General features: G+C 51.5%; 108 protein-coding genes, 4 tRNA genes and 3 pseudogenes (1 of these 115 cut by a window edge). 71 read left to right on the top strand and 44 right to left on the bottom strand.

Annotated features, from left to right (window positions below; translation table 11 throughout):
- Positions 1-137: 137 nt before the first annotated feature.
- On the top strand, positions 138-683 hold the full coding sequence (locus tag AAIG39_RS13305; RefSeq protein WP_032636820.1) for a 3'-5' exonuclease: 546 nt from the start codon (positions 138-140) through the stop codon (positions 681-683).
- A gap of 11 nt (positions 684-694) precedes the next feature.
- Here AAIG39_RS13305 and AAIG39_RS13310 read toward each other — a convergent pair whose 3' ends face one another.
- The 5 genes from AAIG39_RS13310 to AAIG39_RS13330 all read right to left on the bottom strand — a co-directional run bounded on the left by AAIG39_RS13310 (position 695) and on the right by AAIG39_RS13330 (position 6,482).
- Positions 695-1,183 carry a Mov34/MPN/PAD-1 family protein gene (locus AAIG39_RS13310; protein WP_080398101.1) on the bottom strand — a complete coding sequence of 163 codons (489 nt, stop codon included), beginning with the start codon at positions 1,181-1,183 and terminating at the stop codon, positions 695-697.
- A complete protein-coding gene (locus AAIG39_RS13315; protein ID WP_080398100.1) occupies positions 1,183-2,961 on the bottom strand; it encodes a HesA/MoeB/ThiF family protein in 1,779 nt (592 codons plus the stop codon). Before AAIG39_RS13315 ends, AAIG39_RS13310 begins: the two co-directional genes overlap by 1 nt.
- Positions 2,954-4,201 carry a nucleotidyltransferase domain-containing protein gene (locus AAIG39_RS13320; RefSeq protein WP_032636825.1) on the bottom strand — a complete coding sequence of 416 codons (1,248 nt, stop codon included), beginning with the start codon at positions 4,199-4,201 and terminating at the stop codon, positions 2,954-2,956. The genes AAIG39_RS13315 and AAIG39_RS13320 overlap by 8 nt, the downstream gene beginning before the upstream one ends.
- Entirely contained in the window at positions 4,198-5,370 is a 1,173-nt protein-coding gene (locus AAIG39_RS13325; protein WP_032636827.1) for an HNH endonuclease, read from the bottom strand. Before AAIG39_RS13325 ends, AAIG39_RS13320 begins: the two co-directional genes overlap by 4 nt.
- A 440-nt stretch (positions 5,371-5,810) precedes the next feature.
- Positions 5,811-6,482: a CPBP family intramembrane glutamic endopeptidase gene (locus tag AAIG39_RS13330; RefSeq protein ID WP_050597358.1), complete on the bottom strand. Its 672-nt coding sequence runs from the start codon at positions 6,480-6,482 to the stop codon at positions 5,811-5,813.
- A gap of 971 nt (positions 6,483-7,453) precedes the next feature.
- Between AAIG39_RS13330 and AAIG39_RS13335 the strand changes: the two genes are divergently transcribed.
- Entirely contained in the window at positions 7,454-8,353 is a 900-nt protein-coding gene (locus tag AAIG39_RS13335; protein WP_026056053.1) for an integrase domain-containing protein, read from the top strand.
- A gap of 509 nt (positions 8,354-8,862) precedes the next feature.
- Here AAIG39_RS13335 and AAIG39_RS13340 read toward each other — a convergent pair.
- Complete coding sequence (locus tag AAIG39_RS13340) at positions 8,863-9,069, bottom strand: YdgH/BhsA/McbA family protein (protein WP_016809494.1); 207 nt, start codon at positions 9,067-9,069, stop codon at positions 8,863-8,865.
- Between the two features lie 293 nt (positions 9,070-9,362).
- Here AAIG39_RS13340 and lacI point away from each other — a divergent pair, with 293 nt between their 5' ends.
- The 4 genes and pseudogenes from lacI to AAIG39_RS13360 form a co-directional block, all read left to right on the top strand.
- Positions 9,363-10,445 carry a DNA-binding transcriptional repressor LacI gene (gene lacI, locus AAIG39_RS13345; RefSeq protein WP_016809493.1) on the top strand — a complete coding sequence of 361 codons (1,083 nt, stop codon included), beginning with the start codon at positions 9,363-9,365 and terminating at the stop codon, positions 10,443-10,445.
- 121 nt (positions 10,446-10,566) lie between these two features.
- Positions 10,567-13,638, top strand: coding sequence for a beta-galactosidase (gene lacZ, locus AAIG39_RS13350; protein WP_017145107.1), 3,072 nt, complete (start codon positions 10,567-10,569; stop codon positions 13,636-13,638).
- A gap of 51 nt (positions 13,639-13,689) precedes the next feature.
- Complete coding sequence (lacY, locus tag AAIG39_RS13355; protein WP_035891885.1) at positions 13,690-14,943, top strand: lactose permease; 1,254 nt, start codon at positions 13,690-13,692, stop codon at positions 14,941-14,943.
- A 65-nt stretch (positions 14,944-15,008) separates the two neighbouring features.
- A pseudogene (locus AAIG39_RS13360) lies at positions 15,009-15,149 on the top strand (maltose acetyltransferase domain-containing protein); the annotation flags it as partial.
- Positions 15,150-15,163: 14 nt separating this feature from the next.
- On the opposite strand, the gene AAIG39_RS13365 reads toward AAIG39_RS13360, so the two are convergent.
- From AAIG39_RS13365 to AAIG39_RS13375, 3 genes and pseudogenes are all read right to left on the bottom strand, one after another.
- Positions 15,164-15,861, bottom strand: a protein-coding gene (locus AAIG39_RS13365; protein ID WP_100214959.1) for an IS1-like element IS1A family transposase whose coding sequence is annotated in 2 segments (ribosomal slippage) — positions 15,164-15,612 and positions 15,612-15,861 — 699 coding nt in all. Because the reading frame shifts where the segments join, the coding sequence is not laid out codon by codon here.
- 78 nt (positions 15,862-15,939) lie between these two features.
- Positions 15,940-16,648 (bottom strand): annotated as a pseudogene (locus AAIG39_RS13370) (IS1 family transposase).
- 28 nt (positions 16,649-16,676) lie between these two features.
- Positions 16,677-16,979, bottom strand: coding sequence for a PIN domain-containing protein (locus tag AAIG39_RS13375; protein WP_016807936.1), 303 nt, complete (start codon positions 16,977-16,979; stop codon positions 16,677-16,679).
- 403 nt (positions 16,980-17,382) lie between these two features.
- On the opposite strand from AAIG39_RS13375, the gene AAIG39_RS13380 reads away from it, so the two are divergent.
- The 13 genes from AAIG39_RS13380 to AAIG39_RS13440 all read left to right on the top strand — a co-directional run bounded on the left by AAIG39_RS13380 (position 17,383) and on the right by AAIG39_RS13440 (position 31,855).
- Entirely contained in the window at positions 17,383-17,751 is a 369-nt protein-coding gene (locus tag AAIG39_RS13380; protein WP_045282254.1) for a hypothetical protein, read from the top strand.
- On the top strand, positions 17,744-18,118 hold the full coding sequence (locus tag AAIG39_RS13385; RefSeq protein WP_016807934.1) for a hypothetical protein: 375 nt from the start codon (positions 17,744-17,746) through the stop codon (positions 18,116-18,118). The genes AAIG39_RS13380 and AAIG39_RS13385 overlap by 8 nt, the downstream gene beginning before the upstream one ends.
- 78 nt (positions 18,119-18,196) lie before the next feature.
- Positions 18,197-18,562, top strand: coding sequence for a hypothetical protein (locus AAIG39_RS13390; RefSeq protein WP_016807933.1), 366 nt, complete (start codon positions 18,197-18,199; stop codon positions 18,560-18,562).
- 84 nt (positions 18,563-18,646) lie between these two features.
- Positions 18,647-19,294, top strand: coding sequence for a hypothetical protein (locus AAIG39_RS13395; protein ID WP_016807932.1), 648 nt, complete (start codon positions 18,647-18,649; stop codon positions 19,292-19,294).
- Between the two features lie 75 nt (positions 19,295-19,369).
- A complete protein-coding gene (locus AAIG39_RS13400) occupies positions 19,370-19,972 on the top strand; it encodes a DUF3085 domain-containing protein (protein ID WP_016807931.1) in 603 nt (200 codons plus the stop codon).
- Positions 19,973-20,039: 67 nt separating this feature from the next.
- Entirely contained in the window at positions 20,040-20,387 is a 348-nt protein-coding gene (locus AAIG39_RS13405; RefSeq protein ID WP_016807930.1) for a hypothetical protein, read from the top strand.
- 81 nt (positions 20,388-20,468) lie between these two features.
- Positions 20,469-21,455, top strand: a complete 987-nt coding sequence (locus AAIG39_RS13410) for an ArdC family protein (RefSeq protein WP_016807929.1) — start codon at positions 20,469-20,471, stop codon at positions 21,453-21,455.
- 105 nt (positions 21,456-21,560) lie between these two features.
- Positions 21,561-22,493, top strand: coding sequence for a DUF1281 domain-containing protein (locus AAIG39_RS13415; RefSeq protein WP_016807928.1), 933 nt, complete (start codon positions 21,561-21,563; stop codon positions 22,491-22,493).
- A gap of 338 nt (positions 22,494-22,831) precedes the next feature.
- Positions 22,832-25,390 carry an AAA family ATPase gene (locus tag AAIG39_RS13420; protein WP_016807927.1) on the top strand — a complete coding sequence of 853 codons (2,559 nt, stop codon included), beginning with the start codon at positions 22,832-22,834 and terminating at the stop codon, positions 25,388-25,390.
- Between the two features lie 11 nt (positions 25,391-25,401).
- Positions 25,402-27,258 carry a DUF2357 domain-containing protein gene (locus AAIG39_RS13425; RefSeq protein ID WP_016807926.1) on the top strand — a complete coding sequence of 619 codons (1,857 nt, stop codon included), beginning with the start codon at positions 25,402-25,404 and terminating at the stop codon, positions 27,256-27,258.
- A gap of 310 nt (positions 27,259-27,568) precedes the next feature.
- Complete coding sequence (locus tag AAIG39_RS13430) at positions 27,569-29,077, top strand: UvrD-helicase domain-containing protein (protein WP_026055876.1); 1,509 nt, start codon at positions 27,569-27,571, stop codon at positions 29,075-29,077.
- A gap of 66 nt (positions 29,078-29,143) precedes the next feature.
- On the top strand, positions 29,144-30,763 hold the full coding sequence (locus tag AAIG39_RS13435) for a TraI domain-containing protein (protein WP_016807924.1): 1,620 nt from the start codon (positions 29,144-29,146) through the stop codon (positions 30,761-30,763).
- Positions 30,764-30,823: 60 nt separating this feature from the next.
- Complete coding sequence (locus AAIG39_RS13440; protein ID WP_016807923.1) at positions 30,824-31,855, top strand: tyrosine-type recombinase/integrase; 1,032 nt, start codon at positions 30,824-30,826, stop codon at positions 31,853-31,855.
- A 195-nt stretch (positions 31,856-32,050) separates the two neighbouring features.
- Here AAIG39_RS13440 and AAIG39_RS13445 read toward each other — a convergent pair.
- Positions 32,051-32,126: transfer RNA gene (locus tag AAIG39_RS13445), tRNA-Phe, on the bottom strand.
- A gap of 182 nt (positions 32,127-32,308) precedes the next feature.
- Between AAIG39_RS13445 and AAIG39_RS13450 the strand changes: the two genes are divergently transcribed.
- Positions 32,309-33,154 (top strand): AraC family transcriptional regulator, encoded by an 846-nt coding sequence (locus tag AAIG39_RS13450; protein ID WP_343194087.1) that lies wholly within the window; start codon positions 32,309-32,311, stop codon positions 33,152-33,154.
- A 44-nt stretch (positions 33,155-33,198) separates the two neighbouring features.
- Positions 33,199-33,795 carry a LysE family translocator gene (locus AAIG39_RS13455; protein WP_343194142.1) on the top strand — a complete coding sequence of 199 codons (597 nt, stop codon included), beginning with the start codon at positions 33,199-33,201 and terminating at the stop codon, positions 33,793-33,795.
- Here AAIG39_RS13455 and AAIG39_RS13460 read toward each other — a convergent pair whose 3' ends face one another.
- From AAIG39_RS13460 to aspA, 5 genes are all read right to left on the bottom strand, one after another.
- A complete protein-coding gene (locus AAIG39_RS13460) occupies positions 33,796-34,371 on the bottom strand; it encodes a transcriptional regulator (RefSeq protein WP_090080859.1) in 576 nt (191 codons plus the stop codon).
- 48 nt (positions 34,372-34,419) lie between these two features.
- Positions 34,420-36,129, bottom strand: coding sequence for a protein-disulfide reductase DsbD (locus tag AAIG39_RS13465; RefSeq protein WP_343194088.1), 1,710 nt, complete (start codon positions 36,127-36,129; stop codon positions 34,420-34,422).
- Positions 36,105-36,428 carry a divalent cation tolerance protein CutA gene (gene cutA, locus AAIG39_RS13470; RefSeq protein ID WP_090080864.1) on the bottom strand — a complete coding sequence of 108 codons (324 nt, stop codon included), beginning with the start codon at positions 36,426-36,428 and terminating at the stop codon, positions 36,105-36,107. Before cutA ends, AAIG39_RS13465 begins: the two co-directional genes overlap by 25 nt.
- 81 nt (positions 36,429-36,509) lie before the next feature.
- The gene (locus AAIG39_RS13475; protein WP_343194089.1) at positions 36,510-37,811 is read right to left on the bottom strand and encodes an anaerobic C4-dicarboxylate transporter; all 1,302 of its coding nucleotides are present in this window, start codon (positions 37,809-37,811) and stop codon (positions 36,510-36,512) included.
- A 101-nt stretch (positions 37,812-37,912) separates the two neighbouring features.
- Positions 37,913-39,349: an aspartate ammonia-lyase gene (gene aspA / locus AAIG39_RS13480; RefSeq protein WP_090080869.1), complete on the bottom strand. Its 1,437-nt coding sequence runs from the start codon at positions 39,347-39,349 to the stop codon at positions 37,913-37,915.
- A gap of 337 nt (positions 39,350-39,686) precedes the next feature.
- Here aspA and AAIG39_RS13485 point away from each other — a divergent pair, with 337 nt between their 5' ends.
- Positions 39,687-40,151 (top strand): FxsA family protein, encoded by a 465-nt coding sequence (locus tag AAIG39_RS13485; protein WP_047372124.1) that lies wholly within the window; start codon positions 39,687-39,689, stop codon positions 40,149-40,151.
- 50 nt (positions 40,152-40,201) lie between these two features.
- Here the strand turns inward: AAIG39_RS13485 and yjeH are convergent, their stop codons facing one another.
- The gene (yjeH, locus tag AAIG39_RS13490) at positions 40,202-41,449 is read right to left on the bottom strand and encodes an L-methionine/branched-chain amino acid transporter (protein ID WP_343194090.1); all 1,248 of its coding nucleotides are present in this window, start codon (positions 41,447-41,449) and stop codon (positions 40,202-40,204) included.
- A gap of 265 nt (positions 41,450-41,714) precedes the next feature.
- On the opposite strand from yjeH, the gene AAIG39_RS13495 reads away from it, so the two are divergent.
- The 4 genes from AAIG39_RS13495 (at position 41,715) to AAIG39_RS13510 (ending at position 46,325) form a co-directional block, all read left to right on the top strand.
- Positions 41,715-42,008, top strand: a complete 294-nt coding sequence (locus AAIG39_RS13495; protein WP_007372708.1) for a co-chaperone GroES — start codon at positions 41,715-41,717, stop codon at positions 42,006-42,008.
- Between the two features lie 44 nt (positions 42,009-42,052).
- Positions 42,053-43,699: a chaperonin GroEL gene (groL, locus tag AAIG39_RS13500; protein WP_090080876.1), complete on the top strand. Its 1,647-nt coding sequence runs from the start codon at positions 42,053-42,055 to the stop codon at positions 43,697-43,699.
- A gap of 253 nt (positions 43,700-43,952) precedes the next feature.
- Positions 43,953-44,306 (top strand): DUF4156 domain-containing protein, encoded by a 354-nt coding sequence (locus AAIG39_RS13505; RefSeq protein WP_343194091.1) that lies wholly within the window; start codon positions 43,953-43,955, stop codon positions 44,304-44,306.
- A 318-nt stretch (positions 44,307-44,624) separates the two neighbouring features.
- The gene (locus AAIG39_RS13510) at positions 44,625-46,325 is read left to right on the top strand and encodes a methyl-accepting chemotaxis protein (RefSeq protein WP_343194092.1); all 1,701 of its coding nucleotides are present in this window, start codon (positions 44,625-44,627) and stop codon (positions 46,323-46,325) included.
- A gap of 91 nt (positions 46,326-46,416) precedes the next feature.
- Here AAIG39_RS13510 and yjeJ read toward each other — a convergent pair whose 3' ends face one another.
- Both yjeJ and epmB read right to left on the bottom strand, forming a co-directional pair.
- Positions 46,417-47,292 carry a YjeJ family protein gene (gene yjeJ, locus AAIG39_RS13515; protein ID WP_343194093.1) on the bottom strand — a complete coding sequence of 292 codons (876 nt, stop codon included), beginning with the start codon at positions 47,290-47,292 and terminating at the stop codon, positions 46,417-46,419.
- A 225-nt stretch (positions 47,293-47,517) separates the two neighbouring features.
- On the bottom strand, positions 47,518-48,546 hold the full coding sequence (epmB, locus tag AAIG39_RS13520; protein ID WP_343194094.1) for an EF-P beta-lysylation protein EpmB: 1,029 nt from the start codon (positions 48,544-48,546) through the stop codon (positions 47,518-47,520).
- A 41-nt stretch (positions 48,547-48,587) separates the two neighbouring features.
- Here epmB and efp point away from each other — a divergent pair, with 41 nt between their 5' ends.
- From efp to ecnB, 3 genes are all read left to right on the top strand, one after another.
- Positions 48,588-49,154, top strand: coding sequence for an elongation factor P (efp, locus tag AAIG39_RS13525; RefSeq protein ID WP_343194095.1), 567 nt, complete (start codon positions 48,588-48,590; stop codon positions 49,152-49,154).
- Between the two features lie 159 nt (positions 49,155-49,313).
- On the top strand, positions 49,314-49,448 hold the full coding sequence (locus AAIG39_RS13530; protein WP_090080888.1) for an entericidin A/B family lipoprotein: 135 nt from the start codon (positions 49,314-49,316) through the stop codon (positions 49,446-49,448).
- 107 nt (positions 49,449-49,555) lie between these two features.
- Entirely contained in the window at positions 49,556-49,702 is a 147-nt protein-coding gene (gene ecnB, locus AAIG39_RS13535) for a lipoprotein toxin entericidin B (protein WP_090080890.1), read from the top strand.
- 36 nt (positions 49,703-49,738) lie between these two features.
- Here the strand turns inward: ecnB and AAIG39_RS13540 are convergent, their stop codons facing one another.
- Positions 49,739-50,362 (bottom strand): helix-turn-helix transcriptional regulator, encoded by a 624-nt coding sequence (locus AAIG39_RS13540; protein ID WP_249569686.1) that lies wholly within the window; start codon positions 50,360-50,362, stop codon positions 49,739-49,741.
- Positions 50,363-50,625: 263 nt separating this feature from the next.
- Here AAIG39_RS13540 and sugE point away from each other — a divergent pair, with 263 nt between their 5' ends.
- Positions 50,626-50,943, top strand: a complete 318-nt coding sequence (sugE, locus tag AAIG39_RS13545; RefSeq protein WP_343194096.1) for a quaternary ammonium compound efflux SMR transporter SugE — start codon at positions 50,626-50,628, stop codon at positions 50,941-50,943.
- On the opposite strand, the gene AAIG39_RS13550 is transcribed toward sugE, so the two are convergent.
- The 5 genes from AAIG39_RS13550 to frdA all read right to left on the bottom strand — a co-directional run bounded on the left by AAIG39_RS13550 (position 50,940) and on the right by frdA (position 54,849).
- The gene (locus tag AAIG39_RS13550; RefSeq protein WP_090080895.1) at positions 50,940-51,470 is read right to left on the bottom strand and encodes a lipocalin family protein; all 531 of its coding nucleotides are present in this window, start codon (positions 51,468-51,470) and stop codon (positions 50,940-50,942) included. The genes sugE and AAIG39_RS13550 overlap by 4 nt on opposite strands.
- A gap of 84 nt (positions 51,471-51,554) precedes the next feature.
- Entirely contained in the window at positions 51,555-51,914 is a 360-nt protein-coding gene (frdD, locus tag AAIG39_RS13555) for a fumarate reductase subunit FrdD (protein ID WP_343194097.1), read from the bottom strand.
- A gap of 11 nt (positions 51,915-51,925) precedes the next feature.
- Complete coding sequence (frdC, locus tag AAIG39_RS13560; protein WP_090080898.1) at positions 51,926-52,321, bottom strand: fumarate reductase subunit FrdC; 396 nt, start codon at positions 52,319-52,321, stop codon at positions 51,926-51,928.
- 10 nt (positions 52,322-52,331) lie between these two features.
- The gene (locus AAIG39_RS13565; RefSeq protein ID WP_249569683.1) at positions 52,332-53,066 is read right to left on the bottom strand and encodes a succinate dehydrogenase/fumarate reductase iron-sulfur subunit; all 735 of its coding nucleotides are present in this window, start codon (positions 53,064-53,066) and stop codon (positions 52,332-52,334) included.
- Entirely contained in the window at positions 53,059-54,849 is a 1,791-nt protein-coding gene (gene frdA / locus AAIG39_RS13570) for a fumarate reductase (quinol) flavoprotein subunit (RefSeq protein ID WP_249569682.1), read from the bottom strand. The genes AAIG39_RS13565 and frdA overlap by 8 nt, the downstream gene beginning before the upstream one ends.
- A 322-nt stretch (positions 54,850-55,171) precedes the next feature.
- Between frdA and epmA the strand changes: the two genes are divergently transcribed.
- Positions 55,172-56,149, top strand: coding sequence for an elongation factor P--(R)-beta-lysine ligase (gene epmA, locus AAIG39_RS13575; RefSeq protein WP_090080906.1), 978 nt, complete (start codon positions 55,172-55,174; stop codon positions 56,147-56,149).
- A 79-nt stretch (positions 56,150-56,228) separates the two neighbouring features.
- Here the strand turns inward: epmA and mscM are convergent, their stop codons facing one another.
- The 3 genes from mscM to rsgA form a co-directional block, all read right to left on the bottom strand.
- Entirely contained in the window at positions 56,229-59,561 is a 3,333-nt protein-coding gene (mscM, locus tag AAIG39_RS13580; RefSeq protein ID WP_343194098.1) for a miniconductance mechanosensitive channel MscM, read from the bottom strand.
- Between the two features lie 18 nt (positions 59,562-59,579).
- A complete protein-coding gene (gene asd / locus AAIG39_RS13585) occupies positions 59,580-60,548 on the bottom strand; it encodes an archaetidylserine decarboxylase (protein WP_343194099.1) in 969 nt (322 codons plus the stop codon).
- A 98-nt stretch (positions 60,549-60,646) separates the two neighbouring features.
- Entirely contained in the window at positions 60,647-61,702 is a 1,056-nt protein-coding gene (rsgA, locus tag AAIG39_RS13590; protein ID WP_249569679.1) for a small ribosomal subunit biogenesis GTPase RsgA, read from the bottom strand.
- A 106-nt stretch (positions 61,703-61,808) separates the two neighbouring features.
- Here rsgA and orn point away from each other — a divergent pair, with 106 nt between their 5' ends.
- The 4 genes from orn (at position 61,809) to AAIG39_RS13610 (ending at position 62,893) form a co-directional block, all read left to right on the top strand.
- Positions 61,809-62,354, top strand: a complete 546-nt coding sequence (gene orn, locus AAIG39_RS13595) for an oligoribonuclease (protein WP_343194100.1) — start codon at positions 61,809-61,811, stop codon at positions 62,352-62,354.
- A gap of 203 nt (positions 62,355-62,557) precedes the next feature.
- Positions 62,558-62,633, top strand: a tRNA-Gly gene (locus AAIG39_RS13600).
- Positions 62,634-62,705: 72 nt separating this feature from the next.
- A tRNA-Gly gene (locus AAIG39_RS13605) sits at positions 62,706-62,781 on the top strand.
- Between the two features lie 36 nt (positions 62,782-62,817).
- Positions 62,818-62,893: transfer RNA gene (locus tag AAIG39_RS13610), tRNA-Gly, on the top strand.
- A 268-nt stretch (positions 62,894-63,161) separates the two neighbouring features.
- Here the strand turns inward: AAIG39_RS13610 and queG are convergent.
- Complete coding sequence (gene queG / locus AAIG39_RS13620) at positions 63,162-64,301, bottom strand: tRNA epoxyqueuosine(34) reductase QueG (RefSeq protein WP_343194101.1); 1,140 nt, start codon at positions 64,299-64,301, stop codon at positions 63,162-63,164.
- Here queG and nnr point away from each other — a divergent pair.
- The 19 genes from nnr (at position 64,300) to rlmB (ending at position 84,859) form a co-directional block, all read left to right on the top strand.
- Entirely contained in the window at positions 64,300-65,847 is a 1,548-nt protein-coding gene (gene nnr / locus AAIG39_RS13625; protein WP_249569678.1) for a bifunctional ADP-dependent NAD(P)H-hydrate dehydratase/NAD(P)H-hydrate epimerase, read from the top strand. The two genes, queG and nnr, sit on opposite strands and share 2 nt — an antisense overlap.
- Positions 65,819-66,280, top strand: a complete 462-nt coding sequence (gene tsaE / locus AAIG39_RS13630; RefSeq protein WP_090080920.1) for a tRNA (adenosine(37)-N6)-threonylcarbamoyltransferase complex ATPase subunit type 1 TsaE — start codon at positions 65,819-65,821, stop codon at positions 66,278-66,280. Before nnr ends, tsaE begins: the two co-directional genes overlap by 29 nt.
- Before the next feature lie 16 nt (positions 66,281-66,296).
- On the top strand, positions 66,297-67,637 hold the full coding sequence (amiB, locus tag AAIG39_RS13635; RefSeq protein ID WP_343194102.1) for an N-acetylmuramoyl-L-alanine amidase AmiB: 1,341 nt from the start codon (positions 66,297-66,299) through the stop codon (positions 67,635-67,637).
- Positions 67,638-67,646: 9 nt separating this feature from the next.
- On the top strand, positions 67,647-69,497 hold the full coding sequence (gene mutL / locus AAIG39_RS13640) for a DNA mismatch repair endonuclease MutL (RefSeq protein WP_343194103.1): 1,851 nt from the start codon (positions 67,647-67,649) through the stop codon (positions 69,495-69,497).
- On the top strand, positions 69,490-70,440 hold the full coding sequence (miaA, locus tag AAIG39_RS13645; protein WP_343194104.1) for a tRNA (adenosine(37)-N6)-dimethylallyltransferase MiaA: 951 nt from the start codon (positions 69,490-69,492) through the stop codon (positions 70,438-70,440). The genes mutL and miaA overlap by 8 nt, the downstream gene beginning before the upstream one ends.
- A gap of 96 nt (positions 70,441-70,536) precedes the next feature.
- The gene (gene hfq / locus AAIG39_RS13650) at positions 70,537-70,842 is read left to right on the top strand and encodes an RNA chaperone Hfq (RefSeq protein ID WP_047372096.1); all 306 of its coding nucleotides are present in this window, start codon (positions 70,537-70,539) and stop codon (positions 70,840-70,842) included.
- 75 nt (positions 70,843-70,917) lie between these two features.
- The gene (hflX, locus tag AAIG39_RS13655; protein ID WP_090081823.1) at positions 70,918-72,198 is read left to right on the top strand and encodes a ribosome rescue GTPase HflX; all 1,281 of its coding nucleotides are present in this window, start codon (positions 70,918-70,920) and stop codon (positions 72,196-72,198) included.
- 140 nt (positions 72,199-72,338) lie between these two features.
- Positions 72,339-73,604, top strand: a complete 1,266-nt coding sequence (gene hflK / locus AAIG39_RS13660) for an FtsH protease activity modulator HflK (protein ID WP_090080931.1) — start codon at positions 72,339-72,341, stop codon at positions 73,602-73,604.
- A gap of 2 nt (positions 73,605-73,606) precedes the next feature.
- Positions 73,607-74,611: a protease modulator HflC gene (gene hflC / locus AAIG39_RS13665; protein WP_090080934.1), complete on the top strand. Its 1,005-nt coding sequence runs from the start codon at positions 73,607-73,609 to the stop codon at positions 74,609-74,611.
- 75 nt (positions 74,612-74,686) lie between these two features.
- Positions 74,687-74,884, top strand: a complete 198-nt coding sequence (locus AAIG39_RS13670; protein WP_039077811.1) for a DUF2065 domain-containing protein — start codon at positions 74,687-74,689, stop codon at positions 74,882-74,884.
- 103 nt (positions 74,885-74,987) lie between these two features.
- The gene (purA, locus tag AAIG39_RS13675; RefSeq protein WP_090080936.1) at positions 74,988-76,286 is read left to right on the top strand and encodes an adenylosuccinate synthase; all 1,299 of its coding nucleotides are present in this window, start codon (positions 74,988-74,990) and stop codon (positions 76,284-76,286) included.
- A 152-nt stretch (positions 76,287-76,438) separates the two neighbouring features.
- Positions 76,439-76,867, top strand: coding sequence for a nitric oxide-sensing transcriptional repressor NsrR (gene nsrR / locus AAIG39_RS13680; protein ID WP_090080939.1), 429 nt, complete (start codon positions 76,439-76,441; stop codon positions 76,865-76,867).
- Between the two features lie 155 nt (positions 76,868-77,022).
- Positions 77,023-79,455 (top strand): ribonuclease R, encoded by a 2,433-nt coding sequence (gene rnr, locus AAIG39_RS13685; RefSeq protein ID WP_090080942.1) that lies wholly within the window; start codon positions 77,023-77,025, stop codon positions 79,453-79,455.
- 221 nt (positions 79,456-79,676) lie between these two features.
- Positions 79,677-80,693, top strand: a complete 1,017-nt coding sequence (cuyA, locus tag AAIG39_RS13690; RefSeq protein WP_343194105.1) for a D-cysteate sulfo-lyase — start codon at positions 79,677-79,679, stop codon at positions 80,691-80,693.
- Positions 80,686-81,411 (top strand): cysteate racemase, encoded by a 726-nt coding sequence (cuyB, locus tag AAIG39_RS13695; RefSeq protein WP_343194106.1) that lies wholly within the window; start codon positions 80,686-80,688, stop codon positions 81,409-81,411. The genes cuyA and cuyB overlap by 8 nt, the downstream gene beginning before the upstream one ends.
- Before the next feature lie 75 nt (positions 81,412-81,486).
- Entirely contained in the window at positions 81,487-82,488 is a 1,002-nt protein-coding gene (locus AAIG39_RS13700; protein ID WP_343194107.1) for a taurine ABC transporter substrate-binding protein, read from the top strand.
- On the top strand, positions 82,485-83,255 hold the full coding sequence (locus tag AAIG39_RS13705; protein ID WP_343194108.1) for an ABC transporter permease: 771 nt from the start codon (positions 82,485-82,487) through the stop codon (positions 83,253-83,255). Before AAIG39_RS13700 ends, AAIG39_RS13705 begins: the two co-directional genes overlap by 4 nt.
- On the top strand, positions 83,255-84,031 hold the full coding sequence (locus AAIG39_RS13710) for an ABC transporter ATP-binding protein (protein WP_090080951.1): 777 nt from the start codon (positions 83,255-83,257) through the stop codon (positions 84,029-84,031). Before AAIG39_RS13705 ends, AAIG39_RS13710 begins: the two co-directional genes overlap by 1 nt.
- A gap of 93 nt (positions 84,032-84,124) precedes the next feature.
- Positions 84,125-84,859: a 23S rRNA (guanosine(2251)-2'-O)-methyltransferase RlmB gene (rlmB, locus tag AAIG39_RS13715; protein ID WP_090080953.1), complete on the top strand. Its 735-nt coding sequence runs from the start codon at positions 84,125-84,127 to the stop codon at positions 84,857-84,859.
- A 72-nt stretch (positions 84,860-84,931) separates the two neighbouring features.
- On the opposite strand, the gene AAIG39_RS13720 is transcribed toward rlmB, so the two are convergent.
- Complete coding sequence (locus tag AAIG39_RS13720; RefSeq protein ID WP_090080955.1) at positions 84,932-86,212, bottom strand: MFS transporter; 1,281 nt, start codon at positions 86,210-86,212, stop codon at positions 84,932-84,934.
- A 162-nt stretch (positions 86,213-86,374) separates the two neighbouring features.
- Here AAIG39_RS13720 and AAIG39_RS13725 point away from each other — a divergent pair, with 162 nt between their 5' ends.
- On the top strand, positions 86,375-87,994 hold the full coding sequence (locus tag AAIG39_RS13725) for an isovaleryl-CoA dehydrogenase (protein WP_343194109.1): 1,620 nt from the start codon (positions 86,375-86,377) through the stop codon (positions 87,992-87,994).
- Here the strand turns inward: AAIG39_RS13725 and AAIG39_RS13730 are convergent.
- From AAIG39_RS13730 to bsmA, 3 genes are all read right to left on the bottom strand, one after another.
- Complete coding sequence (locus AAIG39_RS13730; protein WP_343194110.1) at positions 87,991-89,925, bottom strand: methyl-accepting chemotaxis protein; 1,935 nt, start codon at positions 89,923-89,925, stop codon at positions 87,991-87,993. The two genes, AAIG39_RS13725 and AAIG39_RS13730, sit on opposite strands and share 4 nt — an antisense overlap.
- 169 nt (positions 89,926-90,094) lie before the next feature.
- Positions 90,095-90,370, bottom strand: coding sequence for a DUF1471 family protease activator YjfN (yjfN, locus tag AAIG39_RS13735; RefSeq protein WP_039077798.1), 276 nt, complete (start codon positions 90,368-90,370; stop codon positions 90,095-90,097).
- A gap of 135 nt (positions 90,371-90,505) precedes the next feature.
- Complete coding sequence (bsmA, locus tag AAIG39_RS13740) at positions 90,506-90,835, bottom strand: biofilm peroxide resistance protein BsmA (RefSeq protein ID WP_090080962.1); 330 nt, start codon at positions 90,833-90,835, stop codon at positions 90,506-90,508.
- 187 nt (positions 90,836-91,022) lie between these two features.
- Here bsmA and yjfP point away from each other — a divergent pair, with 187 nt between their 5' ends.
- Positions 91,023-91,772: an esterase gene (gene yjfP, locus AAIG39_RS13745; protein WP_343194111.1), complete on the top strand. Its 750-nt coding sequence runs from the start codon at positions 91,023-91,025 to the stop codon at positions 91,770-91,772.
- Between the two features lie 12 nt (positions 91,773-91,784).
- Here yjfP and ulaR read toward each other — a convergent pair whose 3' ends face one another.
- Both ulaR and ulaG read right to left on the bottom strand, forming a co-directional pair.
- Positions 91,785-92,540 carry an HTH-type transcriptional regulator UlaR gene (gene ulaR, locus AAIG39_RS13750; RefSeq protein WP_249569667.1) on the bottom strand — a complete coding sequence of 252 codons (756 nt, stop codon included), beginning with the start codon at positions 92,538-92,540 and terminating at the stop codon, positions 91,785-91,787.
- A 120-nt stretch (positions 92,541-92,660) separates the two neighbouring features.
- Positions 92,661-93,725, bottom strand: coding sequence for an L-ascorbate 6-phosphate lactonase (ulaG, locus tag AAIG39_RS13755; protein WP_343194112.1), 1,065 nt, complete (start codon positions 93,723-93,725; stop codon positions 92,661-92,663).
- A 360-nt stretch (positions 93,726-94,085) separates the two neighbouring features.
- Here ulaG and AAIG39_RS13760 point away from each other — a divergent pair, with 360 nt between their 5' ends.
- From AAIG39_RS13760 to AAIG39_RS13785, 6 genes and pseudogenes are all read left to right on the top strand, one after another.
- On the top strand, positions 94,086-95,483 hold the full coding sequence (locus AAIG39_RS13760; protein ID WP_090080975.1) for a PTS ascorbate-specific subunit IIBC: 1,398 nt from the start codon (positions 94,086-94,088) through the stop codon (positions 95,481-95,483).
- Between the two features lie 14 nt (positions 95,484-95,497).
- Positions 95,498-95,802, top strand: a pseudogene (ulaB, locus tag AAIG39_RS13765) (PTS ascorbate transporter subunit IIB).
- A 9-nt stretch (positions 95,803-95,811) separates the two neighbouring features.
- Positions 95,812-96,279, top strand: coding sequence for a PTS ascorbate transporter subunit IIA (gene ulaC, locus AAIG39_RS13770; RefSeq protein ID WP_090080981.1), 468 nt, complete (start codon positions 95,812-95,814; stop codon positions 96,277-96,279).
- Between the two features lie 11 nt (positions 96,280-96,290).
- The gene (gene ulaD, locus AAIG39_RS13775) at positions 96,291-96,944 is read left to right on the top strand and encodes a 3-keto-L-gulonate-6-phosphate decarboxylase UlaD (RefSeq protein ID WP_090080983.1); all 654 of its coding nucleotides are present in this window, start codon (positions 96,291-96,293) and stop codon (positions 96,942-96,944) included.
- A 9-nt stretch (positions 96,945-96,953) separates the two neighbouring features.
- Positions 96,954-97,808, top strand: coding sequence for an L-ribulose-5-phosphate 3-epimerase (locus AAIG39_RS13780; RefSeq protein ID WP_249569664.1), 855 nt, complete (start codon positions 96,954-96,956; stop codon positions 97,806-97,808).
- Positions 97,808-98,491 carry an L-ribulose-5-phosphate 4-epimerase gene (locus AAIG39_RS13785; protein ID WP_343194113.1) on the top strand — a complete coding sequence of 228 codons (684 nt, stop codon included), beginning with the start codon at positions 97,808-97,810 and terminating at the stop codon, positions 98,489-98,491. The genes AAIG39_RS13780 and AAIG39_RS13785 overlap by 1 nt, the downstream gene beginning before the upstream one ends.
- Before the next feature lie 131 nt (positions 98,492-98,622).
- Here AAIG39_RS13785 and AAIG39_RS13790 read toward each other — a convergent pair whose 3' ends face one another.
- Together AAIG39_RS13790 and yjfY are read right to left on the bottom strand one after the other, a co-directional pair.
- Positions 98,623-99,816: an MFS transporter gene (locus AAIG39_RS13790; RefSeq protein ID WP_343194114.1), complete on the bottom strand. Its 1,194-nt coding sequence runs from the start codon at positions 99,814-99,816 to the stop codon at positions 98,623-98,625.
- 162 nt (positions 99,817-99,978) lie between these two features.
- Positions 99,979-100,251 (bottom strand): DUF1471 family protein YjfY, encoded by a 273-nt coding sequence (yjfY, locus tag AAIG39_RS13795; protein WP_039077825.1) that lies wholly within the window; start codon positions 100,249-100,251, stop codon positions 99,979-99,981.
- Positions 100,252-100,598: 347 nt separating this feature from the next.
- On the opposite strand from yjfY, the gene rpsF reads away from it, so the two are divergent.
- From rpsF to rplI, 4 genes are read left to right on the top strand one after another with little or no spacing between them, the layout of a single operon-like run.
- Positions 100,599-100,994 carry a 30S ribosomal protein S6 gene (gene rpsF / locus AAIG39_RS13800; protein WP_020456251.1) on the top strand — a complete coding sequence of 132 codons (396 nt, stop codon included), beginning with the start codon at positions 100,599-100,601 and terminating at the stop codon, positions 100,992-100,994.
- 6 nt (positions 100,995-101,000) lie between these two features.
- The gene (gene priB, locus AAIG39_RS13805) at positions 101,001-101,315 is read left to right on the top strand and encodes a primosomal replication protein N (protein ID WP_090080991.1); all 315 of its coding nucleotides are present in this window, start codon (positions 101,001-101,003) and stop codon (positions 101,313-101,315) included.
- Between the two features lie 4 nt (positions 101,316-101,319).
- The gene (rpsR, locus tag AAIG39_RS13810; RefSeq protein WP_000135199.1) at positions 101,320-101,547 is read left to right on the top strand and encodes a 30S ribosomal protein S18; all 228 of its coding nucleotides are present in this window, start codon (positions 101,320-101,322) and stop codon (positions 101,545-101,547) included.
- A 41-nt stretch (positions 101,548-101,588) separates the two neighbouring features.
- The gene (rplI, locus tag AAIG39_RS13815) at positions 101,589-102,038 is read left to right on the top strand and encodes a 50S ribosomal protein L9 (protein ID WP_047372071.1); all 450 of its coding nucleotides are present in this window, start codon (positions 101,589-101,591) and stop codon (positions 102,036-102,038) included.
- Between the two features lie 291 nt (positions 102,039-102,329).
- Here the strand turns inward: rplI and AAIG39_RS13820 are convergent, their stop codons facing one another.
- Positions 102,330-102,989, bottom strand: a complete 660-nt coding sequence (locus tag AAIG39_RS13820; protein ID WP_090080996.1) for a LysM-like peptidoglycan-binding domain-containing protein — start codon at positions 102,987-102,989, stop codon at positions 102,330-102,332.
- A gap of 233 nt (positions 102,990-103,222) precedes the next feature.
- Here AAIG39_RS13820 and bamJ point away from each other — a divergent pair, with 233 nt between their 5' ends.
- Complete coding sequence (gene bamJ / locus AAIG39_RS13825) at positions 103,223-103,843, top strand: BamJ family beta-barrel-assembly machinery protein (protein ID WP_039077783.1); 621 nt, start codon at positions 103,223-103,225, stop codon at positions 103,841-103,843.
- Between the two features lie 296 nt (positions 103,844-104,139).
- The gene (gene cycA / locus AAIG39_RS13830; RefSeq protein ID WP_090081000.1) at positions 104,140-105,549 is read left to right on the top strand and encodes a D-serine/D-alanine/glycine transporter; all 1,410 of its coding nucleotides are present in this window, start codon (positions 104,140-104,142) and stop codon (positions 105,547-105,549) included.
- A 165-nt stretch (positions 105,550-105,714) separates the two neighbouring features.
- Here cycA and ytfE read toward each other — a convergent pair whose 3' ends face one another.
- The 4 genes from ytfE to AAIG39_RS13850 form a co-directional block, all read right to left on the bottom strand.
- Positions 105,715-106,377: an iron-sulfur cluster repair protein YtfE gene (gene ytfE / locus AAIG39_RS13835; RefSeq protein WP_249569658.1), complete on the bottom strand. Its 663-nt coding sequence runs from the start codon at positions 106,375-106,377 to the stop codon at positions 105,715-105,717.
- Positions 106,378-106,471: 94 nt separating this feature from the next.
- Positions 106,472-107,440: a DMT family transporter gene (locus AAIG39_RS13840; RefSeq protein WP_090081005.1), complete on the bottom strand. Its 969-nt coding sequence runs from the start codon at positions 107,438-107,440 to the stop codon at positions 106,472-106,474.
- Between the two features lie 75 nt (positions 107,441-107,515).
- The gene (locus AAIG39_RS13845; RefSeq protein ID WP_343194115.1) at positions 107,516-108,340 is read right to left on the bottom strand and encodes an AraC family transcriptional regulator; all 825 of its coding nucleotides are present in this window, start codon (positions 108,338-108,340) and stop codon (positions 107,516-107,518) included.
- 81 nt (positions 108,341-108,421) lie between these two features.
- A complete protein-coding gene (locus tag AAIG39_RS13850; RefSeq protein WP_343194116.1) occupies positions 108,422-109,270 on the bottom strand; it encodes an SDR family oxidoreductase in 849 nt (282 codons plus the stop codon).
- A 117-nt stretch (positions 109,271-109,387) separates the two neighbouring features.
- Between AAIG39_RS13850 and AAIG39_RS13855 the strand changes: the two genes are divergently transcribed.
- Complete coding sequence (locus AAIG39_RS13855; protein ID WP_425503316.1) at positions 109,388-109,741, top strand: winged helix-turn-helix transcriptional regulator; 354 nt, start codon at positions 109,388-109,390, stop codon at positions 109,739-109,741.
- Positions 109,742-109,821: 80 nt separating this feature from the next.
- Here the strand turns inward: AAIG39_RS13855 and AAIG39_RS13860 are convergent, their stop codons facing one another.
- Entirely contained in the window at positions 109,822-111,765 is a 1,944-nt protein-coding gene (locus AAIG39_RS13860) for a bifunctional 2',3'-cyclic-nucleotide 2'-phosphodiesterase/3'-nucleotidase (protein ID WP_343194117.1), read from the bottom strand.
- Between the two features lie 295 nt (positions 111,766-112,060).
- Between AAIG39_RS13860 and cysQ the strand changes: the two genes are divergently transcribed.
- Positions 112,061-112,801, top strand: a complete 741-nt coding sequence (gene cysQ, locus AAIG39_RS13865) for a 3'(2'),5'-bisphosphate nucleotidase CysQ (protein ID WP_090081018.1) — start codon at positions 112,061-112,063, stop codon at positions 112,799-112,801.
- Here cysQ and AAIG39_RS13870 read toward each other — a convergent pair.
- Positions 112,795-113,355: a YtfJ family protein gene (locus AAIG39_RS13870; protein ID WP_090081021.1), complete on the bottom strand. Its 561-nt coding sequence runs from the start codon at positions 113,353-113,355 to the stop codon at positions 112,795-112,797. The genes cysQ and AAIG39_RS13870 overlap by 7 nt on opposite strands.
- Positions 113,356-113,681: 326 nt before the next feature.
- On the opposite strand from AAIG39_RS13870, the gene AAIG39_RS13875 reads away from it, so the two are divergent.
- Positions 113,682-113,888, top strand: a complete 207-nt coding sequence (locus tag AAIG39_RS13875; RefSeq protein WP_090081023.1) for a DUF1107 domain-containing protein — start codon at positions 113,682-113,684, stop codon at positions 113,886-113,888.
- A 144-nt stretch (positions 113,889-114,032) separates the two neighbouring features.
- Here AAIG39_RS13875 and paeA read toward each other — a convergent pair whose 3' ends face one another.
- Positions 114,033-114,592, bottom strand: partial view of a polyamine export protein PaeA gene (gene paeA / locus AAIG39_RS13880; RefSeq protein WP_090081026.1) — the 3' end only. 775 nt of this gene lie beyond the right edge of the window; 560 of the gene's 1,335 nt are visible here — the last part of the coding sequence; its start codon lies off the right edge, out of view; it ends in the stop codon at positions 114,033-114,035.

Below are 114,592 nucleotides of genomic sequence, written 5' to 3' on the forward strand. Positions count from 1 at the left end.
TATCTGGGGGGCACAACATAACCTACCAAACAACGAATTTCATCAACTCGTGGAAACATTGACTGCCATGATTATTCAGTCTTTGATGTAAGATCAGCCCCTACCCAGATTACCAAATTCTTCATCAGAGGATTTCTATGCGCAATTCCGAGATATATGTGTCAGTTGATATTGAAACGTCAGGTCCTGTTCCCGGAATTTACAGCCTCCTATCAATTGGGGCTTGTCTGGTGAGTGATCCTGAGAACGCACTGTACCTTGAACTTCAACCAGAGGGCGAGAAGCATGATGCTGAATCTCTTGCTGTGACTGGGCTTGATATTAACCGTCTACTGAGCGAGGGACTTGCTCCAGAACAGGCTATGTTAAAGCTAAAAGACTGGCTTGCTTCTTTGATTTCTCAACATCGGAAACCCATTTTTGTCGGTCTGAATGCCCCATTTGACTGGTCATTCATCAATTACTACTTTCACAAGTATATTGGCAGCAACCCCTTTGGTTTCACAGCCATAGACATTAAAGCCTGCTACATGGGGGCTATGGGGTGCGAGTGGTCAGACACAAAATCATCACATATGTCTGCAGTCCTTGCCCCTCTAACCCAACCCACGCATAATGCGCTTGATGATGCCCGTTTTCAGGCTGAACTTTTTTCTTTATTACTCGCGCGATCAGGTCGTTAGTTGTGATTCTGCTAAAAGGGACAGTCCATTCTGACAGCTTCAAAATACCCCCCCTCTCTAAATAACCAAGCTTTAATTCCTGAAGTATCTGGAGAGGTGCCGACGATAATGGCTACAGGATGCGGAAGTACCTGAGAGTAACGTTGCGCAAAGCGGGAAAAGCTCGAAATATCTGCACTCGATATCTGCGGTATTACCTGAGGATGCGTATGCCAGTATCCTATTAATCGTAACCCAAGAGCATTTGCCTTCTGAATCTCCTTCTTACAGCGTTCAGGGTCTAACTCAAGCCATGTTCGCCCTGCGTTGTCGGCTTTGTGTGGTGCTGTTGCAAGAGACAAAATGATACCGTCTGGATGATTGGGGTCGACAAAAAGCTGACCCCCTCGCTCATGTTCCCCACTTATTTGCCGATTACAGTGAAAAATATCAGCCGCGGAGTGGGATACCAGTAAGACGTCCTCAACACCGGGCCATTTCCAACTCCAGATAACCTCCATTATTTTCCAGCCTCATGTGTAGATTCGGGCCAAGCCCGCTCCAGAACAGTTTGAATGGTTCCTGTCGGTAAGTCAGGGCCGATATACGTCCCGCCCTGCACCTGGGCATCAGCAGGGCGGTTTATGCTTGTTAACCAGAGCGATTCCTTTTTAATACCGTTCAGATACTGAATCGATGCCTGCGTTATCATTGTGGCGATGGTATTCATACCCGCTGCGTTCCCGGGAATGAAACTTTCCCCGCAGGCAGGTAGCGGAACAACCCCTCCTTCCGGCCACTCTGTATATTTGTGACTAAAGTCGCCGTTGTCACTGAATAAGTGCCTGCCATCATAGTCACCTCGAGGTGACGCTAATGCATGTCCCACAAGCGTATGAGGTTCACTCCATCCCTGAATAAATGCCCATGATTGACCTTTTGCTTTTAGTTTCCACAAACTAGCTTCAGACTCCCAGTCAGCTGTTGTGATGATGACTAAATCAGCAGTCTGAAGAAGGTCAGGCTTGTCTTCCAAGGCAAATTGCACATACGTATTAAAAGCTTTGACCTCAGAAGTTGGATGATCCCGCATGAGCCTGGTTTTAAGTGCATCGACTTTGAATTTACCTAAATCATCCATGCCAAGCACATGCCTTCCCATATTGGCGGACTCAAAAGTATCTGGGTCGATAAGAGTAAGATGTTTAAGCCCCGACCTTGCAAGTTGTGATGCAACAGCCCCACCCAGCGATCCTACCCCGATGAACACAACGTGTGCTGCTTCCAGCCCTCTGATGCTGCCGCTTAAATCTCGCGCATAGAAATCTGTACGGTCAATGACGTTTAATCTGGAGGAATAAATAATTGCAGGATGTTGCCCGGTTATCGCCAAAGGTTTCCGACGTGCGGAGCGCGATCCGAAGAATGGGCTACGGCGACGAGTATCTACCTTTGCAAAAACATTCAGTGTGTATAAAGGCGCGCCGGCTTTGCCAGGTAACTCCAGAATCAGCCATCGGGAAATAAGTGAGCTACTGGTACTAAACCACGTAAAAAGTTTTGTCGCATCCGCCTCAGATACATGAGGGAGGATCCACGACAACAGCTCTGCCGGTGCTGGAAACACGAGTCCAGGAAAACTTTTGAGTTTTACAAAAAAACCGCCTGCATGTGGAGAGCGCATCGTGACTTGCCTTCCCATAATCCGGCGGGCATGGCTACCAAGAGCTTTTATATCTGATGATAACCAGACTGACTCATAGCCTGAGGGAACGATGTATCGAGAATCACTGAGTGCGAATAGTTCAGAAGCATATTCTGGCCGCCCAATGAGCAATACATTCCGTACAGACCTACCGTGCTGTCTTATCCAGTAAGACGTAATCTCATTCTGAAATTCGAGATTACGTTTATCTGCGTTTGCGCCCTGGATGGATAAAGACAATATTTTCTTCAGCCGATTAATGCTGTCGCGAACTACTGTGTCAGGTGACCCCGTAACTGGCTCTTCTTTAAACCCGTGAAGACATAGACCTGCTTTTGTTGCGTGTGGCCAAACAAGCCAAGGTGAGGGATCCACATACAGATTGAGACCAGCGGATGGGAATCCCTTGGGAAATCCTATGTGCAATGTCCTTTCTATGCCCAGATAATCTGTTGGAAGCGGGAAACGGTATGCTACGGTTTCATCTGAGCGCGCTTTGGTGTGCTGCAGTAGACCTGCGGCATTACCTGTGTTTAGGAGTGCCTCAAGTGTGGCAATTCCCTGTGCAACCGCATCATCTGGAATATTAACCAAGTCGACCTACCGGTTTCGTATCAGCCTGAGATTGATCGCTGCCAGCCACACCTCCAAACAGCGCTCCCATTGAAACAGAGTTTCGGTTCATACCTGAAGGCCGACCCGGCATTGTCCAGTTAGCGGGGATACTAGTATTTACTTCATCTACAAATGAACGCCCGATTCCGAAGCTTTCGTTTACTGCCTTGGCAAATGATTCCACGGATGAATAGCTTTCAAGTCCAAGGCTGAATGCCTCGCAGGCACTTTCATGCCATTCATAGAACGCCCTTTGGTAAGCAGAGCCTTCTCCTGGGCGATTCCATTTTTCTGCAAAGTTTTCGCCGCTATCCTCTGGATTACAGACCATGTATTCCTGTCCATTGCTTCGAATGAAGTTTGGCATAGTTCTGACGATCTCAAGAATGGCTTCAAGTGGCGTAAATGGCCTTTGCCGCGATTGCATTGCTACATTCAGCCAGGCGTGAGCGGCGAGTGTTGTGATGACAGCTGAAATTGGGCGCGATCTTTCATTTTTAGTGCGAATAGCCCATTCATCGCGATGGCGTTTCAGAAGCTTGATACTGGCTCTAAGTGGATCCTCGGTCTGATATTCTTCATATTCGGGTAGTGGGGCTATGGTCGCGGAATCTGCAGCAGCCCGACTTTTATTGAGAGCAACATAATTTTCAAGCATGATTTGACTCTCCGAAGCATCATGGAGCCAGTCTGCATAGGGGATAGGGCTGCTCGCTTTCCACCCAGTTTCTCTATCTGGTACTTCAAGCATGCCATGGCCGTGAGTTTCATCATTCCAGCTGCGGGGTCGTGCTGGGGTCACGTCAATATGAAAACCTGGGTTCTGATCTGCATAAACAACACGTACCCCTCTTCGCAGAGGCTTTATGTCCTCATGAACGCGACTGCCTTCCTGAAACCGTTTTTCTATCGTTTCGAGCACAGTGTCCGCTGATACTCCTCTGGAATTCGGGAGCCAGACAATTGCATCTGCATCAATTGTGCCCAGGTCTGCCGGCGCATCAGACACGGGGTTGATGGTAGTTTTAAGGCGCATAGATCCCTGCGGAAAAATATGTGCATCCTGCAGAATAGGATCATCGGAAGCTGAGAGGATTGTCTGCAGTTGTGCGTAGCGGCCATTAATTTTTTCATACTGCGGACCGGTCAGAGAAATCGCTCTTGCTGCTCGAAGAAGGAAAAATTCCCAGCTGCTGTGTTTAGTCTGTTCATTATTCATTTCTGTGACTCCTGAGGGTGGCCGATAGTCAGCATTGACCGGAACTGGTTTGAATTACTCTCTCTATCGAAAATTACATAAGGGTGCTGATGCTGCGTCGTCAGCAAAGCACCAAATTCAATTGCAAGCGCTGCAGGGATCGCAGCAAAGACGCTGATAGGTTGCTCCGATTCTGCTTCAAGTTGACTCAAATGCTTCTGAAGTTCATCCCGGAATGTGTTGATAACATTCCGGTTTGAAACCATCGCATATGAGGGCTCTGGAATAGTGAACGACGCGATTCGCACGCCCGGCAGCACTGCTTCAATATCCCGTTCAGGAATAGTCGCCGATATCGAAAGGACTAAGGCCAGTGGCCCATTACCTTGAGGTGCTGGAGAGAATATATAATCAGGAGGAGAAGCGGATTTCGATGGCCAGCGAAGACCATGTGTGCGACTTCTGGAAAATAAATACCGGTTAGAGCGGTCTCCGATGGCTTGTCCGAGCATAATCAATGCAGGGATGTCTGCGAGACCCACGAGGGCTAAAGCAGGCATATCGCCGAAGCTGCCTCCACGTTTGGCTAATTCCCCTGAAATCTTCTGCTCGATATCGTCCTTAATTAATTGCCAGTACAAGTCATCCCTTCCGCGGGGGCCAGGCTCTCTGAAAGTGATGTTAATTGTGTGACCAAACGCAGTCAGTCCCTCGGACGACATCGCTGTCAGCAATTCCCCTGCCGGGATATTATTGGTAGATGCAAAATGCTGACTCTGAACAATTAGCGGTATAGCCCGTCCTTCAGCAGGCTGAGAGGCTGCAAGGCGTATACGAGCAAGACAGCTTTCATGCAGGCCACTCAAATCATCTTCAGGATAACCGTCATCATCGCGATCTATTTTTTCGTGACAATTTGGGCACAACAGCATCAGATTTGAGAAGTCATTAGTAAGATTTTGAGCCTGTTCATCACTATGCTCTTCTCGCCCTCTGGGTCCTTTGGGGCTAGCCGGAAGTATATGTGCGACCTCACCCCACTGCATGGATGTGCCCACGCGAAAATCATGCGTCAGGTCTGTTCCACAAAGCTCGCAGTGTCCTGCCATCCTTACCCATACCATCTGTTTTACTTCGGATTTGGTGTTAAATCTTCCACCTTTTTTCTTGGGGGGGGCTTCTGCGTTCAAGTGATTACCTCCAGAGGAAATAAAAAAACAGTTCATCAAAGTCTAAGTCTGAAGTGGTGCTTAATTCATCATCTTCAATGGATGCATAAGTTAAATTAATAAAAAACGCTATAATGTTGAGTTAAAGCAACTTTTAGATTTAAGAAAGCATCAAATTGATGATTGGTGGTATAAAGTGTGGTTAATTTGATAAATCTTAAAATAATCAGTTTGACGTACCCCTGTTCATCAACATACCGCATTAGTAATGCTTTATCAGTGACCTGAGAGCACCCCCATGCAGAAATGTTCATCCGAAGAACAGATCCTCAGTATTTTCCGCGAAACCTGTGTCGAGCCACTTCTGTAGATGACGCCCGCTGTTGGCACGAAGCAGTCAGACAATCCGGAAAAGGTAGTTACCATTATGTGTTAATAATAACTACCATTTTTTAATTCTGCTATTTTAATTCGATGTAGAGACCAAGCGCGATACAAAAAGCATGCAGTAGAATTGGTAAAAGAAGTCCACTACTTTGATATCTTGCTCCACAGAAAATTAATGAAAGTGCAAACATTTGGATTTTGGTGGGGAATGAATATTGTGTGTGTATAACTGCAAACAAAAAAGAAACAGTCAATCCGCCGATAATATAGCCCGCCTTTTCACCAAAAGCGTTTAAGAAAGAGCTCAGGGTAATTCCTCTGAAAACCAGTTCCTCCAGAAGTGGGAAAATAATAATAGTGGCTGCAATTTTTACAGCTGCCATTTCGTGTGACAAACCTTTAGTAAAATCTGTAACGAAGGGTTCTTTCGGCGTAAGGTAGTATGAAGCAGCGTAAGCAATAATTATGAGTGCAAGAAAAATAAATGACTGCTTGTTAGGTTTTCCCCAGGTTAACCCTTGGTAAGGTGAGGTGTTATTTAATAAGTGGGTTATGGATAAAAAAATCACAAGCATTATTAGAGGCTTAATTATCTGCAAATGTAATATTGAGAAATTAAGTCTGGTCATTAAGAATATGTTTAGATCAATGGAAGTTAATAATAAATAAAAGAATAAAAAGTTAGATAATCCGAAAGTAACAATTAGAAAGCGTTGTTTGAAAATATCCATATCAACCATTTTCATCGGAGAAAACTACATATTAATCACCAAAAAAAACGATGTCTACATCCATTTGACGTCGTATTTCCCTGTTGGTACTATTAAATTGTTGTACTGTCGCACTGGCGACCACCAATGCTCTTGTAGCCTGTGATGAGCGCCTTCGGGTGGCTACAGTCGCACTTAAGCTGCGACCACCAATGTTCCGGCAGTCTGTGAGGAGCGCCTTCGGGTGACTGCACAATAAAACTCTCTAAGCCTGGAAGGGAGTACATGAAAAATGTGGCAAATCTGCTCACCTTTGAAAGCAGATATCGTCTATGAAAGCGCACTATGACGCGGCGATGAAGGTTTACTGTGTAGCAAATCTGCCAGTTTCAATTCACTTCCGTTCTGTGAACGGCATCAGTTCAACGTCTTCTCATTTGCAGTGATACGCCCTGAGTTTCGTACGACTTTTGCGCCGACGTATAAGGCCATTTGGTACATTTGGCCGCTTACGGAGTTGCATTAGGAGCACGAAGCTGCGCGGCGTCACTTGTGAAGTGGCGAAGACACTACCAAGTGACGCGCGCAGCGCATAACGTCTCAACCCACGTAAGACGTGGTTTTCAACGTTTTACTACCATCTGACCAACATGTAGCCCGTGTCAGTGCGGTTTTAAAATCACTTTCACATCAACGTAAGCACGACGGGAGGCCGTCTGAACGTTCAACTATCAGTAAGGAGGAAATCGACTCGGTATCGATGGCGACACTACGAGCAGTAGTGTTGGAGGCAGCTTGACGTAAGTCAGCTCTGCATAAGCAGCAAACAGATCAGAGATCTGGGGTGCCTCGCAAGAACTCAACAATTCGCCGCCCCGATGCACAGATACCAGTCGAGACGCAGGAAGCGCAACAGCAACCGTGTCGTCGGGGAATGAATTGCTGGTCTACAGATCCGTCTGCTTCTTTACAAGCAGAGGGACGTGTATGCCTTTGGAGAGAGTGAAATGTCCAGATTCAGTAAACAGCTGTGCAAACAACTCGTCACGCTTGCCCGTCAGGGGCGGGGAAGTTATAAAACGGTGGCTGACCGTTCAAGAATCGCAGAACGTTTTTCTGAACGACTGTCTGAACTGAATATTCAGATCAGGGACGTAAAACATATCAAAACTTCCCATATTGAAAAGTATATTGAGAGCAGGAAGGCAGATAGTTTATCTCTCAGGACGTTACAGAATGAGATGTCTGCTATCCGTTCTGTTTTATTATCAGCAGGAAGAAATAAACTGGCCGATCCCAGTCACATTAACCTGAGTAATCAGGCGCTCGGGATTTCTGGTGCTAACCGGGATGGAACTAAACTTCCCATTACAGACGAAAAACTTAATGCTGTGGTCAGTTTTGCCCAAAGAAAAGACGAGGGCGTTGCTCTTGCTGTGCAACTTTCCCGATATCTTGGATTGAGAACAGAAGAAACCGTTCAGTCTGCAAAGTCTTTAAAGACATGGAGGCAGGCACTGATTAATAATCATGAGCGTGTCCGTGTTGTTTTCGGGACTAAAGGCGGACGTCCAAGGGAAACGACAGTTTTTAATCGCGAAAAAGTTTTATCAATTCTTGACAAGGCAATTAGTTATGTCAGTGAACATAACGGAAAACTGATTGATAAACCCTCTCTGCATACCGCTATTGATCGCTACCGTAATATTGTAAGAGAGGCCGGAATGAATGGTAAAAATGCGCCGCACAGTTTACGTTACGCTTACTCCCGCGATGCTGTAAATCACCATATTAAAAATGGAATGAGTCGCGATGAATCCGAGGCATTAGTTTCAATGGACCTGGGCCATGGAGATGGTCGGGGGCGTTATATTAAACAAGTTTATTTTCGTAAGGAAAAAGAATAGATTGTATCGCTACTGAATTTTCAGGATGTACAGCCACAGCTCATGCAGGGCTGTGGCTTCTTTAAATTATCAATCAGTAAATTTACATGTTCGAATAGCTTTAATGCTTGATGCGCCAGCAAGTCTTACTGTTTCATTTATTGACTTTCCGTTTCTGAAAGGATTGATTGTCTCTTTTTTACTTGTTGGATTTATTTTTAATCTGATAATTGTTTTGACATGCAAAAAATATCGTTTCTTTATTCCGGGTGTGTGAGTCATTCGCATTTTTCTTGACAAGATATCCGCAAGTACTGCTGCCAGTGGGGAGTCTGGAGTTGCTGTACATGATGATGGGTGAGTTTTACCCGACATGTACGGGTAACTCGCAGTTCCCCACCCATGATAGTTTATAAAGTTATTAATGAATCAAAAATAAAAACCTTCAGCATGTAATATTGATATTAATATCTTTGACCGCGTCAATATCCATACCTGTAAAATCAGGGGGCAGTATTACCCCGAACTATTTATTTCGGCAGGATTTCTGCTGTGATATGTACTTTATTTCCCATGCGGGCTTCGGTAATATTATAATACCTGTCACCCTGCTTGTCAGCCTGCTGGCGAATTTTTTCTTCCGTCTGCTCCAGTGTATCGCCTGTTGCCGTCACGGTTTGAGCACAGACTGAAAAAGGCAGGATTATAGAGAGGAATAACGTCATGATATTTTTCATTGATAATCCCTTGATTAATAATTAAATGGATGACTTAAGCCAGGCTGCGATATTCTGGGTAATGCTGTCAACCTGTTGATGACTATTTTAATCTGTAGTCATTCAATCCTTGTAACATCAGGATGATCCTGGTGTCAGTGAAAATACGAAATCAACACGTTGGTATCATTACCCACCTGTGAACTGACGTCGGCATTTTGAATCTCACTTCGGCGTGCCCCCTCCGAATGGCGCAAAACATTTCGTGGTATGGCATGATAGCACCCGAAGAGAGTCAATTCAGGGTGGTAAATGTGAAACCAGTAACGCTATACGATGTCGCAGAGTATGCCGGTGTCTCTTATCAGACCGTTTCCCGCGTGATGAACCAGGCCAGCCACGTCTCTGCGAAAACGCGGGAAAAGGTGGAAGCGGCGATGGCGCAGCTGAACTACATTCCCAACCGCGTGGCACAACAACTGGCGGGCAAACAGTCGTTGCTGATTGGCGTTGCTACCTCCAGTCTGGCCCTGCACGCGCCGTCGCAAATTGTCGCGGCGATTAAATCTCGCGCCGATCAACTGGGTGCCAGCGTGGTGGTGTCGATGGTAGAACGAAGCAGCGTCGAAGCCTGTAAAGCGGCGGTACATAACCTTCTCGCGCAACGCGTCAGTGGTCTGATCATTAACTATCCGCTGGATGACGAGGATGCCATTGCTGTGGAAGCTGCCTGCGCTAATGTTCCGGCCCTATTTCTTGATGTCTCTGACCAGACTCCCATCAACAGTATTATTTTTTCCCATGAAGACGGTACGCGACTGGGCGTGGAGCATCTGATCGCATTGGGTCACCAGCAAATCGCGTTGTTAGCCGGTCCATTAAGTTCTGTCTCGGCGCGTCTGCGTCTGGCGGACTGGCATAAATATCTCACACGCAATCAAATTCATCCGATAGCGGAACGGGAAGGCGACTGGAGTGCCATGTCCGGTTTTCAACAAACTATGCAAATGCTGAATGAGGGCATCGTTCCCACTGCGATGCTGGTTGCCAACGATCAGATGGCGCTGGGCGCAATGCGCGCTATTACCGAGTCCGGGCTGCGCGTTGGTGCGGATATCTCGGTAGTGGGATACGACGATACCGAAGACAGCTCGTGTTATATCCCGCCGTTAACCACCATCAAACAGGATTTTCGCCTGCTGGGGAAAACTAGCGTGGACCGCTTGCTGAAACTCTCTCAGGGCCAGGCGGTGAAGAGCAATCAGCTGTTGCCCGTCTCACTGGTGAAAAGAAAAACCACCCTACCGCCCAATACGCAAACCACCTCTCCCCGCACGTTGGCAGATTCCTTAATGCAGCTGGCACGACAAGTTTCCCGACTTGAAAGCGGGCAGTGAGCGCAACGCAATTAATGTGAGTCAGCTCACTCATTAGGCACCCCAGGCTTTACACTCTATGTGTCCGGCTCGTATGTTATGCGAAAATGTGAGCGGATAGCAATTCACACAGGATACAACTATGACAATGATTACGGATTCACTGGCCGTCGTATTACAACGTCGTGACTGGGAAAACCCTGGCGTTACCCAACTTAATCGCCTTGCGGCACATCCCCCTTTCGCCAGCTGGCGTAATAGCGAAGAGGCTCGCACCGATCGCCCTTCCCAAGAGTCGCGCAGCCTGAATGGTGAGTGGCAATTTGTCTGGTTTCCGGCACCAGAAGCGGTTCCGGAAAGCTGGCTGGAGTGCGATCTTCCTGTCGCCGATACTGTCGTCGTCCCCTCAAACTGGCAGATGCACGGTTACGACGCGCCCATCTACACCAACGTGACCTATCCCATTACGGTCAATCCGCCATTTGTTCCCACGGAGAATCCGACGGGTTGTTACTCGCTCACATTTAATGTTGATGAAAGCTGGCTACAGGAAGGCCAGACGCGAATTATTTTTGATGGCGTTAACTCGGCGTTTCATCTGTGGTGCAACGGGCGCTGGGTCGGTTACGGCCAGGACAGCCGTTTGCCGTCTGAATTTGACCTGAGCACATTTTTACGCGCCGGAGAAAACCGCCTCGCGGTGATGGTGCTGCGCTGGAGTGACGGCAGTTATCTGGAAGATCAGGATATGTGGCGGATGAGCGGCATTTTCCGTGACGTCTCGTTGCTGCATAAACCGAGCACGCAAATCAGCGATTTCCATGTAGCCACTCACTTTAATGATGATTTCAGCCGCGCTGTACTGGAGGCAGACGTTCAGATGTACGGCGAGCTGCGCGATGAGCTGCGGGTGACGGTTTCTTTGTGGCAGGGTGAAACGCAGGTCGCCAGCGGCACCGCGCCTTTCGGCGGTGAAATTATCGATGAGCGTGGTGGTTATGCCGATCACGTCACCCTACGTCTGAACGTCGAAAACCCGAAACTGTGGAGCGCCGAAATCCCGAATCTCTATCGTGCGGTGGTTGAACTGCACACCGCCGACGGCACGCTGATTGAAGCAGAAGCCTGCGATGTCGGTTTCCGCGAGGTGCGGATTGAAAATGGTCTGCTGCTGCTGAACGGCAAGCCGTTGCTGATTCGCGGCGTTAACCGTCACGAGCATCATCCTCTGCATGGTCAGGTCATGGATGAGCAGACGATGGTGCAGGATATCCTGCTGATGAAGCAGAACAACTTTAACGCCGTGCGCTGTTCGCATTATCCGAACCATCCGCTGTGGTACACGCTGTGCGACCACTACGGCCTGTATGTGGTGGATGAAGCCAACATTGAAACCCACGGCATGGTGCCAATGAATCGTCTGACCGATGATCCGCGCTGGCTACCCGCGATGAGCGAACGCGTAACGCGAATGGTGCAGCGCGATCGTAATCACCCGAGTGTGATCATCTGGTCGCTGGGGAATGAATCAGGCCACGGCGCTAATCACGACGCACTCTATCGCTGGATCAAATCTGTCGATCCTTCCCGCCCGGTACAGTATGAAGGCGGCGGAGCCGACACCTTCGCAACCGATATTATTTGCCCGATGTACGCGCGCGTGGATGAAGACCAGCCCTTCCCGGCTGTGCCGAAATGGTCCATCAAAAAATGGCTTTCGTTGCCTGGAGAGACGCGCCCGCTGATCCTTTGCGAATACGCCCACGCGATGGGTAACAGTCTTGGCGGCTTCGCTAAATACTGGCAGGCGTTTCGTCAGTACCCCCGTTTACAGGGCGGCTTCGTCTGGGACTGGGTGGATCAGTCGCTGATTAAATATGATGAAAATGGCAATCCGTGGTCGGCTTACGGCGGTGATTTTGGCGATACGCCGAATGATCGCCAGTTCTGCATGAACGGTCTGGTCTTTGCCGACCGCACGCCGCATCCGGCGCTGACGGAAGCAAAACACCAGCAGCAGTTTTTCCAGTTCAGTTTATCCGGGCGAACCATCGAAGTGACCAGCGAATACCTGTTCCGTCATAGCGATAACGAGCTCCTGCACTGGATGGTGGCGCTGGATGGCAAGCCGCTGGCAAGCGGTGAAGTGCCTCTGGATGTCGCTCCACAAGGTAAACAGTTGATTGAACTGCCTGGACTACCGCAGCCGAAGAGCGCCGGACAACTCTGGCTAACGGTTCACGTAGTGCAACCGAACGCGACCACATGGTCAGCAGCCGGACACATCAGCGCCTGGCAGCAGTGGCGTCTGGCGGAAAACCTCAGCGTGACACTCCCCTCCGCGCCCCACGCCATCCCGCAACTGACCACCAGCGAAACGGATTTTTGCATCGAGCTGGATAATAAGCGTTGGCAATTTAACCGCCAGTCAGGCTTTCTTTCACAGATGTGGATTGGCGATAAAAAACAACTGCTGACGCCGCTGCGCGATCAGTTCACCCGCGCACCGCTGGATAACGACGGCGTAAGTGAAGCGACCCGCATTGACCCTAACGCCTGGGTCGAACGCTGGAAGGCGGCGGGCCATTACCAGGCCGAAGCAGCGTTGTTGCAGTGCACGGCAGATACGCTTGCCGACGCGGTGCTGATTACCACGGTCCACGCGTGGCAGCATCAGGGGAAAACCTTATTTATCAGCCGGAAAACCTACCGGATTGATGGAAGTGGTCAAATGGCGATTACCGTTGATGTTGAAGTGGCGAGCAATACGCCACATCCGGCGCGGATTGGCCTGACCTGCCAGCTGGCGCAGGTAGCAGAGCGGGTAAACTGGCTCGGATTAGGGCCGCAAGAAAACTATCCCGACCGCCTTACTGCGGCCTGTTTTGACCGCTGGGATCTGCCATTGTCAGACATGTATACCCCGTACGTCTTCCCGAGCGAAAACGGTCTGCGCTGCGGGACGCGCGAATTGAATTATGGCCCACACCAGTGGCGCGGCGACTTCCAGTTCAACATCAGCCGCTACAGTCAACAGCAACTGATGGAAACCAGCCATCGCCATCTGCTGCACGCGGAAGAAGGCACATGGCTGAATATCGACGGTTTCCATATGGGGATTGGTGGCGACGACTCCTGGAGCCCGTCAGTGTCGGCGGAATTCCAGCTTAGCGCCGGTAGCTACCATTACCAGTTGCTCTGGTGTCAAAAATAATAATAACCGGGCAGGCCATGTCTGCCCGTATTTCGCGTAAGGAAATCCATTATGTACTATTTAAAAAACACAAACTTTTGGATGTTCGGTTTATTCTTTTTCTTTTACTTTTTTATCATGGGAGCCTACTTCCCGTTTTTCCCGATTTGGCTACATGACATCAACCATATCAGCAAAAGTGATACGGGTATTATTTTTGCCGCTATTTCTCTGTTCTCGCTATTATTCCAACCGCTGTTTGGTCTGCTTTCTGACAAACTCGGGCTGCGCAAATACCTGCTGTGGATTATTACCGGCATGTTAGTGATGTTTGCGCCGTTCTTTATTTTTATCTTCGGGCCACTGTTACAATACAACATTTTAGTAGGATCGATTGTTGGTGGTATTTATCTAGGCTTTTGTTTTAACGCCGGTGCGCCAGCAGTAGAGGCATTTATCGAGAAAGTCAGCCGTCGCAGTAATTTCGAATTTGGTCGCGCGCGGATGTTTGGCTGTGTTGGCTGGGCGCTGTGTGCCTCGATTGTCGGCATCATGTTCACCATCAATAATCAGTTTGTTTTCTGGCTGGGTTCTGGCTGTGCACTCCTCCTCGCCGTTTTACTCTTTTTCGCCAAAACGGATGCGCCCTCTTCTGCCACGGTTGCCAATGCGGTAGGTGCCAACCATTCGGCATTTAGCCTTAAGCTGGCGCTGGAACTGTTCAGACAGCCAAAACTGTGGTTTTTGTCACTGTATGTTATTGGCGTTTCCTGCACCTACGATGTTTTTGACCAACAGTTTGCTAATTTCTTTACTTCGTTCTTTGCTACCGGTGAACAGGGTACGCGGGTATTTGGCTACGTAACGACAATGGGCGAATTACTTAACGCCTCGATTATGTTTTTTGCGCCACTGATCATTAATCGCATCGGTGGGAAAAACGCCCTGCTGCTGGCTGGCACTATTATGTCAGTACGTATTATTGGCTCATCGTTCGCTACCTCAGCACTGGAAGTGGTTATTCTGAAAACGCTGCATATGTTTGAAGTACCGTTCCTGCTGGTGGGCAGCTTTAAATATATTACCAGCCAGTTTGAAGTGCGTTTTTCAGCGACGATTTATCTGGTCTGTTTCTGCTTCTTTAAGCAACTGGCGATGATTTTTATGTCTATTCTGGCGGGCAATATGTATGAAAGCATCGGTTTCCAGGGCGCTTACCTGGTGCTGGGTCTGGTGGCGCTGGGCTTCACCTTAATTTCCGTGTTCACGCTTAGCGGCCCCGGCCCACTTTCCCTGCTGCGTCGCCAGGTGAATGAAGACGCTTAAGAAATTAATGTCGGATACGGCGCGAGCGCCTTATCCGACCAACTTATCAGGACGGAATGTTAAAAATGAACATGTCGATGACAGAAAAAATAAAAGCAGGCAAGCTATTTACCGATATGTGCGAAGGCTTACCTGAAAAAAGACTTCGTGGGAAAACATTAATGTATGAGTTCAATCACTCGCATCCATCAGAAGTTGAAAAAAGGGTAATGACTCCAACTTATTGATAGTGTTTTATGTTCAGATAATGCCCGATGACTTTGTCATGCAGCTCCACCGATTTTGAGAGCGACAGCGACTTCCGTCCCAGCCGTGCCAGGTGCTGCCTCAGATTCAGGTTATGACGCTCAATTCGCTGCGTATATCGCTTGCTGATTACGTGCAGCTTTCCCTTCAGGCGGGATTCATACAGCGGCCAGCCATCCGTCATCCATATCACCACGTCAAAGGGTGACAGCAGGCTCATAAGACGCCCCAGCGTCGCCATAGTGCGTTCACCGAATACGTGCGCAACAACCGTCTTCCGGAGCCTGTCATACGCGTAAAACAGCCAGCGCTGGCGCGATTTAGCCCCGACATAGCCCCACTGTTCGTCCATTTCCGCGCAGACGATGACGTCACTGCCCGGCTGTATGCGCGAGGTTACCGACTGCGGCCGGAGTTTTTTAAGTGACGTAAAATCGTGTTGAGGCCAACGCCCATAATGCGGGCAGTTGCCCGGCATCCAACGCCATTCATGGCCATATCAATGATTTTCTGGTGCGTACCGGGTTGAGAAGCGGTGTAAGTGAACTGCAGTTGCCATGTTTTACGGCAGTGAGAGCAGAGATAGCGCTGATGTCCGGCGGTGCTTTTGCCGTTACGCACCACCCCGTCAGTAGCTGAACAGGAGGGACAGCTGATAGAAACAGAAGCCACTGGAGCACCTCAAAAACACCATCATACACTAAATCAGTAAGTTGGCAGCATCACCGTGCATCGGGTAATGACTCCAACTTACTGATAGTGTTTTATGTTCAGATAATGCCCGATGACCTTGCCATGCAGCTCCACCGATTTTGAGAACGACAGTGACTTCCGTCCCAGCCTTGCCAGATGTTGTCTCAGATTCAGGTTATGTCGCTCAATGCGCTGAGTGTAACGCTTGCTGATAACGTGCAGCTTTCCCTTCAGGCGGGATTCATACAGCGGCCAGCCATCCGTCAGCCATCCGTCATCCATACCACGACCTCAAAGGCCGACAGCAGGCTCAGAAGACGCTCCAGTGTGGCCAGAGTGCGTTCACCGAAGACGTGCGCCACAACCGTCCTCCGTATCCTGTCATACGCGTAAAACAGCCAGCGCTGACGTGATTTAGCACCGACGTAGCCCCACTGTTCGTCCATTTCAGCGCAGACAATCACATCACTGCCCGGTTGTATGCGCGAGGTTACCGACTGCGGCCTGAGTTTTTTAAGTGACGTAAAACCGTGTTGAGGCCAACGCCCATAATGCGTGCACTGGCGCGACATCCGACGCCATTCATGGCCATATCAATGATTTTCTGGTGCGTACCGGGCTGAGAGGCGGTGTAAGTGAACTGTAGTTGCCATGTTTTACGGCAATGAGAGCAGAGATAGCGCTGATGTCCGGCAGTGCTTTTGCCGTTACGCACCACGCCTTCAGTAACGGAGCAGGAAGGACATCTGATGGAAATGGAAGCCACGCAAGCACCTTAAAATCACCATCATACACTAAATCAGTAAGTTGGCAGCATTACCTGGTTTTACGAATATCTCTGTTGGTACATGCGCCGGAGTAGTTCTCAGTATCGGGGCATACGTTTTCTGAAATTTATTAAGTTCTTTTAAGGCTTCCTCAGCGTTTTTACGAATATGTAATTCAATTTCTCTGCGTGTGATGTCAGTAACAAGGATACGCACTTTATCATGTGATGCAAAATTCTCCAGTTTTTCAAGAATGTATAAGCCAAACTGAAAATGCTTTCGTTCATAGGCAGATGTATCGATATAAACAAGGCGGGTAATGAGTTCCATGATCATCTTCCTGAGATGGTTGGGGGGATGGTTCAGTATAAGTCTCATCCAATACTTGTTGTATGATTCAGTACACAAGGTTATCTGCGGCTTGACAGATCTGCGTTTTGTTTTGAAAATGAACAGGCTTATACGTTGCTTTTGCAACCACCAATGATTCAGTAGCCTGTGAGAATCGCCTTCGGGTGGCTACAACAAAAGCTCCTGTAACCTGAAAAGGGGCAAAAAATTGGTAAATCTGCACACCTTTGAGAGCAGATATCGTCAATTTAAGCGCACTATGACGCGACGATAAAGGTTCCTTCTGTACTAACCAGACAGTCAGAATGTTGTTTTTTCTGACTCCCCGACGGGAAACACTTCCCGCTCGGGCAGGTGTTTCCTTTTTTTATGGAGAAACACAATGTCTGTCATCTCTTCTGCGATTTTCCCTGAACATATCCTTACTCAGCTTCAGCAGTCTGCTGACGCAGCTGTCCGGAAATTGAAATCTTTCATTTATCTGCATCGCAACAGCAACTGGTATGTCAACGGCTCGGGCAATTATGCCGTCCGTGCTCATATCTCTTCTGTCAAAGACCAGGGCGTTAACGTCTTTCTTACCGTTCGTACAGGCTGCCACCGCGCCGAGTATGTTTTTCACCGCCTGCCGGTTTCCTTTCCTGAGGGAATAACAGGTCGTCGAAACGCATACCGCCATGCCTGCCGTCAGGCACAGCATCTGGCACACCTGCGCTACCGTTTTCTTTCCGGAGGGCATTCTCATGACTGAAGCACTGCACGACGTCACTTTTCGTATTCTGTCGATGTCTGAGACGCGACGGGATGTATGTCCCGCTCAGTATGGCCCCGTAAGTGGCGTTTTCATCAGGGGCGAAATCCTCAGAGATAACGTCTCCTGTGGCGAACAGGTTTTTGTCGCACCGCTCGGTGATTGTGATCCGGCTGACCCCGAACTTTGCGTCTGGTGTCAGTATTACGGATATTCTTCCCGGGTTAAGGCCGGCGACATACTGGATGGTGTGGCCGTTTCTGGCATAAATTTCGCTGATCCACTGTCGTTAGCTGTGCTGCAACGCCTCCGCTTTAATCCTGAATATGTGTATCAGGAGCAATCTGATTCATATGCACTGCACTGATCGGCTGATGAAGGCCGTGACCGTGAAATGTTGTGGACCCTGACGGGGATATCCCGTTATTTACCTGAGGATATACCCATGCACACAGACGTTTATACGCTTAAAACTCCACTGGACACGCTCAGCTGGCTTTGCCTGCTTGAGAGTGAACTCCTGAGCATCAGGGCATTTCAGCGTCTCGATCTTCATACGGACCGGGATGAAACGAATGAACTGACGTTTCTGGAAGATTCCATCATTGGGACCGGCACAGCTTATGGCTGGTTTGTCTTTTTACTCGGGGAAGGCGATATTCCGCCTTTGCCTGATACGTCTAAAAATCTGCTCTTCACGCTGGACGAGCTGGGAAAAGAAATTAACCGGCCCTTCTGGGAGAAGGCCGTGGATGAAGGTATCCAGGATGCCCGGTGTGATCGGGCTATAGCGGCTCTCGAACGGATGTAATCAGCAGACAGAACACACCCTGACGGGGATTTACTCCCGTCCGGGGGATAAATCCCCCCTTTTTTATTCGCGGAGGATTTATCGATGAAAAACCAGTTTTCTTCGCCGGCTTCCATGTCGGTTGTCTACACCATCGAGCATGTCAGCACGGTTCCGTTGCGACACTGGCATGCTTTCGTTCTGGCCGTCACAGAAACTTTCTGGCAACTGCCGGTGCGTCTGCGTCCGGGGAATACGTATCTGCCGTCGCTTAATCGCGCGGCTGACCTGTTTCCGGTTGCTGATGTCATGGCGTTTCGTGGCGACACAGGCGGCAGTGTCTGGCCGGTCAACATGACTATAGAGCGGGAGCGCAACCGCAATACGCTGAGTATCCAGGAGCTGGATTTTCAGCATCAGCCCTGCGATTTCTTTGCACGTATTGTGATGGTCCTGCTGCATAACCTGTGTCCGGACAGCTTCCGGATACATTCTTCAGACGAGGGTCGCAGCTGGGCGTTACCGTTACGCTGGATTGAACAACATCTCGGTCTGCCTGAGCAGCCGACGCTGACCGCGCCTCAGTCGGTACTGAAAACACCGGTAGGCGAGGGCGCGTTTGATTCCCTGCTGCTGCAGCTGCTCTCCGGTGGTGAGCGGGTGCTGAGCAATGAGGACTGGAATGCCTTCGTGCTGGCGGAATTCCATCTGTACGAACTGAAGCGGGTCGCGGAAAAATCTGACTCGTTTTAAACAGTACTGACTTTAACCCCGTCGGGAGAGATGACTCCGGACGGAGCGGCTCTCCCGTTTTTACAGGAGAGCCCCATGCTTTTTTTCGACAATAAAGACCTGACTAACGTCCTGCTAACCGCCCGTATGCAGGGAGGCCAGCTTCACCTGGCAAAGGATGAGGGTGTTTATCTTATGCCGGCCACCGGTGCCTGGCAGGGCAACGATCCGGTGCCGCGTATTGCGTATGCCGCAGGGTGTCACCCTCAGAAAAATGAGGACTGGTACGACACGGCACGCCTGCTTGCCGGCGGCGATGATTTCATTGAATCACTGTCGATAAGCGACGCGGTAGCCACCTCTGTACTGTCCGGCAGGACGGACCTGAGGCTCCTGATTACCGACACACAGATACAGGTGCTCACCGCTGCGACTGACCGGGTGAAAGTGGCGCAGTATCGCCAGAAGGCCGATCAGCTTTTGGCGAGTGCAGTCTGTCACTTCAGTGCCTGTGTCGGGCCTGATGAACTCTGCCGCTGGCGTGAAAACGCCGTGCGTCTGCTGACGCAGGCGGCCTTCATCAGCTGTAAGCGGGCGAAGCCTGAAGATCATCAAACTTTTCTGAACGCCTGTGGCAGGCTGCAGGCCAGGTTATCGCAGGTGACCCCGCAGGGGGCGCTGCGAATAACCGGACGTTAATTCACCCCGGCAGGGACTTTTCCTGCCGGAAAGATTCCTGCCTCTTTCTGAACCGAAGGAGGCCCGTATGGGACTGGATATTTTTCTCTACAGCCAGCACCGGCAGATCGTCGCAGTACCGGCACCGTATCATCCGGTGTGTGAACTGAGCCGCGATTTTTCACTGATTACCTGGCTGGATAAGCACGTCGGTGAGGTGGAAAACGCGACCTGTCTGGAACTGTCACGCGAGCATATTCAGCAACTGAAAGAGAGGCTGGACTGTGCGATTGCGACATTTACAGAGGGGAATGAGGATAATCCGCTTCTTCAGCGCCGGCTGCAGTACGTTTTCACCCTGCGTGACAGGCTGGAAAGCCTGCTCAGTGATTTTGACTTTGAACATGAATACCTGTGGTTTTATGCCGCATGGTAACTGACCTCTGAATTTCCCGTCGACGGGCGTATCTCTGCGCTCGCCGGCGCAGGGGTATGCCTCTGATTAAAGGTATATCTCATGAAAAAAACGACTTCACGCAAGGCGGCTCGCCGTCCGGCAAAACCGACTGACCTTTATCGCCAGATCACCGACCGCATTGTTGTCGCGCTGGAAAACGGCGTAGCGCCCTGGCGTAAGCCGTGGCGCGCGGCTGCCGGCAGCGGTCTGGCCGGTCTGCCCCTGAATGCCACAACCGGACGTCACTACAGCGGCGTGAATGTCCTGCTTCTCTGGATGTCAGCGGAAGAGCAGGGTTTTCGCAATAACCGCTGGATGACTTACCGGCAGGCGCAGCAGGCTGGCGGGCAGGTGCGTAAGGGTGAGAAAGCCACCCTGGCGGTGGTTTATAAGGACTGGACGAAGCAGGCAGAGGATCGCGAAGGTAACCGCCTTTATGACAGTGACGGTAAACCGCTGATGGAAACCGTGCCGATGCTCAAACCCCTGCAGCTGTTCAACGCTGAGCAGTGTGAGGGGTTGCCGGCAGAGGTTGCGGCTTCACCTGAGCAACCACCGACGGTGGATGAGGACGGCATACTCTGTCCGGACGTGATGAACAGGGTGATCCGGATGTTTAACGCCACTGGGGTTAAAAACCGGATGCTGCCTCAGAACCGGGCATATTACCGCCCGCTGACGGATGAAATTGTGATGCCGATGGCTGAGCAGTTTTTTACGGAAGCGGACTGCTGGTCCACGCTGTTGCATGAGCTTGTACACAGTACCGGTCATGCGAAGCGACTTAACCGGGAGGGGATAACCTCCTCATCCCGGCAGTTCGGGGACCCGGTGTATGCCTTTGAGGAGCTCATCGCCGAAATGGGCAGCGCGTTTTTGTGTGCTCAGCTCGGCGTGTTCGGTGAGGTTCAGCACGACAGCTATGTGGACCACTGGCTGAAGGTGCTGAAATCTGACAAAAAGGCCCTGTTCCGCGCCTGCCGGCATGCCCGGGAAGCGTCGGAATATCTGCTGGCACTGCCTGAAAGTCAGGCTGTGGCGGCGTAATTAACTTATCCGGTGACGGTTATTCCGTAACTGTCGCCGTCCCGTGAGGACACCGCTCCTCACGGGGCTGTGTCCTCTTTTTTTTATGAAAGAGGAGTATTCACTATGTCCGAATGGTGTCATAACCGCCTGGAAATCACCGGTAAATCAGTCTGCATCGATGTCATGCTGCAGTGGATAAACGGCACTGACGTACCGCGTCACCGCCACGCAGTGCAGCAGAGCATACAGCTGTTTCTGGCTGGCGCGGCGGGGATACTCAAGCCGGTGCGGACCACGTCGTATCCGCCCTGTCAGGGGCTGGTCCGTGCAGGCACCGGGCTTTCCACTGCGGCCAATCAGGCGTTTGAAAGCTGGCTGGCGCTCCTGCTGAAGGATGCCATCCTCGATGCGGAAACCATCAGAGCCGTGGACCGGCTTTATCACCAGTCAGGTCTGGGCGCGCTGAAATGGGAGAATATTCCCGACCCGGCACGTGAGGTTATGGCGGAGCTGATTGCCAGACAGTATACCGACTGGTTTGGTCTGGTCAGCGCCGGCGATGAGTCTCATGCTGCAACTGCCTGGGAGCGGCTCAGCCAGTATCCTGAACGCTCCCAGCCCTGCGATATGCTGGCCGTCATACCTACGCGGCTGGCAGCAGAGCTGAACGGCTCCGGGGGGCTGATGTCCGGTGTGTCGACCACAACCAGCCTCTACTGCCGGCAGTACGGCATGGAGTGGCCGGCCGGGCACAACGTCAACTGGCAGCGCCATACGCCTAACAGTCTTACGCTGCAGATGGATATGCCCTGGCTCCCGCCGTCAGGTGAGGTTGTCGGGGAAATCTCAGCGGTGTTTGACTGCGAGGTGCGTCACAGCTACAGCGAGCCCGTGAGCGGGCTCAGCGGTTACGACTGCTATGACGGCGGTGAGCATGTTGACGGACACAAAGGCGCGTCCGGCGCGCCTCAACCCGGACAGGTGCTTTATCTCGTCAGCGATGAGCCCGCTTCACCGGCTCAGGAACCTGCATCATATCGTGAGGTCCGGGGGTAAAAGCCTGTTCCTCCGTTGACTCAGCCACGGCTCTGCCGTGGCATTTTTTTCTCAGCCGACGGCCAGTTGACCAGGATATGCATTCCTTTTTATTGTGGCTTCAAACGGAATAATTAACCATTTGAATTTAATGATAATTCTTTTTGGCGAGCTAAGGAGTTCAAATCAATACCTGCCACTTACCAAAAACAAGAAGTTTTCAACTACCATCCATTGCTAAATGTTTCAAGTCGTTCTATAAGGAATGCTCATAATTAAGCTAATTCTTAATAATGATTTCAACATGTTAATAGTAGCATATTAATATTAACGTTTCTTATGGTTTCGAATGAGGTTCTATGAACAGGTTATTGGTTATAAAGGAAGAAAATCATACAGTTAACCCTGATATGGGGCTTGTGATTCCTGTTGCTTATCTTGATGAAAATGGAAATTATGAAAAAATTGATCCTAGCGATTTTCCTAATGGAGGAATATTTATTTCCAAAGGATTTTTGAATATAAGCCAGCAGTTTGGATATGATGAATTATTTATTCTTAATGAATATTACGAAAGCAATGATGATGACTGGAAAATTAATACAAGACATCAAAAGCATTTTGGACTTGGAAGTAAAGTAGAAAGGCTCGATAAAAGCTACTTTATTCCAATTATAAAATCTGCTCTCCCCGATATAAAAACAGGTTTCCTTGGTCATGATATTGACGCCCCTAGCGCTCAATTCTTTATTGAGAATGAGGGCTATGTATATGGACCGTTTAAAGCCTCCAAACAAGATAACAATTGGCAATTATCTCCTTTATCTACACCGTCACCCTTACAGCTTAAACAAGACCATATAGCAAGGTTTGATTTAAAGGAAATTATAGCTAATGATTTTTCTTATGAGTTAATTATTAAAGGTGAAGTTAGAAAATATATTAAAAATTTGAAAGACCTCTCCAGTTTATTGTTTGAGCAAAAAGATTACATTTCAGATACAAGGCTTGTTTCTTACTTCACCAAAAATGGATTTGGAAATGGATTTTCGAAAAATAAATCTCCTTTAGGAAAAAGTGAAGCGCAAAAGTTGTCGCAAGGGATTGATGAGTATGTTAAGAAGAATAAAGTATTAGAGAATAGCGAGCGTCTTAAAAGACTTAAGGAGCTACTTGGAGAATTTTTAGATTCAAGTCCATTCGGCCAAGAGATTGTTCAAGAGTTTTTAGCAGAAAGTAGGGATGGCAGGCTTTATTTAGATGATTATTTCAGCAAAAATAAAGACCTGCTGGTTAAGCAAAAGTCTAAAGAACTAGAGGAAGTTACTCGAGTACAGAAGAGTAAATTAAATAAAGAGATAAGTGATTTAGAAAGGCTAATAACAAATAAAAAAGCAGAATTAGATTCTGAATTAAAAAATGTTGAATATGAAAAGGTCAGGGCTAGAGAAGAACTTGAGAGAATAAAAAAACAGTCTGCTGAAGATGCTCATGACCTTCTCCTTCAAAAACAGCAGGCTTTGACGGAAAAAAATGCTGAGTTAGAAGAAAACATTAAAAATGCAAGCATTAAGCTTGAACAATTCTACTCAATGGAGTCTAGGGTAAATGATTATAATTCTCTGAATGAAGAAATAAATTATCTGAAAAGGCTTAAAGAGGATATTGAAAAAGACAAAGAATCAGCTGAGAAAGCACTTAAACTTAAAAAAGCAACTTTGAACTCTCCACAGCTTCTGGAAAAAACTGTAGAGATACAAACAATACAAAACCTCAAAACTCTCTTGAATGGTGGCAGGGCAAGAGAAAGCACGCCGAAAATATATAAAACAAAGATAAATCCATCAACTATCGAACTGAATAAAGAAAACAGAAAAGAATACATTAATTACTTAGTTGATTCATTTAGCAACGATAATGGAAGGAATTTTTCATTTGATGAAATGGCGAATTTAATTATATGCTTGAATCAATCATTCATGACAATTTTATCAGGCCCTCCGGGAACAGGAAAAACCTCCACGGCTATTAGATTAGCTCAAAATATGGGCTTGACTAATGGTGAGAATACATACAATACTAGTAACTTTATTAATATTCCAGTCGGAAGAGCTTGGGTATCAAGCCGAGACATCTTAGGATTTTATAATTCCTTAAAAGACGTTTACCAGCCAGCCCGTACAGGTCTTTATGAGTTTTTGAAGAGTGATCATAATCCAGATTATTTGAAAATAATTCTACTTGATGAGGCCAACCTGTCTAGCGTCGAACACTATTGGTCAGACTTTCTAGGTATGTGTGATCCCGAAGGAAGAAATAGAAAAATTGATTCTGGCATTCCATCTGAAGACGAAAGATATATTACCGTGGCTGATGGTGTGCGTTTTATAGCAACTATTAACAATGATGCGTCAACTGAACGTTTATCGCCAAGGTTAATCGACCGGGTACCCGTAATAGGTTTAAATCACAACGCAGAATTTAAATCGAACGTTATAAGATCTTTAGCATTTGAAGGCGCTGTGAAAAACGAATGGTTGGAAAGTTGTTTTGATGTGAGCTTATATGAGTCTTCTTTTACGACGGAAGAGGAGAACTTACTTGATGAAATAATAGAAATATTAAAAGCTCCTCTTACCAGAACTACTTCTGTTAGAGTCAGTCAAAGAAAATATAATGCAATGAAGAGGTATTGCTATATTGCTAATGAAATCGAAGGGTTACAAGTTCAGCCTCTAGATTTTGCAATAAATCAGCACGTTTTGCCATTGATTGAGGGGTACGGTGCAGGTTTCAAAGAAAGATTGCACAATCTTGAGCAAAAGCTTGTGGAGTTTGATCTTCATATTTCTAAAGCAACACTTAGAAATATAATAAATAATGGTGATATTTATAGCGAATCTTACTCTTATTTTTAGGATTGTTGATTATGAAAATTAAGGTTTCAATTTTAGGGGGGAAGCGTCAGGGAGATGCTTTTGAACTGAAGTTAATCGATGAAAAAATCAACTCATCATTATTCATTCTTGAAGATGAAGCTATAGAAATAGCCTTTACGAGTGAAAACTATTACGAAAAGATTTCTTTGTTATTATACGAAAATGAAGTGGAACCTACTTTAATCGAACGTGTAGGCGAGCTTTGGACTTACAGATGGCTTCCCAAAAGGCTAGGGCGTTTTTCATATGAATGTTTTTTCCATAATTACTATGGAATAGCCGAATTAGTACTTGAAGCTCAATACGGTGAAAGGACTGAACTTTTTAGTTTTCAATCGATAGAAGTTCTGGCAAAAAAGTTAAATGCAGAGCGAGTTGATAAGATGCTGAACTATATAGCAAAAATCGATAGTAATGCTCTTTGTGCTTTTTTCAGAGTAACTCGGCGGAAAGCAGGTTTCAAAAATGGGGATACTCCTGCTGAAATTTTACTAGAACAAATTGAAAGCATTGTCGAAATAACGACAACCCTGATAAGAAAAATAATACAAAGACCTATTTCTAAATTAACAAGTCGGGAGAAATATGTTTATCCGAGTGACAACACAAATATTGATGATTTGACGCTGTCATGGCTATGTAGCAACACTGATGAGCTATTTGAAACAGATTCATATGAAAGTGCAATTTTGGAGTTTAACGATGAGCTTTATGGGGCGAGAAAGCTTATTGAGCACCAGGCAGTAGAAGATTCTGACGTTTATGAAAATCAAGTTTTGCATGGTTTTGTTATGACTTTAATTCAAACCACTTCTTCTCTTCTTTCAGGCTTCAAAAACCCTGATAAGTATCCAAATAGAATAAATGGAAGCCCTTTAGGGTATGTTAGTTTTTTCTCTCAAATACAAAAATTTCAGAAGAGTATTAATGGGCGAAAAATTTTAAAATGCAAATCAATATTATCAGATTTACATTCTCTTAAAAGGATAATGGCAGAGGTGATGCCTGCAAAAAAAAATATAATCGGAGTGCCCACGTTTACAATGAAAGCCAAAAAGGATCCTTTATACCTTTCTGTTTTCAAAAAGATCGTTGACTGGTACCGATTTGGGAAACCTGATTGGAGTGTTCAAGAAGAGTTATTATCCATACAAAGCATTCCAAAATTGTTTGAATACTATTCTCTTTTCTATATAAGAGAGATATTAGGACAGCATATAGGCTCTAAATCCGCGCCCGAACCAGTTAATGAATCAATATCATTTGTTTTTAATCTTAGAAAAGGGGCTACTCTAAAATTACTATATGAGCCAAAATATTGGATGGCCACCCATCCCATGGCAGACCTAAGAGGTTTGGTTAACAGTGAAGGATGGACAACTTACAATGGTATGGTGACTCATCGTTCTTCCTCAGGGAGATTTTCTAATCGATCTCCCGACTTTGTAATACATATTAGCAATGGGAATGGTATTGACAAGTATCTCATTCTTGATGCGAAGTATACTTCTACTGATAAAGCCTTTTTACATTATTTACCTGAGTTAACGCTTAAATATCTTCATGGACTTCATTCTATTTCAGATGCAAATAGTTCCATCATTGGTTTGATTATTTTAAATCCTGATGAGAAACTACTCATTAGAGATTTCCATAATTCATCATTTGATATTTATTCGGATAGGCCAGCTATGCCATTTTTATTATGCGCTACCATTTCTCCTGGGGAAGAGTATATAAGTAATAATTGTTTCCAACATTCTCTTTTAAAGATGGTAACTCTTATGGAGCAACGTGTTAACACAGAAGGTCAAGGTCGCTACTTAATGAACGTTTTAAGTGCTTAGGGGGATTGTAAAGTTTTACATTAAATATCTCCTGAAGAATTCTATAGATAAAAATAGTGCGTGAATAGCGGAGAGAGTGAATGAAAGACCAATTAAGATAATTGATAGCGATTATTGTTAACGTCAGCGCAAGTTTGTGGATGTTGCTAACTTGTCATGTATACGTAGTATAAAAAAATAAGATCATCATTTTTACGCTCCCGCTCGGGGGCGTTTTTTATCTTTGAAAAAAGGGATCTGGTTTTTTCTCGAAGTGCACGCTTCCCGCTGTCAGGCTGTTTTTTTACATCTGCTGCTGCGGGAGAACACAGTGACCTGGAAAACAACAGCCGAACAAAACGCCATCATCGAGTGGAAGGGCAATCATCTCGTGGTGAATGCCTTTGCCGGTACAGGTAAAACCTCCACTTTAGTGAGTTACGCTGAAGCCAACCCGGAAAGTAAAATGCTTTACCTCGCCTATAATCGCGCTGTGCGGGATGAGGCTGAACGCAAATTCCCCTATAACGTAGAGTGTAAAACGTCGCATCAGCTTGCATGGGCCCGTTTCGGCAAACATTTCCGTGACCGGCTGACAGCCAGTCTGCGCATTACGGATGTGGCCAGAAAGCTCAATACCCGCCACTGGGCGCTGGCGCGGCTGGCGCTCAGCGGGCTGAACATGTTCCTCTGCAGTGCTGACCCCGAGCCGGGGCTGATACATCTGCCGTCTGAGGATGATCGCCACGGTCTCGATGCCGGTAAAATTCTGGGGGCAATACAAATCCTCTGGTATGAAATGAGCCGTACTGATTCAGTCTTTCCCGTCACGCACGACACCTACCTTAAACTGTTCCAGCTCTCTCATCCTGACCTGTCAAAACGCTGGGACACCATCCTCTTCGACGAGGCACAGGACGCCAATCCGGTGACCAGTGCATTTGTACTGAATCAGCCCTGCCGGGTCATTCTGGTCGGCGACCGTTACCAGCAGATATACCGGTTTCGGGGGGCAGATAATGCACTGAGAGCCCCGCAGCTGGTGCAGGCAGACCGGTTGTGGCTGACAGCGAGTTTTCGGTTTGGCCCTGAGGTCGCGCGGATGGCCAACATCCTGCTTGAACGTGCCGGAGAGGAAAAGCGCGTGACAGGTAACGGGGGGCAGGATGCTGTCGTCAGCAGCCTTCCGGCAGGGGCTGAGCATATTGCTGTACTGAGCCGGACGGTATCCGGCGTGATCGGCAGTGCCCTGACGGCGAGCCTTATGGAGAAAAATGTCTTCTGGGTCGGGGGGATTGAAGGCTACAAAACAGAGGAGCTGGAAAACCTGTACTGGTTCTCCGCCGATATGCCTGAAAAGATGCAGTCCCCGCGCCTCAGCCGGGACTACCGGGATTTTGATGAATACTGCTCAATAGCAAAAGCCACACAGGACGTGGAGATGAACCAGGCCATTCGTCTTCTCGATGACTTTTTCCCACTACCGCAAAAGCTGGCCATCATGCGCCGTCAGGTGGTAACCCATGAGAAAGACGCTCAGGTCACGGTTTCAACCGCACACCGCAGCAAAGGGCTGGAATGGCCGGTGGTAATGCTGAGTGAGGATTTTACTGACATTACCGACCCGCTTCTTTCGCAGGATGAGCGGCAGGATGAGACTAACCTGCTGTACGTGGCTGTCACCCGGGCCAGAAGAACGCTTGTGCTTAACGAACTGATGCGCTGGCTGAGCGATGAAGGCGGGAAAAACCGCGAGACGACGCACGAAAACGTACCGTCCGGAAATGGAGAGAGCGCCGACAGGCACGAAGAAACGGGAAAAACTTCTGAGAGTGAGTAACTGGTTTTTTATGGTGAAGCGCGGGGAGTGTCACAACACTGGGCAGCCCTATACCAGGAGAAAATCATGCGCGACAGAATCAGGACCCTTAGGTTTCTGTTTTCAAAAGGTGAACCGGAACCAGCACATCATGTATCCGCTGTCACACCTGCCGGCTACCACACTCCGCGTACGGTCGATACGCTGTGCTGTAGTCCGTTGAGAAAAACCTGCCTGCAACAAATATGGGAAAACAGCTCACTTCCGGCGGATGTTTATCACCGGTTTTATATAACGCCACTGCATGGCTTACTGGCCAGGGTACAGAATGTGCCGGCAACACAGCAGGGAAGGTGGTCGCAGTCAGACGGCTTCGGGGACCTTACGCTGCAGTTCACAACCTGTGCGGTCAGACTGGCCAAAGGATACATGTTTCCACCCGGAGCTGCGCCAGAAGAGCAGGCAGAGCAAAACGTGATGTGGAATGCAGTCATTTTCTGGTCTGCACTGTTCTGGCATTTGCCGCTCCTGGCGTCTCTGGAGGGTGAGCTGCTTGATGGTAAAAGCTGGCTTCCGGGAATAACCGTTCCGGACTCACCTTATCGATTTCGCTTCCGGGAAGCTGACAACTCCTCAGCTTTTGCAGCGCTGGCAGCAGGACAACTTGTGCCAGCAGAGGCGACAGGATGGCTGGCAGAAAATCCCGAAGCTCTGGGCAATCTTACCGGGGCCTTATGGAACCAGCATCCGGCGATGCCACTTATTAGAAGCTTAATGAAGCAAGCTGCTGAAAAGGTGGAATCGCCTTCGCTGGAGGTATCCGGGGCAAATGAGAAAGTTAACACCCTCATAGAGCCGGCCCTTTCAGTTACGCAAACGCCGTCTGATCAAGAGATTGAATCAGAACCGTCAGTAGAAGCAAAACTTAAAACTGCATCGCCAGAAGTTCCAGATTTGCAGGGTATTCAACTCGCATCTTCTATTGCACCGGTGCCGATGGCTGATGACAGCAATCTCGTCAGCAATGAAAAGGCAGGCGAGATTACGGAATGTGATCCAAACGAAACAGAGAAGGCTGATACAGAGATGCTGCTAAGTCTGTTCAGTGCAATTGCAGAGCCTGATATGACCGGGACTGAAGCATGTGATGAAGAGCCTTCAATCAGTACGAGAGCAGAAAGTGTGCCAGAATTTTCCCCCCTTAATGAACTAAGTCCCGAAGCTGATAAGCCTGAGATAAATCAGACAGTAGCAGAAGACTCTTTCCCTGAACGCGCTGTAGAGGATAACATCCCTTTACACAGCATTAACATTGACGCACAAAAAACAGTGATAAAAAAACAGACTGGCACTGAATTTGTCAGGTGGCTTTCTGAAGGACTTAAGAGCAAGCGAATTGATATTAATCAGCCTGATTCGAGGGCGCATGCAGTTGCAGGGTTCATCTTTCTCAGGGTTCCGGACATATTTTATCTTTACATCAGAGAAAGCGGAGCAGAGCTAAGCAGGGATTCCATACAAATTGAATTTGAGAAGCTGCATATTCACAGGGTGCGCAGGGGAGAGCGTTTTATTAAAGCAAAACTGTACCACTCGCCTGGCAAAGAAGGCACGTTTAAACCTGTAAGTGGATATCTTGTCAAGACTACACACCTTTTCAGAGGGGCGTCTTCCCCTGAAGACAGCGGGCTTCTGTCTTTCCTGTGAAGGAGGGGCAGTCCATGAGGGCCCTTAAGGGCAGCTTGATTTAGAAAAAGGAAATGCTGTATGTCTGACAAAAACCATTATACGACATGGGAAGAATTGCTTGAGGAGTACTTCTTCGCCCGAAACCTGCGAGCTGCAACAGAATGGAGCTACGCAAAGGTTGTAAAGGGATTCCTGAAATTTACGGGGGCAGACATAACCCCATCAATGGTTACACATCATGAAGTACTCAGATGGCGGCGACATGTACTCAGAGAAAAGCAACAATCGGCGCAGACCTGGAACAATAAAATTGCACATCTCAGGGCCCTCTATAACTATGCTATGGAAAGTGGTTTATTGCCTGCGGGCAAAAACCCTTTTAACAATTGCACTGTACAGCGGGACAGAAAGAAAAAGCGGACTTTAAACCGCTCTCAGCTAACCCGCCTTTATCTGATAATGCAGCAGGCTGAAATTGAATCCAACCGGAAAATTTTCGCACGTGGCGGTCGGAGTGCGCTTTACCCGGCCTGGTTCTGGATAACCGTCCTGGATACGCTCAGATATACGGGAATGAGGCAAAATCAACTGCTGCATATTCAGCTCAGGGACGTCAATCTGACAGAAGGTTATATAGATCTGCGCCTTGAGGGGAGTAAAACGCACAGGGAATGGCGCGTTCCCGTTGTTAAGCAGCTGCGTTTGCGGCTACAGCTTCTTCTTACACGGGCAACGGAGGCTGGAGCCGGGCCAAAAGATAACCTCTTCGATGTCAGTTTTTACATTGCCGGGAAAAAGGCAAAATTTGATAGGAATGATGTGACAGTGATGCATCAAAAGATCCGCTCCTTTTTTCGCCGTCTGTCAAAGGAATGTGGTTTTGCCGTTTCGCCGCACCGTTTCAGACATACCCTGGCTACAGAACTGATGAAAGCACCGGAAAGGAATCTTCAGTTGGTTAAAGATTTACTGGGTCATCGTAGCGTAAGCACAACAATGGAATATGTGGAACTCAATATGGACATTGTGGGAAAAACACTGGAAGAAGAATTGTCGCTGCACACAGATCTCTGTGTAGAAAGGGAATTACAACTATTGACACAAAACTGATTGACTGGGATTATTGCCAGTGATCGAGAACAGGGAGCCTGCGGACACAGGCTCCCTGACTTGAGGGACTGATTCAGAAACGTTAACCAGTGCAGATACGCCTACACCGGAGGACATTCCGTAATGACCGGCCCCTGTATTAACCGCCCGTTAAGGTTCTCATCTCTTAACCAGCGTGCTTTGATGCAAAATTAGTGGTGCCCGGACTCGGAATCGAACCAAGGACACGGGGATTTTCAATCCCCTGCTCTACCGACTGAGCTATCCGGGCAACGGGGCGCATTAAACCCTAATCCCCGTAATGCGTCAACTCTATTTCAAAAAATGCTGTTCAGTTGCTCAAGTTTGCGGCAGTCTGAGTGATTCTGCGCCACAAAATGGCGTATTGCACAAATCTTCCAGATTTTTTCCGCTCGGGGGAGTAATGCTGTTCCCGGGGATTTCGGAGGCAATATGGCTAATGACTGGCTGGAACTGCGCCAACATGCGGATACCGGCATCGAAACAATTCGCGCCCACTTTGAAGGCCATGCGTATGATCCGCACTGGCACGATAGCTATCTGGTGGGTATCACCCTCAGTGGTACGCAGGAATTTCATTGCCGTCGTGAACGTCATCGCAGTACGCCGGGAGATGCTTTCTTGCTTGAGCCTGGGGAAATTCACGATGGTGATGCACCAGTTGAAGGCGGCTTCACCTACCTGACCTTCTACCTTGATGAAGCGTGGCTGAGTTCCACCCTCCGTGGATTGTACGAGTCCGTACCCGACAGTTATTCGCTGCATTTTTCCCGCACGATGGCGCGCGAGCCACAGCTTGCTGGCGCCATCGCCCGGACCTTTCATGCACTGCACAGTGAAGAGATGCGCATTGTGCAGCAAAGCACCATGGATGATCTGCTCGGGCAGCTTACCCGGCACAGCCAGTGGCGTAAGCGCCTGCCATCACATCTGCAAAGCGCGGCGGTGGCTCATCGCGCACGGGATTATTTGCATGCCCATATGGGTGATAACATCGGCCTGTCCGATCTGGCCCGTGAAACGGGCACCGATCGTTTTACCCTGACCCGTTGTTTTAAGCGTGAATTTCATCTCTCCCCCCATGCCTGGCTTATTCAATTGCGTCTGGCCAATGCCCGAAGCATGCTGGCGCGCGGCGAACAACCGGCGAGCGTGGCGGCTGCGCTGGGATTTGCCGATCAAAGCCATCTGGGGCGCTGGTTCCAGCGTGCATATCGGCTATCGCCAGCCCATTACCGGAAACTTTGCACAAATCTTCCAGACGACATCACTAAATAACGCCAAAGTCACAGGACGGAGAATAAGGAGTCCCGCCTGTGAATATGCTCTATACCTACCTGCCATTTATGTTGTTTGCTTTTGTGGCGTCGATAACGCCCGGCCCAACCAATATTCTGATCCTTGCCAGCAGTCAACGCTATGGCATCAGGGCCACGCTACCTGCGGTGATAGGGGCATGTGTGACGGCAAGCTTGATTGTGTTTATCTCCGGGGCGGGGGCAGGGGAAATACTGCGGGGGTATCCATTGTTGCGTGAGGGGATGAGCTGGGGCGGTGCACTGTGGTTAAGCTGGATGAGCTGGCAGCTCTTTAGCGCACCGGCCGCTAATTTGCATGAGCAGAGTGGCGAACCCTTTAGCGGCAAGGCGGCGGCCATGTTACAGCTTATCAATCCCAAAACCTGGATGATGGCGCTGGCTGTGGTCAGCCTGTTTGCCCCAAACGGTGCGCATCCCGTGCGCGAAGTGTCGTTTTTGTCACTGAGCTTCCTGCTCATTTCGGTGATCTGCCTGGGCGCGTGGACGCTGCTGGGTAAAGCGGTAAACCGACTCTTTCGCAGCGCGGCATCGCTGATCTGGTTTCAACGGGCGATGGCGCTCTGCTTGTTGATTTCCGCCTGGGCCGGATTTATGCATTGATCAGGTTAATGCGCCGCCCTGACGACAACATGCAAAACGAAGAATATCTTCTGCCAGCTGTCGGGCGGTATCGACATCGGTCTGGCTGCGATTGACCAGCATCCGGCTTAGGCAGCCTTCCAGCACCAGTTCCATCTGTTTCGCAACCATGGTCGGATCGTCCACTTCCAGTTGCGTTAACAGGTCATGGGTGAAAGCGAAAGCGGCCTGTTTTTGCTGATCCGCCAGTTGATGTATCGGATGGTCCGGGTCAGGGTAAAAAGTACAGGCGGCGATAAACAGACAGCCCGGATAGCGATTATTGCTAACGCAATCCGTTAATGCCCCATAACGCGCCAGCAATTTTTGCTCTTTTGTCAGCTCTTCATTGAGTAATAACTGCCTGCGCCAGATATCAACCTGCTGGCTGAGATAGCGTAGCGCATCGTAAAACAGCGCTTCTTTATCCGGCCAGAAACGCAAAAACTCCTCTAACGGATAGTTGATTCGTTCCGCGACCATTTCTGGCGTGGTGTCGGCAATCCCTCTTAATTCAAATAACTGAAGTGTCTGACTTAAAACATCTTCACGTTGCACGGTAAGTTCCTCCGTTGTCAGAAGCCTGCGTCCCCAACCAAGTGTTGTTTACGGTGCGTGATTGCGCAAATGTGTGGTAAAGGCAGATGCATCCATAAAACCTGTGACCCGCTGTGCCGGTAGCTCCTGACCTTGCGCATCAAAAAACACAATGGTGGGTAAGCCCAGAACCTGTAAATGTTGCAGCAGTGCTTGATCCTGTGTGTTATTGGCGGTGACATCAGCCTGTAATAACACGGAATTTTTTAATGCTGTCTGAACCCGCGTATCGCTAAAGGTGTACTTCTCAAACTCTTTGCACGCCACGCACCAGTCGGCGTAAAGATCCAACATCACCGGACGACCTTTGGCCTGTGCCAGCGCCTGATTAAGATCATCCACGGTTTTGATGGTGGTAAACGGCAGCTGCGCCTGGCGTTGTGTTGTCGGCTGACCAAAGGCCCAGTCCTGCAACGGTCGTGCGCAAACCAGCGCCGCCCCTAACAGGATAATTTGCGCAATGCGCATCACCGGGCGAGTTGCGCCCAGACTGGCAATAAAGGCCCAGGCGAAAAAAGCGACACCGAGCAGCGACCATAAGCGTAAACCCCAGTTGTCGCCCAGTACGCGCTCAAGCAGGAAAATGGGTAACGCCAGAATCACAAAGCCAAAGGCGATTTTGACCTGCGCCATCCACGGACCGCTTTTCGGCAACAGGCGGTTGCCAAAGACGGTAACCAGAATCAGTGGTAACCCCATCCCCAGGGCATACAAATAGAGCGTGCCGCCACCCAGCCACAGATTACCGCTCTGGGCGATATAGAGCAGGATGGCGCTCAGTGGCGCAGTGGTACAAGGGGAGCAAATCAGTCCGGCAATCGCCCCCATAGCAAACACCCCACCTGCGGAACCACCTTGCTGACGGTTGCTCATCAGCGTTAAGCGGGTTTGTAGTGAGGAGGGCAATTGCAGGGTGAAGAGACCAAACATCGACAGAGCCAGCACAATGAAGACCACCGACAGGCCAATCAGCACATATGGATGCTGGAGTGCCGCCTGGAACTGGAGCCCGGCCGCCGCCACCACCAGACCCAGCGCGGTATAGGTCAACGCCATGCCCTGCACATAGATAAACGCCAGAAGCAGGGCTCGAGGCGTTGAAAGGCGTTGTTTGCCGCCCAGCACGATGCCTGAGATCAGTGGGTACATCGGTAAGACGCAGGGAGTGAAGGCAACGCCAATGCCAATCAACAGCGCCCACAGGGCGGAGAAGGGCAGTGCGGGGCTGTCGTTATTTCCCCTAACCCCGACACTCTCCCCGGCGGGGCGAGGAGGAAGGGCCGGGGCAGATGCTTTCACCTCAGCCAGTGGAATGACTTTTGTTTCCGGCGGATAACAGAATCCGGCGTCCGCACAGCCCTGGTAAATAACCGTCAATGTCGCCCCTTTGGCCGCCTGGGTGATGGTCACCGGCAGGTGCAACTGTTGGCGATAAATCTCGCTTTTGCCATAAAACTCATCGTTATGCGGCTCGCCGAAAGGCAGTTGCGGCGGTGTGATGTCCGCCTGTTGCGCAGTGAGTTTGATTTGCTGGCGATAGAGGTAATAGCCCTCTTTTACCTGCCAGTTGAGCCTGAGTTCATTCTGCTGCTGCTGAAAATCAAATATAAAGGCCTGATCGGCAGGAACAAAACTGGACTGTCCGGGGGCGTCAAATAAGCCGGCAAGGGCAGGCGTGCTGCATAACAGCAAAATCAGCGTAAGGATGCGTTGAGCCATGTGAGGTAATCGAAATCTCCGTGAGTAACCGGTATAGCGAGTAATTCTGGGGTCTGATAAGGGTGATGAGATTTTATGCAGGCGAAGAGATCTTCAAGATGTGCAACGTCGGTTTTGAGCAGCAACTGTACTTCATATTCCTGCTCCAGCTTCCCCTCCCAGTAGTACATAGAAGTGGCGCCAGGGAGGAGGGTCACGCAGGCAGCCAGTTTATCGGCCAGCGCTTTGGCGGCCAGCTCCTGGGCCGTCGCTTCATCCGGGGCGGTACAGAGCACAACAACAGTATCAGGCGTGTTCATCGGTAACCTCTTCGCAGCGAAAAGGTGACTATACCACGCACAACAAAAACGGGCCGCAGTACGGCCCGTTTTTAACCACATTTACAACACCAGGCCGCCAATCACGAAGCCCAGAACCACGCACAATGAGATGGCGATGACGCCCGGGATCAAAAAGGCATGGTTAAACACATATTTGCCGATACGCGTTGAACCCGTATCGTCCATTTCCACCGCCGCAAGCAGCGTTGGGTAGGTTGGCAACACGAACAATGCTGATACCGCAGCAAACGATGCCACGGCGGTCAGCGGGCTGACACCCAGCATCAGTGCCGCAGGCATCAGCGCTTTTGCGGTTGCCGCCTGGGAGTAAAGCAGAGTAGAGGCGAAAAACAGCACCACTGCCAGCAGCCATGGATAGCTGTTGAGCAGATTGCCGGCTACAGTCTGGATATCCTGGATGTGGTTTTTCACAAAGGTATCGCCAAGCCATGCTACGCCGAGGACGCAAATACAGGCGCTCATACCGGATTTAAAGGTGCTGGCGTTGAGAATGTCACCCGTGTTGATTTTACAGGTCAGGCAAATCAGCGTGGCGATGGTTAGCATGAACACCACAATAGCTTCGTTACGTGGCAACACCGGATTCGCGATAAGTCCCACGTTCGGACTGATAGCCGTGGCGTACAACATGACGGCGATAATTCCAATCAGGAACAGCAACACAGAACGTTTTGCATGGGGCTTGATCTCGAAAACTTTACTGCCGCGCAGTTTGATTTCCCCTCTTGCCAGGCGCTCCTGGTAAACCGGATCATCTTTCAACTCGGCGCCGAGGAAATTACATACAATGGCCGACAACATGACGGCAATCAGCGTAACCGGAATACAGATTGCCAGCAGCGTCAGGTAGCTCACACCCAGCGGTTCCAGAATACCGGCAAAAAAGACCACGGCGGCGGAGATGGGGGAGGCGGTAATGGCGATTTGCGAAGCCACCACGGCAATGGAGAGTGGGCGGGAAGGACGAATCCCCTGCTCTTTCGCCACTTCGGTGATAACCGGCAGCGTAGAAAACGCCGTATGGCCGGTACCCGCCAGGATGGTCATAAACCAGGTGACCAGCGGGGCGAGAAAAGTAATGTATTTCGGATGGCGGCGCAGCATACGCTCCGCAAGACTCACCAGATAATCCATGCCCCCTGCGACCTGCATCGCGGCAATAGAGGCGATAACCGCCATGATGATTTCAATAACATCGAAGGGTATAGCGCCGGGTTTGATTTGAAAAAAGAGCGTCAGTACAAGCACACCGAAGCCACCGGCAAAACCGATGCCGATACCGCCGAGTCTGGCCCCCAGGTAAATAGCAAGCAGGACGAGTACAAGTTCTGCAGCAAACATAATTTCCTTCCTTGTTGATGAAATGATAATGATTTTTTTTACTGCAGGCTAAAAAAAAGGCACGTCATGGCTGACGTGCCTTATGGATTTAGCCGTCAGTGTTACTGTTCGCTTTCATCGGTATAACGCTTCGCTTTATAAGCCGGATGCATCAGGTTCTGTGCTGAGAAAATATCATCAAGCTCCGCTTCGGTCAGCAGACCACGCTCCAGTACCACTTCACGCACACTCTTACCCGTTTCGGCGCAGATTTTGCCGACGATGTCACCGTTATGGTGGCCAATAAACGGGTTGAGGTAGGTCACAATGCCGATTGAGTTATAGACATAACCCTCGCACACGGACTTGTTAGCGGTGATGCCGCTGACGCATTTTTCCAGCAAGTTGTAGCAGGCGTTGGTCAGAATATGGATTGACTCGAACATGGCCTGGCCAATGACCGGTTCCATCACGTTCAACTGTAACTGGCCCGCTTCGGATGCCATGGTCACCGTGGTGTCGTTACCAATAACTTTGAAGCATACCTGGTTCACGACTTCCGGCACCACCGGGTTCACTTTGGCTGGCATGATGGATGAGCCTGCCTGCAGTTCCGGCAGGTTAATTTCGTTCAGACCCGCACGTGGACCTGAAGAGAGCAGTCGCAGGTCATTACAGATCTTGGACATTTTGACGGCCAGGCGTTTCAGCGCGCTGTGAACCATGACATAAGCGCCGCAGTCGGAGGTTGCCTCGATCAGGTCTTCCGCTGGTACCACCGGCAGATTACTCACTTCGGCCAGCTTCTGTACTGCCAGTTGCTGATAGCCATCCGGGGTATTCAGACGTGTGCCGATAGCCGTCGCGCCGAGGTTCACTTCCAGCAGCAGTTCGGAGGTACGCAGCAGGTTTTTCGTCTCTTCATTAAGCAGCACGTTGAAGGCGTGGAACTCTTGTCCCAGCGTCATCGGAACGGCGTCCTGCAACTGCGTACGGCCCATTTTCAGGATGTCGCGGAATTCATCCGCTTTGTGTTCAAAACCTTCACCCAACTGAGTGATGGCATCGACCAGCTTGAGGATGGAGGTATATACCGCGATACGAAAACCGGTCGGGTAGGCGTCGTTAGTGGACTGACATTTATTGACGTGATCGTTAGGGTTGAGGTACTGGTATTCGCCTTTCTGGTGGCCCATTAACTCCAGACCAATGTTTGCCAGTACTTCGTTGGTGTTCATGTTCACCGAAGTGCCCGCGCCGCCCTGATAGACGTCGACCGGGAACTGGTCCATACATTTGCCGTTATTCAGGACTTCATCACATGCCGCCACGATGGTGTTCGCAATGCTCTTCGGAATGGTGTGCAGCTCCTTGTTGGCAAGTGCAGCCGCTTTTTTCACCATTACCATTCCCCGGACAAACTCAGGGATATCGCTGATTTTACTGTTACTAATGTAGAAGTTCTCAATCGCTCTAAGAGTATGTACACCATAATAGGCATCCGCTGGAACTTCCCTTGTGCCCAACAAATCTTCTTCGATACGAATGTTGTTTAACATGTGAACCTTCTTTATCAAGCTACGAATGAATACACCAAACACACAGTATATATGTGGTTATGTGTGATTTCGGGCCGACGATTATCTCCTTAATCGGCCAGATATCTGCGATCATATGCTGATCCGAGCGAAAAGCCGTAATCTGGATCACTTATTATCTTAGCCGTTTTATCAGAATCATTAATCTGTGAAATGAATCACCGCTAGCGCTGCGCTGGAAAAAATAGTTGCCGGGGAAAATTGAATTTTCTCGCGTTCGCCACCATCTCACTTAACATGCGAATCGCAAAAATTTACCGACAGGCGCCAGTGGCGTCTGTTCACTGAGGAGAAACCAGTGCGCTGGATACCGCTACTTGCTGTTTTTTTATACGTTTACATTGAGATATCGATCTTCATCCAGGTGGCGCATGTCTTTGGCGTGCTGATGACGCTTATCCTGGTGATTTTTACCTCGGTTATCGGCATGTCTCTGGTGCGTAATCAGGGCTTCAAAAATTTCCTGTTGATGCAGCAAAAGCTGGCGGCAGGGGAAAGCCCGGCGGCCGAAATGATTAAAAGCGTGTCGCTGATTATTGCAGGCCTGCTGCTGGTGCTGCCGGGATTCTTTACCGATTTCCTTGGCTTACTGCTGCTGTTACCGCCGGTACAAAAGCATCTTACGCTTAAGTTGATGCCGCATTTACGTTTTTCTCGTATGCCGGGCGGCGGATTCAGCACCGGGCCTGGTAATACTTTTGAAGGGGAATACCAGCGCAAAGATGATCCGCGCGACCGTCTGGACAACAAAGACGATCGCTAAACATAGCGACGCTTTTCTGTAGCCCGGAAAAGGCGATGTCGCCTTCCGGGTTATGACCGCTGAACCACTACGTCGCGCCTGGGTAAAAAGGCCCACAATCCTGCCAGCATCACAATCGCATACAGACTCTTCCAGCCAGGAATGACCAGCAGCAATAAGCACAGAATGCTCCCCACCCAGGCCAGCACTTTATAATGCCCTTTCAACAGACGGCATCCTGCCAGCATGCACAGCAAGTAAATCAGAATGAAAATGCCATTGGCATAAATGATGAGTGTGTCGAGATTAATGGCAAACGCGTAGATACCGAGCGTACAGATAACGCAGCAAGTCAGGACGGCATTAAGCGCATTAAGCGGGATTTGTCGGGAGGATAAACGCGCCAGCGGGCTTTGCGGCTTGTATTGCGCCTGCGACCAGACCAGCCGGGCGAAACTTTGAATATAGATATTCAGGCTGGCAAAACAGGCCAGGTAACCGATGATGCAGGCAATCCACTGTGCCTGCTTGCCGAACAGTTCAACGACAATGATTGGTAAGGAGGCCGCGGCCCCTGCGCTATGCCAAAGCGGGAAATGAAGCACCACCACGGTACAGGCCCAGTAAACTGAGCCTGCCAGGACCAGGCCAATCATTAGCGCGCGGGGGAAGTCGCGTTCCGGATGCTTAAATTCCGAAGCCAGATGGGCAAAGGCTTCCAGGCCGACAAAGCACCAGAACATCACGGCCAGTGAAGCGGTCATGCCGGAGAGGGGAACTTCTGCCGGAGCCGGGAAAGACAGGGCGCTAAAGGAGAGTCCGCCACGCCACCAGATGGCAACAATCAATGCGACGATAAGCCCGGCGATGATGGATTGCAGGTTGGCGCTGGAGCCAGCACCGCGCGTTCCAGTTAGCCAGATGATCGCCAGAGTGGTCAGTTCGACTATCAGCAGTTGCGCTCCCTGCCAGCCAAACATGCCCTGCCAGAAACCGGCAGCGATATGCAGTGCAGCGGGTAACCCAACCGGGATCACCGACAGAAACAGCCACCCGGTGACGCGCTCCAGCCGTGAACCAAACGCCATACCGACAAAGTGGGCGACGCCGCCCGCGCTGGGAAACTGCCGACCAAGAACGGCGAAGACGATAGCGACCGGAAAGACCAGCAGAATGAGCAGAGGCCAGGCCCACAGGCTGCTGTCGCCTGCCGCCAGCGCAGCCAGCGCCGGGACAGCAAAAACGCCTGTGCCCAGTAATGATGTTGAAAGTAATCCAATTCCCTGAGCCAATCCCAGTTCCTGTTTCAGTCCACTCATGGCCTGTATCCCGCACGTCATCGCAATGTAAAGAGGGATAATGCTAACACAATCAATTTTACTTATGGCCGTTGGTACGCCTGCCTCTTCTCATGGATTGCGTTTTCCTTTTCTTGCTCGTCAGGGAATTTATGCGAATTTTTTTTAAAGTCCCCCCTTGAAGGGGGAAAAACCCATCCCCATCTCTCTGGTCACCAGCCGGAGAACCGATTGCGGGCCGGCGTCACCCATAACTGATAATGACTTTCTCAAAGGAGAGCTATCAATGAGTATTCGTCCGTTACATGATCGTGTGATCGTCAAACGTAAAGAAGTTGAATCTAAATCTGCTGGCGGCATCGTTCTGACCGGTTCTGCAGCAGGCAAATCAACTCGTGGCGAAATCATCGCTGTCGGTAAGGGCCGCATCCTGGAAAACGGTACAGTGCAGCCACTGGACGTTAAAGTGGGCGACATCGTGATTTTCAATGATGGTTACGGTGTTAAAGCTGAGAAGATCGACAATGAAGAAGTGTTGATCATGTCCGAAAGCGACATTCTGGCAATTGTTGAAGCGTAATCCGCGAACGACACTGAACATACGAATTTAAGGGAAAGATTAAAATGGCAGCTAAAGACGTAAAATTCGGTAACGACGCTCGTGTGAAAATGCTGCGCGGCGTAAACGTACTGGCAGACGCAGTTAAAGTGACCCTGGGCCCGAAAGGCCGTAACGTAGTGCTGGATAAATCCTTCGGCGCGCCGACCATCACCAAAGATGGTGTTTCTGTAGCACGTGAAATCGAACTGGAAGACAAGTTCGAGAACATGGGTGCGCAGATGGTTAAAGAAGTGGCCTCCAAAGCGAACGACGCTGCAGGCGACGGTACTACCACTGCAACCGTACTGGCACAGGCTATCATCACCGAAGGCCTGAAAGCTGTTGCTGCGGGCATGAACCCGATGGACCTGAAACGTGGTATCGACAAAGCCGTTCTGGCCGCTGTGGAAGAGCTGAAAGCACTGTCTGTACCGTGCTCTGACTCTAAAGCGATTGCTCAGGTTGGTACTATCTCCGCTAACTCCGACGAAACCGTAGGTAAACTGATCGCAGAAGCGATGGACAAAGTCGGTAAAGAAGGCGTGATCACCGTTGAAGACGGTACCGGTCTGCAGGACGAACTGGACGTGGTTGAAGGTATGCAGTTTGACCGCGGTTACCTGTCCCCTTACTTCATCAACAAGCCGGAAACGGGCGCTGTAGAACTGGAAAGCCCATTCATCCTGCTGGCTGACAAAAAAATCTCCAACATCCGCGAAATGCTGCCGGTTCTGGAAGCCGTTGCGAAAGCAGGCAAACCGCTGCTGATCATCGCTGAAGATGTTGAAGGCGAAGCGCTGGCAACTCTGGTGGTTAACACCATGCGTGGCATCGTGAAAGTCGCTGCGGTTAAAGCACCGGGCTTCGGTGATCGCCGTAAAGCGATGCTGCAGGATATCGCAACCCTGACTGGCGGTACCGTTATCTCCGAAGAGATCGGTATGGAACTGGAAAAAGCCACTCTGGAAGACCTGGGTCAGGCGAAACGCGTTGTGATCAACAAAGACACCACCACCATCATTGATGGCGTGGGCGACGAAGCGGCAATTCAGGGCCGTGTTGGTCAGATTCGTCAGCAGATCGAAGAAGCCACTTCCGACTACGACCGTGAAAAACTGCAAGAGCGCGTAGCTAAACTGGCTGGCGGCGTTGCGGTTATCAAAGTCGGTGCGGCTACCGAAGTTGAAATGAAAGAGAAGAAAGCACGCGTTGAAGATGCCCTGCACGCGACCCGTGCTGCGGTAGAAGAAGGCGTGGTTGCCGGTGGTGGTGTTGCGCTGATTCGTGTTGCAAGCAAAATCGCTGGCCTGAAAGGTCAGAACGAAGACCAGAACGTGGGTATCAAAGTTGCGCTGCGCGCAATGGAAGCTCCGCTGCGTCAGATCGTGCTGAACTGCGGCGAAGAGCCGTCTGTTGTTGCTAACACTGTTAAAGGCGGTGACGGCAACTACGGTTACAACGCTGCAACCGAAGAATACGGTAACATGATCGACATGGGTATCCTGGATCCAACTAAAGTGACCCGTTCTGCTCTGCAGTACGCAGCCTCTGTAGCCGGTCTGATGATCACTACCGAGTGCATGGTAACCGACCTGCCGAAAGGCGACGCGCCTGACTTAGGTGCTGCCGGTGGTATGGGCGGCATGGGCGGTATGGGCGGCATGATGTAATTTAATCTTCATATTTCAGGCCGCAGTTGCGTTGGCTGCGTTCCTTCACCCCAGTCGCTTACTTATGTAAGCGACTGGGTGTTCACGAACTTGCTGCCTGCCTGCAAACTGAATTATTCGATTAATAAGCATCTCGCTAAAAATGAGAAACCCCCGGGCAGAAATGGCCGGGGGTTTTTCTTTTGGTCATCTTTTTAGTATAAGATTCAGACACGGACGCAAGACGTCCAGCTCATTGATTGTGGGGAATAACATGCACGTTAAATATTTAGCAGGGATTGTCGGCGCAACGTTGTTACTGGCAGGCTGCAGCGCCGGTAATGAGCTTTCTTCGGGTGGGCAGAATGTTCGCTTCGTAGAAGATAAACCTGCAGCAAATTGTCAGTATCTGGGCACCGCGACGGGTAAACAAAGCAACTGGCTTTCCGGCCAGCATGGCGAAGAAGGTGGCTCAATGCGTGGCGCAGCTAATGACCTGCGTAACCAGGCTGCGCAAATGGGCGGCAACGTGCTGTATAACGTCTCCAGCCCGACACAAGGCTTTATGTCCAGCTTCGTGCCGACGGCCAGCGAAATAACCGGTCAGGTTTATAAATGCCCGCAGTAAAGTAAATTGCATTGCTCCCATTCAGAAATGGGAGCAATGATGCCGCTATGCTGTGCGCCTTTTATTATTTCTGTTATTTTATAAACTGATGTTTTAAACGTAACAATTTGATTTTTAATGTTATTTTTATGTTTACTTAAAAAATACTACTGAACATTTTTATTTTTCTTTTCTATAAATATTAAGATTTCTTAAGCTTTCATTTATGTGAGAGTTTTCGCATCTTTTTTTCACTTCGTAAAGTAAAAGTTAACTTAATGCTAAAGTTTTAATAAACCCCACCGATAAATAAACCGAAGTGTGAAAGGACTCTCCCTCATGGTGGTTATTCATCATGATTTATTAAAGATACTAAAGTTAAATTGGAGAGGTATGATGAACATCACCAAACGGTTATTACTCGCTTTTTCTCTGCTAATCATAAGCTTGATAGGCACAAATATCATTGCGATAGCATCCTTATCAAAGATTAGTGAGGACACTAATTATTTCCAGGAAAACATTCTACCCAGCCTGAGTTCAATGAATAAAGAGATGATTCAGGCTACCGGCATTCGTTCGCAACTTTATTTGCATGGTTTAACCGAAGACCAGGCGCAAATGGATTTAATTAAACAAAATGCCAATAAAATTTATGATGAACTTCTTGCAAAACACCAATACTACCTTAAAGAATTGATTTCAGATCAGCGTGACCAGGAGCTTAGCAATAAAACGCTCGCAGATTTGCAGGCTTTTCGTGGGGCAATGGACCAATATTTTAAAATATCAGAATCTCATGATCGCAAAGCGATTATCCAGACTATGCAAAAAGGCGGATTAATCGCAGAAAAAATTTCTGTGCTACTTGCTGATTTTAATGACCAGATTGAATATAACACCTCTTTAGTTGTACAGGCGAATGCGGCCAGCAAATCGCTGATTCACAAATCACTAATTTTATCCGTGAGCGCAACGCTGGCGGCAACCATTATTCTCGGCCTCTTTGGTCTGCTTACCGTCTTGAATATTCGTCGCCGTTTGAATGCAATGAGAGATGGCATGGTACAGATTAGCGAAGACCTTGATCTGAGCAAAAATCTACAGTCTGGCCGCCAGGATGAAATTGGTCATGCCATCACCGCATTTAATCATTTAATTGATCGGGTGGCGGAATCCCTCACCATGGTGAGAAATGCTTCTGCTTCGGTAAATACCGCCGCGAATGAGATTTCCTTAGGCAATGATGAGTTGTCGGCACGTACTGAACAACAATCTGCTGCCGTTGTTGAGACCGCTGCCAGTATGGAAGAGTTGAGCTCGACGGTAAAACAGAATGCGCAAAACGCCCAACAGGCGAGTTTGTTGGCTGTTACTGCGTCCGATACGGCGAGTCAGGGTGGTATCGTTGTGGGTAATGCAGTAAGCCGGATGAAAGATATTATCGAAAGTTCGCGCCGCATTTCTGAAATTACCACCGTGATTAACGGTATCGCGTTCCAGACCAATATTCTGGCGCTCAATGCTGCCGTTGAGGCCGCGCGTGCAGGCGATCAGGGGCGTGGGTTTGCCGTTGTTGCCGGGGAAGTACGTTCACTGGCTCAGCGCAGCTCGCAGGCCGCAAAAGAGATTGAGGCGCTTATCAGCGAGTCAGTCCATTTTGTAGAAGAAGGTGCAAAACAGGTCGATCTGGCGGGCGAAAGTATGAGTGGTATTGTTCACTCAGTCACCCAGGTTAAAGACTTAATGCAAGAAATTGCCGCAGCGTCGGACGAGCAAAACCGGGGTATTGCGCAGATTGCTCAGGCCATGTCTGAAATGGATACCACAACGCAGCAGAACGCCGCTCTGGTCCAGGAGTCGTCTGCTGCTGCGGGAAGCCTCGAAGATCAGGCAGTCAAGCTGCAACATCTGGTTGATGTATTCCGTTTACCTGGGGTACAAACGGCTGCAGCTGCGCCCAAAACGACAAAACGTCCACTTAAAATGTCCCCTGTGCCTGCGGCAGCAGGACATGATGCAGGTTGGGAGACATTTTAAAACAAAGAGTTAACGCAGTTATTGTGTACCTTTTTCCAGGGGAAATTATTCAAACGCTGCCACGGAACCTCGTTGCAGCGTTTTCGTTATTTTATTTTTTTGCTTTTTTGACCGATGGTCTAACCGTGATCTGATGGCGTATCTGGTTCAGCGTATGCATGCATTTATCCAGATTAAGAGGTTCACCGCCTTTCACATTAATAGCCTGAATATGAACCTGACAGGCTTTATTGGCGAGTTTTCCCAGCCGTGGGCTGAAAGCCAATAGTCTTTTGGCAATAGCCTGCGTTTCGGGAGTATCAGGAAGGCTTCTGGTTTTGATCACTGCAGCACAGAAACTGGATTTTTTCTTTGTCTCGACATAGTGGTACAGAAGAACTAAATAATGATCAAACAATGCCGTTTTCCAGTCTGGCTGTGTATAGGTGTCGTAGATCATTGTACCGTCGGGTTGGCAATCAACATCATACAAAGGAAGGAAATCCAACAGTGAAGCCATACGCAATGCCAGGTCTTGCATACCAGCGTTATTAATGGCATGCATTAAAACCTGTGTAAGCAACTCAATTTGCAGCTCATGGATTTCGAATATAAATTTTTCATTATTATGTAGCCGTAAAGTGAAAATAAGTTTCCCTTCATCGGATGCAAAATTGTCAATGGCATCTACACGATAATTTATATCAGCATTTTCCAGCTCCTCTCTTTTTAAGCCAGGAATATGAGCATGCATTGCTTTGATTACCGCAGTTTGCGCTGTGATGAAATCTTTGCGTTGATCTCCATGCAGCGCTTTTTGTTTATGAAGGTAATATTCCATAGCGATAAGAAGATCGCGTAAGGTCAGAGCCGGAAAGAAAAGCAGGATTGGGTTACTGTTTTTAATGTTTAGTTTTAGTGCGACGGCGAGAAACTCTTCATTGTTGCGTATTACGCCAGCATTGATGCCGGTAATATTCATTTCCATTATGGTTCTCCATAACCATTGTTAAAAAATATATATATTCCACTAAATAATAAAGACGGTGAATATATTTATGACATAACCCACAAGAGGAAAATTAAAATAACATAATAAACGCGCGGAACAACCAGGCAGGCCACAAAGCGGAGTCTGAACGGGAAAATGCTATCGTTTTCTTTAAAATATGTCAGCGGCGCACTCCTGCACCGCTTTCCTGTATAAAGGTTTTTATTGTTGCCGTAACTGCAAATCCAGCGGTGTTTTGCTGGGCTCGCCGCCAATTTCCCGGGCAAGCTTCGGCACCATATAACCTGAAACTAACGTCAGTAGTTCACGCACAATTTCCCGCGCTTCGTCATCGCTTACCATAAAATGGGCTGCGCCCTGAACTTTATCCAGCACATGCAGATAGTAGGGCATCACGCCTGCATCAAACAAAGCGTTACTGAGGTCTGCAAGTGTGCGGGCATGGTCATTGACGCCACGCAACAACACGCTCTGATTTAACAGCGTTACGCCTGCCCGACGCAGTTTTGCCATTGCCGAGCGAAAGGCGTCATCAATTTCCTGGGCATGATTGATATGGTTCACCAGCAAAATCTGTAGTGATGAACGCGCAAAACGGTCAACGAGCGTATCGGTGATCCGCGCCGGGATAACAATCGGCAGGCGGCTATGAATACGCAATCTCTTGATATGGGGGATTGTTTCAAGCTGTGCTATCAACCAGTCCAGTTCATGATCTTTAGCCATCAGCGGATCGCCACCAGAGAAGATGATCTCATCAAGTTCCGGTTGCTGCGCAATATAATCCAGCGCGACCTGCCAGTTGCGCTTGTTGCCCTGATTTTCCGCATACGGGAAGTGGCGACGGAAGCAGTAGCGGCAGTTTACCGCGCAACCACCTTTCACCAGCAGCAATGCACGGTTACGGTACTTATGCAGCAAGCCAGGCACCACGCTTTCCTGCTCTTCCAGCGGATCGGTGCTGTATCCTGGAGCGGCAACAAACTCTTCACTCGCTGTCAGCACCTGACGCAAAAGCGGATCGTTGGGGTCGCCTTTTTTCATTCTCGCGGCAAAAGCGCGGGGTACGCGCAGTGCGAACAGGCGTTTTGCTTCGCGCCCGGCGGTCAAATTTTCGTCAGTGTCTATATTTAAAACACGCAGTAGTTCATCTGGATCGGTTATTACATCGGCAAGTTGCAATAACCAATCTTCTCTGGATGGGGTATTTAGGGTTACAATATGCGCCATTTTGTGGCTTAGCTACCAGTTAACATTTTTAGAGGGCCTTTATGGCGATTTACTATAGCAACGATTTTCGTGCCGGTCTTAAAATCATGCTCGACGGCGAACCTTATGCAGTTGAAGCCAGCGAATTCGTTAAACCAGGCAAAGGCCAGGCATTTGCGCGCGTTAAACTGCGTCGCCTGCTGACTGGCACTCGTGTAGAAAAAACCTTCAAATCTACTGACTCTGCCGAAGGCGCAGATGTTATCGATATGAACCTGACTTACCTCTACAACGACGGTGAGTTCTACCATTTCATGAACAACGAAACCTTTGAGCAGTTGGCTGCTGATGCGAAAACCGTTGGTGACAACGCTAAATGGCTGCTGGATCAGGCTGAGTGCATCGTGACGCTGTGGGATGGTCGTCCAATCGCTGTGACTCCGCCGAACTTCGTTGAACTGGAAATTATTGATACCGATCCAGGTCTGAAAGGTGATACCGCTGGTACCGGTGGTAAACCGGCTACGCTGAGCACTGGCGCAGTGGTTAAAGTTCCGCTGTTCGTACAGATTGGCGAAGTCATTAAAGTGGATACGCGTTCCGGCGAATATGTATCCCGCGTGAAGTAATTTACTTTACCCTTCAGGCTGCCTCTCTGTTGGCAGTGCCTGGATAAAACCCGGTTACATCGTTTGCCGGGATCTCTCTTGCCGCCGCGATGCAGCCTGAATGATTTCTGAGATGTTGGGGCACTCACCTTATTGCCCCCTCGCTTTTCCAGGGCAGGAATGATGAAACGTCTTCTCAGTCTTGTAGCACTCTTTCTTATCACCACAACCTTGCTGGCAGGCTGTAATACCGCGCGTGGCTTTGGTGAAGACATCAAGCATCTCGGCAGCACTATCTCTCACGCAGCCAGCTAATTTCTTCCTGTCGTCCTAAAAATCGCCGACCTTCCGTCAGGTTGCGCAATCTTGTCTATCCTTAAGTGGCTATACACAAACAATATTGGCTACATAAGGAAGATATTATGGTTAAGAAGACAATTGCTGCGATCTTTACTGTACTGGTTCTTTCATCAGCGCTGACAGCCTGTAACACCACGCGCGGTGTCGGTCAGGATATCTCTGAGGGTGGTAGCGCTATATCTGGCGCTGCGACAAAAGCGCAGCAGTAATTTCTGCCAGTACGCGGTACGGCCAGCGCCGTACCGTTAATTCAGATTATCTTGCACGGTTTCTGGCGCTTCTGGCAGAGAAAGAAACGGTGTAAAGCGGTTACCCATTCCCAGTTTCATCCGAATGTTGCGCTTGTAGGTATAAACCGTCTTACCATTAATACTCATTTTGGACGCAATAGACTGATTGCTGCGGCCTTCCATCCATAATGAAAGTACTTTTTCTTCCTGACGTGTGAGCAACGGGGTGGCAATCTGAGGCCCGGTTCTCGCTGGCCGGGACAGGACGGCATGATCAATGACTTTGGCCAGCGTCTCCATTGGCTCGCTTTTTTGCAATGTCGCATGGACCTTATACTGAGCACAATAAGCCATCAGTTGCGCATCTTCCCCTGACTGCAAAAGGATAAGATGGTTATCTTTTCCACAGGCGGTGAACAGTGATGAAAGCTGTTGAATATGGTGGAGATCATTCTTAAAACCGTAGAGATCTGCAATGATCACATCTGGCTGCCATTGCACAATATGCTCTTTTGCCAGCATCAGGTTATTCAGTGACGTGACAAGGAATGAAGCCGGGAAAAAATCAGTTTGATTGAGCCAGCTTTCCAGCCCCGTCCGGGTGAAGTAACAACGGTCAATCAAGAGAATTTTGAACATATTTTTCTTCGCAGTAAGAATAGTGACGCACGGCTTCCTGTCGCTGGCAGCACTTCATCATAGGGGGTACCTATGGGGAATAAATGCGGGAACTGCGTTGCTATCTGTAGCTATTTCTTGCTTTAAGTTACTTAAATCTGCGCAATTCCACAAAAATTGCATTCTGTTTGCAACCAGGTCAAAATTTATCTCTCACAACCAGCCTGTCGGGACGACCCGATTGCGCAACACTCATTGGGGACGGCCCCGCACTGGAGCCAACTTTGTCCTGGATAATCCTTGTTATTGCCGGTCTTCTTGAAGTCGTTTGGGCTATTGGCCTGAAATATACGCACGGTTTTACCCGCCTTGTACCCAGCGTTATTACCGTAACGGCAATGATCGTCAGCGTCGTTATGTTATCGTGGGCAATGAAAAACCTGCCCACAGGTACCGCTTACGCGGTCTGGACAGGTATTGGCGCCGTGGGGGCTGCAACTACCGGAATTTTGTTATTGGGTGAATCGGCCAACCCCGCGCGCTTGCTCAGCCTGGCGCTGATTGTCGCGGGAATTATTGGCCTCAAGCTCAGTACGCCTTAAAGGGTCTGATTTATCCATAAAAGTTTTTCTACCGCAAATCCTTCGCGGGCCGCGACATCAACGAGCTGTTTTTTCACCGTATCCGGAAGCGTTGGTGTGCGTGACAAAATCCACAGGTAATCACGGTTCGGCCCGCAAACCAGCGCGTATCGGTAATCTTTGTCCAGTGCAATGATGTTATAGCCGCCATAGAAAGGACCGAAGAACGACACTTTCAGTGCGGCCTTGCGAGCATCACCGGTAAAGTACGCCTTACCGACTGATTGTTGCCACATGCCGCGTTCCGGATTGTATCCTTTATTAATGACCTGAATGCCGCCGTCATCCATGGTGCTGTAGGTGGCAGTCACTTTTTCCAGGCCACGCTCGAAGCGGTGATCAAAGCGGGCAATCTCATACCAGCGTCCAAGGTAACGTTGCGCATCGAAATTATCCACTACGGTGACGCCAGAAGGGGGGGTTGGGGAACTGCAGGCTACAACCAAAAATGCAGCGGCAGCCGTCGCGATAATCGGCAACAAACGCATGATTTTTTCCTTCCAGGTTTTTTAGTTAAGTGTAGAACCTGTGGGGAAAAATGCTCTCCCGCCAGGGCGGGAGAGCGAGGTTAATTAAAGAAAGATTACTCCGATGAGCGTGACCACACTCAGGATAGCGGCGAGGCCGTAGAAGAGCCATTTACCGCTGGGGATGTGGACTTTGATATCATGCATGGCATGGTGCAGACGGTGCAGCCCACACCATAACGGCAGAACAATCATCAGGAATAAAAATGCACGGCCGATAAAGCTTTGGGCGAATGCCAGCATACGTTCATAGCCGAGCGCTTCACCGGGATAGAGACCCAGTGGTAGTAGCACGCCAACCAGCAGAATCATCACCGGCGCGATAATCGCACTCCACATGCCGCCTGCGCCGAACAGTCCCCAGAAGACGGGTTCATCGGAACGTTTTGGGTTTGGATTGATCACCTTTGGCCTCCTTACCAGAACAGTGCAACGAAAAGAATAATAACCGTCACCAGCCCGGTTACGACCCACAGCCCCCGGATAACAGGCTCGGGTTTAAGCTTTTCGTCTTTGATGATGATATTCGACGCTTTTGGCGCCAGTTCAAACCATGTTTTGGTGTGCAGCAGTGCTGCCGCCAGGGCAATCAGGTTCAGGATTACTACTATCGGATTTTGCAGGAAACCGACAAAGCCCGCCCAGGATTCCGGACCATTTTTTAATGAAAAAAGTCCACATATCAAAATGATGCTGAACCATACCGCCGGTAGCGCCGTGCCTTCACGCAGCATATAGAAGCGATAAAACGGCAGCGATTTCCACCAGGTCGACGGCATTGGCCGGACATAGGGTTTGCGTTTAGTCGTCATGATGCGCTCCTTAGCGTGGTTTCAGAGTGGCGATAAGAAAGTCTTTCGAGCTTTCCACTTTGCCCTGCTGGATAGCGGCCGCCGGGTCGACGTGTTTCGGGCACACTTCCGAGCAGTAGCCCACGAAGGTACAGCTCCAGACTCCGTTTGGGCTGTTCAACTGCGGCATACGCTGCTGTTTCCCGTGGTCGCGGTTATCCAGGTTATAGCGGTGCGCCAGCGTGATGGCTGCCGGACCAATAAACTCCGGATTGAGCCCAAATTGCGGACATGCCGCATAGCACAGGCCACAGTTGATACAGCCAGAGAATTGATGGTATTTCGCCATCTGCGCCGGAGTTTGCTTGTTCGGCCCCTGATCCGGCGTACGCGCGTTGCCAATGATGTAGGGTTTAATGGCCTCCAGGCTTTCGATAAAGTGGGTCATGTCGACCACTAAATCACGCTCGATTGGGAAGTTGGCCAGTGCCTCGATTTTTATCCCCTTCGTGTAGTCACGTAAAAACGTTTTACAGGCCAGCTTCGGCACCTTGTTGACCATCATGCCGCAGGAACCGCAAATCGCCATACGGCAGGACCAGCGATAACTGAGATCAGGCGCCAGGTTATCTTTGATATAACCCAGCGCGTCCAGCAGTGACGTTTGCTCATCGTAAGGCACATCATAAAAGGCACTGTGTGGGGCGGCATCCACTTCCGGGTTATATCGCACCACCTCAACTTTCAGGGTTTGCATCTCAGCCATGGGTCGACTCCTTCTTATCAGCGGCTTCCGCTTCGCCACCGTAAACACGTTTTGCAGGCGGCAGCGTCGTTATCTTCACGTCGCTGTAATCAAGACGGGTAGTACCGTCTGCATCCCGGTACGCCAGGGTGTGCTTGAGGAAGTTGACGTCATCGCGCTCCGTGCAGCCTTCATCCAGACGTTGATGCGCTCCGCGCGACTCTTTACGTGCCAGTGCGGAATGGGCCATACATTCGGCGACGTTCAGCCCATGTCCCAGCTCAATGGTATAAAGGATGTCGGTATTGAAAACGCTGGACGTATCCGTGATGCGCACACGTTTGAAACGCTCCTGCAACTCTGCCAGCTTATCAACGGTTTTTTGCATCAGTTCAGGCGTACGGTAGATACCGCAGCCTTCTTCCATTGACTCACCCATTTCGTCGCGAATTTTCGCCCAGTTTTCCGTGCCTTCCTGGTTAACCAGATTTTTCAGCCGTTGCTCAACGTCGGCGGCCTGTGCATTCAACGCTGCATCGCTGGCCGCTGTGGCGGAGGCGGCACGTGCCATAGCCTGTTCACCCGCCAGACGGCCAAACACGACCAGTTCCGCCAGTGAGTTAGAGCCAAGGCGGTTTGCGCCATGCAGGCCGACGGATGAACATTCACCCACAGCAAAGAGCCCCTTAATGCGAGTCTCACACTGCTGGTCGGTTTCGATACCGCCCATCGTATAATGCGCGGTAGGGCGTACCGGAATGGGTTCTTTTACCGGGTCCACGCCAACATAGGCTTTTGCCAGTTCGCAAATAAATGGCAGCCGCTCCAGCAGTTTTTTCTCACCCAGATGGCGCAAGTCAAGATGGACGACATCGCCGCGTGGGGTCGAAATAGTGTTGCCTTTACGCCATTCATGCCAGAACGCCTGCGATACTTTGTCGCGTGGCCCCAGCTCCATATATTTGTTTTTCGGTTCGCCCAGCGGGGTTTCAGGACCCATGCCGTAATCCTGCAGATAGCGGTAGCCGTTTTTGTTGACCAGAATACCGCCTTCGCCACGGCAGCCTTCCGTCATCAAAATACCGGAGCCCGGTAGCCCGGTGGGGTGATACTGGACAAACTCCATATCACGCAGCGGTACGCCGTGGGCAAGTGCCATGCCCATTCCGTCGCCCGTGACGATACCGCCATTAGTGTTGTAACGATAAACACGGCCCGCACCGCCTGTTGCCATAACGACCGCGTTGGCACGAATCTGCACCAGCGTGCCTTCCATCATATTCATCGCCACCAGGCCACGCGCATGCCCATCGTCGACCAGAATATCCAGCACGAAGTGCTCGTCAAAACGCTGAATTTGCGGGAACTGGAGTGATGCCTGAAAGAGGGTATGCAGCATATGGAAGCCGGTTTTATCTGCGGCAAACCAGGTGCGTTCGATCTTCATACCGCCAAAGCGACGTACGTTGACAGAACCATCGGGGCGGCGGCTCCACGGGCAGCCCCAGAGTTCCAGCTGTGTCATTTCGGTGGGGCAATGACGGACAAAGTAGTCAACGACATCCTGTTCGCACAGCCAGTCGCCGCCGGCTACAGTGTCGTGAAAGTGGTACTCGAAGCTGTCATGATCCTGTGCAACGGCTGCGGAACCGCCTTCTGCGGCCACGGTGTGGCTACGCATGGGGTAAACTTTTGAAATAAGAGCGATTTTAGCATTTGGATTTGCCTGGGCGGCTGCTATGGCGGCACGTAAACCTGCACCACCCGCGCCAATTACAGCAAGATCGGCTTGAAAAGTTTGCACGACATTCCTCCTGATTATTGTTATTTCGCAACCCTTTCAGATCTGACGATGAGCCGGACCGGCCAGGGCCTCGAATACGATTCCACTGCTCCTTTATTGGTACGCATTATAATCTTAGGACTGTGAGGGAAATTTGACCTGTTCGATTTTTTTAACGTATGAATGGCCTAAAACATCATTGATTTTGATTAATTTAATTACAAAACCCCCGACCTTTAGTGTTTTTAGCTCCCGGCACTGAACCCTTATTCCGCTCAAAATTTGTCTCTCTGAGCCGATACGGGTAGACTTCGTGCCCTTGTCTGAATTCGGAGAAAGTACCATGAGCGAGACGGCAACCTGGCAGCCGAGCGCGTCCATTCCTAACTTATTAAAACGCGCAGCAATTATGGCGGAAATTCGGCGATTCTTTGCCGATCGCGGCGTGTTAGAGGTGGAAACGCCTTGTATGAGCCAGGCCACGGTAACCGATATTCATCTGTTCCCGTTTGAGACCCGTTTCGTTGGTCCCGGCCATTCTCAGGGGATGAATCTGTATCTGATGACCAGCCCGGAATACCATATGAAGCGTCTTCTGGCGGCAGGATGTGGCCCGGTTTTCCAGCTGTGCCGTAGCTTCCGTAACGAGGAAATGGGGCGTCATCATAATCCTGAGTTCACCATGCTGGAGTGGTATCGTCCGCATTACGATATGTATCGTCTGATGAATGAAGTGGATGATCTTCTGCAGCAGGTGCTGGAGTGCCCGGCTGCGGAGTCGCTCTCTTATCAGCAGGCTTTCCAGCGTTACCTCGAAATTGATCCGCTTTCTGCTGATAAACCTCAACTGCGTGAAGTGGCGGCGAAGCTTGATTTAAGCAATATCGCAGACACTGAAGAAGACCGCGATACCTTGCTGCAACTGCTGTTTACTATGGGTGTCGAACCGCATATCGGCAAAGACCGTCCGGCGTTTGTTTACCACTTCCCGGCAAGCCAGGCGGCGCTGGCGCAAATCAGCACCGAAGATCATCGCGTGGCGGAACGTTTTGAGGTCTATTTTAAAGGCATTGAACTGGCGAATGGTTTCCATGAACTGACAGATGCCCGCGAACAGCAGCAGCGTTTTGAGCAGGATAATCGTAAGCGTGCCGCGCGTGGTCTGCCGCAGCAGCCGGTGGATACGAATCTGCTGGAGGCTCTGAAAGCGGGTATGCCGGATTGCTCCGGAGTGGCGTTGGGCGTTGATCGTCTGGTGATGCTGGCGCTGGGGGCAGAAAGCCTCGCTGAGGTGATGGCGTTTACCGTCGATCGTGCTTAAGGTAAATGCAAACGGCAACTAACAGGTTGCCGTTTTTGTGTCAAAGTAGCCCCGATGAGCGCAGCGCATCGGGGAAAGATTACACACTTCCCGCCGGACGACTCCCTTTCCCTGCCGATGTCAGCGTGCGCGCCGTGCGCTTGCCGTCCAGACTTTCAAGCCGCATCTGGAACGGTGGGAATGGCAGATCAATGCCATGCTCGCGGAAGCCCGTCAGAATCAACTGATGGATCTCATGGCGTAGCGGCATACGGTGCCCCATTTCGGCTGCGTAGATACGCAGTTCAAAAAGCTGGATCCCCTGCTGGAGATCAACCAGGAACACTTCAGGGGCAGGGTTATCAATCACAAACGTACAACGTTCCGCAGCGGTATAAAGGATCTGCGTAACCTCTTCGCTGTTGGCATCGGCAGGTGCCGGAACTGTCAGCACCACACGCGTTACCGAATCCGACAGCGACCAGTTGATAAACTGCTCGGTAATAAACGCTTTATTTGGCACGATGATCTCTTTGCGATCCCAGTCGCTGATCGTCGTGGCGCGGGTATTGATCTTCGTGACGCTGCCTGTCAGGTCGCGGATCGTCACGGTATCGCCGATGCGGATCGGTTTTTCAAACAGAATAATCAGACCTGAAATAAAGTTAGCGAAGATCTCCTGCAGGCCAAAGCCCAGACCAACACCGAGGGCGGCAACCAGCCACTGCAGTTTTGCCCATTCGATGCCGATCATTGAGAACCCCACCAGCCCGCCAAACAGCATCAGCAGGTATTTGGTGATGGTGGTGATGGCGTAACCAGTGCCTGGGGTGAGATCCAGGTGCTGTAACAGGGCAAGCTCAAGCAGCGCCGGGAAGTTGCGTACCAGTTGTGTGGTGATGATAAACACCAGAATGGCTATCAACACTGCGCCGAGGGTAATAGGTTCAAGGCTTTCCACTCCCTGCACCGTGGAGGTGACATCCCACAGGGAAATGTTCTCCAGGAAGCCGAACGCCGAGTGAATTTCTGACCACAGCACAATGACCGAGAGCAGCGCGATAAGCATCAGGATCGAGCGAACCAGGCGCAGTGATTGCACGCTAATGGCGTCCAGATCGAGCTCTTTTTCGTCTATCTCGACCGATCCTTCTGTGCTGGTGGAGTGCGGCGTCTCATCTTCGCCTTTCGCGCGCTGGGCGAGGATCTCCGCGCGACGATGCCGGGCACGATCAAACGCCAGACGGCGGCGCTGGATCAGCATCCAGCGGCGAATAATGTGATAGACCACCAGTAACAGGAACCAGATAGCGACGGAGGTCTCCAGACGCGCCAGCAGTGCCTGCGAGGTGGCCAGATAGCCCACCGCGGCCGCCATAATCGCAATGAGCGGCGCGCTCAGCAGCAGGTTCCACAGCAGGCGGTTCGGCATGTTGTCGCCCGAACCGGTTTTATCGACATAGAGCGGGATCCCGGCGCGTTTAAGGCTGAGTGTTACGACCGCCAGCGCGCCACAAATCAGAATAAAGCAGAGCCTCCCCAGGGACCCGGAAAACTCCCTGTCATTGAGGTTATCGAACATAATCAGCGCCATAATCAATGGCACGATAAAACCAATGCTCATCAGATAATTGCGCATTCCACGCGCCACACGATGACGCGGCCAGCCGAAATGGGCGACAAATAACCCGGTTGGACGGGCAAAGGTGGCGCAAATCATGACGACCCACAGTAGCGGAACGGTCGCGGTGACCCCGTCGCCAATCGCCACGGCCAGGGGATAAGGCCAGGCTTCCCGTAAGCCGTAACCGAGCGTTGCCCACAGTACGGGAAGTGGAAGGGCGACCAGAATCGACCAGAACACAGTACGCATTGTCAGCCAGAAATGGTCCTGGGTGACTTTGCCGACTTTGGCGCTGGAACGCTCCAGGAAACGGGTGAAATGCTTACGTGAGTAGAGGCTAAAACCCACGAGGATGAGCGCGCCGAAAAGCGGGAACAGGGTCTCTTTGCTGGTCAGCATCATCACGCTGGCTTTGCCGAGCTGGCTAAAGGTATCCAGCGAGATCAGGCGTCGCAGATCCTGCACGATTTCAACCGGCCAGCTCAGGCTCATCGGACTGACGTCTGCCGTCCAGAAAAGGTAGCGGTGCGTGGCTTCATTCACCTCGCGCAGCGCATCCTCGAGCTGGCTATTGGATACTTTAAGCTTCGTCAACTCCAGTATCAGCGTGTCACCGCCCTGCAGTAATGAGGAGAGGAGCTCGCGCTGCGTGCGCAATTGGGCATCAAGGATACGGCTCTGCTCAGTCGTCAGTTGCTGGCCGTCAGCCTGGCGAATCTGCCGCAACTGAGGTTGCTTGTTCATCAGATCTTCATAGCGCATCCGATGTACCCGCAGTTGGGCCATTTCCGTATCGAGCTGCTGGGGTTTAGGCATCTCCGGCAATCGGGCTACCTGAGCACGCAATGCTTCGCCCAGCATATTTGACGCGCCCAGCCACTGTGACTGCTCGCGCAGGGTGTTGAGTGCCTGACGAACCTGCAACATCTGATTGGTCGCCTGACGCTGCTGTGAGGCGACCAGGTCCATGCGCTGAGCCTGCTGATTCAGCGCCTGCGACAGCTCACGGTTGATCTTAAACTGTTCAACAATACCCGGCGGCAGGTTGTCGCTGTTTTCCGCCAGTTGTTCGGTACTCTCCAGCGCCTGTTCGGCTTCACGCTGACGCTGGCTGTTAAGCTGATTGCGCAGGGCCTGCAGGTAAGCATCCAGTTGTTGTGCCTGCTTTTGGGCCAGCTCGGAGCGCATCCGCGAGAGTTCCTGACGGTTATTCGCCGATAGCTGTGCCAGCTCCAGTTCATCGACCAGCGCCCTCAGCCTGGCAGACTCTGCCTGCGCACTGAGATTTTGCGCCTGGGCGAGCGGCGTATTGCTGGTTTGTGCGCCGATGCGGCGTTCAACTTCATTTACCTGACGGCGGGTGTCCGTTTGCTGTTGCGGAAGCTGGCTTAGCGAATCGTTAATTTCCCGGGCACGCTCCTGCTCTTGTTGCGCCTGGCGGGTTTTCTCCAGCAATTGACTGCTGACCTGCAGAATTTCCTGATTTAGCGCATCGGTACTTATATTGGCAGGCACCGATTTTGGCTCATCGCGCAGGTTATCTAACTGCGAGCGTAATGTCCGGGATAGTTTGGGGAAATTATCGATAACATCTTGATATTGTTGAGCGCGCTCAAGCGAACCTTTACGTTCTTCAAGCGCGTTCAGCGCGGCCTGGAGCACTTCGACGGTTTCAGCCTGATCGGGGGTGGCTTTTGCCGCTTTAGCTTGTTCCAGTTCTTGCGAGATTTGTTTGGCATCGGGGGCCGTCGCTGCGTTGGCCCCCAGGCTGAGGCACCAGGCCATCAGGAAAATGATAATCAGGCGCACTACAGCTTACCTTCTTCGTTAAACTTCGTCTTTCTTGTCGTCTACCAGCGGGCTTGCATCCAGCTCGGCGGCAATTTCTTCTGCCGGCAGAGGCGTCGGTTCAGCCTCCGGCGTGAACAGCGTTTCGGTGGAGACGGCCAGCGGCTCGCCGATTTTGGTCACAGACAGGCTTTGCAGATGTTCCGCCAGATTCACTTTACCAGGGGCGAACAGGTTAATCACCGTTGAACCCAGCTTGAAGCGGCCCATCTCCTGGCCTTTCAGCAGCGCAACTGCGCCATCACTCTCGCCTGCAGGCCAGGTCCAGCGCTTGATGATGCCTTCGCGCGGCGGCGTGATCGTACCAGCCCAGACGGTTTCAATACTGCCGACAATCGTGGCCCCGACCAGAATCTGTGCCATCGGGCCAAATTCGGTATCAAACAGACAGATGACGCGTTCATTACGGGCAAACAGATTCGGCACGTTTTGCGCGGTCAGGTGGTTAACTGAAAACAGGTCACCTGGAACATAAATCATTTCCCGCAGGATGCCATTACACGGCATATGCACGCGGTGATAGTCACGCGGTGACAGATAAGTGGTAGCAAAAGAACCATTACGGAACAGGTCCGCCATCAGGTAGTTGCCTGCCAGCAGAGCTTCAAGGCTGTAATCGTGGCCTTTGGCTTGCAGGATTTTATCGTTTTCAATTTTACCAAGCTGGCTTATCACGCCGTCTGCGGGCATGACCAGGGTGTTCGGATCGGTGTTCAGCGGGCGAACATCGTCACGTAAAGGACGCACAAAGAAGTCGTTGAAGGTGCGATAGCTGGCAGTGTCCGGCTTTTGCGCCTCTTTCATATCGACTTTGTAGTATTTGACGAACAGATCAATAACCAGTTTGGTCAGCCAGCCTGCGCGTTTGCTTGCGCCCCAGCCCGCCAGGCGAGTGAGCCACAGTTTCGGCAGAATGTATTGAAGCGAAAGTTTAAATGAGTTTAACAAAGTAGCCTCCAGGCCATTGTTTTTGTCGTTCCTGACCCGGCGCTATCGCCAGGTCTTTGCAAAAAAGGGGACGATTCTAACGACGCTTAGCTTAGTTGTCAGTCATCGGATTCAGAAAAGCTTTTACGCGTTTTTACTTGTGTCATGCTTTCGAGAATACGGTGATAATTTTCGAACCGTGTTTCGGCGATTTCTCCCTTCTCGACGGCTTCGCGAATGGCGCAGCCCGGATCGCTGGCGTGTTTACAGTCACGGTATTTGCAATGCCCGATATAGTCATGGAATTCGACAAAGCCGTTAGTAATTTGTTCCGGCTCCAGATGCCAGAGCCCAAATTCACGCACCCCAGGAGAATCAATGACATCACCGCCGTGCGGGAAGTGATAAAGACGTGCTGCCGTCGTCGTGTGCTGGCCCAGACCGGAATTATCAGAGACATCATTTGTCAGGATTTGGTCTTCATGCAGACCGAGCAGGGCGTTCAACAGGCTCGATTTGCCCACCCCGGACTGTCCGGCGAAGATACTGATACGGTCAGTTAATGCCTCTTCAAGCGGTTGCAGCCCGTTCTGAGTATGGCTGGATACCATCAAAACGCGATAACCGATTTTGCGGTAGATATCCATTTGCTCATTCACAAAGGCCATGCCTTCATCGTCCAGCAGATCGATTTTGTTCAGAACGATCAGCGGTTCAACGTCCAGCGCTTCGCAGGCAACCAGATAGCGATCAATAATATTCAGCGAGAGTTCCGGCAGGATGGCGGAAACGATCACGATCTGATCGATATTTGCCGCGATCGGTTTTACCCCATCGTAAAAATCAGGCCGGGTCAGTACGGAGCTGCGATCATGTACCGCTTCGACAATGCCTTTTACCGTAACGCCTTCTGCAGCCTCTTTACCCGGACGCCAGACGACGCGGTCGCCCGTGACCAGTGAACGAATGGTACGACGAATATTGCAACGGTGTACGGTGCCATCCACGGATTCAACATCCGCGTGCATGCCGAAGCGGCTGATTACTATGCCCTCAGACGGCTCGCCAAACAGGTTGTCATCGTAGTCGGCTTTCTCCGCAGACGTTTTTAACCGACGCTGATGATTCGCGTTGACGCGGCGTTGTTGTCCTTTGGAGAGTTTATTTTTACTCAATCGTACTGGCTCCTGGTCGCCCCGGATGGGCAAAACCTTTATGATACACGCTATTTTAGATGAATATAGTCACGCTGAATATGACGCGAGAAGGGTGGAAAATAGCATGAGTGCAAATGAAAACAACCTGATTTGGATCGATCTGGAGATGACCGGTCTGAATCCGGAACGCGATCGTATTATTGAAATCGCAACCCTGGTCACCGACGCAAATCTGAATATCCTGGCGGAGGGGCCGACAATTGCGGTTCATCAGTCTGACGCTCAGCTGGCGCTGATGGATGACTGGAACGTACGCACCCATACCGGTAGTGGCCTGGTGGAACGCGTCAAGTCAAGCCAGTTCGATGATCGTGCGGCAGAACTGGCGACCATCGAATTTCTGAAAGCGTGGGTGCCGGCGGGCAAGTCGCCAATCTGTGGTAACAGTATCGGTCAGGACCGTCGTTTTCTGTTTAAGTATATGCCGGAACTGGAAGCTTACTTCCACTATCGTTATCTGGACGTAAGCACGTTAAAAGAGTTAGCGCGTCGCTGGAAACCGGAAATTCTCGACGGTTTCAAAAAGCAGGGCACGCACCAGGCGATGGACGACATACGCGAGTCTGTGGCTGAGCTGGCTTACTATCGCGAACATTTTATTAAGCTGTAAAAATGCTGTCCGGATGGATGAAAAAGGGAGTAAGGTAGTCCGTCCGGTGCAAAAACAGGCAAGATGACGAATAATCGAGCACTTGAGCGAAAAATTTAAAAAATCGTTTTCGGGGGGCTTGCAGGAGAAAGGAATTCTCGTATAATGCGCCTCCCGTGACGACACAGAAATGTGAAATTACGACAGCAAGAAAAATGATGTTTGCGGGAATAGCTCAGTTGGTAGAGCACGACCTTGCCAAGGTCGGGGTCGCGAGTTCGAGTCTCGTTTCCCGCTCCAAAATTTGAATGCACCATCAATCGCCGGTATGCACGTGTAGCCAAGCTGTTGCAATGTGAAACCAGAGATTATGCGGGAATAGCTCAGTTGGTAGAGCACGACCTTGCCAAGGTCGGGGTCGCGAGTTCGAGTCTCGTTTCCCGCTCCAAAATTTGAAAAGTATCGAAAGATACGCACCACCCAAGCGGGAATAGCTCAGTTGGTAGAGCACGACCTTGCCAAGGTCGGGGTCGCGAGTTCGAGTCTCGTTTCCCGCTCCAGATTTTTACTCCATTAAATTATCCACAGCGGAAAGCACATGCTGGGGACGATTTTTTTCGCACTTAGATATTCTTGTAAACAGACTTATCCACAGAACGCCTGCCTTCATTTGAAATCCCAATCGCTTCGCCTGATGAATAGTATCAATTTAACTTTATGAATTATTTAATAAAAAATTCATCGTGAATTGTTAATGGGATCACTTGACGATTTTGTGGCCATTGAAACGCAATGTGTTTTTAATTTTATTCACAAGCTGTGGATGGCTCAGGCGTCACGCGTTAAACCCTTTTCGATGACCCTCACAAGGCGTTGTTTCTTCGGTGTCTGCACTTCCACCACGCAGGCATTTCGTTTTTCCAGCTGTTGCGCAATGGCCCATTCTATATGTTCATCCAGAAGTGGGTGCTCACCCCGGCGTTGTTCCAGCGCACGTATATTGGTTTCATCCCAGGGGGCATTGCCCAGCGCGACCGCAATATTACGCAGCCAGCGTAGATGACCAATACGGCGAATCGCCGATCCTTTAGTCACTTTCAAAAACCAGCTCTCACTCCAGGCAAATAATTCAATCAGTTCCGGTGAATGGAGTGCCTTGCGTGGGCTGAAATCAGCTTCGTCGGTTAATTGTGAGAAACGGTTCCACGGGCAGATAAGCTGGCAGTCGTCGCAACCATAGATGCGGTTACCGATTAACGGACGGAACTCCTCTGGAATCGCCCCTTCCAGTTCAATGGTGAGATAAGAGATGCAGCGACGCGCATCGACCGTATAGGGCTCGACAATCGCTCCTGTCGGGCAAATGGTGAGGCAGGCCACGCAGCGACCGCAGTTCTCTTCAACGGGCTGGTCGACAGGCAGCGGTAAATCAATGAGTATTTCTCCCAGGAAGAAGAAGGATCCGGCCTGGCGATTAAGAATAAGTGAGTGCTTACCCACCCAGCCAAGCCCGGCTTTTTCAGCTAACGGGCGCTCAAGAATGGGCGCAGAATCCACAAAGGGTCTAAAATTCAGCGAAGCACAATGCTGCTGGATCTTTTCACCGAGTTGCTTTAATCGGTTACGCAGCAATTTATGATAATCGCGGCCCAGCGCGTAGCGGCTGACATAGCCCAGCGTCGGGTTTTTAAGTGTGCTGGCGAAGGCGGCATTTGCGGGAAGGTAATTCATTCTGACGCTGATGACCCGCAAGGTGCCGGGCAGAAGCTCGTGCGGGCGGGCGCGCATCATACCGTGTCGCGCCATCCACTCCATTTCGCCATGATATTGTTTGTCCAGCCATGCCTGCAGCTTAGGCTCGCTGGCGGAAAGGTCGGTGTCGGCGATCCCGACCTGCTGAAAACCCAGTTCAGTACCCCACTGTTTGATGCTGTGCGCTAATTGATTGAGATCGAGGGGCTCTGACATGACGGACCATACAATGAAGAAATACGCAGCAAGTATACCACACTCCATCTGGCCTGCGGATGAACTGCGGCGCGCGGAAAAGGAGGCGGCAGATAGCCTGGGGATTACGCTGTTTGAACTAATGCAGCGTGCGGGCGAAGCCGCGTTCAATGTCGCGCGGGAACACTACGCTACAACGCGGCACTGGCTTGTGCTGTGCGGTCATGGCAACAATGGCGGGGATGGCTATGTTGTCGCGCGTCTGGCAGCGGCTGCGGGTATCGGGGTGACCTTGCTGGCTATTGAGGGGAATAAGCCGCTGCCGGAAGAGGCACAGGCGGCGCGAGAGGCCTGGCTGAATGCGGGCGGCGTCATCCATGCCGCGGATATTGTCTGGCCTGATGACGTCGATCTGATTATTGATGGTTTACTGGGTACGGGGCTAAACAGCGCCCCACGAGAAGCTATCGCGGCTCTGATAACCCAGGCAAATGCGCATCCTGCCCCGGTACTGGCATTGGATATTCCTTCCGGGCTGCAGGCCCGGACCGGTACAACGCCCGGCGCGGTCATAGAGGCTGCGCACACCGTCACCTTTATCGCCCTGAAACCGGGGCTGCTGACTGGTAAGGCCCGCGATGTTGTCGGCGTGCTCCATCATCATGCGCTGGGGCTGGAAAACTGGCTGGCCGGGCAGGAGACCTTACTGACCAGGGTTGATGCGAGCTTCCTTACCCACTGGTTTACCCCGCGCCGCCCCACCTCTCATAAGGGTTCTCATGGTCGACTGGTTATCATTGGCGGCGATCATGGCACGGCTGGCGCTATCCGCATGGCGGGCGAAGCGGCGCTGCGGGCGGGAGCGGGACTGGTGCGAGTCCTCACGCGTAGCGAAAATATTGCGCCCATCATGACAGCTCGACCGGAGCTGATGGTCCATCAACTCACGCCGCAAAGCCTTGAAGAGAGTCTGGAATGGGCCGATGTGGTGGTTATTGGGCCGGGGCTTGGTCAGCAAGAGTGGGGCAAAAAAGCCCTGCAAAAAGTTGAGAATTTCCGCAAACCGATGCTATGGGACGCCGATGCGCTGAACCTTCTGGCAATCAATCCCGATAAACGTCACAATCGCATCCTGACGCCACATCCTGGCGAGGCAGCGCGTCTGCTTGGCTGCTCCGTTGCAGAAATTGAAAGTGATCGCTTACTTTCTGCGCAACGTCTGCTACAACGATACGCAGGTGTTGTCGTTCTGAAAGGTGCGGGCACGGTGGTGGCGGGCGTTGACGGCAAGGTCAGTATTATTGATGCCGGCAATGCGGGTATGGCCAGCGGCGGCATGGGAGATGTGCTGTCTGGTATTATCGGCGCACTGCTGGGGCAGAAACTTGAACTGTATGATGCGGCCTGCGCAGGCTGTCTCGCCCATGGCGTCGCGGCAGATGTGCTGGCGGCGCGACAGGGGATGCGGGGTATGCTGGCAACCGATCTTTTTTCCACGCTGGTGCGTGTTGTTAACCCGGACGTTATTGAAACAGAAGATGATGAATCGAGTAATTCCTTTACCTGACGAGCAAGCGACCCTGACTTTAGGGCAACGTATGGCACAGGCTTGCAATGGCGCGACAGTGATTTACCTGTATGGCGACCTGGGCGCGGGTAAAACCACTTTTAGCCGGGGCTTTCTGCAGGCCCTGGGTCACCACGGGAACGTAAAAAGCCCGACCTATACACTGGTTGAACCCTACACACTCGATAAGCTGAATGTGTACCACTTCGACCTGTATCGTCTTGCGGATCCTGAGGAGCTCGAATTTATGGGGATCCGCGATTACTTTGCCAACGACGCTATCTGCCTGGTCGAGTGGCCGCAACAAGGTGCGGGTGTGCTGCCTGACCCGGATGTCGAAATTCATATTGATTACCAGGCGCAGGGGCGTGAGGCGCGCATTACTGCTGTATCCTCATCTGGCGATGCATTACTGGCACGTTTGGCCGGTTAATCTAAGGGATGACGGGATGATTTATCGCGTTAAAAGTTGGCTAATGACCGCGCTGATTTTATTCAGCATGCAGGTCGGTGCGGCGAGTTTATCAGATATTCAGGTTTCCAATGGGGATAACCAGGCCCGTATCACATTCAGTTTTATGGGCGACCCGGAATATGCCTTTTCTCAGGAAGGGAAGCGTAGCGTTGCGCTGGATATCAAACAAACCGGTGTCATTCAGGGACTGCCGCTCCAGTTCAGCGGTAACAATTTGGTCAGAAGCATTCGTTCGGGCACGCCGAAAGATAGCCAGTCGTTACGTCTGGTGGTCGATTTAACGCAAAACGGTAAAACCCGGGCGGTGAAACAGCAAAGCGGCACAGGATATACCGTGGTGTTTACTATTGATGCTGATGTGCCGCCACCGCCGCCACCGCCAAAAGCAGTGGCAAAACGCGTTGAGACGCCTGCCGTCACGCCACAACCAGTGCAGAGCCAAACCGGGCGTAATCCTTTTAGCGCCAGCAATGATCGCATTACCAGTGTAACCAGCAGCAATACGGCGGTTCGTCCTGCGGCGCAAGCGCGTCCGGCTTCCGGTGACAGTAAAGTCATTATTGCTATTGATGCCGGCCACGGCGGGCAGGATCCGGGCGCGATTGGACCGGGTGGCACCCAGGAGAAAAACGTCACTATCTCCGTAGCGCGTAAACTGCGTACTTTGCTGAATGATGATCCCATGTTCAAAGCCGTAATGACGCGCGACGGCGATTACTTTATCTCGGTGATGGGGCGTTCGGATGTAGCACGTAAACAAAACGCAAACTTTCTGGTGTCGATACATGCGGATGCCGCACCGAATCGTGATGCCACTGGCGCCTCTGTCTGGGTGCTTTCTAACCGTCGCGCCAACAGTGAAATGGCGGGCTGGCTTGAGCAGCACGAGAAGCAGTCCGAGCTGTTGGGCGGAGCGGGCGATGTACTGGCGAACAGCCAGTCTGACCCCTACCTGAGTCAGGCGGTGCTGGATTTACAATTCGGCCATTCTCAGCGTGTCGGTTATGATGTCGCCAGCAGTATGATTACTCAGCTGGCGCGTATTGGCGCGCTGCATAAGCGACATCCGGAACATGCAAGCCTTGGTGTACTTCGCTCGCCGGATATCCCGTCGGTGCTGGTTGAAACCGGGTTTATCAGTAACAACAGCGAAGAGCGTATGCTGGGCAGTGATGAGTACCAGCAGCAGCTTGCGGAAGCGATCTACACGGGGTTGCGCAATTATTTCCTTGCGCACCCTCTGCAGTCTGCGCCGCAGAGTGGTACCGGACAAATGGCTAACGCCGCAGCGCCCGCCAGCGGATTGCTTAATTAAGGAGACTTCATGCCGATTCAGGTTTTGCCGCCACAGCTTGCGAACCAAATCGCCGCTGGCGAAGTGGTGGAACGCCCTGCGTCGGTGGTGAAGGAACTGGTGGAAAACAGCCTGGATGCGGGCGCGACCCGCATCGATATCGACATCGAACGCGGCGGAGCTAAGCTCATCCGCATTCGCGATAACGGCGGCGGCATTAAAAAAGATGAGCTGGCACTGGCGCTGGCACGTCATGCCACCAGTAAAATCGCCTCGCTTGACGATCTTGAAGCCATTATCAGCCTGGGGTTTCGCGGAGAAGCGCTGGCCAGTATCAGCTCTGTTTCGCGTTTGACGCTCACCTCGCGCACCGCCGAACAGCAGGAGGCCTGGCAGGCTTACGCGGAAGGCCGCGATATGGACGTGACGGTTAAACCGGCCGCCCATCCCGTAGGTACCACGCTGGAAGTACTGGACCTCTTCTATAACACCCCTGCGCGGCGCAAATTCATGCGCACCGAAAAAACCGAATTTGGCCATATTGATGAAGTCGTACGACGCATCGCACTGGCGCGTTTTGATGTCACCATCAACCTGAGCCATAACGGTAAGATGATGCGCCAGTACCGTGCGGTGACCCAGAACGGGCAAAAAGAGCGTCGACTGGGGGCGATTTGCGGTACTGCATTTCTGGAGCAGGCGCTGGAAATCGAATGGCAGCATGGGGATCTGGCGTTACGTGGCTGGGTGGCTGAGCCCACGGCGACCACTTCCGCTTTTGCCGAAATTCAGTATTGCTACGTCAATGGCCGCATGATGCGCGATCGCCTGATTAACCATGCGATTCGCCAGGCCTGTGAAGACAAGCTTGGGGCGGATCAGCAGCCTGCATTTGTACTCTATTTAGAGATAGACCCACATCAGGTTGATGTGAACGTACATCCGGCAAAACATGAGGTGCGTTTTCACCAGTCGCGGTTGGTCCATGACTTCATTTATCAGGGGGTGTTGAGCGTGCTGCAACAGCAGACCGCGACCACATTACCGCTGGAAGACGAACCTGCGCCTCGCCCGATACCGGAAAACCGCATTGCCGCCGGGCGCAATCATTTCGCCGAACCGTCGGTGATGCGCGAACCCGCGCCGCGAACGTCTGTATCATCAGGGGCTTCTTCGGCAGGTTCTTCGCGTGCGCCTTCGTGGCCAAACGCGCAGCCGGGTTATCAGAAGCAGCAAGGCGCGCTATACCGGCAGTTACTGGAAACTCCGGCTACGGAGCGTAAAGCGGATGTCGTAAAAGAAGCCACTCCGGTTCTGGACGCACACAGCCAGAGTTTTGGTCGGGTATTGACAGTAGTTACGCCCGCTTTTGCGTTGCTTGAGCGTGGCGGCCAGGTATCGTTACTGGCATTACCCGTGGCGGAACGGTGGTTGAGGCAGGCGCAATTGTCGCCGACCAGTGGCCCGGTGTGCGGACAGCCGCTGCTCATTCCCGTGCGTCTAAAAGTTTCGGCGCAAGAGAATGCTGCGTTAAAACGCGCGCAGCCTGTCCTGGCCGAAATGGGTATCGAATTTGTGCCGGATGGTCAACATGTTACGATTCGCGCCGTGCCTTTACCCTTACGCCAACAAAATTTACAAATCTTGATTCCTGAACTGATAGGCTACCTGGCGCAGCAGACAGAGATTGATGCGATGAATGTTTCCCACTGGCTGGCCCGTCATCTGGCGAGCGACCACACCCAGTGGAATATGGCGCAGGCCATCAGCCTGCTTACCGACGTCGAGCGTCTTTGTCCGCATCTGGTTAAGACCCCACCAGATGGTTTGTTACAACCTGTTGATTTATCTATGGCGATGAATGCCCTGAAACATGAGTGATGTAAGCAAGGCTGGCCTGCCTAAGGCTATTTTTTTGATGGGGCCGACGGCCTCCGGCAAAACGGCGCTAGCCATTGAGTTACGTAAAGTTTTGCCAGTTGAGTTGATAAGCGTGGATTCAGCCCTTATCTATCAGGGGATGGACATCGGTACGGCGAAGCCGAATGCCGCTGAATTACGCGCCGCTCCGCACCGGTTGTTGGATATTCTCGACCCGTCGCAGGCGTACTCCGCGGCCGATTTTCGTCGCGATGCGCTGGCAGCAATGGCGGAGATTACCGCAGAAGGGCGCATTCCCCTGCTGGTAGGCGGCACAATGCTTTACTTTAAGGCGCTGCTGGAAGGATTGTCCCCTTTGCCATCAGCGGACCCTGCGGTACGAGCAGAAATTGAAAGACAAGCAGCAGAGCGTGGATGGGACGCATTGCATCAGCAGTTACAGACCATTGATCCTGTAGCTGCAGCGCGAATCCATCCAAATGATCCGCAAAGGCTTTCCCGGGCACTGGAAGTTTTTTTCATTTCGGGTAAAACTTTAACAGATCTGACGCAAACGTCTGGAGAGACTCTGCCGTATCAGGTGCATCAGTTCGCCATCGCCCCGGCGAGCCGTGAACTGCTCCATCAGCGAATTGAGCAGCGTTTTCACCAGATGTTAGCTTCGGGTTTTGAAGCAGAAGTGCGGGCGCTTTTTGCTCGCGGAGATTTGCATACGGATATGCCTTCCATTCGTTGTGTGGGTTATCGCCAGATGTGGTCATATCTTGAAGGCGAAATATCCTACGACGAAATGGTTTACAGAGGTGTTTGCGCCACGAGGCAGTTAGCTAAGCGGCAAATAACCTGGTTGCGTGGCTGGGATGGCGTTCACTGGTTAGACAGTGAAAAGCCCCAGGAGTCATACAACGAAGTGTTACAGGTTATTGGTGCGATCGCGAATTGAATGTGTACAATCAAGTTGTATCGTGCGCAAAATTTTACGCAGTTTTCAGAACTCCCGGGTTCTAAGTACAAAACAAGCATATAAGGAAAAGATAGAATGGCTAAGGGGCAATCTTTACAAGATCCGTTCCTGAACGCACTGCGTCGGGAACGTGTTCCAGTTTCAATTTATTTGGTGAATGGTATCAAGCTGCAAGGGCAAATTGAGTCTTTCGATCAGTTCGTGATCCTGTTGAAAAACACGGTCAGCCAGATGGTCTACAAGCATGCTATTTCCACTGTTGTTCCGTCTCGCCCGGTTTCTCATCATAGCAACAACGCGGGCGGCGGCTCCAGCAGCAACTATCATCATGGTAGCAATGCACAGGCTTCTGCGCAGCAGGACAGCGAAGAGACCGAATAAGGTTGCTTGCTGTTTATCTACATCGGGGAGCCAGGGTTTCTGTGTTCCCCGCTGATCTTTTTTGAGGGTTTACGCTTGTTTGACCGTTATGACGCCGGTGAGCAGGCGGTACTGGTACACATCTATTTTTCGCAAGACAAAGATATGGAAGATCTCCAGGAGTTTGAATCCCTGGTCTCTTCCGCCGGTGTCGAAGCAATGCAGGTGATTACCGGGAGCCGTAAAGCACCGCACCCCAAGTATTTTGTTGGTGAAGGTAAAGCCGTTGAGATTGCGGATGCCGTAAAAGCGACGGGCGCTTCCGTCGTGCTCTTTGATCATGCGCTGACCCCAGCCCAGGAACGTAACCTGGAGCGTTTATGTGAATGCCGCGTCATCGATCGCACGGGGCTGATATTAGACATTTTTGCCCAGCGTGCGCGTACCCATGAGGGTAAGTTGCAGGTTGAGCTGGCACAGTTGCGTCACCTGGCGACACGCCTGGTGCGTGGCTGGACCCACCTTGAAAGACAGAAGGGCGGGATTGGTTTGCGTGGCCCGGGTGAAACCCAGCTCGAAACTGACCGCCGCCTTCTGCGTAATCGTATTACCCAGATCCTCTCGCGTCTCGAACGCGTTGAGAAGCAGCGTGAACAGGGACGTCGTTCCCGCACGAAAGCGGACATCCCAACGGTGTCGCTGGTGGGCTATACCAACGCCGGTAAATCCACCCTGTTTAATCAAATAACCGAGGCTCAGGTGTATGCCGCGGATCAGCTGTTTGCGACGCTCGATCCGACGCTACGCCGTATTGATGTCGCCGACGTAGGGGAAACCGTACTGGCGGATACCGTCGGTTTTATTCGCCATCTGCCGCACGATCTGGTGGCTGCGTTTAAAGCGACGTTGCAGGAAACCCGGCAGGCAACGCTGTTATTGCATGTCATTGACGCTGCGGATGTGCGTGTCGCGGAGAACATCGAAGCCGTGAATATTGTGCTTGAGGAGATCGATGCACATGAAATCCCGACGCTGCTGGTGATGAACAAAATCGATATGCTGGATGATTTTGAACCGCGTATCGACCGTGATGATGAAAATAAACCGATTCGGGTGTGGCTTTCCGCCCAGACCGGAGTCGGCGTACCACTGTTATTCCAGGCTTTAACAGAGCGGCTGTCTGGCGAGGTTGCGCAGCATACGTTGCGTTTGCCGGCAAAAGAAGGTCGTCTGAGAAGCCGTTTTTATCAGCTTCAGGCCATCGAAAAAGAGTGGATGGAGGAAGACGGGAGTCTGGGTATACAGGTGCGTATGCCGATTGTGGACTGGCGTCGCCTCTGTAAACAAGAACCGGCACTGGAAGACTACGTCGTCTGACCGGTTGGCCAGAAGGATTTTCCCCTTTTGGGGTACCAAAAATGATTTGGGTTGCAGCGCGGCGGCAACTGAAGGCAGTCGACAAAGAGGCAGCCCAAAGCATGAAGGGTAAAACCGCATAACAAATATGGAGCACATACATGGCGTGGAATCAGCCCGGTAACAACGGACAAGACCGCGACCCGTGGGGAAGCAGCAAACCAGGCGGCAACTCTGAGGGAAATGGAAACAAAGGCGGTCGCGATCAGGGGCCACCTGATCTGGATGATATCTTCCGTAAGCTGAGCAAAAAACTCGGCGGCCTGGGCGGTGGCAAAGGCACCGGTTCAGGTGGCGCAAGCCAACAACCTTCCGGCCCGCGTGGCCATGTTGGCGGCCGTATCGTCAGTATCGTTGCGGCTGCTGCCGTGATTATCTGGGCTGCCAGCGGGTTCTACACCATTAAAGAAGCGGAACGTGGCGTTGTAACCCGTTTCGGTAAATTCAGCCATCTGGTAGAGCCAGGTCTGAACTGGAAACCGACCTTTATTGATAACGTGACTGCGGTAAACGTCGAATCCGTTCGCGAACTGGCGGCATCCGGTGTCATGTTAACGTCCGATGAAAACGTCGTGCGTGTCGAAATGAACGTGCAGTACCGCGTAACCGATCCTGAACGTTACCTCTATAGCGTGACCAGCGCTGATGACAGCCTGCGCCAGGCGACGGACAGTGCCCTGCGTGGCGTTATTGGTAAATACAGCATGGACCGCATTCTGACGGAAGGCCGTACTGTTATCCGTAGCGATACCCAGCGTGAACTGGAAGAGACCATCAGACCGTACAACATGGGCGTCACGCTACTGGACGTCAACTTCCAGGCGGCACGTCCGCCAGAAGAGGTCAAATCCGCATTTGATGATGCGATTGCCGCGCGTGAAAACGAGCAGCAATTCATCCGTGAAGCGGAAGCGTATGCTAACGAAGTGCAGCCTCGTGCAAATGGTCAGGCGCAGCGTATTCTTGAAGAAGCGCGTGCGTATAAGACCCAAACCATTCTGGAAGCGCAGGGTGAAGTGGCTCGTTTTGCGAAGATCCTTCCTGAATATAAAGCCGCACCGGAAATCACCCGTGAGCGTCTCTATATCGAGACCATGGAAAAAGTGCTGAGCCATACCCGTAAGGTGCTGGTAAACGATAAAGGTGGCAACCTGATGGTTCTGCCGCTTGATCAGATGCTGAAAGGCGGGAATGCACCTGCGGCAAAGAGCGATAGCAGTGGCGCGAACAACCTTCTGCGCCTGCCGCCTGCGTCCTCTTCTGGTAACAGTGGTGCGAGCAATTCATCGTCCATCAGTCAGGGCGACATCATGGACCAACGCCGCGCTAACGCGCAGCGTAACGACTATCAGCGTCAGGGGGAATAACGATGCGTAAGTCAGTTATCGCGATTATCATTATCGCGCTGGTAGTGCTCTACACCTCTATTTTTGTCGTAAAAGAGGGTGAACGCGGGATCAAATTCCAGTTCAGCAGCGTAGTGCGTGACGGCGATAAAAAACCGGTAATTTATGAGCCGGGTCTGCATTTCAAAGTGCCTTTTATTCAGTCAGTTAAAATGATGGACGCGCGTATTCAGACGATGGATAACCAGGCCGATCGTTTCGTGACCAAAGAGAAGAAAGACCTGATTGTCGACTCGTACATCAAGTGGCGAATCAGCGATTTCAGCCGTTACTTCCTGGCGACAGGCGGCGGTGACGTCTCCCAGGCGGAAGTGCTGCTGAAACGTAAGTTCTCGGACCGTCTGCGTTCTGAAATTGGCCGCCTGGATGTGAAAGACATCGTGACCGACTCCCGTGGTCGCCTGACGCTGGAAGTGCGTGACGCGCTGAACTCCGGTTCCGCGGGTACGGAAGACGAAGTGGCCACGCCAGGAGCGGATAACGAGATCGCGAAAGCGGCGGAGCGCGTTCAGGCCGAAACCAACGGCAAGGTTCCGGCGGTGAACCCGAATAGTATGGCGGCGCTGGGTATTGAAGTTGTTGATGTGCGTATCAAGCAGATCAACCTGCCAACCGAGGTTTCGGAAGCGATCTTCAACCGTATGCGCGCTGAGCGTGAAGCGGTAGCCCGTCGCCATCGTTCGCAGGGTCAGGAAGAAGCTGAAAAGCTGCGCGCAGCGGCCGATTATGAAGTCACGAAGACACTGGCGGAGTCTGAGCGCCAGGGCCGTATTCTGCGTGGTGAAGGCGATGCCGAAGCGGCGAAACTGTTTGCTGACGCCTTTAGTCAGGATCCAGACTTCTACGCATTTATTCGTAGCCTGCGTGCTTACGAAAGCAGTTTCCAGAGCAACCAGGATGTGATGGTGCTCAGCCCGGATAGCGATTTCTTCCGTTACATGAAGACACCGACTTCCGCGACACGCTAAACTGACCTCATCGGTTTTCGAAGTAAAAACCACCGGCCCATCAGGGCGGTGGTTTTCTTTTTATAAGGATAAAAAATGAACGCAACAATCTGGCTGGCACTGGCGCTCGTGCTGGTATTTGAAGGGCTCGGTCCGATGCTTTATCCCAGAGCCTGGCGGCGAATGATTGCCACGATGAGCACATTGCCAGATAACCTGTTGCGCCGCTTTGGAGGGGGTCTTGTGGTCGCCGGTATCGTTATCTACTACATGTTGAGGAAAACGATTGGCTGATCAAAAAACGGTCGGATTTGCCTCATTTTGGGTACAAAAAGTGCTGTATATCTGAAAAAGCGATGGTAGAATCCATTTTTAAGCAAACGGTGATTTTGAAAAAATGGGTAACAACGTCGTCGTACTGGGCACCCAATGGGGTGACGAAGGTAAAGGGAAGATTGTTGATCTTCTGACTGAACGGGCTAAATATGTTGTTCGCTACCAGGGCGGTCACAACGCAGGCCATACTCTCGTAATCAACGGTGAAAAAACCGTCCTCCATCTTATTCCATCAGGCATTCTTCGTGACAATGTGACCAGCATCATCGGTAACGGTGTTGTGCTGTCTCCTGCCGCGCTGATGAAAGAGATGAAAGAACTGGAAGACCGTGGTATCCCGGTTCGTGAACGTCTGCTGCTCTCCGAAGCATGCCCGCTGATCCTTGATTATCACGTCGCGCTCGATGTGGCACGTGAGAAAGCGCGCGGTGCGAAAGCTATCGGCACCACTGGTCGTGGTATCGGACCTGCTTATGAAGATAAAGTTGCTCGCCGCGGTCTGCGTGTTGGTGACCTGTTCGATAAAGCGACCTTTGCTGACAAACTGAAAGAAGTGATGGAATATCACAACTTCCAGCTGGTGAATTTCTATAAAGTCGAAGCGGTTGACTACCAGAAAGTGCTGGATGATGTCATGGCGATTGCCGACATCCTCACTGCAATGGTGGTTGATGTTTCCGATCTGTTGGATCAGGCGCGTCAGCGCGGCGACTTCGTGATGTTCGAAGGTGCGCAGGGTACGCTGCTGGATATCGACCACGGTACCTATCCGTACGTAACTTCGTCTAACACCACCGCAGGTGGCGTGGCGACCGGCTCTGGCCTGGGTCCGCGTTATGTGGATTACGTTCTGGGTATCATCAAAGCTTACTCCACGCGCGTGGGTGCGGGTCCGTTCCCGACTGAACTGTTCGATGATATCGGCGAGTTCCTGTGCAAACAGGGTAACGAGTACGGTGCAACCACTGGTCGACGTCGTCGTACTGGCTGGCTGGATTCTGTTGCTGTACGTCGTGCAGTACAGATCAACTCCCTGTCTGGCTTCTGCCTGACCAAGCTGGACGTTCTGGACGGCCTGAAAGAAGTGAAGATTTGTGTTGCTTACCGTATGCCGGATGGCCGCGAAGTAACAACGACTCCGCTGGCGGCAGACAACTGGGAAGGTATTGAGCCGATTTATGAAACCATGCCTGGCTGGTCTGAATCGACCTTCGGCGTGAAAGAGCGTAGCGGGTTACCGCAGGCGGCGTTGAATTACATCAAACGTATTGAAGAACTGACTGGCGTACCGATCGATATTATCTCTACCGGTCCGGACCGCACAGAAACCATGATCCTGCGCGACCCATTCGACGCGTAATGATCTCTGGGGCTTGCCTGGCAGGCCCCACTCTTCCTGCTTTTTTCCCCTTCAGTTCAAATAAATTAGCGGCATCACTGTTGGCTGGTTTATCATCAATAGAGTCAATACCTGTAGGTATCTCACCTTTCTCCCTTTTTACTGAGGTAGATGTGCAGTTAACAAGTTTTACGGATTACGGATTACGCGCGCTGATTTACATGGCTTCCTTGCCGGAAGGAAAGATGACCAGCATTACCGAAGTCACTGAAATTTATGGTGTGTCCCGTAATCATATGGTCAAAATAATCAATCAACTTAGTCGTGAAGGTTACGTTGCTGCCGTCAGAGGAAAAAACGGCGGGATACGCCTTGGCCGCGCGGCGAAAGATATCTGCATTGGCGATGTCGTGCGTGACCTGGAACCACTGGCACTGGTTAACTGCAGCAGTGAGTTTTGCCATATTACTTCCGCCTGCCGCCTTAAGCGGGCGCTTTCTAAGGCTGTGCAAAGTTTTCTCAAGGAGCTGGATAACTACACGCTGGCCGATTTGGTTGAAGAGAATCAACCGCTTTACAAATTACTGCTGGTGGAACAATAAAAACCCTGACTATTTCACGGTGCATCGCGGCGGCAACTGAGCGAATTTACCCGACGCTTACATCAGTAAGTGACGGGGTGAGTGAAGCAAGCCAACTAAGAGGTAGCGTAAAAGATGACGGGACTTTCACCAGAGATGACAACGGAGGAACCGCTATGTCACACGATCCTTTCCAGGAACGCGAAGCTGAAAAATACACAAACCCCATCCCCAGCCGCGAATTTATCCTCGAACATTTAACAAAACGTGAAAAACCTGCCAGCCGTGAAGAACTGGCAATTGAACTCAATATCGAAGGCGAAGAGCAAAACGAAGCACTGCGCCGCCGCCTGCGCGCCATGGAGCGCGACGGACAACTGGTCTTTACCCGCCGTCAGTGTTACGCCTTGCCAGAACGCCTTGATTTGCTTAAAGGAACGGTTATTGGTCACCGCGATGGCTACGGTTTCTTGCGCGTAGAAGGCCGCAAAGACGATCTGTACCTCTCCAGCGAACAGATGAAAATGTGTATCCACGGCGATCAGATTCTGGCTCAGCCTTTGGGTGCTGACCGTAAAGGTCGTCGTGAAGCGCGCGTCGTGCGCATCCTGGTGCCAAAAACCAGCCAGATTGTCGGCCGCTACTTTACTGATGCGGGCGTCGGCTTTGTGGTGCCGGATGACAGCCGTCTGAGCTTCGACATCCTCATCCCACCAGAAGAGATTATGGGCGCACGCATGGGTTTTGTGGTGGTGGTTGAACTCACCCAGCGCCCGACCCGTCGCACTAAAGCCATCGGTAAAATCGTCGAGGTGCTGGGCGATAACATGGGTACCGGCATGGCTGTCGATATGGCGCTGCGCACTCATGAAATCCCTTATGTCTGGCCGCCAGCGGTTGAAAAGCAGATCTCCGGCCTGAAAGAGCAGGTGCCGGAAGAGGCGAAAGCGGGTCGTGTTGATCTGCGCAACTTGCCGCTGGTCACCATCGACGGCGAAGACGCTCGCGACTTTGATGATGCTGTTTATTGTGAAAAAAAACGCGGCGGCGGCTGGCGTTTGTGGGTGGCCATCGCCGATGTGAGCTATTACGTCCGCCCTGGCACACCGCTGGATGACGAGGCGCGTAGTCGCGGTACATCGGTCTATTTCCCTTCTCAGGTAGTACCGATGCTGCCGGAAGTGCTCTCTAATGGTCTCTGCTCGCTTAACCCGCAGGTTGACCGTCTGTGCATGGTCTGCGAAATGACCGTCTCGACAAAAGGGCGTCTGACTGGCTTTAAATTCTACGAAGCGGTGATGAGCTCTCATGCGCGTCTGACTTACACCAAAGTCTGGCATATGTTGCAGGGCGATCAGGAACTGCGTGAGCAGTACGCGCCGCTCGTGAAGCACATCGAAGAGTTACACAACCTTTATAAAGCGCTCGATCAGGCTCGCGCCGAGCGCGGTGGCATCTCGTTTGAAAGTGAAGAAGCTAAATTTATCTTCAACGCCGAGCGTCGCATTGAGCGTATCGAGCAGACGCAACGTAATGATGCGCACAAGCTCATCGAAGAGTGCATGATCCTGGCCAACATCGCCGCTGCACGCTTTGTGGAAAAGGCCAGCGAACCAGCGCTGTTCCGTATTCACGATAAGCCGAGCAACGATGCGATTACCGCATTCCGCTCGGTGCTGTCCGAACTGGGACTGGAGCTGCCTGGCGGTGGCAAACCAGAGCCGCGCGATTATGCTGAGCTGCTGGAGTCCATCGCCGATCGTCCCGATCATGAGATGCTGCAAACCATGCTGCTGCGATCCATGAAACAGGCGGTCTACGATCCGGAAAACCGTGGTCACTTCGGCCTGGCGCTGCAATCGTATGCACACTTTACCTCGCCGATCCGCCGTTATCCGGATCTGTCGCTGCACCGTGCTATCAAGTATTTGCTGGCAAAAGAGCAGGGCCATAAAGGTAACAGCACAGAGACCGGCGGTTGGCACTACTCTATGGAAGAGATGCTACAACTGGGCCAGCACTGTTCGATGACCGAACGGCGTGCGGATGAAGCAACCCGAGAAGTCTCTGACTGGCTGAAGTGCGACTTTATGCAGGATCAGGTGGGTAACACCTTCTCCGGCGTGATCGCCAGTGTTACCGGTTTTGGTTTCTTTGTACGTCTGGATGACCTGTTTATCGATGGTCTGGTGCATGTCTCCACGCTGGATAACGACTACTATCGCTTCGACCAGGTCGGTCAGCGTTTGATTGGCGAATCAGGCGGTCAGACCTATCGTCTGGGCGACAAAGTGCAGGTTCGCGTGGAAGCTGTCAACATGGACGAGCGCAAGATCGACTTCTCGCTGATCTCCAGTGAACGCGGCCCGCGCAATGTCGGTAAAACCGCCCGTGAAAAGGCAAAAAAAGGCAGCGGTGCGAAACCGTCGGGTAAACGTCGTCAGACCGGTAAGAAAGTGAATTTCGAACCCGACAGCGCATTTCGTAAAGCGAAAGGCCCGGCGAAACCGAAGAAAGAAAAAAGCGTGAAAAAGCCCTCCGCGAAGACGCAAAAAATCGCTGCGGCGACCAAAGCGAAACGCGCCGCTAAAAAGAAAGCGGCTGAATAAGCTGCCATGAAATACCGTCTAATAACCCCTCTCAATCCAGAGGGGTTATTCTTTTTTAACGTAATATATTCCCGCTTGTAATAGAAATTGCCTTCCGGTTGGTTATTTCTCTGACTTAGCTAAATAATGAAAATCGATATTTATTATTGGTGATTAGCGCTCAGAATCTGATGTGTATAGTGACTCCCATCTGTTATTCGCTTATTTAGCAAGGAGTCGTTATGCATCTGGCGCGCTTTCCCCGACTTTCACTCGGCCATTTTCCTACCCCCCTGGAGCCTCTGAATAATCTTTCTGCATTACTGGGTGGTCCGAAAATATGGATCAAACGTGATGATGCGACAGGGCTTGCCAGCGGTGGCAATAAAACCCGTAAGCTGGAGTTTCTGCTGGCCGATGCGCTGGAGAAAAAAGCTGATGTGATCATTACCCAGGGGGCGACCCAGTCTAACCATGTGCGCCAGACCATTGCCGGCGCGGCGAAACTTGGGCTGGCTGCAAAAGTGCTGCTGGAAAAACGCGTCACCGATTTTGGCGAAGAGTATCAACGTTCCGGGAATGTCCTGCTGGATGATTTGCTGGGCGGCGAAATTGTTGCCCATCTTCCGGGCGGCACTGATATGCAGCAGGCGATGGAAGAGTATGCCTTGACGCTCCGAGAGCAGGGCCACAACCCCTACGTCATCCCTGGCGGTGGTTCTAACCCGATTGGCGCACTGGGCTACGTAGCCTGCGCTGAAGAGCTTCTTTACCAGTCTTCACAGTTACGTTTGCGTATTGATCATGTTGTGCACGCTACCGGCAGTACGGGTACACAAGCCGGGCTGGTCGCCGGGTTTACCGCCACCAACAGCCAGGTGCCTGTGCTGGGGATTAGCGTTCGCGCACCGAAGGCGAAGCAGGAGGAGAACGTCTGGAATCTGGCCTCGCGCACCCTGGCATTGCTGGGTGTGCCGGGTGAGCTGCCGCGTGAGGCGGTGGTGGCGAACAGCGATTACGTTGGTGATGGTTATGGCCTGCCAACCGAGAGCATGCTGGAGGCACTGACCCTCTTTGCCCGTCATGAAGGCATTCTTCTCGACCCGGTCTATTCCGGCAAAGGAGCGGCCGGGCTTATCGACCTGATTCGCAAGGGCCATTTCCGCAAGGATGAGAACGTAGTGTTTATCCACACTGGTGGTTCGGTTGGCCTGTTTGGTTACCGCCAGGTGCTGGAGGCGCATGCCCGTCATGGCTAAGCCCTTTTTGCTCGGCGTGCTGGGTGGCATGGGGCCGCTCGCCACGCTCGACTTTCAGCACAAATTGCTTGATGCCACACCGGCGCAGAGCGATCAGCACCATCTGCCGTCGGTAGTATGGAATGTGCCGCAAATCGCCGATCGGCAAAAGGCGCTGGCCGGGATTGGCCCGTCGCCGTTGCCTCAGCTACTTGAAGGCATTAAAAAACTGAATCAGGCGGGGGCGAGCCATATCGCTATCCCCTGCAATACTGCACACCACTGGTATTCGCAACTGAGCGCCGCCAGCGATGCGCCCATTTTGCATATCGTGGATGCCACCCTGGATGCGCTATTAACGGTGGCTAAAAAGCCCGAACGTGTCGGCATCATTGCCACTAAAGGGACGCTGGACGCAGGCTGGTATCAGCAACGACTCGCAGCTCAGGGTATTGAATCCATTACGCCCACCGAAGACGAACTGGCGGAGTGGTTTGTACCCGGATGCTATGCCGTGAAGCGTGGCAAACTGACCGAGGGTGGCGAAATGCTCTCTTTGCAGGCGCTGGCGCTGATGGCGCGCGGCGCGCAGCAACTGGTGCTGGCCTGCACGGAGGTCCCGGTGGCTCTGCGCGCGGTGGATGCGCCATTTTTGCCACTCACCTACGACCCCGCACAAGCGCTGGCCGAACGATGTTCCCGCCTCTGGCAGGACTATCGCCTCACGCAACAGGCATAAAACAAGACGCTTTAATTGATTATTTTCTCCTGTTTTGCAGGAGTGATGACATGCATTTATCTCAAGGAAAAAGAAATGAAAAAAACGCTCGGCATATTATTCGCAGCAGCCAGTTTTTGGACCAATATCAGTATGGCCGCCAATCCTCCAGAAGTCCGTGTGGCTTATAGCGGCGGCTCGCAGGTATTAATGTTGGCAAAAGCCGATGGCTCGTTAGATAAGGCATTACACAGCCAGGTGAAATGGGTGCAATTCGCTTCCGGTGCGGATGCACTTAATTATTTCGCCAGTAATGCGATTGATATTGCGAATTTCGGCTCCAGTCCGGCAACTGCGGGTATCGTGCGTAAATTACCGGTTGAAATTATTGGTGTCTCCGGTGTGATAGCCAGCTACGAGCGTTTAATTGGTAAAGAAGGCATCAACAATATTAAAGATATTGAAGGGAAACGCGTGGCCTATCCGCCGAACTCCACCGCGCAATATGCGCTGGAAGCGGCTATCAGCGTCAATAAACTGGATCGCAGCAAAATTACCCTCCTGCCATTGCGCCCGGCAGAGATGGTGGCGGCCTGGAAACGCGGTGATATTGATGCAGGCTATGTATGGGCGCCGTTTGCCCAGGAGCTGGAATCCTCCGGCGGTCACCAGGTCTTTGCCACTAAAGATCTGCAAAAAGATGGCTACCTGATTTACAACAACTACGTCGTACGTAAAGCCTTTGCGCAACAATATCCAGAAACGGTAAGCGCCTTCCTGCGCATACACCAGCAGAAAGTCGACGAGTTTAAGAAAGACCCGGAAAGCGCAGCGGCTATCGTAGCGAAAGAGGTAGGTGCACCGGTGACTACCGCGGCTAATACCCTGGGGGGGCTGGAGTATCCGACACTGGCCGATCAAGGCACGGCGGCCTGGCTGGGTAACGGCACAGATACCACGCACAGTGGTATCGGCAAGGCGCTCAGCAAAACGTCCAACTTTCTCGCAGGCATAGGCGAAATCCGCCAGCGTGATATCCCGGACAACTGGGATGCGGCCATCGACTCCCGTTACATCCGGGAAGCGGCAGCAAAATGAAAGTAAGTCAGCATATTGCCATCAGCGTATTTTCGGTGGCGGTTTTCTTCGCACTCTGGCAACTGGCGGCCACCCGGCAATGGGTGGACCCGCTGTTGCTGCCGTCACTCACCGATATTGGCCTTACGGCACAAGAACTTCTGGCAGACGGCTATCGCCAGGTGCCGCTGTGGCAGCACGTAGCGGTGAGCCTGGCCCGCGCCCTGAGCGCTTTTGCCGTCGCGATTGTGTTGGGCATCCCGCTCGGGCTGTTGATGGGGCTTTCGCCCGGTTTGTCCGCGGTGCTTAACCCGTTCGTGCAATTCCTGCGCCCGTTGCCGAAAATCGCGCTGATCCCGCTGGCGGTGGTGTGGCTGGGGATTGGAGAAGCCTCGAAATTCTTCCTGATCTTTATCGCCACCTTCCTGAGCGTGGTGGTTGGCGCGTCGGCGGCGGTAGAGCGGATTGGCCGGGCGCGCATTCGTGTGGCGCAAACGCTGGGTGCGACAAAAGGGCAGATTTTCCTGCGTGTGGTGTTGCCGGACGCGCTACCGGATCTCTTCACCACCGTCAGGCTATCAATCGGCATTGGCTGGACATCGCTGATCGCTGCCGAGATGGTGGCGGCAAGTTCCGGCCTCGGCTGGATGGTGATTAATGCCAGCTCCTACTTACGCACCGATATCGTCATGCTCGGCATTCTGTTGCTGGGTGGAACGGGCTATCTGTTGGATTTATTACTGTTGGGACTGCAACGTATGTTTGTCCCATGGGCGGGGAAAGAATAATGAGTGCCATCGCGCTGGAAAATGTCAGCCTCTCCTTTGCGGCAAAACCGCAGCCGTTTACGGTTCTGGAGGAGATCAATCTCACTCTGGATAAAGGGGAGTTTGTGGTACTGCTGGGGCCGTCGGGCTGCGGCAAATCCACTATCCTCAATCTTGTCGCCGGGTTTACCAAACCGGATAGCGGCCGCGTACTGGCGACCGGAAAACCCGTGCAGCAGCCGGGGCCGGAGCGCGGCATGATCTTTCAGCAGCCAAACCTGTTCCCGTGGTTGTCAGTGCTGGATAACGTCACCTTTGGCCCGCGTCTGGGCCGTTATCAAAAAGAAGAGGTCAATGCCCGTGCGCTGGACTGGCTGAACCGCGTTGGTCTGAAAGGTTTTGAGCAGCATGCGCCGTGGCAGCTTTCCGGCGGTATGAAACAGCGTGTGGCGCTGGCCCGCGCCTGGCTGCCGGGGCCGGAGGTATTGCTCCTGGATGAACCTTTCGGGGCGCTGGATGCACAAACCCGCCTGATGATGCAGGAACTCCTGCGAGAGGCCTGGCTTACCACTGGCACCACGCTGCTGTTCGTTACCCACGATGTAGAAGAGGCGCTGTTTCTCGCTGACCGCATCCTGGTGATGTCGGCGAAACCGGGAAAAATCGTCGAAGAGATTGTCCTGCCCTTTGGCCGCGATCGCGATATCGAAACGCTCGCGGAGCACCCGCGTTACGGCGAAATCAAGCAGCACGTTTTACACCGCGTCCGTCAGGAGGCGAAACGCCATCTTAGTTGATTCGATCTGAGGCGTCTGTCGGTTATAATGTGGCGATGTGAATGTCTCACAGCCTATTCAACCCGGCGATATCGCCCCAAATGAGTACCATTGATGAGTGAAATGATTTACGGCATCCATGCGGTGCAGGCCCTGCTGGAACGCGCACCAGAGCGTTTTCAGGAAGTGTTTATTCTCAAGGGGCGCGAAGACAAACGTCTGCTGCCCCTGATCCACGCGCTGGAAGCGCAGGGTGTCGTGATTCAGGTCGCTAACCGTCAATATCTGGATGAAAAAAGCGAAGGGGCGGTGCACCAGGGCATTATTGCTCGCGTGAAACCGGGCCGTCAGTATCAGGAAAACGATCTTCCGGATCTGATCGCCAGCCTCGATCAACCCTTCTTACTGATCCTTGATGGCGTCACCGATCCTCATAACCTCGGCGCCTGCCTGCGTAGCGCCGATGCGGCTGGCGTACATGCGGTGATCGTCCCGAAAGACAAGTCTGCGCAACTGAATGCGACTGCTAAAAAAGTGGCCTGTGGCGCTGCGGAAAACGTCCCGCTGATCCGTGTGACCAACCTGGCGCGCACCATGCGTCTGCTCCAGGAAGAGAATATCTGGATTGTGGGCACTGCGGGTGAAGCGGATCATACCCTCTTCCAGAGCAAAATGACTGGCCCTATGGCGCTGGTGATGGGCGCGGAAGGCGAAGGCATGCGCCGTCTGACACGTGAGCACTGCGACGAGCTGATCAGCATTCCGATGGCAGGTAGCGTGTCGTCGCTGAACGTGTCGGTCGCCACCGGTATCTGCCTGTTCGAAGCCGTGCGTCAGCGTGCGAAATAAGCCGTAAACTCTCCCGGAGAAAGGTTTTTAGTGTTTTCACCCTCTCCCGGCGGGAGAGGGTATCAGGCCGCACTACTCCTCCAGTGAACGCTGATGATCGTCTTTCCTGAGTGTCATCAGCGCAATTACGCTCACTACTGCCGTTACCATCACATACCAGGCCGGAATATCCAGATTCCCCGTCTGCTTAATCAGCCCGGTAATAATTAACCCCGCACAGCCTGAGAAAATCGCATTCGACAGCGAATAGGCCAGCCCCAGCCCGGTGTAACGGACACGCGTGGGAAACATTTCCGCCAGCATGGCGGGGCCCGGGCCTGCCAGCATGCCCACCAGTCCACCGGCGATAAACACGACGGATGCTTTGACCAGTAAGGTACTGGATTCCGCCTGTAAAATTTTCAGCAAGGGCAACGCCAGGATAAGCAGCAGAACGGCGGCGGTGACCATCACGGCGCGTCGCCCAATCCGGTCGCTCAGCATGCCGGACGGGATAATCGTCAGAGCGAACCCGGCGTTTGAAATCACCGCAATCAACAGCGCCTGATTAAAACCAGTGTGCAGCGCCGACTGAAGGTAGGTCGGCATAATGACCAGATAGGTATAACCCGCCGCTGACCAGACCATCAGACGACAAATACCGGTAATAATCGCTTTTAGCGTACTGGCGAAACTGGCTGGCTGAGGCGGAGCCACCTGCGTTCTCTGGCGTACAAAACTGGGTGTCTCTTCCATGTTAACGCGAAGCCAGAGCGCCACTCCGCCCATTGGAATGGCGATGAAAAAGGGGATGCGCCAGCCCCAGTCGTGAAGTGCTTCCGGGCTCAGTAATGCTGACAACAACGCGACGACCCCGGCTCCCGCCAGTAGCCCGAGGGCGACGGTCAATGACTGCCATGCACCGTACAAACCGCGCTTACCTCGTGGGGCAAACTCGGTCATCAGCGAGACGGCTCCGCCGTATTCCCCACCGGCAAACAGCCCCTGCAAAATACGCAAGCCGGTAATAAGCAGCGGTGCGGCGACGCCAATGCTGGCATAAACCGGCACCAGACCAATAGCCGCTGTCGCCAGCGTCATCAGAACGAGAACAATAATTAGCGTCGGCTTTCGGCCTATCCGGTCGCCCATGCGGCCAAACACCACCGCACCCAATGGCCGGAAGAAGAATGCCACTGCAAACGCGGCATAGGTCAGGATCAGACTGGTGATAGCAGATTCACCTTCGAGGGTAAAAAAGTTCTTAGCAATCACCGTGGCAAGAAAGCCATAGACCGCAAACTCGTACCATTCGATAAAATTACCGATAGAGCCTGCGATCAGCGCTCTTTTTTGTGCATATGTTGTTGTCATGGGCGTCACCGTTCCTGGTTTCATAACATTAAGCCTCGCCGCTAAGTGCGGGTAACGCAAACAGAAAGCGCCCATACGTACCGTTTTGTGACCGCTATCGCGGGCGGAACGCCCCCCATCTGCCCATACTTATTGCCGATGTCATTGATGGAGAGCAAACAGATGCACTGGCAAACGCATACCGTTTTTAATCAACCCATCCCCCTGAATAACAGCAATCTTTTCCTTTCTGACCGGGCTCTGTATGACGCTGTGAACCGCGAAGGGGCGGCCTGGGATACTGATTTATTAGCCAGTATCGGCCAGCAATTGGGTACAGCGGAATCGCTGGAGCTCGGCAGGCTGGCCAACGTCAATCCACCGGAGCTGTTGCGCTATGACCCGACGGGGGCACGACTTGATGATGTGCGGTTTCATCCTGCATGGCATTTGCTGATGCAAGGTCTGTGCGCCAACCGTGTTCACAACCTGGCGTGGGAAGAGGATGCCCGCAGCGGCTCTTTTGTTGCCCGTGCCGCGCGGTTTGTGCTTCATGCGCAGGTGGAAGCTGGTTCGTTATGCCCTGTTACCATGACCTTTGCCGCCACGCCGTTATTGCAGCACTCTCTGCCTGCCCCGTTTAAAGACTGGCTAAAACCGCTGATGAGCGACCGTTACGACCCACATCTCGCGCCAGGCAACCAAAAGCGTGGTCTGCTGATTGGTATGGGGATGACGGAAAAACAGGGCGGTTCGGACGTGCTCAGTAATACCACACGGGCGCAACGCAGCGGCGAGAGCTATCGGCTGGTGGGACACAAGTGGTTTTTCTCAGTACCGCAGAGTGATGCGCATCTGGTTCTGGCACAGGCGGAAGGCGGGCTCTCCTGCTTTTTTGTCCCCCGTTTTTTACCCGACGGACAGCGTAACGGTGTGCGACTGGAGCGCCTGAAAGATAAGCTGGGTAACCGCTCGAATGCCAGCAGCGAAGCGGAGTTCTGCGAGGCCAGCGGCTGGTTGGTCGGGGAAGAGGGGGATGGCGTGCGTCAAATCCTCAAAATGGGCGGCCTGACCCGCTTTGACTGTGCGCTGGGGAGTCACGGTCTGATGCGCCGGGCATTTTCCGTGGCGCTATATCATGCCCATCAACGTCAGGCATTCGGAAAAAATCTCATCGACCAGCCAATGATGCGGGAAGTCCTTAGCCAGATGGCGCTGCAACTGGAAGGACAAACCGCGTTTTTATTCCGCCTTGCCCGAGCCTGGGATGCTCGCGCTACGCCGGAAGAGACGCTTTGGGCACGGTTGTTCACCCCCGTTGCGAAATTTGCGGTCTGCAAAGCGGGTATGCCATTTGTTGGCGAAGCCATGGAAGTCCTGGGGGGTATTGGCTATTGCGAAGAGAGCGAACTTCCCCGGATTTATCGGGAAATGCCGGTAAACAGTATCTGGGAGGGCTCCGGCAATATTATGTGTCTTGATGTATTACGCGTACTGGGCAAACAGCAGGGGATCAATGAGTTGTTGCATGATGCGTTTGGCGCGGTCAAAGGCCAGGACAGGCACTTTGATCGCGCATGGCGCCAGTTACAGCAACAGTTGCGTAAACCTCTGGAGGCGCAGGGGCGGGAAATTACCCGGCAGCTCTATCTGTTAGCGACGGGGGCACAAATGTTGCAATTCGCTTCCCCGTCGATAGCGCAAGCCTGGTGCCGGATGATGCTGGATATACGCGGCGCGTCGGTTGTGCCAGAGCAGGTACAAAATGACCTGCTGCTGCGTGCCACAGGCGGTGCCGGTTAGTCCGTTTTCAGGCTAAACAGGCGGACCACCTCCGTCAAATGGGCTCCTTTTTCACGCAGTGTGCCAGCGGTTTGCTCACTGCGTGAAACCCGTTCTGCGTTAATATGAGTGGCTTCGCCAATATGTGTCATGGCGATATTGACCTGATTAATACCTGCCGACTGCTCATGGGAGGCGTTGTTAATCTCATTAACCAACTGGCTGATGTGGTTCATATGCGCAGTAATAGACTCCATTGCCTGCCGGGTATTATTGGATAACGCATGGCCCTCACGGACTTTTTTGAGCGTATCGCTGGTCAGCTCATCGATCTCTTTTACCGCATTGGCGCTGCGCGCCGCCAGCGCCCGTACTTCCTGGGCCACGACGGCAAATCCTTTACCATGTTCTCCGGCGCGAGCGGCTTCAACTGCGGCGTTAAGTGCAAGGATATTAGTCTGAAAGGCAATCGATTCAATTACATGGGTGATATCGGCAATCCGCTGAGAGGCGTTACGAATCGCGTCCATGGTCGCAACCGCTTCTTCGACGGTGATTCCACCCTTTTGTACTTCCACGGCGGTTTCATTCACCAGCGAAAGCATCTCTTCCATACTGGCGGCATTCTGCTGAAGAGTCGCAGCAAGTTGCTCCATGCTGGCTGAGGTCTCCTCGACGCTGCTGGCCTGCTTATTAATTTGCTCGCTGATTTCACTGCTGTCGGCGGCAAGCGCATTGGTACCATGGTGAATATCACTGGCGGATTCACGCACTTGTAAAACAATAGTGTGCAGACCATTCCCTATCCCGTTGATGGCATCAATGAGTTGTCCCACTTCGTCCTGACGTTTGACCTCCAGGCTGGCCCGCAGATCGCCCGACGCATAACGGCTGGCCAGGCCGATGGCATCGCGCAGGGGGCGGGTCAACCAGCGGCGGACAATCACTACAAACAGTGCGGCAAACAGCAAAGAGAGCACCAGCCCGGCAATCAGGAACTGATTGCGTAGCGTGTTGACATCATTGAGTAATACCGCTTTGTCGACTTCACCCACCACTGTCCAGTTCCAGCCGGGCACGGTTATCCAGGAGAGCATTTGTCGATGGCCATCGGGGCGCAGTTGGTCCAGCGTACCAGTGGTCTCTTGCAGAACGGTATTCAGATCGCGTTCATCCCAGTGCGGGCGTTTACCCTCCTCGCTGGGGTGGAACAGGTAATTACCGTAATTCTTGCCGCTATTGCGATCCAGGACGTAGAAATGACCGCTATCACCAAGCTGACGCCCGAGGATTTTACTACGCATGATTTTCCATGAGTGAGTGATGTCCACTCCGACAAACAAAATGGCTATTGTGTTGCCGCTGTTATCTTTTACCGGCTGGTATTGTGTGATGTAGCGCTTACCGAATAATAAGGCCAGGCCGCGGTACGTTTCCCCTTTCAACGCAGGGGAAAAAGCCGGGCTGGCTTTGTCCAGCTTCGTGCCTATCGCACGATCTCCATTCTCTTTACGTAACGAGGTGGCAACGCGCACAAAGTCATCGCCGCTGCGTACAAACAGCGTGGCGATAGCCCCGGTGCGGGTAAGAAAGTCATCAACAATCGTATTGTTTTCATGAAGATCATTGTCGCCCCCTTTCAGCAAGGGAACACTGATACCGTTAATTTCACGGCGCTGCGCCTGATCAATGGTCACAGGCTGAGGCAAAAAACTGTTGAACAGCCGGGTATAGCTTTCCACCTCTTCGCTCAGGCTGCTGTTAAACATTTCTACCATATCCTGGACGCCCGTGGACTGATTATGGAGATCTTCAACGGCCAGCGTTTCCAGTTGTTGACTGGCTTTATTGCTTAACAGAAAAGTAAATACCAGGAAAAGCACGGCTACGCTTGTACCCGTCAGAAGAGAAAGTTTAGTGCCGAGTCCAATGCGACTAAAAAAGGTGCTCATAAAATATCCGCTGAAAAGAGTGTCAGCACCTTCAACGGCAATAATTCGATAACATTTAATGTGTCAATGTAACTAAATGTTGCAAAAATATATCTGTGTAGTAACTCTTTGTTAAAAAAAGATAAACAAAAAAGCCACTCGTTAAAAGTGGCTTTTCGTGGATGACCTGTCAGGCATAGAGTATGGCTTGCACTCGCCAGTTATCTGCCCGTTGTTCTTCTTGCATCTGAATAATACGATACCAGGATGCTCCCTGTTCGTCGGCTTTCAATGCGATGACACGCTCCACATCCTGTGGACTTCCGGAAACATTGTTGACAGAAATCAGGCCAATTTCATTGAGCCCGGTGACGCAATCAGCGCTCGCGAACTCTGCTGGCTGCGCTGTTATGCTGGCTAAACCTGTAGAAAGCAACAGTGAGTTTAAGGCAAGAGATCGTTTCATATCAGCTCCATTCCACGTTACCCCGATTTTTTCCAGGGCACTCCATCGCGCGAAAATTCCATACATTCCATTGTGCACAGGCAAACATAAAAGGACGCAAAGCAGTGTAAATCTTCCTTAAACCCAGACGCTTACTTAATGACGATACAACATCGCCCTTGCGTACCAGCGGCCAGGAATAACCGTGTCATCCATCATCATAATGACGTAATAATCCGCTTTCTCAGCAGTAGCTCTGGCTTTTATTTCATCTTCAACGTCCATAGGCGAACCCAGCACTGATACGCTAAATGCACCCATTTCCTGCAGGTTTTGTGTCTGATTGCGACTTATCTCCTGCGGATGATCGCTGACGGGCGGAGCGGGCTGTGGCTTACCTTCCAGCACACTACATCCACTTAAAAACAGCGCTACAACAAGGGGTAGAAACCAGCGCGTCATGTTTTCATGTCTCCTGATAGCCATAGTGTAGTTCCATAATAAATACGCAAGAGGGGAATGTTCCCAATTTTGCTATTACCAGCATAAGTTTCGAATGAAAATGCGATCGGCGCAGCATCTTTATTTAAAGGGTGACACTGCATATGCAAACGCAGACTTGCAGCTTCGAAGATGTGATGGCATACCAGCACTATAGATCAAGGAGAGGCCAATGATTGAACTCGACGTAAGGCATTTTGCCGGGATTGAAACTTTGCACGCGTTTCCGGCAGGCAAAGGAGCGCAGCCATTACCCTGTATTGTTTTTTACCACGGATTTACCTCTTCCAAACTGGTATACAGCTATTTTGCCGTGGCGCTGGCTCAGGCCGGGTTTCGGGTCGTCATGCCCGATGCTCCGGAGCATGGTGCCCGGTTTGACGGCGATGAAAGGCGGCGGCTACAGCGTTTCTGGCAAATCTTGCAGGGAAATTTTGCGGAGTTTGCGTCGCTGAAAGAGGCGCTGTACCGGCAAGGATTGATTGAAAATCACCGTTTGGGTGTGGGGGGCGCATCAATGGGCGGCATGACGGCGCTGGGTATTATGACGCAGTTCCCGGAGGTCAGGAGCGTTGCCTGCCTGATGGGGTCAGGCTATTTTTCCACCCTGGCAAAAACTCTTTTTCCGCCGCTGGAGGTGATCACGCCGGAACAACAAGTGGCGTTCGATCAGATTGTCGCACCGTTAGTAAAATGGGATATCAGCGGGCAACTGGCACAGCTCGCCAGCCGTCCGCTTTTTCTCTGGCATGGAGAGGAAGATGATGTGGTCCCCGCAGCGGAAACATTACGCCTGCAACAGGCATTGACGGCTGCTCATCTGGACGAACAGTTAACCTGCCTGTGGGAGGCTGGCGTTAAACATCGCATAACTCCCACCGCCCTGGCGGCCACCGTCCGCTTCTTCAGCGACCACCTGTAACTCCATATCTGACTACACGCGTATCACTTTAACTCCCTGATCCTCAAGTTTTTTGAGGATTTCGGGGTTGGCCTGTTTTCCGGTAATCACCAAATCGATTTGATCGGCGGTGCTGAACAGCATACCCGCACGCTCACCGACTTTGCTGCTATCCACCAGAACGACCAGTTTTCCGACCATGTTCAGCATCTTCTGTTCGGCCATGGCCGTCAGCATATCGGTTTTATAAAGTCCCTCTGCCGTCAGCCCTTTTCCGCTGGTAAACATCCAGTGACCGGCATAGAGGCTATTTTCACTGCTTTGCGGGCTCAGCGTGATGGACTGCGTCTTATTGTACTGCCCGCCCATAATGACCACGCTTTCATGTTCTTGCTCGATAAGATAATTGGCGAGCGGTAGGTAATTCGTGATGATTTGTACTGGCTTACCGCAGATTTCTCGCCCCAGCAGAAAGGCGGTTGATCCACAATTGATCACCACGCTTTCACCCGCGCTTACCAACTGCGATGCGGCTCTGGCGATACGCACTTTTTCATCGTGGTGGAGTGCTTCGTGGATATTCATCGGCGACCAGCGCGGACGTTGCTGGCTGATGGCTTCAGCACCGTTACGCACTTTCTTGAGTTTGCCACTTTCATCCAGTTTATTGATATCGCGGCGTGCGGTTGCAGGAGAAACGCCCAGGCTGGCGATTACTTCTTCAACCGTAATAAAGCCGGTCTGCGCCAGTTGATCCAGCAGTATTTGATGTCGTTGCGCTTCCGTCATGAGCTATTCCGATGATTATTGATGTGAAAAGATGATATTTGAAATAGCCTGAAATTACTAAAGATAAGTGCACGACACTGATGATAAAAAGCGGGTGCACACATGCACCCGCCCTGGTTTTTAGAGGAACGACTTAAACGGTAAATCGGGCTCGATAGTGAAGCAATCATCAAAACCACGCGGATAGTGATACTCGAAATTGTCTTTATCCACAGGCCAGGTAAATTTTCCGCCAACCTGCCAGATATAAGGCTTAAAGCCATACTGCAAGCGGTCTTTTTTCATATTCCACAGAACGCGAATCTCTTGCGGATCGGCCTGAAAATTTGACCAGATATCATGGTGGAATGGGATCACGACTTTTGTCTTCAGTGCTTCCGCCATACGCAGTATATCGGCGCTGGTCATCTTATCCGTAATACCGCGCGGGTTTTCCCCGTACGAGCCCAATGCCACATCGATCTGGTGCTCGTTGCCATGCTTCGCATAGTAGTTGGAATAGTGAGAGTCGCCGCTGTGGTACAGCGTACCGCCGGGCGTTTTAAATAGGTAATTCACCGCCCGCTGATCCATGCCGTCAGGCAGTACGCCCGCCGCTTTTTGCTCTACAGGGAGGGTAATTAATGCGGTGCGATCGAATGCGTCAACTGCATGAATTTCTATATCTTTTATGCGAACAACATCGCCCGGTTTGACGACGATACAGCGTGATTTAGGTACGCCCCAGCCAATCCATAAATCGACGCAGGTTTGTGGGCCGATGAAGGGAACATCATCGGCACAGTTCTTCATGACGGCAGCGGCGACGTTTACATCAATATGATCATTATGATCGTGGGTGGCGAGGATGGCATCGACCTGACGGATAGCGAACGGATCCAACACAAACGGCGTGGTGCGCAGGTTCGGCTGCAATTTTACAACGCCTGCCATGCGCTGCATCTGATGGCCTTTTTTCATCAATGGGTTGCCATGACCCTGCTTGCCCGTACCACACCAGAAATCGACACACACATTGGTACCCCCTTCTGATTTAAGCCAGATACCAGTACAGCCCAGCCACCACATAGCAAAGGTGCCGGGAGCGACACGTTCCTGCTCAATTTCTTCATTAAGCCAGCTTCCCCACTCGGGAAAAGTGCTAAGAATCCATGATTCCCGGGTAATCGTTTCAATTTTACTCATCGTGTCGCTCCTTCCTTTTTAATCAAAACAAATCATATTGTGATAAGTTGTGATTTATATTTTCACAGTTTCATCAGGATGGCAACAGTGTTTCGTATGTCGAATCGCATCGTTCGTGCACTGCAAGGGCAATTTTTTCGTGATGATTTTCTTGTTTCCTATATTAACAGTATGAATTTAATAGAATAATTATCGACTTGTCGTACTGGGTATGTATACGCAATGAGAACGGGGAAATAAATTGCGTGATACATCACAATTAATCAAAAACAATCTTTTTGTGATTATTTATGATTGATAGAGTGTTTTCACCTTGCGCTGCATTGAGCAGATGCAGCCACTTTCTTACTGGAGCGAGTTATGGAGATTCTCTACAACGTCTTCACCGTCTTTTTTAACCAGGTGATGACCAATGCCCCGTTGCTGTTGGGGATCGTGACCTGTATTGGCTATATCCTGTTGAGAAAAAGTGTCAGCGTTATCGTTAAAGGCACGATCAAAACGATCATCGGCTTTATGTTGCTGCAGGCGGGGTCGGGGATTCTGACCAGTACGTTTAAACCGGTGGTTGCCAAAATGTCCGAGGTATACGGCATTAATGGCGCGATTTCTGACACCTATGCGTCAATGATGGCGACAATCGAACGTATGGGTGAGGCGTACAGTTGGGTAGGTTATGCAGTATTGCTGGCCCTGGCGCTAAACATTATTTACGTACTGCTGCGGCGTATTACGGGCATTCGCACCATCATGCTAACCGGGCATATCATGTTTCAGCAGGCTGGTCTGATTGCCGTCTTCTTCTTTATTCTCGGTTACTCCATGTGGACCACCATTATCTGTGCTGCTGTGCTGGTTTCACTCTACTGGGGCATTACCTCCAATATGATGTATAAGCCCACGCAGGAAGTGACAGATAACTGTGGCTTTTCTATCGGTCATCAGCAGCAGTTCGCCTCCTGGATTGCTTATAAAATCGCCCCCTATCTTGGAAAAAAAGAGGAAAGCGTCGAAGATCTGAAACTGCCGGGCTGGCTGAATATCTTCCATGACAACATTGTCTCGACCGCCATTGTCATGACGGTTTTTTTCGGCGCGATTCTGCTCTCCTTTGGCCTCAATACCGTACAGGCGATGGCGGGAAAAACCCACTGGACGATTTATATCCTGCAAACCGGATTCCAGTTTGCGGTGGCGATTTTCATTATCGTCCAGGGCGTACGTATGTTTGTCGCTGAGCTTTCCGAAGCCTTCAACGGTATCTCGCAGCGCTTGATTCCGGGAGCTGTGCTGGCGATTGACTGTGCGGCGATTTATAGCTTTGCGCCCAATGCGGTGGTCTGGGGCTTTATGTGGGGGACTATCGGCCAACTGATTGCGGTCGGCATCCTGATTGCCTGCAGTTCCTCTATTCTCATCATTCCGGGTTTCATTCCGATGTTCTTCTCTAACGCCACTATCGGCGTCTTTGCCAACCACTTCGGTGGCTGGCGTGCTGCCATCAAGATTTGCCTGGTGATGGGCATGATCGAAATCTTTGGCTGTGTATGGGCGATAAAACTCACAGGTATGAGTGCGTGGATGGGAATGGCTGACTGGTCCATCCTGGCGCCGCCTATGATGCAAGGCTTTGCCTCTGTGGGCATCGCGTTTATGGCCGTGATGATTTTGATTGCGCTGACTTACATGTTATTCGCCGGTCGCGCCCTGCGTGCTGAAGAAGACGCGGAAAAACAATTAACAGAACACTCTATTTAAAAAGGAGTTTGATTATGACCATACGTATTCTGGCTGTGTGTGGTTGTGGGCAAGGCAGTTCCATGATCATGAAAATGAAAGTTGACCAGTTTTTGACGCAGCAAAAGGTCGACCACACGGTGAATAGCTGCGCGGTGGGGAATACAAAAGCGAGCTGAGCGGTGCGGATATAATCATTGCCTCTACCCATGTCGCCAGTGAAATCGAGGTCTCCGGCAATAAGTATGTAGTAGGGGTACGCAATATGCTCTCTGCCGCTGATTTTGGTCCGAAGTTGATGGAAGTCATCAACGCCCATTTTGCGCAGGATGTGAAATAAGGACTCACTATGAAATTACGTGACTCTCTGGCGCAGAACAATGCGATTCGCCTGCAGGCAGACGCTAAAACGTGGCAGGAGGCGGTGAAGATTGGCGTGGATCTGCTGGTAGAGGCTGAGGTTGTTGAACCGCGTTACTACCAGGCCATTCTGGATGGCGTTGAACGGTTCGGACCGTACTTTGTGATTGCTCCGGGACTTGCGATGCCTCATGGCCGCCCGGAAGAAGGGGTGAAGAAAAATGGCTTTGCACTGGTGACCCTCAAAACACCGCTGGCTTTTAATCACGAAGATAACGACCCGGTCGACATTCTCATCACCCTGGCGGCAGTGGATGCACGCACGCATCAGGAAGACGGCATCATGCAAATCGTCAACCTCTTTGAAGATGAAGCGAATTTTGACCGTTTACGCGCCTGTCGTACGACGCAACAGGTACTGGATTTGATTGATTGCGCCACGGCGGCGTCTGTATAAGGAACAAAAAGATGTCTGATTTACCGATGTTGCAGGTAGCTCTGGATAACCAGACGCTTTCACACGCTTATGAAACCACCCGCTTAATTGCCGAAGAGGTGGATATTATTGAGGTAGGCACCATTTTATGCGTTGGCGAGGGCGTTCGTGCTGTTCGCGATCTGAAGGCTTTGTATCCTCATAAAATTGTACTGGCCGACGCTAAAATTGCCGACGCCGGGAAAATCCTTTCAAGGATGTGCTTTGAAGCCAATGCCGACTGGGTAACCGTAATCTGTTGCGCTGATATCAACACGGCCAAAGGAGCGCTGGATGTGGCGAAAGAGTTTAACGGTGACGTGCAGATCGAACTGACCGGCTACTGGACGTGGCAACAGGCGCAGCAGTGGCGAGATGCTGGCATTCAACAAGTGGTTTATCACCGTAGTCGTGATGCGCAGGCGGCAGGTGTCGCATGGGGTGACGCGGATATCAGTGCGGTGAAAAAACTGGCCGAAATGGGCTTTAAGGTTACGGTGACCGGCGGACTGGCGCTGGAGGATTTGCCGCTGTTCAAGGGCATACCCATTCACGTTTTTATTGCCGGACGCAGTATCCGTGACGCCGCTGATCCCGTCGAAGCGGCACGTCAGTTCAAGCGTTCGATTGCGCAACTGTGGGGCTAAGGAGCGGGTATGTTGTCAAAACAGAGCCCGCTGGGTATCTACGAAAAAGCACTCCCTGCCGGGGAGTGCTGGCTGGAACGGCTGCGACTGGCGAAAACGCTGGGCTTCGATTTTGTCGAAATGTCGATTGACGAAACCGATGCGCGTCTGGAGCGCCTCGACTGGAGCATGGAGCAGCGGCTGGCGTTGGTGGCTGCGGTAGCCGAGACGGGTGTTCGTGTTCCCTCTATGTGTTTGAGTGCGCATCGGCGTTTTCCTCTGGGCTGTGAAGATGATGTGGTACGCAACCAGGGGCTGGAGATCATGCGCAAGGCTATCCGATTTGCGCAGGATACCGGTATCCGGGTGATTCAACTCGCCGGTTACGACGTTTATTACCAGCAGGCGAATGATGAGACGCGCCGTCGCTTTCGTGACGGGCTCAAAGAGAGCGTTGAAATGGCCAGCCGTGCGCAGGTAACTCTGGCGATGGAAATCATGGATTACCCGCTGATGAACTCGGTCAGCAAAGCATTGGGGTACGCACACTATCTTAATAATCCATGGTTTCAGCTCTATCCGGATATCGGCAACCTTTCTGCCTGGGATAACGACGTGCAAATGGAACTGCTGGCGGGCGTCGGCCATATCGTGGCGGTTCATGTCAAAGACACGCGCCCTGGCGTCTTCAAAAACGTCCCCTTTGGCACCGGTGTAGTGGATTTTGAACGCTGTTTCTCCACGCTCAAAGAGAGCGGCTATTGTGGTCCGTACTTGATCGAAATGTGGAGCGAGACAGCAGAAGATCCGGCGGCAGAGGTGCTAAAAGCACGTGACTGGGTGAAAGCGCGTATGGCAAATGCAGGTTTAGTGGAGGCGGCATAATGCAAAAGCTAAAACAGCAGGTGTTTGACGCCAATATGGATTTGCCGCGCTATGGGTTAGTGACCTTTACCTGGGGAAATGTCAGCGCTATTGATCGTGAACGCGGGCTGGTGGTAATTAAGCCCAGCGGTATCTCCTATGAGAGCATGAAGCCAGATGACATGGTCGTGGTGGATATACAGGGCAACAGGGTGGAAGGTCAGTGGCGTCCGTCTTCCGATACCGCAACACATCTTGAGTTGTACCGACGCTATCCTCAGCTTGGCGGTGTTGTGCATACCCATTCTACGCATGCCACGGCATGGGCGCAGGCAGGGCTGGCCATTCCGGCGCTTGGCACCACCCATGCAGATTATTTCTTTGGCAATATTCCCTGCACCCGGGCGCTCTCTGAAGAAGAGGTGCAGGAAGAGTATGAACTGAACACTGGTAAGGTGATCGTCGAGACGCTGGGTGAGATTAATCCACTGCATACGCCAGGTATTTTGGTCTACCAGCACGGTCCGTTTGCATGGGGAAAGGACGCTGCTGACGCCGTTCATAATGCGGTAGTCCTGGAAGAGGTAGCCCGGATGGCCTGGATTGCACGTGGTATCAATCCGGCGTTAAAACCGATTGATAATTACCTGATGAATAAACATTTTATGCGTAAGCACGGACCGAAAGCCTATTACGGACAGTAATCGCTAGTCCGGCCACGTGAAGCACTGCCGGGATTGCCCTGGAGTTAGCTACGCTTCGTCCGGATTATCAGAAAATTATGCTCCGGAATGTATACACCTCGGGATGTTACTGGTCTGATTCCGGAGTCTTTTTATGCCTGCCGATAGGCAGAAGGTATGCAGCGCATCCCGGTTAGCGTAATCAAACAGATCACGGCACCGGCATAAAATGTTGAGGCCGCGCCCAGGGTTTCCCACAAAATACCCGCGCCGGTACTTGCCAGCAGCAGAGCGATACCACTCATCAGGTTAAACATGCCAAATGCGGTGCCGCGCAGTTCTGCAGGCGCGGTATGGGCGATCATTGCTGCCAGCAAGCCCTGAGTCATTCCCATATGAACTCCCCACAGGCCAACGCCGATAAGCAGCGCACTCCAGTGATGACTTAACGCCAGTACCAGATCGGCGGCAATTAATACCAGCAGGCCTGCCTGCAGCATTTTACTGTGGCTCATGCCGTCGGAAAGTTTACCAAAAGGATAGGCCGTCAGACCGTACACCAGGTTCATTGCGACCATGACCAGCGGAATGGCGAACAGTGGAATCTCCATCTGCTGTGCGCGAAGAACCAGGAAGGCCTCGCTAAAACGTGCGAGGGTAAAGATGCTACCCAGTCCAACGACCCACCAGTAAGCGCTGCTGAGTTTTTTCAGGTTCTCGCGGGTGAGCGGGTTGGTGCGCTTACTGGTAATCGGCGTTTTGGGTTCATCAAGACCAAAATAGAGCAGAGCGATAGCCAGTGCGCCAGGGATCACTGCCACCCAGAAAATGGACTGGAAATCATTGTTCCACAGAATCATCAGCGCCACTGCCAGCAGCGGGCCAAGGAAAGCACCGATTGTGTCCAGCGACTGGCGCAGACCGAATGCGGCACCGCGGATTTCGGGGGGCGTGACATCGGCAACCAGCGCGTCGCGAGGCGCCCCACGGATCCCTTTGCCAACGCGGTCAATCATTCGTGCACCGAATACAAGACCGGCAGAGGATGCTAAAGCAAACATCGGCTTACTGAGCGCCCCCATACTATATCCCAACAGGGCCAGCCCTTTTCGTTTCCCCAGATAGTCGCTTAGCACACCTGAAAACACTTTAATGATAAGCGCAGTTGCTTCCGCAAAGCCTTCGATCAGACCAATGATAATGACACTGGCACCTAATGTGGTCGCCATAAAGAGAGGTAACAGGCTGTGGATCATCTCGGACGAGACATCCATTAACAGGCTTACGCCGCCGAGCACCCAAACGCCTTTCGGGATGCGCCCCAGGGTTGCAAAACGAACAAGCATGATATTACTCCTGATGATCCGTTTCTTAAGATGGTATTACATCAGCGGCCTGCGGTTTTGATAGCATACATTACAAATAATTATCATTTGATGAGGAGCAAAAAAAAGCCCTCGTAGGTGAGGGCGATATAATAATGGCAAGGGTAATTTTGCTTGTGTGTACTAGCGGTAAATGTCAGCGCTGGCATGAATCAGGCCATTGCTGCCCGGTTCCCGAAGTAAGACCGGGTGATAATATTTCGCACCCTTCGCGTCGGTTTCGACTTTGAGTGCTTGATCCGCTTCGCTTTCAGTGGCGATGTTATGGTTAATGTAAATAACGCCTAAGCTCTGCACATCATCCATGTTTTTGGCCTGCCGCCCGTCGATTTTGATGGCTGCTGCCGCATTGGCGCTAAGGAGTAGCGCTGTGAGTAAAATTGCGATGTTTTTCATGATATTGTGCTCCATTACTGCTTACCTCGTGTGACTGTCAGAACATCTTTCCTCCCGTGTCAGTGGGGTATGTTTAAAGTCTACGCTTTCTCACCAAAACGTATCGCGACCATTTCTGATGCTGTCGTTCAAAAAATTGCCGTAATCCGTTTTGTTTAATTTTAATCGCAGGCTGTGAAGCGGCTTTGCGCTTAGTGCGAATTATTTGTGCAATCAGCTTGAGTTTGGCGGGCGAGGTAAGTATTATGACGCGTCAATTTTTCAGCCGCCCTTTAATCACGTTCCTTGCCTCCCCGGGCCGCGGCTGACCCAGACAGGAGGCTGAATAATCCGTAAGGAGCAATTCGATGCGTCATTACGAAATCGTTTTTATGGTCCATCCTGACCAGAGCGAACAGGTTCCGGGCATGATCGAACGTTACACTGGTGCAATCACTGCAGCAGAAGGTACGATCCACCGTCTGGAAGACTGGGGCCGCCGTCAGCTGGCTTACCCGATCAACAAACTGCACAAAGCTCACTACGTTCTGATGAATGTTGAAGCACCGCAGGAAGTGATCGATGAGCTGGAAACAAACTTCCGCTTCAACGATGCCGTTATCCGTAGCATGGTAATGCGTACTAAACACGCTGTTACCGAAGCATCTCCGATGGTTAAAGCGAAAGACGAGCGCCGTGAGCGTCGCGATGATTTCGCAAACGAAACCGCAGATGATGCAGATGCTGGGGATTCTGAAGAGTAATTTCTGATGACCAACCGTCTGGTGTTGTCCGGCACTGTGTGCAGGACCCCCCTTCGAAAGGTCAGCCCATCAGGAATTCCTCACTGCCAGTTCGTGCTTGAGCACCGTTCTGTGCAGGAGGAAGCCGGGTTTCACCGGCAGGCATGGTGCCAAATGCCCGTTATCATAAGCGGACACGAAAACCAGGCCATTACTCACAGTATAACGGTCGGCAGCCGCATAACCGTTCAGGGGTTCATCTCTTGCCACAAGGCAAAGAACGGCCTGACTAAAATGGTTCTGCATGCCGAGCAGATTGAATTGATAGATTCTGGAGACTAGCCATATGGCACGTTATTTCCGTCGTCGCAAGTTCTGCCGTTTCACCGCGGAAGGCGTTCAAGAGATCGACTATAAAGATATCGCTACGCTGAAAAACTACATCACCGAAAGCGGTAAGATTGTCCCAAGCCGTATCACCGGTACTCGTGCAAAATACCAGCGTCAGCTGGCTCGCGCTATCAAACGCGCTCGCTACCTGTCTCTGCTGCCGTACACTGATCGCCATCAGTAATCGGGCACGGTCCATTAATACGACTTTAAGAGGATAAGGTAATGCAAGTTATTCTGCTTGATAAAGTAGCAAACCTGGGCAGCCTGGGTGATCAGGTAAACGTTAAAGCGGGCTACGCTCGTAACTTCCTGGTTCCACAGGGTAAAGCTGTTCCGGCTACCAAGAAAAACGTTGAGTTTTTCGAAGCTCGTCGCGCTGAACTGGAAGCCAAACTGGCTGACGTTCTGGCGGCTGCTAACGCTCGCGCTGAAGCAATCAACGCACTGGGCACTGTAACCATCGCTTCCAAATCTGGCGACGAAGGTAAACTGTTCGGTTCCATCGGTACTCGCGACATCGCTGATGCTGTAACTGCAGCTGGCGTTGACGTGGCTAAGAGCGAAGTTCGTCTGCCGAACGGCGTTCTGCGTACCACTGGTGAGCACGAAGTGGACTTCCAGGTTCACAGCGAAGTATTCGCTAAACTGATCGTTAACGTTGTTGCTGAGTAATTAGCTTCTGACGTTGCGTAAAAACGCCGGCCTTGTGCCGGCGTTTTGCTTTTTTATCCCTCTGGCTTTCTCTTTTTTGAGCTAACAACCCGCTCCCTGTATTCGCATAGTTGTTCTCGTTTTATCGCTTTTACCCGATCCCGGGTGCGTTGCCGTGGGCCAATTTCTGGGCGAGATTATCCTTGAATTGAAATATGTTATCGCGTTGATGCTGGTGGGTGGATAAGGCCGCCAGAAAAGCCGAATAAGAGTAAGACCGGATGGCACTCTGACTCATCCGGCCGACATCCTTTACCGCGCCCGGATAAAGCTGCCGTCCTGCTGGCGAATAAACAGCACAGACTGGCCGCTGCCATTTTCAATAGTTAACCCGGTCACGACCCCATTCGCATTCTGACGAATTTTCACCATCTGACCACTTTGCAGCGTGCTGAGAGGTTTACCTTCACCTTCCACTTTTGCCATTGCATAGACGTCGGTCGGCGGCAAATTATGGTCGCGGAAAACCTGGGCCAGCGTTTTACCCTGTTCAACACGATAGGAGCGCCATTGCTGCTCAATACCGCCAGCAGAAGAGGTGGCAGGTGCGGTCTGTGTGGCAGTCGGACGCTCCTGCTGTATCGGTTCCTGAGCAGTTTGTGGCGGTTCGTTAAGGACAGGGGCTGGCTGCTGGTTTTGTACCGGAGGCGAGGTGACAAGCGGTTGCGAAGGCTGGGATTGTGGCTGCGGCTGAGATTGTGACTGAATATTCAGTTGTGCTTCGCGTCCGACAGAGGCGGGCGGCGTCACCGTCTCTTTCGGGGTGGGCAGCAGGAAACCGATAACCACCAACAGTGCCGCAAGGATCAGCCCACGACGGTGCATCGGCGGAAGCGGGTCCAGAATGCGAAAATGATCCGGGGCGTGCCAGATTTTCGCCAGGGTAGGTTTCAGTTCAAATCGCCCGGGCATGGCTTTCCTCCTGCTCCGCGTCATTATTTATCCTGCCTCGTTGAGTATAGATGGCTAACTACCTGATTGGCTGTGTAATGCATCGTCTTGTGACATCATAATGAGAATTATCTTACCGGGAGTATTGTTTCTGTTTCTCTGCGATTTGTCATCTTTACTACGACAAAGTTTTACCCGCTGCGGCGTGGCTGCTATGCTGCGCGCTACCTTAAAAAGCGATGAAAGGAAAACCCATGACAACCCCAACGTTTGATACGATCGAAGCGCAGGCCAGCTATGGCATTGGTTTACAGGTAGGGCAGCAGCTTAGCGACTCCGGCTTACAGGGGCTGTTGCCGGAAGCGCTGGTCGCAGGTATTGCTGACGCGCTGGCAGGTAAACAACCGGCTGTGCCGGTGGATGTTGTTCATCGTGCGCTGCGTGAAATCCATGAACGTGCTGATGCAGTGCGTCGTGCGCGCTTCGAAGAGATGGCGGCAGAAGGTGTGAAATATCTGGACGAAAACCGCGAGAAAGAGGGTGTGAACAGCACGGAATCCGGTCTCCAGTTCCGCGTTATCACCCAGGGTGAAGGTGCAATCCCGGCGCGTACTGACCGTGTCCGCGTTCACTACACCGGCAAACTTATTGACGGTACCGTGTTCGACAGCTCCGTCGCCCGTGGCGAACCGGCTGAATTCCCGGTAAACGGCGTAATTGGCGGCTGGATTGAAGCGCTGACGCTGATGCCGGTTGGCTCCAAATGGGAACTGACGATTCCGCACGAGCTGGCCTATGGCGAACGTGGTGCAGGCGCGTCCATCCCGCCATTCAGCACCCTGGTATTTGAAGTGGAATTGCTGGAAATCCTGTAATTTTCCCGATGTTTTCCTCTCCTCACCAGGGGAGAGGAAGACAATATGCGTTAATCATTCATTAAATGAACTGGTTTCGATACTTTATCTTGCTATGCGCAAATTGCGGTGTATTTTTGTGAACTCCATCCCCTAATTTGAGTGATATGCTGCTCACTTTAAACAAATATTTAACATCTCGTTTAATTCAGAGTATTCATCCTTCCAATTCTTACCTAATATCGTTGCGTCCGCGAAAGGACGAAGTATGCAATTAAAGGCCAGAAGAGCCTCAACAACACAGACAGGATATAAACATGGTAGATCAGGTAAAAGTCGCGGCCGACGAAGAGGCATCGACTGAACAATCGCTACGGCGCAATCTTACAAACCGTCATATTCAGCTTATTGCTATCGGTGGTGCTATCGGTACCGGGCTGTTTATGGGCTCCGGGAAAACCATCAGCCTTGCAGGTCCGTCGATTATTTTTGTCTATATGATCATCGGGTTCATGCTGTTTTTCGTCATGCGTGCAATGGGTGAGTTGCTGCTGTCGAACCTTGAATACAAATCTTTTAGCGACTTTGCCGCCGACCTGCTCGGGCCGTGGGCGGGGTATTTTACCGGCTGGACATACTGGTTCTGCTGGGTAGTCACCGGGATGGCCGATGTGGTGGCTATCACCGCTTACGCGCAGTTCTGGTTTCCTGGATTATCCGACTGGATAGTGGCGCTAACCATTGTTCTGGTGCTGCTGAGCCTCAACCTTGCCACTGTAAAAATGTTCGGCGAGATGGAGTTCTGGTTTGCGATGATCAAAATCGTCGCCATTGTGGCGCTGATTGTTGTTGGTCTGGTGATGGTGCTGACAAGTTTCAAATCGCCGACAGGGGTCGAAGCCTCTATTGCACATCTGTGGAACGACGGCGGCTGGTTCCCGAAAGGCATCAGCGGCTTCTTTGCCGGTTTCCAGATTGCGGTCTTTGCCTTCGTGGGGATTGAGCTGGTCGGTACGACAGCAGCGGAAACCAAAGATCCAGAAAAGTCGCTGCCGCGCGCCATTAATTCCATCCCAATCCGCATCATTATGTTCTATGTGTTTGCGCTGATTGTGATTATGTCCGTTACCCCATGGAGCTCCGTGGTGCCGGATAAGAGCCCGTTTGTTGAGCTGTTTGTTTTGGTGGGCCTGCCTGCCGCAGCGAGCATTATCAACTTTGTGGTGCTGACATCCGCCGCGTCTTCCGCCAACAGCGGTGTGTTCTCAACCAGCCGTATGCTGTTCGGTCTGGCACAAGATGGCGTTGCGCCGAAAGCATTTGGCAAGCTCTCTAAACGTGCAGTCCCGGCGAAAGGGCTGACCTTCTCCTGTATCTGTCTGCTGGGCGGTGTGGTGATGCTCTACGTGAACCCAAGCGCGATTGCGGCGTTCACCATGATTACCACCGTCTCGGCTATCCTGTTTATGTTCGTCTGGACGATTATCCTGTGTTCTTACCTCGTCTACCGTAAACAGCGCCCGCAGCTGCATGAGGCGTCCATCTACAAAATGCCGCTTGGCAAAGTGATGTGCTGGGTATGCATGGCGTTCTTTGTGTTCGTACTGGTGTTGTTGACGCTGGAAGAAGATACCCGTCAGGCGCTGATCGTCACCCCAATCTGGTTTATCGTGCTCGGTGCGGGCTGGCTGATTGTGGGTAAAAAACGTCTGGCAGATATGCGCTAACCATTCGTAGATCCTGCATCCCCGGTGGCGCTGACGTTTACCGGGGCTACGGACGGGTAGCCTGGATAAGGCGCGCCGGAAAATACGGAGCGCAGACATAAAAAAGAGCCGCGCAGGCGGCTCTAAAAGACTTCCATGAATCAGGGCGTTCTTGGGCGCCTTACATTAATTCCCTGCGAGGGCACGCGGAAACAGAACATTGTTTTCCAGACTGATGTGTTCCATCAGGTCGTCAATTAGTTCGTTGATACCGTTATACATCGCTTTCCAGGTAGTGCAGGCTTCCGGTGGCGGTGTCACGCCATTGGTAATATGTTTGATCACATCCAGCAGCTCACCTGCATCATCATGCTCACTTTCCATCACGCTGATGGGGCCCATCGCCTGGCTACCCATTCCCTCTTTAATCATCGGGAACAGGATGCGCTCTTCTTTCATCATGTGGCTTGAAAGCTCGTCGTGCAGCATGGTCAGGTACTTGGTTAACCCTTTTGGCACGTTGGGTTTGTCAGCATGCACACGCTCCACTTTGGTCGCCTGTAGAATAAGCTCCGGCAGTTGTTCACGATGGCGGTCGTGGTAACGCACGATGATGTGATCGATGATTTCGCTAAGCGCAGTGACGCGCCACTCTTTCTCGATGGGCTGCTCTGCCAGCTTCGCCAGCTCGGCTTCAATGATACCTACATCCAGTTCTTTGCGTGATGCGGCGCGCTCCAGCGTCTGCTTACCGCCGCAGCAGTAATCCATATCGTATTTACGAAACAGCGCCGACGCACGTGGAATGGATAGCGCCAGTTCACCCAGGGGTTGGTCACGGAAGGCCATAGCATTTACCTCATCAGAAATTATAACATGTATTTTAAATGCATCTTTAATCCGATGATATACCCCTTTCGGAGCAAGGTAAATGAGACCACCGTTAACCGTGGTCTGAAACTGACTGAACCAGAGGCTTTTCCGGCTTAGCGCGTACGGCCATAACCACACCACAGACAAGCAGGACGATACCACCAACGGTGAGCCATGGTGGCGTTTGCTGGCGTAGCATGAAGGTATAAAGCAGGCCCGCCAGAGTTTCAAAAACAATCAGCGGCCCGACAATCACCGTGGGTAAACGCTGACTGGCAACATTCCAGCACATAGCGCCGACCCAGGAGCAGAGTATCGCAATGGCGAACATCAAACCGATAAACACTACCGGGCGCGGACCAAAAGGTTGTGCAAAACCGGGCTGATGCACGTTCAGCCACAGACAGGCAGCAGCATAGCCGAACAAAGAGACGGGGAGCGTCACCAGCGCCTGCGCGGTTGCCCACATCATCGGATTCTTGTCCGGGTTTTCCCGCAACCAGCGGGCGTTACGCAGCGCATACCATGCCCAGCAGGCGACGGAAACCAGCGCAAGGGCAATGCCGGAGCCATAACGCCACCATGAGAAATCCGGCAGGCCGCCGTGCAGCTCTGCAATATTGACGCAGGCCAGTCCCGCCGCAATACAGAACAGCGCCGGCGCGAGGCTGGCCCAGGAACGTTTGCCATCACGCTGGCTATAGAGCAGATTCGCGCATACCGGGATAACAACAGGCAGGGTACCAATGATCATCGTCGAAACCGGTGCTCCGGTGCGTTGAATAGCGCTGGCAAGACAGACGTAATAGATAAGATTTCCCATCATGGTCAGCGCCAGCGCGGTGAGCCAGTCTTTATGTGTTAACTGTCGTAAACGTTGACGACCCAGCCATGCCAGCGGCAGTGCAATTATCCCTAATGCCAGATAACGGCCGGTTGACTGTAATGCTGCCGGGTAATCCGGCACAATTAACGGCCCAACAAAAATAAGACCCCACAACATACCCGCGAGCAGGGCATACAACACACCACTAATCATACTTCCACCTGACGTTACTGTTTGCCGTCATAGTGTAGAAAGGGAGGGCAACGGAATATTGTATGAGGTTGCGCATTAGCGCCGGATGACCTGCTTTTGATAGCGCACAGGGGTAATGCCGTAACGACGCGTAAAAGCGCGAGTGAGGTGTGACTGGTCAGTCAGGCCGGTGGCGGCCGCTACTTCGGCGGCGGGCATCCCGTGGGTCAGGAAATCTTTCGCCCGCCACAGACGAATCGCCATCAGCATTTGATGGGGCGTGACGTGAAAATGGGCTTTAAACTGACGCTGAAAATGGTACGGACTCAATGAGACCACCTGTGCCAGCTCATCCAGCGTCAGGGGATGCATGAAATTATCATGCAGATAGTCGCGGACCCGTTCAAAACGATGAGCACCTTCCTGGCTGACGGGCGCGTGACGCGCGAGCGGCGTAAAGGTATCGATCAGATCCAGCAACATCCCTTTTTGCGCCAGCGAATCATCGGTATGCCACAGGCCATGAATCAGGCGGCAAATCTGGACCGTACGCAGAGGATCGTGGCGGGTAGCATCGCTGAACCACCAGTGACGGATACCGGTCACCTCTTCCAGCAACGCAGGGTCGAGGTAGATCATGCGATAGCGCCAGCCATCCTCGGTTTCCGCCTCACCGGTGTGCAGTTCGTCAGGGTTCATGGTGACCACGGAATTAGCAGGCGCAACGTACTGTGTGCCGCGATAGCGAAAGCGTTCGGCGCCTGCTTCGATTGCACCAATACCAAACGCTTCATGGGTGTGAGGCTCGAAGGCATAACGGGAGATGTGCGCATGATAAAGCTCCACCCCTGGCAACTGCGCCAGGTGGCGAAAACGCGCGCTGTCTCTCTCGTCAACGAATTGTTCCGGTACGCCTTCCACTTTTCATCTCCGCTCAGGTCATCTTCTCATTATTAAGGATGACCCGGCGGCGTGCTACAAAAATTAACCAGCCTGTAACAGTTACAGGATGCCTTTGACGCTTTCCGCAAGCGGGGTGGTCGGGCGGCCAATCAGCTTGCTCAGGGTATGGCTGTCATCGAACAGACCCCCTTTCGAGGCGCCAATATCTGAGTCAGCCAGCAGGTTAGCGAACACATCAGGCAGGCCAACCCCCTTTAACGCACTCGCAAAATCGGTTTCGCTCAGGTTTTGATAGACCACCGGTTTACCACTCTGTTTGCTGAGCTCCGCCGCCAGTTCGCTGAGTGTCCAGGCGCTATCGCCGGCCAGTTCGTAGACTTTCCCTGCATGGCCGTCTGTGCTGATAACACGTGCGGCAGCAGCGGCGTAATCTGCGCGGGTAGCCGAGGCGATTTTACCTTCACCCGCAGCGCCAATGAACACGCCATGAGCCAGAGCTGCAGGGGCGCTGGCCAGGTAGTTTTCGGTATACCAGCCATTGCGCAACAGGGCGTAAGGGATACCGGAATCGGCCAGCATTTTTTCGGTTTCAACGTGCTCAACATGCAGGCCCAACGGAGATTTATCCGCATGCAGCAGGCTGGTGTAGGCGATAAATTTCACGCCCGCTGCTTTGGCTGCATTAATTACGTTACGATGCTGAACCGCACGCTGACCGACTTCGCTGGAGGAGATAAGAAGCAGTTTTTCTACACCCGAGAGCGCCGCAGTGAGTGCCTCCTGGTCGCCGTAGTCAGCCTGGCGAACGTCAACACCTTTCTGCGTAAGTGCGTCTGCTTTTAACGGGTTACGCACAATCGCGACAATTTCGTTTGCTTTGACGGTTTTCAGTAATTCTTCAACAGCCAGTGCGCCCAGCTGGCCTGTAGCGCCGGTAATTGCGATCATGATGATTCCTCTTCGTGTTTGTCTTGTGTTGTGGCACACTATCACCATAACTAACTTTTAGTAAGTACATACAAAAAGGTAAGTATGGAAAACACAAATCTCACCCTGAGCGAGCTGATGCGCGACGGTAACCTGTTTGCAGAAGAGTGCCCCTCGCGTGAGGTGCTTAAACACGTGACCAGTCGCTGGGGCGTATTGATTCTGGTGGCGCTACGCCACGGTACCCACCGTTTCAGCGATTTACGCCGCAAGATGGGCGGCGTCAGCGAAAAGATGCTGGCGCAATCTCTTCAGGCGCTGGAACTGGACGGTTTTATTAACCGTATTTCGTATCCGGTGGTGCCACCGCATGTGGAGTATAGTCTGACGCCGCTGGGTGAGCAGGTGAGCGAGAAAGTTGCCGCTCTGGCCGACTGGATTGAACTGAATTTGCCGCAGGTGCTGGCGATGCGGGATGACCGCGCCGCCTGAGTGAACCTGGATAATATTCCACACTATTCAGTCCCCCCTCGCTCCTTTGAGGCAAAGGCGAGGGGGGAGCGGCCAGGAGCTTACTTGCTTAAATCTACCTGATAGAGCGCAAAGCCAATCTCGTCCGTACCAACCTTCTTCATCGGGTACTGCGCTTTCTCTTTGATAAACGCAGCCGCCTTCTCAGAAGGCGAGGTTTCGAAACGGATATCCAGTGCCGTTTGGCTGTGGATCGGCGCCAGTCGCCAGTTATTATCCGCTGCCGGGTGGATTTCGCCCGCTTTTGCTGATTCGTCGGTTATCCATTTTGCCAGTACCGCGCGGTTTTCATCCGGCGAAGCAAAGGCGATATGGCTGTCACTTGTACCCGCGAATTTGCCGCCATAGGCGCGGTAGTTATTGGTTGCGACCAGAAATACCTGATTCGGGTCGATCGGTTTGCCGTTAAAGGTAAGATCTTTAATACGCTCTGCCTGCGGGTTAATGCTCTGGCACTCACCGTCATAACGAGCAGGTTGCGTTACATCAATCTGGTATTTCACCCCATCAATGACATCGAAATTATAGGTACGGAATGTCTCCCAGTTGATTAATGACTGGGGCTTCGTACTGCTGATATCAATCTGATTAAACTGTCCGGCGGAGCACTCCAGCCACTCTTTCACCTCTTTGCCTGTCGCTTTTACGACCACCAGTGTGTTGGGGTAGAGATACAGGTCGGCGGCGTTACGGAAGGTGAGTTGCCCTTTTTCTACCTCAACAAAACTGGCCGGATCGTTTTTGCGCCCACCAGCTTTGAACGGTGCGGCGGCAGACAATACCGGCAGATTCGCCAGATCCGGATCGCCCTGAATAAAGTGCTTCACATAAGCTGTCTGGGCGTTGTTAACAACCTGTACGGTCGGGTCGTCCTGTACAAGGGAGAGGAAGCTGTACATATTGTCGGCGGATTTGCCGATAGGTTTGCTGACAAACTGACGGGTGGCATCGTGATCGTGTTTGAGGATTGCTACCAGTTTACTGTCTTCCGCCGCCAGCGATTTTTTGCCTGCAGCGTCATAAATCGGTCGTGCTTCGGCCTTTGAAGAGGTGACCTGCCACTTCCCGGCATCGTTGTTCAAAACCAGATCCACTACGCCGAGGTGGTCGCCCCACATGCCCGGCATCACTGATGGCACGCCGTTTAACGTTCCTTTCGCGATATCCGCCCCTTTAATGGCGGCGAAATCTTTTGACGGGAAGACCGCATGGGCGTGACCAAACAGAATCGCGTCAACGCCGGGGACTTCGCTTAAGTAGTAGACAGAGTTTTCCGCCATTGCCTGATAAGGTTCAGAAGAGAGGCCGGAGTGGGCAACCAGCACCACCAGGTCGGCCCCTTTTTCGCGCATCTCTGGCACATATTTCTTCGCCGTTTCGGTGATGTCGTTGACCGTCACTTTGCCGCTGAGGTTAGCTTTGTCCCATATCATGATTTGCGGCGGAACAAAGCCGATATAGCCAATTTTCACCGTATGTGTTTTGCCGTCGGTATCAGTAACGGCGGTCTCTTTAATCAGATACGGGGTAAACAGCGGCTTTTTGGTTTTGACATCGATAATGTTGGCGTTCACGTAGGGGAATTTTGCCCCTTCCAGTGCCCGGTGCAGGTAATCAAGGCCATAGTTGAACTCATGGTTACCGAGGTTGCCAACGGTATAGTCCAGCGTATTCAGAGCCTTATAGACAGGGTGGATATCACCCTTTTTCAGCCCTTTGGCTGCCATATAATCGCCAAGCGGGCTACCCTGAATTAAGTCGCCGTTATCCACCAGCACGCTATTTTTGACTTCATTCCTGGCGGCATTAATCAGGCTGGCGGTACGTACCAGTCCGAATTTTTCTGTCGCAGAATCTTTATAGTAATCAAAGTCCATCATGTTGCTATGCAAATCAGTGGTTTCCATAATCCGGAGATCCACCGTTGCCGCTTGTACGCTGGCTGCTATCAACGTGGCAAGGAGCGTTGCGCTAAACTTAATCATCAGAGGTGTCCTTTTTAGATCTGAGCCACAAAAGAAATGATATGTACATTTTGTTGCTTACAGAATTGTGAATTCTGCCATGAAATTTGCCACATAAATGCAACAACTATCACACCTGGCAGATTCGACCTGAATGCGATATAAGTAAAACAATGAGTTATACCCGTCATACTTCATGTTGCATGAGTGTTGGCTACGTTCACTCACCCGAAATTGGGATTCACTCACTTGCCGGCTTCGTGCAACGTGAATTATTCAGGGTAAATACCCTACTGCCATACATAAGAGGTGGATGATGTTAGAAGCCATTTGTCAGCTCGCGCGTGAAGCGGGCGATGCCATTATGCAGGTCTACGATGGCCATAAGCCGATGGATGTGACCAGCAAATCCGACGATTCACCCGTGACGGCCGCCGATATTGCCGCGCACGCGGTAATTGCTGGCGGGCTACAGGCACTGACCCCGGATATTCCGGTTCTGTCGGAAGAAGATCCCCCATCCTGGAGCGTTCGTCAGCACTGGCAGCGTTACTGGCTGGTCGATCCGCTGGACGGCACTAAAGAGTTCATTAAGCGCAACGGTGAGTTCACGGTAAATATCGCCCTGATTGAACACGGGAAACCGGTACTGGGCGTCGTGTATGCTCCGGTGCTGAAAGTGATGTATTGCGCAGCGGAGGGCAAAGCGTGGAAAGAGGAAAACGGCACGCGGACGCAGATCAAAGTGCGCGACGCACGTCCGCCGCTGGTGGTGGTAAGCCGTTCTCACGCGGATGATGAACTTAAAGAGTATCTCAACCATCTGGGCGAGCATCAGACGACTGCGATCGGTTCATCGCTGAAATTCTGTCTGGTGGCAGAGGGGCACGCTCAGCTTTATCCGCGTTTTGGGCCGACCAGCGTCTGGGATACGGCCGCAGGCCATGCGGTAGCCGTTGCAGCCGGGGCGCATGTTCACGACTGGCAGGGCAAAACCCTGGATTACACGCCGCGTGAATCTTTCCTTAACCCCGGCTTCCGGGTGTCGATTTACTGATTGTCGAGTAACTTATGCAGCAGGGCGATGACCTGCTGCACTTCCGCCTGTGTCAGCCCGCCATCTTTGACATATTGCACCCGTCCGTCTTTATCCAGCACCACGATGGCTGAACTGCCCTCATCAAGTTGCCAGGCTTTACGCGCTACGCCATCACTGTCGACAATAAATTGTGACCAGGGGTAGAGTTTTTTGTTGCTCTCAATACTGCTGCGCACAAACATTGCCGAACCGGGGATAGCATCATCTGTATTGATGATGGTAGTCGTCTGGTAACGGTCATGAGGTAAATTTGCGGCCTTGATCGCTTCTATCAGCGCGGCATTTTTCTCTTTGGCAGAGGTCCGACCGGCAATATGCTGCACAACTCGCACTTTGCCAGGAAGCTGCGCGCTGTTCCAGTTTTTGTAGCTAAACTTATCATTATCGAGAATCAATTCCCCTCTGTCGGCGATGCCCACAGGCGGTACTCGCTGGCTGGTCTCAAAATTATGGGCTTGCGCAAGAAGCGGCAGTAGCAGGCAGGTTGCTGCCAGGATGTTACGTAAGGTCATGGTGTTTCCTTTTATTGTTTGCAGGTGATCCGACCACTTAACTACACCTTTTAATCATAAGTGCGATCAATGTGCTTTTCCCGCAAACCGGATGCCAGTTTGCGGGTTAACGCACATAACGGCGAAAAAATGACGACTTATACTGCCTGTTCGTAAGTACTGAAAAGAAAATTCTGAATAACTGTAATCAAAAGGTAAATAAACTTATACATACTAGGTCTCATGTTGTTTCTGAACTATGCTCATTGAGCACTAAAATTTGCGCTCATCACTGTCGGGCCAAGCGTGGCACCGCAAGGGCGTATTACTTAGCAGGAGATACAAAAATGAAAATTTTCCAACGTTACAACCCACTTCAGGTGGCAAAGTACGTGAAAATCCTGTTCCGCGGACGGTTGTACATCAAGGACGTTGGCGCTTTCGAATTTGATAAAGGTAAGATCCTTATCCCGAAAGTGAAGGACAAACAGCATCTTACTGTTATGTCCGAAGTCAACCGTCAGGTTATGCGTCTGCAAACTGAGATGGCTTAACCAACCCACTACGCTATGCAGTAATCGCAGTACAACAAAAACGGCTCCGTCAGGGAGCCGTTGATGTTTTCAGGGCAGTGAATAGCAGGCAAAAGAAAAGGCGGCAATGATGCCGCCTTTTATGCAGGACATTTACCGTTGCGATTATTCGCTTTTCTCTTCCGCATCCGGCAGCTTTGGCGTTAACACCGTTGCCTTGTTATCAATCCGTGTGACCAGCAACTGGTCGATACGGTAGTTATCAATGTCCACAACCTCGAATTTATAGCCGGAGAACTTCACCGAGTCGGTACGTTTTGGGATCTTACGCAGCATGAACATCATAAAGCCGCCAATGGTCTCGTAATTGCCGGACTGGGGAAACTCATCGATATCCAGTACCCGCATTACGTCATCAATCGGCGTACCACCGTCAATCAGCCATGAGTTTTCATCACGCGCGACGATTTGTTCTTCAAGCCCCTGACCGACCAGGTCACCCATCAGCGTGGTCATGACGTCATTAAGGGTAATAATCCCCACCACAAGCGCATACTCATTCATGATGACTGCAAAGTCTTCGCCCGCTGTTTTAAAGCTTTCCAGCGCTTCGGAGAGTGTCAGCGTATCCGGCACAATGAGTGTATTGCGGATTTGTACACCGCTGCTCAGTACCAGGCTTTGATTGGCCAGTACACGAATAAGCAGGTCTTTTGAGTCGACGT

The organism is Phytobacter palmae (assembly GCF_039409775.1).
GTDB lineage: Bacteria > Pseudomonadota > Gammaproteobacteria > Enterobacterales > Enterobacteriaceae > Phytobacter > Phytobacter palmae.

What these genes read in the sequence shown, in the direction of transcription:
- AAIG39_RS13700 (WP_343194107.1), top strand. Translation starts at nt 81,487, where the DNA reads ATGAAAAAAACGCTCGGCATATTATTCGCAGCAGCCAGTTTTTGGACC.
- AAIG39_RS13380 (WP_045282254.1), top strand. Translation starts at nt 17,383, where the DNA reads ATGTCTGTCATCTCTTCTGCGATTTTCCCTGAACATATCCTTACTCAG.
- AAIG39_RS13875 (WP_090081023.1), top strand. Translation starts at nt 113,682, where the DNA reads ATGAAAATTTTCCAACGTTACAACCCACTTCAGGTGGCAAAGTACGTG.
- ulaG (WP_343194112.1), bottom strand. Translation starts at nt 93,725, where the DNA reads ATGAGTAAAATTGAAACGATTACCCGGGAATCATGGATTCTTAGCACT.
- AAIG39_RS13450 (WP_343194087.1), top strand. Translation starts at nt 32,309, where the DNA reads ATGGCTAATGACTGGCTGGAACTGCGCCAACATGCGGATACCGGCATC.
- cysQ (WP_090081018.1), top strand. Translation starts at nt 112,061, where the DNA reads ATGTTAGAAGCCATTTGTCAGCTCGCGCGTGAAGCGGGCGATGCCATT.
- AAIG39_RS13375 (WP_016807936.1), bottom strand. Translation starts at nt 16,979, where the DNA reads ATGGAACTCATTACCCGCCTTGTTTATATCGATACATCTGCCTATGAA.
- AAIG39_RS13320 (WP_032636825.1), bottom strand. Translation starts at nt 4,201, where the DNA reads ATGAATAATGAACAGACTAAACACAGCAGCTGGGAATTTTTCCTTCTT.
- mutL (WP_343194103.1), top strand. Translation starts at nt 67,647, where the DNA reads ATGCCGATTCAGGTTTTGCCGCCACAGCTTGCGAACCAAATCGCCGCT.
- AAIG39_RS13510 (WP_343194092.1), top strand. Translation starts at nt 44,625, where the DNA reads ATGGTGGTTATTCATCATGATTTATTAAAGATACTAAAGTTAAATTGG.
- ytfE (WP_249569658.1), bottom strand. Translation starts at nt 106,377, where the DNA reads ATGGCCTTCCGTGACCAACCCCTGGGTGAACTGGCGCTATCCATTCCA.
- AAIG39_RS13415 (WP_016807928.1), top strand. Translation starts at nt 21,561, where the DNA reads ATGTCCGAATGGTGTCATAACCGCCTGGAAATCACCGGTAAATCAGTC.
- yjfN (WP_039077798.1), bottom strand. Translation starts at nt 90,370, where the DNA reads ATGAAACGATCTCTTGCCTTAAACTCACTGTTGCTTTCTACAGGTTTA.
- AAIG39_RS13780 (WP_249569664.1), top strand. Translation starts at nt 96,954, where the DNA reads ATGTTGTCAAAACAGAGCCCGCTGGGTATCTACGAAAAAGCACTCCCT.
- hfq (WP_047372096.1), top strand. Translation starts at nt 70,537, where the DNA reads ATGGCTAAGGGGCAATCTTTACAAGATCCGTTCCTGAACGCACTGCGT.
- AAIG39_RS13305 (WP_032636820.1), top strand. Translation starts at nt 138, where the DNA reads ATGCGCAATTCCGAGATATATGTGTCAGTTGATATTGAAACGTCAGGT.
- rplI (WP_047372071.1), top strand. Translation starts at nt 101,589, where the DNA reads ATGCAAGTTATTCTGCTTGATAAAGTAGCAAACCTGGGCAGCCTGGGT.
- groL (WP_090080876.1), top strand. Translation starts at nt 42,053, where the DNA reads ATGGCAGCTAAAGACGTAAAATTCGGTAACGACGCTCGTGTGAAAATG.
- ulaC (WP_090080981.1), top strand. Translation starts at nt 95,812, where the DNA reads ATGAAATTACGTGACTCTCTGGCGCAGAACAATGCGATTCGCCTGCAG.
- yjeH (WP_343194090.1), bottom strand. Translation starts at nt 41,449, where the DNA reads ATGAGTGGACTGAAACAGGAACTGGGATTGGCTCAGGGAATTGGATTA.
- AAIG39_RS13340 (WP_016809494.1), bottom strand. Translation starts at nt 9,069, where the DNA reads ATGAAAAATATCATGACGTTATTCCTCTCTATAATCCTGCCTTTTTCA.
- ulaR (WP_249569667.1), bottom strand. Translation starts at nt 92,540, where the DNA reads ATGACGGAAGCGCAACGACATCAAATACTGCTGGATCAACTGGCGCAG.
- AAIG39_RS13760 (WP_090080975.1), top strand. Translation starts at nt 94,086, where the DNA reads ATGGAGATTCTCTACAACGTCTTCACCGTCTTTTTTAACCAGGTGATG.
- AAIG39_RS13395 (WP_016807932.1), top strand. Translation starts at nt 18,647, where the DNA reads ATGAAAAACCAGTTTTCTTCGCCGGCTTCCATGTCGGTTGTCTACACC.
- rpsR (WP_000135199.1), top strand. Translation starts at nt 101,320, where the DNA reads ATGGCACGTTATTTCCGTCGTCGCAAGTTCTGCCGTTTCACCGCGGAA.
- bsmA (WP_090080962.1), bottom strand. Translation starts at nt 90,835, where the DNA reads ATGGCTATCAGGAGACATGAAAACATGACGCGCTGGTTTCTACCCCTT.
- priB (WP_090080991.1), top strand. Translation starts at nt 101,001, where the DNA reads ATGACCAACCGTCTGGTGTTGTCCGGCACTGTGTGCAGGACCCCCCTT.
- cycA (WP_090081000.1), top strand. Translation starts at nt 104,140, where the DNA reads ATGGTAGATCAGGTAAAAGTCGCGGCCGACGAAGAGGCATCGACTGAA.
- bamJ (WP_039077783.1), top strand. Translation starts at nt 103,223, where the DNA reads ATGACAACCCCAACGTTTGATACGATCGAAGCGCAGGCCAGCTATGGC.
- rpsF (WP_020456251.1), top strand. Translation starts at nt 100,599, where the DNA reads ATGCGTCATTACGAAATCGTTTTTATGGTCCATCCTGACCAGAGCGAA.
- cuyA (WP_343194105.1), top strand. Translation starts at nt 79,677, where the DNA reads ATGCATCTGGCGCGCTTTCCCCGACTTTCACTCGGCCATTTTCCTACC.
- AAIG39_RS13785 (WP_343194113.1), top strand. Translation starts at nt 97,808, where the DNA reads ATGCAAAAGCTAAAACAGCAGGTGTTTGACGCCAATATGGATTTGCCG.
- miaA (WP_343194104.1), top strand. Translation starts at nt 69,490, where the DNA reads ATGAGTGATGTAAGCAAGGCTGGCCTGCCTAAGGCTATTTTTTTGATG.
- efp (WP_343194095.1), top strand. Translation starts at nt 48,588, where the DNA reads ATGGCGATTTACTATAGCAACGATTTTCGTGCCGGTCTTAAAATCATG.
- cutA (WP_090080864.1), bottom strand. Translation starts at nt 36,428, where the DNA reads ATGAACACGCCTGATACTGTTGTTGTGCTCTGTACCGCCCCGGATGAA.
- lacZ (WP_017145107.1), top strand. Translation starts at nt 10,567, where the DNA reads ATGACAATGATTACGGATTCACTGGCCGTCGTATTACAACGTCGTGAC.
- AAIG39_RS13705 (WP_343194108.1), top strand. Translation starts at nt 82,485, where the DNA reads ATGAAAGTAAGTCAGCATATTGCCATCAGCGTATTTTCGGTGGCGGTT.
- AAIG39_RS13505 (WP_343194091.1), top strand. Translation starts at nt 43,953, where the DNA reads ATGCACGTTAAATATTTAGCAGGGATTGTCGGCGCAACGTTGTTACTG.
- frdC (WP_090080898.1), bottom strand. Translation starts at nt 52,321, where the DNA reads ATGACGACTAAACGCAAACCCTATGTCCGGCCAATGCCGTCGACCTGG.
- AAIG39_RS13475 (WP_343194089.1), bottom strand. Translation starts at nt 37,811, where the DNA reads ATGTTTGCTGCAGAACTTGTACTCGTCCTGCTTGCTATTTACCTGGGG.
- AAIG39_RS13335 (WP_026056053.1), top strand. Translation starts at nt 7,454, where the DNA reads ATGTCCAGATTCAGTAAACAGCTGTGCAAACAACTCGTCACGCTTGCC.
- AAIG39_RS13420 (WP_016807927.1), top strand. Translation starts at nt 22,832, where the DNA reads ATGAACAGGTTATTGGTTATAAAGGAAGAAAATCATACAGTTAACCCT.
- AAIG39_RS13855 (WP_425503316.1), top strand. Translation starts at nt 109,388, where the DNA reads ATGCGCGACGGTAACCTGTTTGCAGAAGAGTGCCCCTCGCGTGAGGTG.
- AAIG39_RS13465 (WP_343194088.1), bottom strand. Translation starts at nt 36,129, where the DNA reads ATGGCTCAACGCATCCTTACGCTGATTTTGCTGTTATGCAGCACGCCT.
- AAIG39_RS13670 (WP_039077811.1), top strand. Translation starts at nt 74,687, where the DNA reads ATGAACGCAACAATCTGGCTGGCACTGGCGCTCGTGCTGGTATTTGAA.
- rnr (WP_090080942.1), top strand. Translation starts at nt 77,023, where the DNA reads ATGTCACACGATCCTTTCCAGGAACGCGAAGCTGAAAAATACACAAAC.
- AAIG39_RS13725 (WP_343194109.1), top strand. Translation starts at nt 86,375, where the DNA reads ATGCACTGGCAAACGCATACCGTTTTTAATCAACCCATCCCCCTGAAT.
- AAIG39_RS13820 (WP_090080996.1), bottom strand. Translation starts at nt 102,989, where the DNA reads ATGCCCGGGCGATTTGAACTGAAACCTACCCTGGCGAAAATCTGGCAC.
- hflC (WP_090080934.1), top strand. Translation starts at nt 73,607, where the DNA reads ATGCGTAAGTCAGTTATCGCGATTATCATTATCGCGCTGGTAGTGCTC.
- AAIG39_RS13850 (WP_343194116.1), bottom strand. Translation starts at nt 109,270, where the DNA reads ATGATCGCAATTACCGGCGCTACAGGCCAGCTGGGCGCACTGGCTGTT.
- AAIG39_RS13390 (WP_016807933.1), top strand. Translation starts at nt 18,197, where the DNA reads ATGCACACAGACGTTTATACGCTTAAAACTCCACTGGACACGCTCAGC.
- AAIG39_RS13410 (WP_016807929.1), top strand. Translation starts at nt 20,469, where the DNA reads ATGAAAAAAACGACTTCACGCAAGGCGGCTCGCCGTCCGGCAAAACCG.
- ecnB (WP_090080890.1), top strand. Translation starts at nt 49,556, where the DNA reads ATGGTTAAGAAGACAATTGCTGCGATCTTTACTGTACTGGTTCTTTCA.
- AAIG39_RS13330 (WP_050597358.1), bottom strand. Translation starts at nt 6,482, where the DNA reads ATGAAAATGGTTGATATGGATATTTTCAAACAACGCTTTCTAATTGTT.
- AAIG39_RS13310 (WP_080398101.1), bottom strand. Translation starts at nt 1,183, where the DNA reads ATGGAGGTTATCTGGAGTTGGAAATGGCCCGGTGTTGAGGACGTCTTA.
- AAIG39_RS13730 (WP_343194110.1), bottom strand. Translation starts at nt 89,925, where the DNA reads ATGAGCACCTTTTTTAGTCGCATTGGACTCGGCACTAAACTTTCTCTT.
- AAIG39_RS13710 (WP_090080951.1), top strand. Translation starts at nt 83,255, where the DNA reads ATGAGTGCCATCGCGCTGGAAAATGTCAGCCTCTCCTTTGCGGCAAAA.
- AAIG39_RS13385 (WP_016807934.1), top strand. Translation starts at nt 17,744, where the DNA reads ATGACTGAAGCACTGCACGACGTCACTTTTCGTATTCTGTCGATGTCT.
- yjfY (WP_039077825.1), bottom strand. Translation starts at nt 100,251, where the DNA reads ATGAAAAACATCGCAATTTTACTCACAGCGCTACTCCTTAGCGCCAAT.
- yjfP (WP_343194111.1), top strand. Translation starts at nt 91,023, where the DNA reads ATGATTGAACTCGACGTAAGGCATTTTGCCGGGATTGAAACTTTGCAC.
- epmA (WP_090080906.1), top strand. Translation starts at nt 55,172, where the DNA reads ATGAGCGAGACGGCAACCTGGCAGCCGAGCGCGTCCATTCCTAACTTA.
- AAIG39_RS13530 (WP_090080888.1), top strand. Translation starts at nt 49,314, where the DNA reads ATGATGAAACGTCTTCTCAGTCTTGTAGCACTCTTTCTTATCACCACA.
- AAIG39_RS13405 (WP_016807930.1), top strand. Translation starts at nt 20,040, where the DNA reads ATGGGACTGGATATTTTTCTCTACAGCCAGCACCGGCAGATCGTCGCA.
- AAIG39_RS13495 (WP_007372708.1), top strand. Translation starts at nt 41,715, where the DNA reads ATGAGTATTCGTCCGTTACATGATCGTGTGATCGTCAAACGTAAAGAA.
- purA (WP_090080936.1), top strand. Translation starts at nt 74,988, where the DNA reads ATGGGTAACAACGTCGTCGTACTGGGCACCCAATGGGGTGACGAAGGT.
- AAIG39_RS13455 (WP_343194142.1), top strand. Translation starts at nt 33,199, where the DNA reads ATGCTCTATACCTACCTGCCATTTATGTTGTTTGCTTTTGTGGCGTCG.
- AAIG39_RS13565 (WP_249569683.1), bottom strand. Translation starts at nt 53,066, where the DNA reads ATGGCTGAGATGCAAACCCTGAAAGTTGAGGTGGTGCGATATAACCCG.
- cuyB (WP_343194106.1), top strand. Translation starts at nt 80,686, where the DNA reads ATGGCTAAGCCCTTTTTGCTCGGCGTGCTGGGTGGCATGGGGCCGCTC.
- AAIG39_RS13540 (WP_249569686.1), bottom strand. Translation starts at nt 50,362, where the DNA reads ATGTTCAAAATTCTCTTGATTGACCGTTGTTACTTCACCCGGACGGGG.
- AAIG39_RS13720 (WP_090080955.1), bottom strand. Translation starts at nt 86,212, where the DNA reads ATGACAACAACATATGCACAAAAAAGAGCGCTGATCGCAGGCTCTATC.
- nnr (WP_249569678.1), top strand. Translation starts at nt 64,300, where the DNA reads ATGACGGACCATACAATGAAGAAATACGCAGCAAGTATACCACACTCC.
- rlmB (WP_090080953.1), top strand. Translation starts at nt 84,125, where the DNA reads ATGAGTGAAATGATTTACGGCATCCATGCGGTGCAGGCCCTGCTGGAA.
- epmB (WP_343194094.1), bottom strand. Translation starts at nt 48,546, where the DNA reads ATGGCGCATATTGTAACCCTAAATACCCCATCCAGAGAAGATTGGTTA.
- AAIG39_RS13840 (WP_090081005.1), bottom strand. Translation starts at nt 107,440, where the DNA reads ATGATTAGTGGTGTGTTGTATGCCCTGCTCGCGGGTATGTTGTGGGGT.
- ulaD (WP_090080983.1), top strand. Translation starts at nt 96,291, where the DNA reads ATGTCTGATTTACCGATGTTGCAGGTAGCTCTGGATAACCAGACGCTT.
- AAIG39_RS13435 (WP_016807924.1), top strand. Translation starts at nt 29,144, where the DNA reads ATGCGCGACAGAATCAGGACCCTTAGGTTTCTGTTTTCAAAAGGTGAA.
- amiB (WP_343194102.1), top strand. Translation starts at nt 66,297, where the DNA reads ATGATTTATCGCGTTAAAAGTTGGCTAATGACCGCGCTGATTTTATTC.
- yjeJ (WP_343194093.1), bottom strand. Translation starts at nt 47,292, where the DNA reads ATGGAAATGAATATTACCGGCATCAATGCTGGCGTAATACGCAACAAT.
- aspA (WP_090080869.1), bottom strand. Translation starts at nt 39,349, where the DNA reads ATGTTAAACAACATTCGTATCGAAGAAGATTTGTTGGGCACAAGGGAA.
- hflK (WP_090080931.1), top strand. Translation starts at nt 72,339, where the DNA reads ATGGCGTGGAATCAGCCCGGTAACAACGGACAAGACCGCGACCCGTGG.
- tsaE (WP_090080920.1), top strand. Translation starts at nt 65,819, where the DNA reads ATGATGAATCGAGTAATTCCTTTACCTGACGAGCAAGCGACCCTGACT.
- AAIG39_RS13440 (WP_016807923.1), top strand. Translation starts at nt 30,824, where the DNA reads ATGTCTGACAAAAACCATTATACGACATGGGAAGAATTGCTTGAGGAG.
- AAIG39_RS13550 (WP_090080895.1), bottom strand. Translation starts at nt 51,470, where the DNA reads ATGCGTTTGTTGCCGATTATCGCGACGGCTGCCGCTGCATTTTTGGTT.
- lacY (WP_035891885.1), top strand. Translation starts at nt 13,690, where the DNA reads ATGTACTATTTAAAAAACACAAACTTTTGGATGTTCGGTTTATTCTTT.
- queG (WP_343194101.1), bottom strand. Translation starts at nt 64,301, where the DNA reads ATGTCAGAGCCCCTCGATCTCAATCAATTAGCGCACAGCATCAAACAG.
- AAIG39_RS13400 (WP_016807931.1), top strand. Translation starts at nt 19,370, where the DNA reads ATGCTTTTTTTCGACAATAAAGACCTGACTAACGTCCTGCTAACCGCC.
- AAIG39_RS13870 (WP_090081021.1), bottom strand. Translation starts at nt 113,355, where the DNA reads ATGACCTTACGTAACATCCTGGCAGCAACCTGCCTGCTACTGCCGCTT.
- AAIG39_RS13425 (WP_016807926.1), top strand. Translation starts at nt 25,402, where the DNA reads ATGAAAATTAAGGTTTCAATTTTAGGGGGGAAGCGTCAGGGAGATGCT.
- AAIG39_RS13790 (WP_343194114.1), bottom strand. Translation starts at nt 99,816, where the DNA reads ATGCTTGTTCGTTTTGCAACCCTGGGGCGCATCCCGAAAGGCGTTTGG.
- AAIG39_RS13860 (WP_343194117.1), bottom strand. Translation starts at nt 111,765, where the DNA reads ATGATTAAGTTTAGCGCAACGCTCCTTGCCACGTTGATAGCAGCCAGC.
- orn (WP_343194100.1), top strand. Translation starts at nt 61,809, where the DNA reads ATGAGTGCAAATGAAAACAACCTGATTTGGATCGATCTGGAGATGACC.